The following is a 95063-nucleotide window of genomic DNA, read 5'->3' as shown; positions in this document are numbered from 1 at the left end:
ACCGGTGGGAGCGGGCTTGCCCCGCGATGCGATGGGGCTGACAGCCCGCAATCGCGGGGCAAGCCCGCTCCCACCAGTTAGACCTTGAACGTCGCCATCAATCCCTGCTGATGATTGGCCAAACGGTTCAGCGCCTGGCTGATCTGTGCCGACTCTTCAGCCTGCCCGGACAGCGACTCGGTCACGTCGCGAATACTGGCGACATTACGGTTCACTTCTTCTGCCACCGCGCTCTGTTCTTCGGCAGCCGAGGCGATCTGCAGGTTCATGTCGGTAATCACCGCCACGGCATCACCGATACGCTGCAGGGCCGGCACCGCCTGTTCGGCCTGGGCCACGCTGCCCTGGGCCTGGCGGTGGCTGCTGTGCATCGAGCCGACCACTTCCCGGGTACCTTGTTGCAGCCCCTCGATGACCACGCGGATCTCATCGACCGAGTCCTGGGTGCGGCGGGCCAGGTTGCGCACTTCATCAGCGACCACCGCAAAGCCGCGACCGGCTTCACCGGCACGCGCCGCTTCGATCGCGGCATTCAAGGCCAGCAGGTTGGTCTGGCCGGCGATGTTGCGGATCACGTCGAGCACCGAGCCAATCTGTTCGCTGCGCTCGGCCAGTTGTTGCACTTCTTCCATACCGGCATTCATTTCGCTGGCCAGCTGTTCGATGGCGCGGGAGGTGGTGCGAATCAGCTCCAGGCCTTCGCGGGTGGCCTGGTCCGCGCCACGCGCCGCCTCGGCGGCTTGCGCCGCATTGCGGGCGACGTCCTGGGCGGTGGCACTCATTTCATGCGAGGCGGTGGCCACCTGGTCGACTTCGCGGTACTGCTGCTGCATGCCGGCGCTGGTCTGGCTGGCAATCGCCGCCGACTGGTCGGCAGTGCTGCGGGCATCCTGGACCGAGGCTTTGACGTTGGCAATCACCGGTTGCAGCTTGTCGAGGAAACGGTTGAACCAGCTCACCAGTTCACCCAGCTCATCCTCGCGCGCATAGTCCAGGCGGCGGGTCAGGTCACCTTCGCCACTGGCAATGTCCTTGAGCATCGCCGCGACCTTGAGGATCGGCCGGGTCACGCCACGGGCAGTCATCCAGATCACGATCAGTCCCAGTACCGCAGCGCCCAGGGCCATGAGCAGGCTGCTGAGGTTGGCGCTGCTGTTGTGGGCGTCGAGACGTGCGTTGAGTTCAAGCGCTGGCGCCTGCAGGACCTGCTCGGGCACTTCCAGCAGCACGCTCCACGGCTGCGCACCGGGCACCGGGGCAAACGACTGGCTGACCTGGAGCATGCCGTTGTCGGTGAACTCGGCCGCCTTGCCGGCGCGCATCTGCGCCGATAGCGCACTGGCCTGCTGGCCGAAGACCTCTTCGAGTTTCTTGCTCAGTTGGCTGCCGTCACGGCTGTGCCCGGCGAGCAGGCCGGCAGGGCTGACGATGCTGACCTGGCCGTTGCCGTCAAACAGTTCCTGACGACCGTCGAGGCTCAGTTGCTGCAGGTTGTCGAGGCTGATGTCCAGGCCCATCACACCAATGACCTTGCCGTCTTGCTTGAGCGGGATGGCGATGCTGGTCATCAATGGGGTGCGATCACCGACGGTGTCGAAGTAGGGATCGATCACGCAGGCTTCAGCGGTTTCCAGCGGGCAGGTCAGCCAGCGGTTGTAGGCAAAACCGTTGGCGCCAAGGCTGGTGTCGGCGAGCATCGATTCGGGCATGGCCTCGGACTCCAGCTGGCCGGGCTGCGGTTGCGACCAGTACAGGGAAAAGCGTCCGCTTTCGTTGCTGCCGACATCGGCCTGGTCGATGAACGCGGCGTCCTTGCCATCGAGAGCGTCGGGCAGGAACACCAGGTACAGGCCAAGCAGTTCAGGGTTGTCGCCCAGTGCTGTCCTGGCTTGCTGGGTGAGTGCCTGGCGCAGGTTATCGACGCCCTGGGCGCGGAGCACCATCATCAGGTGTGAGACGCCATTGCCATACAGATAGGCGTCCTTGAAATAACGTTGAATGCGCACCGCCTGCAACTGTGCATAGGTCTGCAGGCGCAGGCGCGCGTTCTGGTCGAGCATCTGCGTGTTGGCAGTGTTGACCAGTGCCGCGCTGCGGCTCGATTGAAACAGCGCCGCCGTCATCAGTAGCACCACGATGACCAGCAGGCAGAGGCCGGCGAGCAGGGTGATCTTCCATTGGATGAGCAGGCGGCGCAGCAGCATGGTGACGTCCTTGTAGGGCAGGGAAGTGAATAGCAAAAGCCCGTCGATAACGACGGGCCATTTTTCTATAGGGCTTTACTCGGCAATGAAACTGGGTGGCGCAACCTTGAAGGCTTTGGTCAAGTAGGCCAGGTACAGCACACCCAACGCCGCCCAGACACCGCCGAACAGCAGCGAGTGCTCATCAAGGTCCAGCCACAAAATGGCGATGATACAAAAGCCTATCGTCGGCACTACCAGATACTTGAGCTTGTCGGCCAGGGTCTTGCTGCGGCCTTCGCGCAAGTAGCAGTGCACGATCACCGAGAGGTTGACGAAACTGAAGGCCACCAGCGCGCCGAAGTTGATCACCGAGGTGGCGGTCACCAGGTCGAAGAAGATCGCCGACAGCGAGATGAAACCGACGATGACGATGTTGATGGCCGGGGTTTTCCACTTGCCGTGCAGACGTCCGAAGTAGCGTCTGGGGATCACGTTGTCGCGGCCCATCACGTACAGCAGGCGCGAGACGCTGGCTTGCGAAGCCAGGCCGGAGGCCAGGGTGTTGATGAAGGTGCAGCAGATAAAAATCGACTGGAACAGCTTGCCGCCGACATACAGGGCGATTTCCGGCAGGGCCGCTTCGTGATCCTGGAAGCGGTCCATGTTCGGGAAGAACGACTGGATGTAGAACGACACGACGATGAACACCAGGCCGCCAATCAAGGCAATCAGAAAGATCGCTCGTGGGATGACCTTCTCCGCGTTTTCGGTTTCTTCCGACAGCGTGGTGACCGCGTCGAAGCCCAGGAACGAGAAGCACAGGATGGTGGCGCCGGCGACCAGGGCGTTGAGGTGGGTGTCTTCACCGGCGAACGGCAGCAGGCTCCAGGTTGTGCCCAGCCCTTCGCCGCTGTGCAGGCCGCGGATGGTCAGGTAGATGAACACGCCGATGATGACCGCCTGGATGGCCACGAACAGGGTGTTGAAGTTGGCCACCAGGTTGATGCTGCGGATGTTGATCAGGCTCATGACGGTGACAAAGCCCACCACCCAGGCCCAGGCCGGGACTTCCGGGAACATCACTGACAGGTAGAGCTTGGCCAGCAATGCGTTGACCATGGGCAACAGCAGGTAGTCGAGCAGCGACGACCAGCCGACCAGAAAGCCGACATGCGGGTTGATCGCCCGGCGCGTGTAGGTGTAGGCCGAGCCGGATTCGGGGAAACGCCGTACCAGGGTGCCGTAGCTGACGGCGGTGAAGAGGATGCCAAGCAGGGCCAGGACATAAGCGCTGGGCACATGCCCGTCGGTGATGCCGGAGACGATGCCGAAGGTGTCGAAGACCGTCATCGGGGCAATGTAGGCCAGGCCGATGATGACCACTTGCCAGAGTTTCAGGGTCTTTTTGAATTGGCTATCAGGTGAAGCTGCACATGAAGAGACTGGCATGATGGATGGCGCTTGCCCGTATTGTTTGAATTATTTTTGTCGAGAGGTGAGGCAAGGGGAAAATAAGAAGAGTGACAGAGGTGTGTCAATTAAATTCTGACAAAATGTTTCTTATGAAAAACCGGGTTTTAACGTCATTAACGATTCGAATGCTCTATTTGGCGGCTTGTGTCGATTCGTGGCGAAAAATGGATGTCTATTAAAATAGACGGACATCACCCACGGTTATCGATTTTTATCGATAACCGTGGGCGCAGGGTTGCCCGTGATCCAGCCTCAGGCGGTGGCGGCAGAGAGTTGCGGGCGCTTGCCGCGCCACACCAGCCAGGCCAGTGGCAGATGCACCAGCACGGCGGCCAGCACCCCGGCCCAGGGTGTCAGGGCCAGCTGGCCATGGGTCACCAGGTAGCTGCCAGCGCTTTCGCCCAGGGTGATGCCGAGGTTGAAGGCCGAGATGTTCAGGCCCGAGGCAAAGTCGACGGCCTTGGGGGTGTAGCGCTCGGCGCTGGCCAGCATCCCGGCCTGGAAGCCCGGGGTCATGCCGAAAGCCAGCACGCCCCAGATAAACAACACCACGACCATCGCTACCGGCGACTGTAGCGACAACGCCAGCAGTACCAGCACCCCGGCCAGCAGCACGAACAGCAAGCGCAGGGCGCGTTGCCAGCCGAGGCTGTCGGCCAGGCGGCCACCGGCGAGGTTGCCGATCAGGGTGGCGACGCCGAAGACCACCAGCAGGCTACTGGCCGTGGTCGAGGAGAAACCGGTGATATCGGTGAGAATCGGGGTGATGAAGGTGAAGGCAGCGAAGCTGGCGCCGAAGCCGAAAATGGTCACCAGCATCATTGCCCAGATCGCCGGTTGGCCGAGGGCTGCCAGTTGCGCACGGATACTGCCGGCCTGGCCGGGCTTGAGCGCGGGCAGCCACAGCAGCGTGGCCAGCAACGCCAGCGCACTCAGCCCGGCGACGGCAAAGAACGGCAGGCGCCAGCCCATGGCATTGCCGAGAAAGCTGCCCAGCGGCACACCGACCACCATGGCCAGGGTCAGCCCGGCAAACATGATCGCAATCGCCTTGCTCGCCTGGCCCTTGGGCGCGAGGCTGGCGGCCACGGTGGCGCCGATGGCGAAGAAGCTGCCGTGGGCCACGGCGGTGACAATCCGCCCGATCAGCAGGGTGGTGTAGTCGCTCGATAGCGCCGAGAGCAGGTTGCCGCCGAGGAAAATAGCCACCAGGCTGAGCAGCACCGGCTTGCGTGGCAAGCGTCCGAGCAACAGCACGATAAACGGCGTGGCGATGGCCAGCGCCAGGGCGTACAGGCCGACCAGGCTGCCGGCGGAGGCCAGGGGCACGCCGAGGTCAGCGGAGATGGCCGGGAGAATCCCGACCACGATGAATTCGGCCACGCCGATGGCAAAGGCCGTCAGGGCGAGCACGAACACACCGGGATGGATGCGTGTGGAGGTAGTCATGGAGAAAACTCGTGGGTGGTAAGAATGCTGCCCACGATACGAGCCCTTCGCGCTGTGATGTAGACTTGTGCAATTCCAATCATCTGTGAATTGAATTCATGCAGAGTCGCATCAAGGACATCAACCGTTCCGGCGAGATGGAGGTGTTCACCGAGGTGGTCGCCGCGGGGACCTTTTCCGAGGCGGCGCGGCGTCTGGACATGACCCCGTCGGCGGTGAGCAAATTGGTTGCGCGCATGGAGCAACGTCTTGGAGCGCGCTTGTTGCACCGTTCCACCCGGCGTCTGGAACTGACCGCCGAGGGCGAGCGCTTCCATGTCATGAGCCTGGGCATCCTCGAGCAGATCGACAACGCCGAGCGCGACGTCGCCAATGCGCAGAGGCCCAGCGGGGTGATTCACCTCAACAGCAACTTGCCGTTCGGCCTGCATTGCCTGTTGCCGTTGGTGCCGAAGTTCCTTGAAGCCTATCCGGACATCACCCTGAACATCGAACTGACCGACACCGTGGTCGACCTACTGGAGCGGCGTGCGGACGTTGCCATCCGCTCCGGCCCGTTGAAAGCTTCCAGCCTGGTGCAGCGGCACCTGGGGAACAGCCGCCTGCGCACTGTGGCATCGCCGGCTTACCTGGCGCGCGCCGGTACGCCGCAGACTCCCGAGCAACTGCGCGAGCACAATCGGCTGGGGTTTGGCTTTCATCGCCATTCGCAGGCCTGGGTGTACCGCGATGCGCGCGGCGAACGCATTGAAGTCGAACCCCAGGGCAACCTGCTGCTCAACGACGGCGAAAGCATGCGCCAGCTGACCCTGGGTGGAGCCGGGATTGCCCGCCTGGCAGACTTTCATGTCGGTGCCGATATCGACGCGGGGCGGTTGGTGCCCCTGCTCGAAGACTACGAAAGTGCCGAACCCGACACCCTGCACGCGATCTTCATCGGTCCGGGGCGGCAGTTGCCCCGGCGGGTGCGGGTGTTTATCGACTTTCTGGTGGAGAACCTGGAGGGCCGCTACTTCTACTGAAGTGAGCAGCCCGTCGCCTGTACCCCGGGCTCAGACCATTGCCAATGGCTGCTTGCGCGTCGGCACCGGGAAGGCGCGGTCAATGGCGCGCAGGTCTTCGTTGGTAAGGGTCAGAGTGGCGGCCGCCGCGTTCAAGCGCACATGCTCAGGCGTCACCGCCTTGGGAATGGCAATCACACCGTCCTGACGGGTGACCCAGGCCAGACTCACCTGGGCCGGCGTAGCACCGTGGCGTTCGGCGATCTCGATCAGGGTCGGGTGTTTCAGCAAGCGCCCGGCCTGGGCCAACGGGCAGTAGGCCATGGTCGGCAGATTGCGTTTGACGCTCCAGGGCAGCAGGTCGAACTCGATACCGCGCTGAGCAGGGTTGTACAGCACCTGGTTGGTGGCGCAGTCAGGGTTGTGCAGTTCGCGCAGGTCGTCGACATCGAAGTTCGACACGCCCCAGCGACCGATCTTGCCCGCTTCGCGCAAGCGTTCGAAGGCCTCGACGGTTTCTTCCAGCGGGTGCTGGCCGCGCCAGTGCAGCAGATAGAGATCGATGTAGTCGCTGCCCAGACGCTTGAGGCTGCGCTCGCAGGCCGCTGCAACGCCGTTGCGGCTGGCGTTGTGCGGGTACACCTTGCTGACCACGAAAACCTGCTCGCGGCGCCCGGCGATGGCCTGGCCGACCACCTCTTCGGCGCCTCCTTCGGCATACATTTCGGCCGTGTCGATCAGCGTCAGGCCGAGCTCGATACCGTGTTGCAGGGCGGCTACCTCGCGGCTGCGCTGGCCCGGGTCCTCGCCCATGTACCAGGTACCCTGGCCGATGGCCGCAACGTCTTTGTCGGCAAGCTTCACTGTGCGCATGTCACCTCCTGGGGACGGGTTTGTTCTTGTAGGACATCGAGCAGCGCCTGGGCCGCTGCCGAGAGTTTATGGTCAGCCAGCAGCGAGACGCCAATGCGTCGTTCGATGATCGGCTCGACCAGCGGCACGCAGCGGGCGCCGAGTTCCTGCATCTGGCCGATGCACAAAGCCGGCACGGCACTGACACCGAGGCCGTTGGCAACCATGCGGCCGATGGTCGACAGCTGATGGCTCTCGAAGGCCACCGCCAGTTTGCCGTGTTCGGCAGCCAGGTGCTGCTCCAGCAACAGGCGTACGGCCGAGGGCCGCTGCAGGGCGATGAAGTCTTCGGCCAGCAATTCGCGCCAGCTGACCTGCGCTTGCTGCGCCAGCGGCGAGTCGGTCGGCACCACCGCGACAAAACGATCGAGGTACAACGGCTTGAACAGCATCGGCGTGCTGGCCTCGGGTTCAAGGCCGATGCCCAGCTCGACGCGGCGATGGCGCACCAGTTCCAGCACCTGCTCATTGATCACGTCATGCACCGTGACATTGACCCGCGGGTAGCGCTGGCGAAACACCTTCAGCACTGCCGGCAGTAGGTTACCCGCGTAAGCCGGCATGGCCGCGATCGACACCCGTCCCAGCTGCAGGGTGAAGCGCTGGCGCAGCAGTTCTTCGGTGTTGTCCCAGTCGGCCAGCAGTTGCCGGGCCAGGGGCAGCAGTACCTCACCCTCCGGGGTCAGGCTGACGCTGCGGGTGGTGCGGCTGAGCAGGGCGCCGCCGAGGTTGTCTTCCAGGGCCTTGATGGTCAGGCTCAGGGCGGGTTGCGACAAGTGCAGGTGTTCACCGGCCTGGGCGAAGCTCTGGTATTTGGCGACGGTGACAAAGGCGCGCAGCTGTTTGACGTTCATCGGCGTGGTCTATTCTTTTGAAAAATTAATCAAACGATCATAAAAACAAAATTAACAAATAAGTCTATTGGGGTGAAGATGCGTCAAACGCTTACCGACACCCCTGTCGGTTCAACAACTACAAAAGGCGGATCAGCATGGCCGGACTGGACAAGCGCGTAGCAACCTATGAACAGGCTCTTGAAGGCCTGACCGACAACATGACAGTACTGGCCGGTGGTTTCGGTCTGTGCGGTATCCCGGAAAATCTCATCAACGAGATCAAGCGCCGTGGCGTCAAGGGCCTGACCGTGGTCTCGAACAACTGCGGCGTCGACGGCTTTGGCCTGGGTGTGCTGCTCGAAGATCACCAGATCCGCAAGATGGTCGCCTCGTACGTCGGCGAGAACGCCGAATTCGAGCGTCAGCTGCTCAGCGGCGAGCTGGAAGTGGAACTCACCCCGCAAGGCACCCTGGCCGAGAAAATGCGCGCAGGCGGTGCCGGCATCCCGGCGTTCTTCACCGCTACCGGTTACGGCACTCCGGTTGCCGATGGCAAGGAAGTGCGCGAGTTCCATGGCCGCAAGTACATCCTTGAAGAATCCATCACCGGTGACTTCGCCATCGTCAAAGGCTGGAAGGCCGACCACTACGGCAACGTGGTGTACCGCAACACTGCGCAGAACTTCAACCCGCTGGCCGCGACCGCCGGCAAGATCACCGTGGTCGAGGTCGAGGAGATCGTCGAGCCGGGTGTCCTGCTGCCTACCGAGATCCATACCCCGGGTATCTATGTCGACCGGGTGATTGTCGGCACCTTCGAGAAGCGTATCGAAAAACGCACCCTCAAAGCCTGAACCGTCCCCGAACAGAACAACAAAGAGATCCTGACCATGGCACTTACCCGCGAACAAATGGCCCAGCGCGTCGCCCGCGAACTCAAGGACGGCTACTACGTCAACCTCGGCATTGGCATCCCGACCCTGGTGGCCAACTACGTCCCGCGCGATATGGACGTGATGCTGCAATCGGAAAACGGCCTGCTGGGCATGGGCGAATTCCCCACCGAAGCGCAGCTCGACGCTGACATGATCAATGCCGGCAAACAGACCGTGACCGCGCGTACCGGCGCGTCGATTTTCAACTCCGCCGAATCCTTCGCCATGATCCGTGGCGGCCACGTCGACCTCACGGTGCTCGGCGCCTTTGAAGTGGACGTGGAGGGCAACATCGCCTCGTGGATGATCCCCGGCAAGCTGGTCAAAGGCATGGGTGGCGCCATGGACCTGGTGGCTGGCGCCGACAACATCATCGTCACCATGACCCACGCCTCCAAGGACGGCGAGTCCAAGCTGCTGCCGCGCTGCAGCCTGCCGCTGACCGGTGCCGGCTGCATCCGCAAGGTGCTCACCGACCTGGCCTACCTGGAGATCGAAAACGGCGCCTTCATCCTGCGCGAGACTGCGCCGGGGGTGAGCGTGGAAGAGATCATCGAGAAGACCGCTGGCAAGCTGATCGTGCCGGACGATGTCAAAGAGATGACCTTCTGATCTGAGTTTTCTGCAGACCTTGCTTGCCCCGCGATGGGGCCTTGTGCTGTTCCGATAAAATCAATAAAAGGAAATTCCCGTGGCCGCTGATATCCAAGACAGCCGCTCCGCTCGCTTTGCCCTGCGCTGTTCAAACTGGGCTGAACGCTGGTTCCCCGACTCCTGGGTGTTTGCCGCCCTGGCGGTGGTGCTGGTTTCCGTCGCTGCCCTGGCCATGGGCGCCAAGCCTACCGATACCGCCAAGGCCTTTGGCGACGGTTTCTGGAGCCTGATCCCATTCACCATGCAGATGGCCTTCGTGGTCATCGGCGGTTATGTGGTCGCCAGTTCGCCACCGGCGGTGAAGCTGATCGACCGCCTGGCGCGGATCCCGAAAAACGGTCGCTCGGCGGTGTGCTGGGTGGCGTTGATCTCGATGCTGGCGTCGCTGCTCAACTGGGGCTTGTCGTTGGTGTTTGGCGGCTTGCTGGTGCGGGCTCTGGCGCGTCGCACCGACCTGCACATGGACTACCGCGCCGCGGGTGCTGCTGCGTACCTGGGATTGGGCGCCGTCTGGGCCTTGGGCCTGTCGTCTTCGGCCGCGCAACTGCAGGCCAACCCGGCCAGTCTGCCGCCGTCGATCCTGGCGATCACCGGGGTGATTCCGTTCACCGAAACCATTTTTCTCTGGCAGTCGGGCGTGATGCTGGCAGCGCTGGTGGTGGTTTCGCTGGTCGTGGCCTACGCCACTGCACCGGGGCCGGGCAGTGCCCGTAGTGCTGCAGACTGCGGTGTCGATCCGAGTTTCTCGGCACCACCACCGCCGCAACGTACCCGTCCGGGCGAGTGGCTGGAATACAGCCCGATCCTGATTCTGCTGCTGGTGGCGTTGGCGGCCGGCTGGTTGTACAACGAGTTCTCGACCAAACCGGCGATCACCGCGATCTCCGGGCTGAACACCTACAATCTGCTGTTCATCATGGCCGGTGCCTTGCTGCACTGGCGTCCGCGCAGTTTCCTCGATGCGGTAGCGCGCGCGGTGCCGACCACCACCGGGGTGCTGATCCAGTTCCCCTTGTACGGCTCGATTGCGGCGATTCTGACCCAGGTCCAGGGTGTCGATGCGCACACCCTGGCGCACCACATCTCGACCTTCTTCGTGCAGATTGCCACCCACGATACCTATGCCTTGCTGATGGGCGTGTACTCGGCGGTGCTGGGCTTCTTCATCCCGTCCGGTGGTGGCAAGTGGATCATCGAGGCGCCGTACGTGATGCTGGTGGCCAATGACCTGCAGTACCACCTGGGCTGGGCCGTGCAGATCTACAACGCCGCCGAGGCGCTACCGAACCTGATCAACCCGTTCTACATGCTGCCGCTGCTGGGTGTACTGGGCCTGAAGGCGCGCGACCTGATCGGCTTTTCCTTTGTCCAGCTTCTGGTGCACACACCCCTGGTGCTGTTCCTGCTGTGGATTCTCGGGACCACCCTGCAATACATTCCGCCAGTGATGCCGACGCCGGCGGGCTGACCGACACTCAGTGGGAGCGGGGGGGGGGGGGGGGGGGGGGGGGGGGGGGGGGGGGGCGGGGGGAGGGGGGGGGGGGGGAAGGGGAAAGGGCCCCTCTTCCTCCCTCCCCCCCCCCCCTCCCCCCCCCCCCCCCCCCCCCCCCCCCCCCCCCCCCCCCCCCGCTCCCACCGGGAGGGTGGCGCTATTTAATCAGCTCGGGATCATCGCAAAGCCGACGCCAAACCGGTTCCAGGCATTGATGGTGGCGATGGCCAGGGTCAGGTTGACCACTTCGGCTTCACTGAAGTGTTCGAGTAGGGCGCGGTACTGGTGTTCCGGTGCATGGCGGTCAGGCAGGCGGGTCAGGCTTTCGGTCCAGGCCAGCGCGGCCTGCTCACGGGGGGTGAAGTACTGGGTATCGTGCCAGACGCTCAGGGTTTGCAGACGGGCCTCGGTTTCCCCGGCCTTGCGCGCATCGTTGGCGTGCATGTTGATGCAATAGGCGCAGCCGTTGATTTGCGAGGCGCGCAGGCGGATCAGCTCCAGCAGCGAGGTTTCCAGTCCGGATTTGCCCAGGGCCATTTCCAGGCCGACCATGGCTTTGTAAGCCTCAGGCGAGTGTTTGGCCCATTCGATTCGATTGCTCATCTCTGTTCTCCGGTAAGTTCCGCATCAGGCGGCGATGGCGCTACCTTAGCGCTGCTGCGCGGATGCTCGAATAGCCAATTGCGCCGAATCTCAGGAGGCCAATCAGCCGAGGGTCTGCAGGGTGTCGCGCACCCGGTCGAGCGCCGGGTCGATGTCCAGCAACTCGATCGCGCCAAAACCGAGTAGCAGCCCTGAACGTACCGGCGCCTGGGCGTGGAAGGGCGCCAGCGAATAGAGCCCGACTTCGACCTTGCGCGCCATGTTGATCAGGAACTCCACCTCCAGGTCGCCCTTGGTCAGGGCGCTCATATGATAGCCCGCGGTGGCCGGTATCACCTCGAACCAAGGGGCCAGGTCGCCCTGCAAACGCTGCAGGATCCGCTCGCGGCGCGCGGCATACACCTCATGCACGCGGCGGATATGCTTGAGCAACGCGCCTTCACTGATAAAGCGCGCCAGTGCCCACTGGCTCAGGGTCGGCGCGTGCCAGTCGGTCAGCTGCTTGGCGACACAGATGGCCTCGCGCAGCGCTTCGGGGACGATGGTGTAGCCCAGGCGCAACTCCGGCAACAAAGTTTTCGAAAAGGTCCCGACGTAGGCCACCAGGCCATGGCGATCCATGCTCTGCAGCGAGTCGGTGGGTCGTCCTTCGTAGCGGAACTCACTGTCGTAGTCGTCCTCGATGATGATTGCACCCAAGGCCGCGGCGCGCTCCAGCAGGGCCTGGCGGCGCTCCAGGCTCATCGGCATGCCCAGCGGAAACTGGTGCGAGGGGGTGACGTAGATGAGCCGCGTGCCTTCGGCGATCTGCTCCACGCACAGGCCCTGGTCATCCACCGGCACGTACTGCAATTGCGCGCCCTGGGACAGGAACAGGTGACGTGCCGGGGTGTAGCCAGGGTCTTCCATGGCCACCCGGCAGCCGGGCTCGATGAGGATCCGGGCGATCAGGTCGAGGGCTTGCTGGGCGCCGCTGCACACCAACACATCGGCGCTGTGGCAACGCACCCCGCGGGCAAAGGCGATATGCCGGGCGATGGCCTCGCGCAGCTCCGGCAAACCCTGGTGGGCGGCGTAACGCGCGCTGCCGCGACGGATCTGGCGCAACGCGTACTGGTTGCAGCGGCGCCAGTCATCGAAGGGAAACTGCGCTTTGCTCGAAGCGCCGCCAATGAAGTCGTAGCGCAAGGTACTTGGTGCCAGGTCGGCCAGCAGGTTGCTGCGCGCACGCCATTTGGCCAGGGTCGGGGCACTGGCCAGGGGAATGGTCGGGGCAGGTGGCTGTACACGGGTCAAGGCCGGGGTGATGAACGTTCCTTTGCCGACCTTGCCGCTGAGCAGATTGTCGTAGGTCAGGCGTGAATAGGCTTCGGCCACGGTCTTGCGCGAGACGCCCAGTTGTTCGGCCAGCAGCCGCGTTGGCGGCAGTTGCGTACCGGCAGCCAGGCGCCCGCTGTCGATGCCCTCGCGCAGTTGCTGGTAGAGCTGTTCGGCCAGGCCTTTGCTGCCTTGCAGGCTGATATGAAGTTCCATGCTGGGGCAGATCCACGCGCCATTGTCAGGCGTGAAGATTAACCGATCTACCCGTTAGTTGCCGTTGATCCCCTCGACCGACGCTTGGCCCTGTGCGCGCCACACTTTAAAGGTCGGGGTTCTCCGGCACGTCGGTGAACCTCTTGCACACACACACACAGGAGCGTCGCCATGTACCTGCGAACTCTGCTTTGCCTGGGACTGTTGTTGACCGCCACGGCTCAGGCTGCCGAATCAGTCGCTGTGTATCACTACGGCATGCCGCTGGATATCAACAAGGTGCTGACCATGAGCGAGCCGGATACCCGGCTCTGCGATGTGGTGCAGGCGAGCATGGTCTATCTCGACTCTGCGGGTCAGCAACACACCCTGCAGTACCTGAAACTGGCCCAGGCCTGCAGTGATCAGGGTTAGTCCCAGGCCGGTGCCAGGCTTTCCGGACTGGTCAGGCGCAGGCCGCTGTCGAGGGCGGCGATTTTCGCCATGTCCTCAGCGCTTAGTTTGAGGTCACGCGCCTTGAGGTTGCTGGCCAGGTTCTCGCGGCGAGTCGAGGACGGAATCACCGCGTAACCCAGTTGCATGGCCCAGGCCAGGGTAACCTGCGCCGGGGTGGCGTTGTGCTGCCCGGCGATTGCCTGGATTACCGGGTCTTGCAGGACTTTGCCATAACCCAGGGTCATGTACGAGGTCACGGCGATGCCCTGGCTGCGCATGAACTCGACCAGTTTGCGGTTCTGCAGGTAGGGGTGCAGTTCGATCTGGTTGGTGGCGATGGCGTCTTTGCCGACCACCTCGATGGCCTGGCGCAGCAAGTCGATGGTGAAGTTGGAGACGCCGATCTGGCGGGTCAGGCCCTGGGCCTTGGCCTCGGCCAGTGCGCCCATGAATTCGCTGACCGGCACAGCGCCCTTGGGCGATGGCCAGTGGATCAGCGTCAGGTCGAGGAAATCGGTGCGCAGTTTGCTCAGGCTTTCCTTCAGGCTCGGGATCAGCTTGTCGGCACCGAGGTTCTCGGTCCAGATCTTGCTGGTCAGGAACAAGTGGTCGCGGGCCACGCCGCTGGCAGCAATGGCGGTACCGACTTCGGCTTCATTGCCATAGATTTGTGCGGTGTCGATGGCCCGGTAGCCGAGCTCCAGCGCCTGGCTGACCGAATCGATCACCACCTGGTCTTTAAGTCGAAAGGTACCGAGGCCGAGCAGGGGAATGGACATGAATAGGCTCCTGGTGAAGGGCTGCTGCTAAAGAGGTGTGCAGTATTGCGACTGCGGGCGGTAGGAAAAATCCCTGTCGCGGCACAACTTTTTTGCCGCTGACGCACGAATTGGTAACGTCTGGTGCTAGCCTTGCAACGTCTGTCGTAATGGAAGTGGTCATGACCCAGCATAAGCTCAGCATTCGCCAACGCAATGTCGACAACATCCTGCTGGCCGCCGAGCAGGTCTTTGCCGAAAAGGGCTTCGCCGGTACCGCCATGGCTGACATCGCCGAAGCGGCGCAATTGCCGCGCAGCAATGTGCATTACTACTTCAGCACCAAGGCCGAGCTGTACCAGGCGGTGCTGTTCGGCCTGCTCGAAGTGTGGAAGCAGGACGCCTTGTGCTTTGAGCTTTACGACGATCCGCGCATCGTTCTCAGCAGCTACATCCGCGCCAAGATGAACCACTCGCGTACCCGTCCCTATGGCTCCAAGGTCTGGGCCGACGAGATCATCCATGGCGCCCCCAACCTTGGCGCGGCGCTGGACGACCCGTTGTATGACTGGGCCAAGATGAAAGAGGCGAAGATTCGACAGTGGATCGACGATGGCCGCATCCTCGCGGTGGAGCCTTCGGGGCTGCTGTACATGATCTGGGCCTCGACCCAGCATTACGCCGATTTCAGCCACCAGGTCGGTTTGCTCAACGATCACCAGCCGCTGACTGACCTGCAGTTCGAGCGGGCGGTGCAGACGGTGACTGCAGTGATCCTGCGTGGTATCGGCCTGGAACCGTAATTCCCAGTAGATACTGTTTTAGGCTTGGCAGAATTAGAGTGCCTCGTAGTTGCCAATTCAATATGCCTATAGGGGCGATATATTTAACTAATCGCCGGGTTCTAGTGTGATTTGACTTGTGTCAAAAGTAACGTGGGTATTGAGCCGATAATCGGGGCAGGCAAATAACTTCGATAACTCAATATCAAACAGGCAGTCCTCATGAAAACCAGGTCACTCGCTTTAGCGCTTATTCTTGCCGCACCCTCAGTTTCATTCGCCCAGGGAACAGTTATCAATGGCCTCGATTTTGGCCCATTGGCAAAGTTCGCCGGTTCTTGGAAAAGCGATGAAGCGGGTGGTGTCGACATCGCGCCAGGAAAAACCGGATCGCTGGTAGGCAAGGGTGGCGTTGCCGTAGAACCGTTCTATGAAATCAGAACATTCGAACCTGTAGCGGATGCCGAAAATGCCAGTGATCAATATTTGGTGGCCATGTATTACAAACAGGAAGTGTTCCGCAAAAGAGACGATGCAAAAATTCACGATCAGCGTGGTTACTTGATCTACGACAAGAAAAGAAACATGGTTTACAACTCTTATTGCATTCCGCGCGCCGTGTGTGTAGTTGCTGAGGGAACGGCCGGTGAAAAAATGGAGTTGAAAGCAATGGCCAAGGGCGTTGCAGAGTCGGCTTATATGACAAAAAATGACAAAACGACAAACTTTGCCATGACCTTCGATGTGACGGGGTCAACCATGAAATACACGCAAACAATAAGTTTGCATGTCTATGGCCAACCCTTCGAGCATGTTGACTCTGCGGTGCTGCATAAAGTGGCCGTCAACTAGGCCACCTCAGCGTTAACGCCCGGCAAATGCTGTCAAGCCGTCACCTTCCAGGCGATAGCGTACCCACTCGTCTTGCGGCTGGGCCCCCAGCGAGCGGTAGAACTGGATTGCGGGCTCGTTCCAGTCCAGCACGCTCCACTCCAGGCGGCCACAGCCGTTGTCGCAGGCCTCGATGGCGATGTGCCGGAGCAACTGTTTACCCGCACCCCCGCCACGTTGGTCGGGGGTGATGTACAGGTCTTCGAGGTAGATGCCGTTGCGCCCCAGCCAGGTCGAGTAGCTGTAGAAATATACGGCGTAACCAATGGCTTTACCGTCACGCTCGCAGATCAGGCTCAGGGCCTTGGCGCCGTCATCGAACAGGGTGCGTTCGATATCGGCGACGCTGGCGATCACTTCGTGGCGGGCACGTTCGTAGTCGGCAAGCTCGGTGATGAAGGCGAGAATCTGTGCCGCGTCGTCGCGGCGGGCAGGGCGGATGTGCAAGGTCATGGCAGGCTTCCGGCAAGTGATCTGATGGCGCTCATGGTAACGGCAAGCGCGTGGCGATAGGCGAAATCCAGCGGGCATTCTATGCTTGCTCTCGACTTTTTCACCGATGAACAAGGACTCGACAATGACCTGGTCCGCGACGCAGTACAGCACTTTCGAAAACGAGCGTACCCGACCGGTGCGTGACCTGGTGGCGGCATTGCCGCCCCGCAGTATCCGTACAGCCGTGGATCTGGGCTGCGGCCCGGGTAATTCGACCCAGGTCCTTGCGGAGCGCTATCCACAGGCCACAGTCACTGGCATCGACAGCTCCGAGGACATGCTCCGCGCCGCACGCGAGCGCCTGCCGGGTGTCGACTTCACCCTGGGCGATATCGCCACCTGGACGGCGCCTCAGGGGGTCGATGTGATTCTCGCCAATGCCTCGTTGCAGTGGTTGCCGGATCACGCGTTGCTGTACCCGCACCTGGTCAGGCAACTGACCGAGGGTGGCAGCCTGGCCATCCAGACCCCGGACAACCTCGACGAACCGGCCCATCGCCAGGCACGGGATATCGCCAGCCAGGGCCCCTGGGCCGACAAGATCGGTACGCTCCGGCACCCGCCCCGACACACGGCGGCTTATTACTACGATGTCCTCAGCCCGCATTGCAGCAAGGTCGAAGTCTGGCGCACCACCTATTACCACCCGCTGATGGGCGGGGCGCAGGCGGTGGTCGAGTGGTTCAAGGGGTCGGCCTTGCGTCCGTATCTGGCGGCGTTGAACGCCACTGAGCAAGCCGACTTTCTGCAGCATTACCTGCAGGCCATGGTCAGGGACTATCCGCCAGCGGCCGACGGCAAGGTGCTGTTGCCGTTCCCGCGGTTGTTCATCGTCGCCACGCGCTGAAGGCGGCTTTCAGTGGCTGGGCTGACGGCGCGGCCAGTGGCGGATCACCTGCACATATACCAGGGCATTGACCAGCACCACAACCGAACCCAGGAGCACCTGAGTACCCGGCGTCAGCCCCGCCGGGTAGATGATCGGCAGGATGTAGTGCTCGATGAAGCCGCCCTCGTAACCGGCCTGGCCCGCCGCCTGGCGCAAGCTGTTTTCCCAGTCGGTGAGGGGGCAGTACAAGTGCAAGAACTCCACGGCGATACCCCAGCACATCGCAGGCACGTGCCACCAGACAATGCCGCGCCACTTGAGCACCAGCAAGCCGCCGAACAGCACGAAGACAATGAACAGAAGATGAAACAGCACCAGTCCATCGGCGCTCAGGCGGTACAGCATGGCAATGCATCCTCGAGGTAGAAAATCCTTGTACGCCCCATGATAGAGGCAAACCGCGCAGGGCAGCCATGAGCCGATAACAGGCGTTGTCCTGTCGGCGTTGAACAGGCATGCTGGCGCCTTTCTGTCTGCGGAAACCGCCATGGACGCCTCCACACTTTTGCTTTACATCATTGCCGCCGGGGCGGTGATGATCACTCCGGGCCCCGCCATGCTCCTGGCTCTTAATAACGGCGCCAGCCACGGCATGCGCGTGGCCGGCTTTGGCATGGCCGGGGCGATGCTTTCCGATCTGTTGCTGATCGCTGCCGTGGGCTGTGGCCTGGGGGCGTTGCTGCAGGCTTCCGAACAGTTGTTCAGCCTGGTCAAGTGGGTCGGGGCGGTGTATCTGCTGTACCTGGCATGGGTGCTCTGGCGCGCCCCGAGCAATGCCCTTGAACGGGTGCCGATGAATGCCGGCGCCACGGGCCGTTCGGCGTTTCTGCGCGCGTTGTTCGTCGGTCTGTCCAACCCCAAGGGCTTGCTGTTTTTCTCGGCGTTTCTGCCGCAGTTCATTCGTCCGGACCAGCCGGTGGCCGAGCAGTACCTGGTGCTGGCGATCACCAGCGCGGCGCTCGACGGGGTGATGATGGCGGTCTACGCCTATGGTGGCCGGCATGCCATGCGGCGTTTCTCGGCGCGCACCATGCAGTGGATCAACCGCAGCTGTGCCGGGATGCTGGCGGCGCTGGCGGTGGGCTTGAGCCTGTACCGGCGCAGCGATACACATTAAGTACAAACAACGAGGGAGGATCAGTGATCCTCCCTCGTTGTTTGTGGTCGCGACTCAGGACGCTTCGCGGTAGGGGTTGCGTGGATCGTGCTGCCAGTCGAGGAACGGCTTGCCGGTGTCCTGCGGCACCATCTGGATGCAGTCCTGCACCGGGCAAGTGATCTGGCACAGGTTGCAGCCCACGCACTCGGCGTCAATCACCTCATAGCGGTGGCTGCCATCGGCCTGCTTGAGGTTGGCGATGGCCTGGTGCGAGGTGTCCTCACAGGCGATATGGCAGCGTCCGCAACCGATGCAGGCGTCCTGGTCGATTTTGGCGATGACCTGGTAGTTGATGTCCAGGTACTTCCAGTCGGTGGTGTGGCCCACGGCGCGACCGCTGAAGTCCTGCAGGCTGCGGTAGCCCTGACTGTCCATCCAGCGCGAGAGACCATCCTTCATGTCTTCGACAATGCGAAAGCCATGGAGCATGGCGGCGGTGCAGACCTGCACGGCACCACAGCCCAGGGCGATGAACTCGGCCGCGTCACGCCAGCTACCGATACCGCCGATGCCGCTGATCGGCAGGCCGCGGGTGGCCGGGTCACGGGCGATTTCGGCGACCATGTTGAGGGCGATAGGCTTGACCGCCGAGCCGCAGTAGCCGCCGTGGGTGCTCATGTCGCCGACAATCGGCAGGGCGATCATGCGTTCGAGGTCGACGCTGGTGATCGAGTTGATGGTGTTGATCAACGACACCGCGTCGGCACCCCCGCGATGGGCGGCGCGGGCAGACTGACGGATGTCGGTGATGTTGGGGGTGAGTTTGACGATCACCGGCAGCGAGCAATGGGTCTTGCACCAGCGCGTGACCTGCTCGACATACTCCGGCACCTGGCCAACCGCCGCACCCATGCCGCGTTCGGGCATGCCGTGGGGGCAACCGAAGTTCAGCTCGATACCATCGGCGCCGGTGGCCTCCACCAGCGGCAGAATGGCTTTCCATGATTCTTCGACGCAAGGCACCATCAGCGACACGATCAGGGCACGATCGGGCCAGTCCTTTTTCACCTGGGTGATTTCCCGCAGGTTGATGTCCAGCGAGCGGTCGGTGATCAGCTCGATGTTGTTGATGCCCATGACCTCGCGGTTGACCCCGTAGTGGGCCGAGTAGCGCGACGACACGTTGACGGCGGCCGGGTCTTCGCCAAGGGTTTTCCAGACCACACCGCCCCAGCCGGCCTGAAAGGCGCGGACCACGTTGTAGGCTTTATCGGTAGGCGGCGCGGAGGCTAGCCAGAACGGATTGGGCGCCTTGATCCCGGCAAATTCGATCGACAGGTCAGCCATTATGCAGCCTCCACATTGAGCATCAGTTGCGCATGCATGGCCTCGGCGGCCAGCTTGCCGTGCTGCACGGCCTGGACGGTGAGGTCCTGGCCCAGGTGGGTACAGTCGCCGCCGGCATACACGCCGGGCAGGCTGGTGCGCATGTGTTCATCGACACGAATGCGCTCGCCGTCGCGGGCCAGGGTTTGTCCGCTGCTGTCACTCAGGGCCTGACCGTCGAAGGCCTGGCCGATGGCTTTGAAGATGGCGTCGGCGGCCAGTTCAAAGGTTTCCCCGGTGGTCTGCAGGCGGCCGTCGAGCATGTGCGTGCGGGCAAAGCGCATGCCGCGCACCCGGCCATGATCGTCGAGCAGCACCTGTTCAGGCTGGGCCCAGGTCAGCAGGCGCACCTGGTTCTCCTTGGCGATGTGCTGTTCATGCTCGGTGGCGCCCATGTCCTCGAAGCCACGGCGGTACACCAGGTTGACGTCGCGGGCGCCGAGACGGGCCATCTGTACGGCCATGTCGATCGCCGTGTTACCGGCGCCGAGGACGATGCAGCGGTCGGCCACGGGGAGGGTGGTCAGGTCCTCGGCCTGACGCAGTTCGCGGATATAGTCGGTGGCGGCGAGCATGCCGGCGGCGTTTTCATCGGCCAGGCCCAACTGGCGGCTGGCGTTCAGGCCAAGGCCGAGGAACACCGCATCGAACTGCTGTTGCAGCTCGGCGAGGCTGAGGTTCTCACCCAGCACCTGGCCATGACGGACCTCGATTCCGCCGATCTGCAGAACAAAGTCCACCTCGCGCTGGGCGAAGTCATCGACCACCTTGTACTTTGCAATCCCGTACTCATTCAGGCCCCCGGCTTTGGGCCGGGCCTCGAAGATCACCACATCATGACCATGCCAGGCCAGGCGGTGGGCACAGGACAACCCGGCAGGCCCGGCGCCGACCACGGCGATCCGCTTGCCGGTGCTGGCGGCGCGCTGGAAAGGGTGTTCGTCGAACTCGGCGTGATCAACGGCATAACGCTGCAGCAGGCCGATGAGCACCGGCGCGCATTCCTGGTGATGGTTACGCACACAGGCCTGCTGGCAGAGGATTTCGGTCGGACAGACGCGCGCGCAACTGCCGCCGAGGATGTTGGCCGAGAGGATTTTCTCCGCCGCACCCTGGACGTTCTCCTGATGGATGTTGCGGATGAACGAAGGAATGTCGATGTCGCTGGGGCAGGCGTTGACGCACGGGGCGTCGTAGCAGTACAGGCAGCGGGAGGCTTCCACGGCAGCCTGGCGGGCATTGAGTGGTGGCGCCAGGTCGCTGAAGTGCTCGGCGAGGGAGGCGTTGTCGGTGGACGGTCGGGGGAGGTGGCTGAGGGACTCGATCACGGTGGTTTCCTCATGTTTCTTATTGTTGGTGCTTTGATCGCGGGGCAAGCCCGCTCCCACCGGGGAAGGTGATACCTGTGGGAGCGGGCCTGCCCCGCGATGCTGCTAGCGCTTTACCGCAGCCGGACGCGAATGCTCGGCACGCTTGCTCAACAGATCGAACACCGCCGGGTACGCCGGCCGCTCGATGTAGCGTCCGGCTCCGCGCTCGGCGCGCAGATCACCATTGGCCCAGACCAGCTTGCCCTGGCTGATGGTGTGGCTGGGGATGCCGCGCACGGTCTTGCCTTCGAAGATGTTGAAGTCGACCTGTTGATGATGCGTCGCCGCAGAGATGGTCCGCGTGCCTTGCGGGTCCCAGAGCACCAGGTCGGCATCGGCGCCCACGCGCAGGGCACCTTTGCGCGGGAACAGGTTGAAAATCTTCGCGGTGTTGGTGGAGGTCAGGGCGACGAAGTCCTGCATCGACAGCTTGCCGCTGTTCACCCCTTCGTCCCAGAGCACCGCCATGCGGTCTTCGATACCGGCGGTGCCGTTGGGAATGCGGCTGAAGTCGTCGCGCCCGGCGGCTTTCTGCTCGGCGCAGAAGCAGCAGTGATCGGTGGCGGTGGTGTGCAGGTTGCCCGATTGCAGGCCGCCCCACAGGGCTTCCTGATGGCCGTCCTTGCGTGGCCGGAAGGGCGGGCTCATGACGTAGCCGGCGGCGGTTTGCCAGTCGGGATGACGGTATACGCTGTCGTCCAGCAGCAAGTGCCCGGCGAGGACTTCGCCGTAGACCTGTTGGCCCTTGGCGCGGGCATAGGTGATCTCGTCCAGCGCTTCGCGGGTCGACACGTGCACCAGGTACACCGGTGTGCCCAGGGTCTCGGCAATGCGGATGGCGCGGCTGGCCGCTTCGCCCTCGACCTGGGACGGCCGCGACAATGGATGCGCCTCGGGGCCGGTGATGCCCTGGGCGATCAGCTTGCGTTGTAGGTGGTAGACCAGCTCGCCGTTCTCGGCATGCACGGTGGGCACGGCGCCCAGTTCCAGGCAGCGTTCAAAGCTGGCCACCAGGGTGTCGTCGGCGGCCATGATTGCATTCTTGTAGGCCATGAAGTGCTTGAAGCTGTTGATGCCGTGCTGGCTGACCAGCTCGCCCATCTCCTCACGCACCTGTTCGCTCCACCAGGTGATGGCGACGTGAAAGCCGTAGTCGGAGGCGGATTTCTCCGCCCAGCCGCGCCACTGATGAAAGGCTTCGAGCAAGGATTGCTGCGGGTTGGGAATGACGAAATCGATGATCGAGGTGGTACCACCGGCCAGGCCTGCCGCGGTGCCGCTGTAGAAGTCTTCGCTGGCCACGGTGCCCATGAAGGGCAGTTGCATGTGGGTGTGCGGGTCGATGCCGCCGGGCATCAGGTACTGGCCGCTACCGTCGAGAATTTCGCAGCCGCTGGGTGGGTCGAGGTCGGTGCCGATGGCCTTGATCACACCGTCGGCACAGAGCACGTCGGCACGATAACTTTCCTCATGGGTAATCAGGGTGGCACCACGAATCATAAGCGTCATCAGAGGCTCCTCGCAGGCTTGACCGGTTGATACCGGTTCTAGGTTTTGTTCTTTTTGCAGCGTAGGTCAAAACCTGTCATCGCTGACAGGAATTGAATCTAGTAGGGGTTCGGAAAATCGGCAAATAATTAATTTATAAGCTTATAACGCTGATATTTCATTGAATTTAAACGATTTGTAGTCGATGGCGAGTTGCAGGCAAAACGACCAGTGGTCCTGTCGTTCTTGACAGGTTGTGGAAATGGTCAAGATTTCTCATGGGCACCCGTGATTGCCCCCATGCCGTGCAAGTACCTCCAAAAACACAAAAACAGTGGAGTGGCCATGCAGCAGAACCGATCGCAAGTGCGTGAACGTGATGGCTTGTACGAACTCGACGCCGGCAGCGACGTCCTCGACAGCCCCCGCTACAACCACGATATCGCCCCGACCAAGGTGCACGAGCGTACCTGGAACAAGTGGCACATCACCGCGCTGTGGGTCGGCATGTCGATCTGCGTGCCGACCTACACCCTGGGCGGGGTGCTGACCGCTTACTTCGGCCTGACCGTCGGTGAAGCGCTGCTGGCGATTCTGCTGGCCAACACCGTGGTGCTGATCCCGCTGACGCTCAATGCCTTTCCCGGGACCAAATACGGCATTCCCTTTCCGGTGCTGCTGCGTTCTTCGTTCGGCATCATCGGCTCCAACGTGCCGTGCCTGATCCGCGCCCTGGTGGCGTGCGGCTGGTTCGGTATCCAGACGATGTTCGGCGGCCTGGCCATTCATCTGTTCCTCGGTTCGCTGTCGGCGGACTGGAAGGCCCTGGGCGGTACCGGTGAGGTGATCGGCTTCATGCTGTTCTGGTGCCTGAACCTGTGGGTGGTGCTGCGCGGGGCCGAATCGATCAAGTGGCTGGAAACCCTGTCGGCGCCATTGCTGGTGCTGGTCGGCGCCGGGCTGCTGGTGTGGGCCTTGCCCAACGTCTCGATCAGCGAATTGATGGCGCAGCCGCCCAAGCGTCCGCAAGGGGCGAGCGTCTACGGTTACTTCTTTGCCGGGCTCACCGCCATGGTCGGCTTCTGGGCCACCTTGTCGCTGAACATCCCCGACTTCAGCCGTTACGCGAAAAGCCAGAAAGACCAGATCCTCGGGCAGATTTTCGGCCTGCCGCTGACCATGTTCCTGTTCGCTGCGCTGGGTGTGGTGCTGACCGCCGCCTCGGCCTCGCTGGTAGGGCAGACGGTGTCCGACCCGGTCAGCCTGATCGGGCATATCCAGAGCCCGGTGTGGGTGGCGCTGGCCATGGCGCTGATCATCATCGCCACCTTGTCGACCAACACCGCAGCGAACATCGTTTCCCCCACCAACGACTTCCAGAACCTGGCGCCCAAGTGGATCGGCCGCACCCTGGCGGTGCTGCTCACCGGTCTGGTCGGGCTATTGCTGATGGCCCATGAACTGTTGAAAAAGCTCGGGTTGATTGTCAGCGACGTCAGCCTCGAAAGCGTCTACTCCAACTGGCTGCTGGGTTACTCCAGCCTGCTCGGGCCGATTGCCGGGATCATGGTGGTGGACTACTTCCTGATCCGCAGGCAAACCCTGGACCTCGCCGGTTTGTATCGCGATGACGTCTACCCGGCCTGGAATGCCGCCGGCTTCATTGCCTTCGGGGTGCCGGTGGCGCTGACCCTGCTGTCACTGCAGAGCGCGAGTTTCAGCTGGTTCTATGACTTTGGCTGGTTCACCGGTTCCGCCCTGGGCGGGCTGATCTACTACGGGCTTGGCCAGCTCAAGGCCGCGCGTGCGGCCAACCTCAAACCCACCGTGTAGTGCTTACGGCCCACAGAGGCCGAGCAGCAGATGCAGGAGAAGAACATGCAATCAACACAGGAAGTTCTGCAATCGAGCCATCGGCATATCAACGGCGAACGCCTGTGGCAGTCGCTGATGGACCTGGCGCGCCTGGGCGCGACGGTCAAAGGCGGAGTATGCCGCCTGGCGCTGACCGACCTGGATCGCCAGGCCCGCGACCTGTTCGTCAAATGGACCGAGGAGGCCGGTTGCACGGTGACCATCGACGGCGTCGGCAACATCTTCGCCCGGCGCCCTGGGCGCAACCCGCAACTGCCGCCGGTGATGACCGGCAGCCATATCGATAGCCAACCCACCGGCGGCAAGTTCGATGGCTGTTTTGGGGTGTTGGCGGGGCTTGAAGTGATGCGCACCCTCAATGACCTCAAGATCGAAACCGAGGCGCCGCTGGAAGTGGTGGTCTGGACCAACGAAGAAGGCTCGCGCTTTGCCCCGTGCATGATGGGCTCGGGGGTGTTTGCGGAAAAATTCACCCTCGAGGAGACCCTGGCCAAGACCGACGCCGAGGGCATCAGTGTCGGCCAGGCGCTCAACGCCATCGGCTATGCCGGGCCGCGGGCGGTCAGTGGTCACCCGGTGGGGGCGTATTTCGAGGCGCATATCGAGCAGGGGCCGATCCTCGAAGACCAGCACAAGACCATCGGCGTGGTACTCGGCGCGCTGGGGCAGAAGTGGTTTGACCTGACCTTGCGCGGCGTCGAAGCCCACGCCGGCCCTACGCCGATGCACCTGCGCAAGGATGCCCTGGTCGGGGCCAGCGCGGTGGTGGCTGCGGTCAACCGTGTGGCCCTGGAGCATCAACCACATGCCTGTGGCACCGTTGGTTGCCTGCAGGCCTATCCGGGCTCGCGCAACGTGATTCCCGGCGAAGTGCGCATGACCCTGGATTTTCGTCACCTGGAGCCTGCGCGCCTGGACTCGATGATCGCCCAGGTCCGCGATGTGATCAGCAGCACCTGCGAGCAGCATGGGCTGAGCCATACCCTGACACCGACGGCGGACTTCCCGCCGCTGTACTTCGCCGACGGCTGTGTCGAGGCCGTGCGCAGTGCGGCTCAGGGCCTGGGCTTGTCGCACATGGACATCGTCAGCGGCGCCGGCCATGACGCGATCTTTCTCGCCGAGCTGGGGCCGGCCGGGATGATTTTCGTGCCCTGTGAAGGCGGCATCAGCCACAACGAAATCGAGAATGCAGCGCCTGAGGACCTGGCCGATGGTTGCGCAGTGCTGTTGCGGGCAATGCTGGCGGCGGCGCAGGCGGTAGCGCGGGGCAGGGAGGCGGCGTAGGCCCTATTGCCAGCAAGGTCGGCCCCCAGATTACGCACCTTGTGGGGGCGGGCTGGCGCGCTCAATCGGCACCTGCAGGGTCGATTTCACCCGCTCCAGCACGACGATGGTGCGAAACCACTTCACATTCGGGTTGTCATGGAACAGGCGCTGGGTCAGGGCCTGGAACTCGCTCATGCTCGCGACCGTCAGCACCAGCATGAAATCGGCATCGCCAGTGACGTAATAGCACTGCTGGATCTCCGGCCCCGAGAAGGCTTGCTTCATCAGCTCAAGGTCTGCCGACTGGGTCCGCTCGGCATGCACCTCGACCATCAAGGTAATCACCTGGCCGACTTTCTCCGGGTCGACAATCGCCACGTTGGCCTGGATAAATCCGCCGCTCTGCAGGCGCTGGATACGCCGCTGCACAGAGGCCGTGGACAGGTGCACCTGCTCGGCCAGGGTTCGCAGCGGCAGGCTGTTGTCCTGCTGCAAGCGGTGCAGCAGGGCAAGGTCGAAATCATCCAGAGCAGGCTTCATGTGCAATATTTTCTCATCTGCAGGGTGAAAAACGAGGGCACTTTTCAGGCGTTACGCAATAAATTATCACCTCCTGAAGACCCGCGTGAAGGACACTGCCATGCACCGGCCCGCAACCCCCAACGCCTCCCTGGGCGTGCTGCTCAACGTACTGGCGTCGGTACTGTTTGCCGTGATGTATGCCTACACCCATCTGCTTGAGCGCCTGGGCGGTGAAGAAATCTACGGCTGGCGGATCCTGCTGACCGTGCCCTGCCTGACGCTGATGGTGTTTGCCAGTGGTCACTGGCATGAGGTGCGCCGACTGTTCCAGCGGGTTTTTGCCGAGCGCTGGTTCTGGGCGGTGCGCCTGCTGTCGGCGGCGTTGCTCGGGGTACAGCTGTGGCTGTTCATGTGGGCGCCGATCAATGGCTATGGGCTGGATGTGTCGCTGGGCTATTTCCTCATGCCGCTGACCATGGTGATCGTTGGCCGCCTGGCCTTCAATGACAGCATCAGTCGCCTGCAACTGCTGGCCTGTGCGCTGGCGGCGTTGGGCATCATCAACCAGATCGCGATCGCCAAGGCCATTACCTGGCCGGTGCTGGCGGTGGGGCTGGGTTATCCGTTGTACTTCTGGCTGCGCCGGGTCAGCGACAGCAACAACATGGGCGGACTGTGGTTCGACATGAGCCTGAGCCTGCCGGTCAGTTTGTTGTTGGTGCTCAAGGGTGGTGTGGTACTGGGTGTCGCTGGCAGTGCTTCGGACTTGCCCTGGCTGGTCGCCGGGCTGGGGCTGATCAGCGCATCCGCCCTGGCCCTGCAGGCGTTGTCGGGGCCGCGCCTGAACCTGACCCTGTTCGGCCTGCTGGTCTATGTCGAGCCGGTTCTTCTGGTGCTCGCCGCGATCCTGCTGGGAGAGACCATCGCCCCCGCGCAATGGCCCACCTACATCGCCATCTGGCTGGCCGTGTTGGTCCTGGTGGTGGAAGGCGGCCTGAGCCTGAGCAACAGCCGCCGTGGTTACTCGCCCAGCCGCTGCTCGCGCGAAGGTGGATAGCCAAAGTAGGCGCTGTAGCACTTGCTGAAGTGCGAGACCGAAACAAAGCCGCAGGCAATTGCCACGTCCATCAGCGGCAGGTCGGAGTACTGCAGCAGGCGCCGGCTCTTGGTGATGCGCAATTCCATGTAGTAGCGGCTGGGCGAGGTGCCCAGCTGGGCCTGGAACAAACGGTCGATCTGGCGTCGCGAACGACCGCTGTAGCTGGCGAGTTGATCCAGGCTCAAGGTTTCTTCCAGGTTGTTTTCCATCAACTCGACGATGGTGCGTAGCGGTGCGCTCATGGACTTTTTCGAGCTGCTGTCGACCCGGCGGAAACGTGCCCCGGAGAACGCCAGAATTTCCTCGACCCCGGCCGCCAGCGCTTCGCCCTGTTGCAGCTTGAGCAGCGCCAGCATCATCTCCAGCGCGCCATTGGGGCTGGCCGCAGTCAAGCGGTCGCGGTCGAGAACAAAACTTGCCGGAGTAATCGTGCTTTGCGCGCTGCGCTCGGCCAGGCTGGCACGTTGCTCGGGGTGGATGGTGCAGCTGTAATCAGTCAGCACCCCGGCACGGCCAAGAAAATACGCACCGTTCCACAGCCCGCCCAGGGCCAGGCCATGGTTTGCCGCTTCGCTCAGCAGACGGTCCAGCTCGGGGTATTTCAGTGGCGTACGCAAGCCGCCGCAGACCACCAGCATGTCCAGGTTCTCCAGGCTGGCCCGCTCAAGGCCGGCGGCATAGATTTCCAGCCCAAGATCGCTGATTACCCGCTCACTGCCCAGTGACAGCGGGGTGATGACGAACAGGTTGTTCTGCAGCAGGTTGGCGGTGACCAGCACATCCATGGCCACGGTGAAGCTGGCCATGGAGAAGTTCTCAAGCAGCAGGAAGCCGACGCGATAGGCGGGCGCAGACGGCGCCTGCGGGTGCTTGAGGTTCAGCATGTTTGTTGTACTGGATTTCTGGCTGAAGTGGCGAGGGCTGGGCAATTTCGGCTCCGCAGGGCATCGATGGGTAAAGCATGCGCGGATGATCATGCCTGACATCGTACGGGATGCGAATACACCGCAGGCTTATCTTTGACGCCATCGAGACTGAGCAGTCAGCACAAGGCCGCGCAGTGGAACGACCCGCTGCGCAGCCTTGGATCACGGCGGCCTAGTACATGCGCACAACTGGCCGAAAATCGCCGTTGAGGTGCGGTCCGACCCTGTTGGCCGGACGATAGTCCGGGTCGGCGTCGAGGCGTTGTTTTACCGTGGGAGCAATTTTTTCCTGGCCGTTTTCGGTTTCACCGATGGTGCGGTAGTAGGGCGGCACCAGTTTGCTGTACGACCCGCCGAGAAAGTCCTTGTAGGAGTTCTTCAACGGCAGCAAGGCAGAGGGCGCTTTCGGCGCTTTCTTTGGATCGAGTTTCAGGCCGCAGGCAACCGCTTTTTCCATCATCCAGATCAGCGCCAGGTCAGACAGGCGGTCTTTGAGGTAGCCGCCGCCGATATTGGCGTGCGCCCCGGCGAACCACACTTGCTCGATGGTCTGGGTGGGCTTGTGTTTCGGCGCCCACATTGTGCAGTCGTAGTTCTTGCGCCACTCATCGACGGCCAGTGCCTGGAAGGCGTTTTTTACAATGCCGCTCAGCTCGGTGTCGTGGAATTCATAGTAGGAACGGTTGAACCAGCTGAACGACTCCAGCGGAATACCCAGGGCTCCGACGGTGTCCCAGACGCCGAGAAAGTGAATATCAATGGTCCTGGCGTAAGTGGCGCGAAACAGCTTGGCGGCTTCGGTATCCGCGGATTTATCGCGGTTGCGGTACAGTGAGTAGGCTTCGCCGATACGGGATTTGTGTTTCTTCTGCAGCAGTCCGCAGTTTCTGATCAGGCCCACCAGGCTGCGCGCGGTGTAAGCGCCGCGGCTGAAGCCGAACAGGTAAACCTGGTCCCCCTCTTCGTAGCGTTCAATCAGCTCCTTGTAGCCCTGCTGGATGTTCTCGCTCAGACCGACACCAAAGATCCCGCCTTTGAGCTTGTCATACCACTGTGTGCCGACCCCTTCGTCATACCATTTATGCTGAGCGGTTCCGTCTTTGCTGGCAGCGGTAATGCTTTCATACAGTCGCCAGACATTGGTGCTTTCGCCTTCCTCAATGTCCGAGCCGGTGTCGGGGGTGTTCCAGGTGCCGTCAAAGCACAGGACGATCTTTTTGCTCATGGAGTGCTCCTTTATTTTCAGTGGTTCACGGCGGGTGCTGTGGTGAAAGACAAAGGTCATGCGAAGGGAGGCACTAACAAAAAAGTGCCGCAATCAGTATAAGCAGGTTACCAACGGGTCATTTGCTTGCAACGTGAGAGTCATGACATGTCCTCATCCCATCTTGACCCGCTGCGCCGGGAAATCGAACAGCGCCGGGTCGTCCCGGCCCCCGAACCCTGGCAGCTCAAGGCACGCTTGACCATCGCTGGCCTGCTGGAGGTTGGTTTTGATCATGACAGCGAGTTGCTGCTGGTCGCTTCCAGTTCCGGGCGCAGCGTGATCAATTGCCAGACCGGCGAGAAAGTGGCCCGGGATCGCACCGATAACCTGGGCAGTGACCGTCACCTGGAAACCCGCGGCATCGGCCCGCTGCACGAGCGGGTAATCCGCATGGCCGGGATCAATGGTGGTGGCTTGCCGGTGGCCACCGCCGATGGCTGGATGATTGAAGACATCACCTTGGTGTGGCCCGAGCAACACCTGTTGCTGGTCGAGCCGGGTTCCTGGCTACACGGCGCGCGCTACAACCGCCCGGCGCTGTTTCACAAGCTCGGGGTCGAGCTGGAAGTGCGGGCCTTCGGGTTTTCCTACACCGGCTTGACCTTGGTGATTGCCACCGCGGGGGAGGTGGTGGTGTACGGGCGCTGCGGCAAATCCGTGTCTGTCTGATCCTTCAACGCTGCCTGCGACGGCGTTGGTCGCCCTGTTTAAACACCCCTCGTCGCTTTTAAGTGCGAAATTTCCCACTTAATGGGAATCCTGTTTCACCCTTTGGGAAAACCCTGTGCACCATGTTCGCAAGGAGCACATATGAACTACAACACGCCCACCGATCGCCTGCTGCAGATTCTCGTCGCCCTTGGTCAGGCCAATGAAGCCGTGTCGGCCAAGGAACTGAGCCTGCAACTGGAACAGCCCTTGAGCAGCACCTACCGGCACCTGAAAACCCTGCTGCGCTGGGGGCTGGCCGAAGACAATGGCCATGGCCGCTATCTGCCGGGCCCGGCGTGTCTGCAGCTGGCAAACAAGTTCGACCGCGAAGCGCTGCTGGTGTCGCAGGCTCTGCCTGAGCTCAAGCGCCTGGCCGAATTGAGCCGGGAAAGTGTGGCGTTGATGGTGCCGAGCAATGGTCAGGCGATTTGTATCGAGCTGATCGACAGCCCGCAGCCGCTGCGTTGCTGCTATCAGAAGGGGCTAGCCCAGCCACTGTTGGTCGGTGCTTCAGCGCGGGTGCTGCTGGCGCACATGGCCCCTGAACGCAGCGAGGCCATCCTCCACGAACAGGGTGTCGATGCTGAAGGCATTGAGGTCTATCTGCAAAGCTTCATCCCCATCCGCGACCAGGGCTATGCCGTCAGCCTTGGCGAAATCGACGACGGCATCTGGGGCGTCAGCGCCCCGGTGCTCGACAGCCGCAACCGTTTGCACGGCGCAATCAGCCTGATGGCCCCGGCCTTTCGAGCCCAGCAAAGCAGCGATCGCCTGACCCGCTGGACCCGAGAGGTCGCCCTGCGCGTAGGCGCGCGGCTGGACTGAATCCACCTGGAGTACCCGCATGACTGCAACTACCGCCATGCCCCTGTGGCAAGGCCGAATCGACGCTGGCGAAGGCGCGTCGGCCCTGCGCTGGCACCAATGGGTGCAGCCCTACACCTGTGAGCAAGCGCCTGGCACCGCGCTGGTGGGCCTGGCCTGCGACGAAGGCGTTACCCGCAACCAGGGCCGTAGCGGCGCCCGCCAGGGGCCGCCGGCGCTACGCAAGGCCCTGGCCAACCTGGCCTGGCGTGGTCAGCGACCGCTGTACGACAGCGGTGATATCGACTGTGTCGGTAACGACCTTGAAGGCGCCCAGCAGGCTTACGCCCAGCGCGTCAGCCAGTTGCTCGAGCAGGGGCACTTGCCTCTGGGGCTGGGCGGCGGGCATGAAATCGCCTACGCCAGTTTCCTCGGCCTGGCCGAGCACCTGCGCCAGCGCGAGGAGCGCCCGCGGATCGGCATCCTCAACTTCGACGCCCACTTCGACCTGCGCCACGCCGCGCAAAGCAGCTCTGGTACGCCGTTCCGGCAGATTGCCGAGTACTGCCAACAGGCTGGGTTGGCCTTCGATTACTGCTGCCTCGGCGTGAGTGAACTGAACAACACCCAGGCCCTGTTCGATCAGGCCCAGCGCCTGAACGTGCGCTATCGCCTCGACCGGCAGATGCAACCATGGAATGTCGCGGCCATCGAGGCCTTTGTCGATGAGTTCCTGAGCGGCATCGACCACCTGTACATGACCCTGTGCCTGGACGTGCTGCCCGCCAGCCAGGCCCCTGGGGTGAGTGCGCCGTCGGCCCATGGTGTCGAGCTGATGGTGGTCGAGCACCTGGTCCGCCAGGCCAAGGCCAGCGGCAAGCTGCGCATGGCTGACATCGCTGAACTCAACCCGGGCCTCGACCAGGACCAGCGCACCGCACGCATAGGCGCACGGCTGCTGGCCTGTCTGGTCGACTGACGCTTTTCCTCCCTTAACTCCAAGTATAAAAACAAGAGTGCCAACCCATGCTGACCCTGCAACTCGATGCACTGACCACCGTCGCCCTGGCGCTTTTGCTCCTGGCGCTGGGGGCGCAACTGAAAAAACACAGCTACTGGCTGCGTCAACTCTGTGTACCGGCCCCGGTGATCGGTGGCTTTGGCTTTGCCCTGGTGGTGTGGCTGCTGCGCAACCAGCAGTGGCTGGACATCAAGCTCGACACCGCCATGCAAACCCCGCTGATGGTGGCGTTCTTCACCACGGTCGGTCTGGGCGGCAGCCTCGGCTTGCTGCGCCAGGGCGGTAAAATCCTCTTCATCTACCTCGGCGCCTGCTGGGGCCTGGCGTTGCTGCAGAACCTCGTAGGTGTCGGCATGGCCAAGGCGCTGGGCATCGACCCGCTGCTGGGGATCATGGCCGGTGCGGTGTCGCTGGAAGGCGGCTTTGGTGCCGCGGCGGCCTTCGGCCCGATTGCCGAGAGCCTGGGTACCAGCGGGGCGACGACCGCTGCGCTGGCCTCGGCGACCTTCGGCATGGTCGCCGGTGGTCTGCTCGGCAGCCCGGTGGCGCGCTATCTGATCGACCGCAAGAAGCTGGCGGTCAAGGCTGACCAGGTCGACACCCTGCAAGCGCTGGAAAAGGCCAACGAGGCCCCGAGCGTACCTCTGGATGCCGCCGTGCTGTTGCGCTTGCTGACCTGCATCCTGGTGATCATGGTCCTCGGATTCTGGATTGGCGATGCGTTGAAAGCACACCTGGGCATTGTTTTGCCGGTGTACGTCGGGGCGATGTTCGTCGCCATCATCCTGCGTAACCTCAACGACCGCGCACGGTTCATCGAGATACCGGACAACGCCGTCAGTACGGTGGGCGATATCAGCCTGGGGATGTTCCTGACCATGGCGATGATGAGCCTCAAGTTCTGGGAGCTGGAACAACTGGGCCTGCCGTTGCTGGTGATTCTGGTGGTGCAGGTGGTGATCATGGTGTTGCTGTGCATCTTCGTGCTGTTCCGCCTGTTCGGCGGCAACTACGATGCCGCGGTGCTCTGCGCCGGCTACATGGGCCACGGCCTGGGCGCTACACCGAATGCCGTGGCCAACATGGGCGCCATCTGTGACCACTACAAAGTGTTCTCCTACAAGGCCTTCATCATCGTGCCGCTGTGTGGCGCGGTATTGATCGACATCGTCGCCTTGCCGTTGATTACCTGGTTCATCAACGCCTTCGCCTGATTCAAATAATCGCGGGGCAAGCCCGCTCCCACCTGCTCTGTGGGAGCGGGCTTGCCCCGCGATAAGGCCCCGCACGACCACTGACGTGGCGAAAAACGCTTTTCTCCCTTTCGAGTTCCGTCAAGGGAGGGCACAATGCGTGTCCTTTTTTTGGCCGGCCTTGCCGGGGGCCTCGAAATGATCAAAACGCCGTATTACCTCATCGACAAAACCAAGCTGCTGCGCAACATGGAGAAGATCGCCTACGTGCGTGAAAACTCCGGGGCCAAGGCCCTGCTGGCACTCAAGTGCTTCGCCACCTGGTCGGTGTTCGACCTGATGCAGCAGTACATGGACGGCACCACCTCGTCGTCGCTCTACGAGCTCAAGCTGGGCCGTCAGAAGTTCGCCGGCGAAGCGCACGCCTACAGCGTGGCCTGGGCCGACGACGAGATTGGCGAGATGGTCGAGAACTGCGACAAGATCATCTTCAATTCCATCGGCCAGCTGCAACGCTTCGCCGAACAGACCGAAGGCACCGTGCGCGGCCTGCGCGTCAACCCGCAAGTGAGCAGCTCCGACTACCTGCTGGCCGACCCGGCGCGTCCATTCAGCCGCCTGGGCGAGTGGGACCCGGTGAAAGTCGAGGAAGTCATCGAGCAGATCTCCGGCTTCATGTTCCACAACAACTGCGAGAACGGCGACTTCGCACTGTTCGACCAGATGCTGTGCACCATCGAAGAGCGCTTCGGTCACCTGCTGCACAAGGTCGAGTGGGTGAGCCTGGGCGGCGGTATCCACTTCACCGGTGAAGACTATGCCCTGGACGCGTTCTGCGCGCGCCTGAAAGCGTTCTCCGAGAAGTACGGCGTACAGGTCTACCTGGAGCCGGGCGAAGCGGCGATCACCCAGAGCGCCTCGCTGGAAGTGACCGTGCTCGACACCCTGTACAACGGCAAGCACCTGGCCGTGGTCGACAGTTCGATCGAAGCGCACATGCTCGACCTGCTGATCTACCGCCTCAATGCCAAACTCGCACCAAGCAGCGGCGATCACACCTACATGGTGTGCGGCAAGTCCTGCCTGGCCGGGGACATCTTCGGCGAATACCAATTTGATCGTCCGCTGGCCATCGGCGATCGGCTGTCGTTTGTTGACGCAGCGGGTTACACCATGGTCAAGAAAAACTGGTTCAACGGCCTGAAAATGCCGTCCATCGTAGTGAAACAACTCGACGGTACAGTCGAAGTGGTTCGTGAATTCGGGTTCGAAGACTACTTGTCCAGCCTGTCGTAAGCTGGCAGTAAAGGAGAGAAAGAGAAATTGAAGAAGAACGTTCTTATCATTGGTGCAGGAGGTGTCGCCAAGGTGGTGGCCCACAAGTGCGCGCAGCACAACGACGAACTCGGTCGTATTGCTATCGCGTCGCGCAACATCTCCAAATGCCAGGCCATCATCGACAGCGTCAAGGCCAAGGGCAGCCTCAAACAGCCTGCTGAAATCAAGGCATTCGCCCTCAATGCCCTGGATGTCGAAGCGACCAAGGCGCTGATCCGCGAAACCGAATCGCAGATCGTCATCAACGTCGGCTCCGCCTTCCTCAACATGTCGGTGCTGCGTGCCTGCATCGATACCGGCGTGGCCTATCTGGACACCGCCATCCACGAAGAACCGGGCAAAATCTGCGAAACCCCGCCCTGGTACGGCAACTACGAGTGGAAACACCTCGAGGAATGCCAGCAGAAGAACATTACCGCCATTCTCGGCGTAGGCTTCGACCCGGGTGTGGTCAACGCTTATGCGGCGCTGGCGCAACAACAGTATTTCGACCGCATTGATTCGATCGACATTCTCGACGTCAATGCCGGTTCCCATGGCAAGTACTTCGCCACCAACTTCGACCCGGAAATCAACTTCCGTGAGTTCACCGGGCAGGTGTGGAGCTGGCAGAACAGCCAGTGGACCAGCAACACCATGTTCGAAGTCAAGCGTACCGATGACTTGCCAGTGGTGGGTTCGCAGAACCTGTACCTGACCGGTCACGATGAAGTGCACTCGCTGTCGAAGAACCTCGATGTGCCGAACGTGCGCTTCTGGATGAGCTTTGGTGAGCACTACATCAACGTGTTCACCGTGCTGAAGAACCTTGGCCTGCTCTCCGAGCAGCCGGTCAAGACCGCTGAAGGCCTGGAAGTGGTGCCGCTGAAAGTGGTCAAGGCAGTACTGCCTGATCCATCGTCGCTGGCACCGGGCTACACCGGCAAGACCTGTATTGGTGACCTGGTCAAGGGCACCAAGGATGGCCAGCCACGTGAGATTTTCATCTACAACGTGGCCGACCATGAAGAGGCCTATGCCGAAACCGATAGCCAGGGCATTTCCTACACCGCTGGCGTGCCACCGGTGGCGGCCGCCTTGCTGGTTGCCCGTGGTGAGTGGGACGTGCAACGCATGGCCAACGTCGAGGAGCTGCCGGCTGAGCCGTTCCTCAAGGCGCTGGATGTGATGGGCCTGCCGACTCGCATCAAGGACGAGAATGGCGACCGTCCCTGGAGCTGATTGACCTTTAGCTCACAGGCTGCAAACAAACGGGATTGACGCGCAGATGCGTCAATCCCGTTTTTGTTTACGCAGCGGCCACCTACCTTTGAGCGCAGCAGCGTGCGGGTTTCAATTGGCCTGCGGTGTCGTCTCCAGCGCCTGCAAGGTCGTACAGACTTCCAGGTTCAATGCGACGAACCGATCCCAGTCATAGTGTTGCGCATAGTGCAGTTGGTACTGGCGGTCGACTCGACAGATATCCGGGCGCTGATGGTAGATACCACAGCTTTTGTTCGCCGCTTGATAGTGCTTGCATGTGCCGTCGCCGCGGTCGAGGAAGCGGGTCTCGGCGGCCAGGTGGACATTCTGGCAGCACAAACCGCATTGGCTGCATGGAAAGGGACTGCAGGAAGGGGTGGGCATGGCACCACATCTAATGGCGAGGTGAACGCCCGTGCGCAGGGCACGGGCGGGCTGGTCAGGCTCAGACTGGATCGAGATTGGCTTTCTGGCCACTCGACACCGCCGCGATATCGCGGACACGTTTGTCGGTCGACAACACCAGGTTGCCATCTTTGTCGAGGATCGGCGTATCGATCATGGCCTTGAGCAACTGAGCGAACTTGACGGCGCGGAACACTGCGTCCTTGCCCTGTTCGGAGAAGTCGCGGAAGTCGACACCCTGAGTCTCGATGACTTTCTTCAGTTCTGCCACGCTGTGACGCAGTTGCGCGCTGATCTTGGAGAAGGTGGAGTTGGCCAGGCTGGTGACCGTGTTGATGGCTTTGAGCTTGTCGGCCATGAGCTGGGCCTGGTCACGAAGGGTGCGCGCCTGTTCCATGTTGCTGCGGGCATTGTTCAAGGCTTCTTCGCCCTTGTTGCCCAGCACATGACCAAAAATGGCCAGTGCAGGGCCGGCGACGATGCCACCCAACACCATCATGCCGCCGGCCATGCCGTAGCCACCAGCCGCCAGCGAACCACCGCCCAGCCAGGCGAGGGTGGCGTTGGTCGCTGCCACGCCACCCAGCGAGGAGATTGCTGTGCCGGTACTGGCGGTAGCCAGCAGCATGGTGCCGTTGTAGGCACCGAATGCTAATGCCGCCCCGCCGCCCAGGCCTGCACCCAGGCCCAGGCCCGCGTCCATCAGTGCCTGATAGTCCTGGCGCAGGCCGGCCAGCGCCTTGTTGGAGAAGTCGCCAGCGGTGAGTTTGTCCAGCTCAGGGCTTTGCCCCAGTTGCACGTTCTTCAGGCGCTCATAGGTTTCGATAAACTCGGCAATGATGCCGTTGAACGCACGCAGCTTACGTTGACCGTAATCTTCCAGTGTCTTGTTGGCGTTCTGACGCTGGTCTTCGACCTTTTGATTTGCCGACTCCACCATCGAGCGCGCATCGTTGTTGAGGTCTTTGGCGTTGCTGTGGTCGATGGCACCGCTAACACCTTTGGCCGCACCGTACAAACCGGCAGCCGCAGCAGCCACACCAATAATCAGGGGAAGAGGCATGTACTGTTCCTTATTCGAGGATGATGGAAATGGTTTTGCTGACTTCCTTGTTCAGGGTCTCAGCACGCTCCAAGAGGTCGTCGAAGATGAAGTCTTCGAGCTGGAAGTGGCGCTGATATTCCTTGAGCAGTGCCCATTCGATACTGGAAATGTGTCCGTCTCGCAGCGCCACCAGCAGCAGCTCGAAGAGGATGACCTTAGGGGCGGTCGGCAGCTCGAACTTCTTGTCCTTGAGCAATTCCTTGAGCACGGTGGTAGCGGCTTGAACGCGTGACTCGGGCTTTTCCACCTTGGTGATCGGGAAGGTCTTGAGGACTTCGACCAGGCGGTCGCAGATCTCATCGGAAAAGGTCACGATGCCGAAAAGATTTCTGTGTTCCGGGGTGGCGCCTTCCATGTCGGCGATCAGTTCACGTTCCTGTTCACCCTCTTGGATTGACAGGGCTGTGAGGTCGGTGCCGGAGGTGAGTTCGTCGGCGGTTTTTCCGTCCCATAGCAATGGCTTGTCGGACAGAGCCAGTAATTTGGCTACCTTTACCAGGAATTTCTTGTCTGTATCAGACAGCAATTTGATCAGCATAGACGCGGTTGTCCTTCTTGGAAGCAGCATCAGGCGGCGTTGGTTAAAGAACCAGTGGGGCATCGGAGTTCATGAAGTCATCGAACTCGGCCCGGGTCTGGAATTGCAGTTGTTTACCGAGCAGGGTCGCGTACTGGTTGATGCTTTCAGCCAGCTTGTCGACGCTACCTGTACCGCTGACCACGGCCAGCAGTTGGTGGGTTTCACGTTGAAGTTGGGGGATCTCCCGGCGTACGAAATCGTCCAGCTGCTCCTGCTCCAGCGCGATTCGTTCGCGGGCAGCAGCCTCGATGGCGCGCACACGTGCCAGCCGCTCACGGGATAGCTCGGCACCACGGGCGGCATCCAGTGCGCTTTGGTAGAACAGCGACGACAGGGTGTAGCCAATCATTCCGCCAATGGCGGCACCCACGAAAGGCACCGGAATGGCCAGCTGGCCCAACGCAGCCATCATGCCGCTGGAGAGCATGCCTGCGCCTTTCTCACCCACTTCAGTCAGCAGTTGAGCTTCGCTGATCTCGCCGGTGACGAAGCGTTTGACCGAGCTGCCCAGCGACAAGCAGATGTTGATCGCCAGAGTCGGTGCGCTGGTATTGGCCAGTTGGCGTATGAAGGTGTTGCCCGATTGCTGCATGCCGCCCTTCAGGGCTGAGCCTGCGAAGGCGGTGGCGTAACCCAGGGCACCGGCTTTGGCGGTGTCGATGCCGACCTCCTTGAGCACTTCACCGGCATTCTTGTCGCCTTGCGCGGCGGCCAGGCAGTTCTGCAGCACTGAAATACTGCCGCCGATGATGGCGCCAAAACGAGCGCCTTCCAGGCCCGCCCGGTGGGCGGTTCGCCCGATATCCATCAGGGTGGCGAGCTTGGGGTGTTCGCGGTAGAAAATGGCGTCCTCGGTGGTCAGGCCACTGTCGCTGACGTTCTCCGCCAATTTGTCGTAGTTATCCGCTTCACGCCGTAACTTGGCTGCCGCCTCGGTGTTGCCGTTGGCTTCTGCCTTGTCGGCATTCAGGCGCCGTTGCCGGGCCTGTGCGCGGCAGTAATCGGACGCCGGCTCAACGCCCGAGCCACCTTCGAATTGCTCGCTGGGCAATTCCAGCCTGGTGCCTTGGTAGCGAGCGAACTTGCCGTCCTCACGGGCAATGTCATCGAGCAACTGATTGCGGTTGCCGACAAACTTCATCTGCGATTGAGAGCCTTCGATCACCTGGCCATCGAGCAACTGCACGCGGTCGACGACGGTGTGGTTCTTGCCGTATTGCGGCAAATCGTCGGTGCGTGAAGTCTTGACCTTGGAGCCACTGATGATGGCTTCAGCATTATCGCGGCTGGTGGTCGCCACTTCGGCGCTGTATCCGGCCTGCTGTTTGATGTTTTGTGCGGCAAACTGCGGGTCTTCGTTGACCTTGTGCTTGGCAATATCTGCCAGGCCTTTGGCGAAGCGCTGCCCGGTTTCGTTATCGACGCCGCGATAGCCCTTGATGTACTCGGCGTTGGCACTCCCGAAGCGCTGCACAGTTTCGTGTGCTGACAGCGCACTGGCGGTTCGGGCAATGTCCCGAGCGATTTCGTCCCGGCCTTCGTCTGGCACGTCGGTGTTACGGGCAGATTCATTGGAACTCATGTAGCCTCCTGGCAGGCATTGGCGAGGGCGGGGAGTGTGTGTTCGTAAAGACTGGCCGTGGCATCAAGCCTGGCTTTGATGAGGTGGGCCCAGCTATCAGGCGCATGCAGACGGATGTTTTCCCCCAGGCCGAAGACCCACCACAGGGTTTCCTGGTCATTGGGCACCTGTGCGTGCAAGCGATGCCAGTCGCTGTCGGGCAGCGGCTGCAGACGTTGCTCAACGCAGAGTGGGGTTTCGCCAAGCAGCCAGGCTAACTGTGGTGAAACGTCGGCGATCAGGCTGTGCTGCTCGACAGGCCCTGGATTATTGAAACCACCGCTGTGTATGTAGTGATCGATTTCGAAGCCGGGTTGCTCGCAGGCCGGTGTATCGAGGCAGACAGCCTGCTTGATACGGTGCAAGGCGAACTGCCGGGCATCGGTGTATCCCTCGACATTTGCGATCAGGTAGCTGACGGAGTGACGCGATATCAGGCCGGCGGGGTGAATGCGCAGGACTTTGTGTTCGCCCTTGCTGCGGCTCAGGTAATGGATCTGCAGTTGTCGCTGTTCCATCAGCGCTGTGGCGACTTCGCTCCAGATGGCTGGGTCCACTTCGGCCGGTCGTAGCGCCTTGCCATTCGGCACGGTACGCACGCACTTGGCCCAACGCGCCAGGTTGTTGCACTGCAAGCCCTGAATCTGTCGGTGGGCGAGGTCGAAGTGAGGCGCCAGCAGGCTCATCACGCTGGGCGGCAGTAACTTGCCAAGGTGACTTTCGGCCAGGACGTAGGCCAATGCGGTAGGCGTGTCCAGAGCGGGCAAATTGAACTGCGGCGTGTCCTTGGCAAAGCTCCAGTGAAACGGCCGCTGGCTTTCATCACATTGCAGCGGAAAGTCCAGTGACAGACGACCGGCAAGGTCACGCTGCAAGCTGCGAAGGTCGATATCGAATTGTTCGGCTCTGAGCCTGTCCAGCAATTCAGTGGTGGAAATGCTTCTGGGCGCTCGTGGAATGAGCCGTAGCATGGCCAGGTGCCTGAACAACCGGTCTTTGGGGTCTGACATGAAGAGGTATCAACCTTGATAATTCGCTGACGTCACTAATCTGGCGAACATTCCATTTGATGGCTTTTTAGCACCATTCAACGTTGTCGCCAAGGGCAATTAGCCATCATTCATGTCGTTGCGGTACTTTCCGTCGACCGTTGGCGGGACTTCTCGCGGTCCAGTTCTTTACGCAATTCGTCGATGGTCTGATTGCGCTTCATCATGGCCGCGCCAAGCGCAAGACCGAGGGCAAAGCAGATCAATTCCTTCATGGGGCACACCTCGCAGGTAGATGAAATGTTGAGATCAATCATTTCGCCACCAGGCGACAACCTGTGTCGTCTACTGCGAGAGGTTGGGGAAAAGGTAAAAAATTGCTCGTTGTCACTTGACCCTCTCCCTGGCGGGAGAGGGTCGTGTGGCCATTTCAGCCGTGATGAATGTCGCGGTCTTTGGTCTCCGGCAGGAAGAAAATACCCAGGATCGCCGTCATCACCGCGATCACGATCGGGTACCACAGCCCGTAATAGATATCCCCCGTGGCCGCCACCATGGCGAACGCCACCGTCGGCAGGAAACCGCCGAACCAGCCGTTGCCGATGTGGTAGGGCAGCGACATCGAGGTGTAGCGGATACGCGTCGGGAACAGCTCCACTAGCCAGGCGGCAATCGGGCCGTAGACCATGGTCACGTAGATCACCAGAATGGTCAGCAGCAGTAGCACCATCGGGTAGTTGGTCTTGGCCGGGTCGGCTTTCTCGGGGTAACCGGCGTCCTTCAGGGCGCCGCTAAGAGTTGCGACGAAGGCATCATTCTGCGCCTTGAAGTCGGCGGCCGGCATGCCGGACCCCTCAAAACTCTGCAGTACTTTGTCACCGATGCGGATCTGCGCGACAGCGCCAGGTTCGGCTTTCACGTTCTCGTAAGGAATCGCGCGTTTTGCCAGCACGTTTTTCGCCAGGTCGCAGGAGCTGGTGAATTTGGCCTTGCCCACCGGGTCGAACTGGAACGCGCATTTATCGGGATCGGCGATCACCGTCACCGGGTTCTTTTCCTGGGCAATGAACACGTCAGGGTTGCCGTACTCGGTCAGTGCTTTAAAGATTGGGAAGTAGGTCAGCGCGGCGATGATACAGCCGGCCATGATGATGCCCTTGCGGCCGATGCGGTCGGAGAGGCTGCCGAACAGGATGAAGAACGGCGTGCCGATCAGCAGCGAGCCGGCAATCAGCAGGTTGGCGGTTTGCGGGTCGATTTTCAGTGTCTGCAACAGGAAAAACAGCGCATAGAACTGCCCGGTGTACCAGACCACCGCCTGCCCGGCAGTACCGCCGAGCAGGGCCATGATCACGATCTTGAGGTTGTCCCAGCGGGCGAAGGATTCAGTCAGCGGCGCCTTGGAGGCTTTGCCTTCGGCTTTCATCTTCAGGAACACCGGCGACTCGCTGAGTTGCAGGCGGATGTATACCGACACGATCAGCAGCAGGATCGACAGCAGGAAAGGTATGCGCCAGCCCCAGGCTTCGAAGGCTTCGGTGCCGAGGATGGTGCGGCAGGTGAGGATCACCAGCAACGACAGGAACAGACCCAGGGTCGCGGTGGTCTGGATCCACGAGGTGAAGTAGCCGCGCTTGCCTTGCGGCGCATGTTCAGCCACGTAAGTCGCGGCGCCGCCGTACTCGCCACCCAGGGCCAGGCCTTGCAGCAAACGCAGGGTGATCAGGATGATCGGCGCCGCCACGCCGATGGTGGCGTAACTGGGTAACAAACCGACGATTGCCGTGGAGATGCCCATGATCACGATGGTGATCAGGAAGGTGTACTTGCGTCCGATCATGTCACCCAGGCGCCCGAACACAATGGCGCCGAAGGGCCGCACGGCAAAGCCTGCGGCGAAGGCGAGGAGGGCGAAGATGAACGAAGTGGTCTCGTTGACGCCGGCGAAGAAGTGCTTGGCGATGATCGCGGCGAGCGAGCCGTAGAGGTAGAAGTCGTACCATTCGAAAACGGTGCCCAGGGACGAAGCGAAGATGACCTTGCGCTCTTCCTTGGTGATTCCGCGGTTGGGCTTGCTACCGGTGGACGTGGTGTCGATTACCGCCATGAGTGTTCTCCGACTTGTTTTTATAGGCCGGAGTACCCACGCGCGCTACCGCACCCTGGCCCTGGGGGTGGCGGTCTGGCACTGCTGCAAGGCTTCTTCAAGCATAATCGTGTTTTTCAGGATATCCACTGGCTTACTGTGGTGCAGGGCTGCCGGTGGGAGCGGGGGGGGGGGGGGGGGGGGGGGGGGGGGGAAAAGAAAGAAAAAGAGGAAAAAAAAAACACCCCACGCTTGCCCCGCGATGCGGTGTGACTGAACAACCGCAATCGCGGGGCAAGCCCGCTCCCACCGGTGTAGTGCTTAGAAGCTGTAGTCCACAGTCGCAAAGTACGAGCGTGGCTCACCCATGATCCACTGCTGGCCACTGTGTGCGGTCGCAGCGTAGCGGCGGTCCAGCAGGTTGTTCAACTGCAGGCCCAGGCGCACATCGGGCAGCAGCTGCCAACCCAGGTTGGCATCAACCACGGTAAAGCCGGGTACGGTCTGGGTATTGGCGGTGTTGGCATAACGCTCATCGACATAGCGCAAACCCATGCCGGCATCCACACCCTGGCCCAGGCCTTTGCTCACCCACAGGTTGGCGGTGCGCCGCGGTACGTTGCTGGGCCGGTTACCGGCGCGCGAGACCGACTGGCCGCCTACGGTCTGGTCGAAATCGTCGTACTTGGCGCGCACCACCGAGGCGTTGGCCGACACATGCCACTGGTTGGCCAGGGCCAGTTCCAGGGTTGCTTCCAGACCGTCCGAGGTCTGCTGCCCGGCCTGCTGTTTCTGGTGGGTGACCGGATCGTCGACCAACAGCTTCTTTTTGACGATGTGATAGGCCGCCAGGGTCCATTCGCCACGGCCGTCCCAGAACAGTTGCTTGAGGCCCAATTCAGTCTGCTTGGCTTCGGTCAGGTCGAAGTTCTGCTGGTTCGGATTGAGGGTGATGAGGTCGCTGACACCATCTTCGCTGGTGGAGTACTGACCATACAGCGACAATTCCTCAGTCACGGCAAACACCAGGCCGGCACGCCAGTTGCCGCCGCCGAGGCTGCGGTCGGTGCGACTGTCGTTGACCAGGTTGTCGCGGTCGATATGGTTCTGGTCACGACGTATACCGGTTACCAGCGACCAGCGCTCGGACAGCTGCGTACGGTTTTCGGCGAACAGGGCAAAGGTGCGGGTCGTGCTCTGGGTTTGTGGGCGGGTTGGGTCCTGGCTATGGAAGTAACCAGGTGCCGGGTTCCACGGGTCGATGTAATCGCCACCGATGTCGTTGTACGGCGAGTTGCTGTCAATGCCGAAGCGAATGCGGTTGTACTCGGCGCCGACCACGGTCTTGCTGGCCAGGCCGAACAAGTTGTGATCGAAGGTGAAGCTCTGGCGGTCACCGATCTGTTCCTGGTCGTGTTTGATCTCCAGATAGCTGCCGCGCTCCAGCTGCCCCAGGCCGCTGTTCCAGGTGTAGTCCTCGGCGTTGCGCCAGTGCCGGCGGCTCTTGATGTAGTACAACTGGTTGCTGGCGCTGACCGAGTCGCTGAGGGTCCAGTCGCTGTTCAGCCGGGTCCACTCGTCGTGGTAGCGCTGCACGTCATCGCGAACGTTGTAGTTCTTCTTGCGCAGGCTGTCGCGGTAGTGGCCGTCAATCAACGGCGTGCCGAAGTAGTTCATCGGCTCGGCGTCGCCGCGCTCGTGGGCCAGGGTGAAGCTCAGATCGTCGCTGGCGTCGAAACGCAGGGCGGCGCTCATGGCCAGGTTCTTCGAGTCGCCGCGATCGACCCAGCCGTTGCTTTGCTGGCGATTGAGGGTAACCCGGTAGCTCAGGCGTTCGCTCAGCGAGCCGCCGCTGTCCAGGCCCAGTTGCTGACGATCATAGGAACCGTAGCCGAGGCGCAGGTGATTGCGGATGTCGCCGGCGAAGGGCTTCTTGGGGATCACGTTGATCACCGCGCCGGTCGCGCCTTCACCATAGAGCACCGAGGCGGGGCCACGAATGACGTCGATGCGCTCGACCATCCACGGATCGACCGGGAACGTCTGGGTACCGGCACCGGTGTACATCCGTGAGCCATCGAACAGGGTCATTACCGACCCATGTCCTTCAAAGCCGCGGGCCGACAGGGCGGTGCCGCCGTTGCCCGGCGTCGCTACCGAGGTGATGCCCGGCGAGCGGGTGACTGCGTCCTGCACGGTAAGGTTGTTGCGCCCTTCGATCACCTCGGCACTGATGCTGCTGGTGCTGGCTGGGGTGTCCATGGCGCTGAGGTTCAAACGCGAGCCGGCTGGCAGCGGGGTCGCCAGGCTGATCGGTTCGTTGTCGCTGCTGCTGGTGATCGCCGTCGAGGGCAGGGCCAGGGCCGGGCTGCCGGTTTCAGCGGCGAAGGTTGGCAAGGAGAATGCCAGACAGGGGGCCAGGGCATTGGCCGCCAGGGTATGAAGCTTGGGGTAACGGGACATATCGATCCACAATCTGCTGGAAGGTATGGAGCCCGGAGGGAACAACGCATGAAGGAATTGCGCGCGCAGGCGCCCGCAAACCGGCCTGCGCCCGCCCACCGCGGGGTTGCCAAACGAAGCTTCAGGCCGGTCTCCGGGCTTGCGAGGGTCATGAACGCCTTCACCTTCCCATGCCGAGGCACAGTGGTGTTTCGAAGGCTTCGCTCGCTTACCGTTGCGGGGGCAGCGCCGGACTAGTCACTTGCAGTGACGCACCGGCTTCCCGTTTCACCCTGCGCACGACGACGCAGGACACCTGAAACTGGCGCGCATCTGAACATTGAACGTGTTTGCCGTCAATGCGTTACGCGCTTGGGGGATTAGCGTCCGCGCTTGCGCGAGACCACCGCCTCGATGTTTTTGCGCCCGATCAGCATGGGTTGCTGTGGCTGGGGTTGCTCCAGCCACTTGTACATCACCAGACAATCCACCAGCCCCAGGCGCGCATGCCGATAGGCCCGTGGCAAACGCCCGACCACCTCGAAGCCAAGCTTTTGCCACAAGGCCACGGCCGCCTCGTTGCTCGACACCACCGAGTTGAACTGCATGGCCAGAAAACCCTGCTCGCGGGCCAGTCGTTGCGAGTGTTCGCACATCAACCGGGCGACGCCGCGCCCGCGTGCAGCTTCATTGACCATGTAGCCGCAATTGCTCACATGATTGCCCGGGCCGGCAGCGTTGGCTTTGAGGTAGTAGGAGCCGAGCAGCTCGCCGTCCTCTTCGGCCACCAGGGTTCGCAGCGGGGATTCCAGCCACAGCTGACGCGCCTGCTCCTGGTTCAGGGCCGGATCGAAGGCATAGGTTTCGCGGGCCGCAACAATGGCCTGGAAGGTTGGCCAGAACTGTTCGAAGTCGGCGGCGGTCATGGGGCGGATGTGGATCATGGCAGTTCCCGGTAACGTGAACCGCGAGTCTGAAAGCGTTAGTGCCGGCATGCAACTGTTTGTGCATGCCAGCACCTCTGCACTCAGCTTGATCAGGCGCGTGGCTCGCGGGTGCCAAGTACGTCGCGAATAGTATCGACCACATTGCTGTCCTTGATCACATCGCTGAGCCAGCCTTCGAGTGGCATGTTGCCCCACTTGATGGCCCGTTCGATCAGGTAAGGCACCGGGCTTTGCGGCTCGGTCTGCTTGAAGAACTGGGCAATGCCGGCGAGCAGGGTGAAGGCTTCATCGCGGGTCAGCGGCGTGGTGCGCAACGGGGTGCTTGGCACGTCCTGGACAAGGTTGTTCATGGTGACACCTGGCGCAGGGGAAGGGGAGCTGTCGGCGACCGCTTCAGTCGCTGTCGGCGCGGGCGGGCTGAGTTCGATACCGCGGTCCTTCAAGAGTTTTTCCGCCAGTTGGCTGGCCCGCGAGAGGATGTCGACGAGGGTCGCGAAACTGGGGGCTTCAGCGCCGAACAAGCGGTCTATGGTCTGCTGCAACTGGCGGCAGGCCTTGAGGCTGTCGGCGATCTGCAGGGCCTTCTGGCGCAGGTGCTCCGAGTCGCTGAGCAGCACCGAGCGCTGGAAGATTTCGGCGTTGATCTTGCCTTCGTCGAGGGCTACCTGCATGGCCTTGGGGTTCTGCAGTGCGAGGTTTTCCACGTGGCGTGATTCGTCATAGCGAAGCACGCCGAAATGCTGCCCTTGGGTGATGGGCAATCCACCGACGATGTCGGTGAGTGAGGTTTTCAGCCAGGACAGCCGTGCGGCGCGTTCGTCCAGGCCTTCCTCCAGAGAGGGATACAAGGTGTCCCAGAAAGACTGCAGGATCTGCTCGGCCAGGTTGAGGCCGAAGGTGATCCCTTCGAAGTGATGACGCTGCGCCAGGCCTTCGTTGAGCCAGGCCACCAGCATCAGGTCCTTGCTTTGTTGGCTCAGCCCTTGGGCCGAGAGGTTGATGGTCAGGTCCCAATCGGCGGTTTTGAGGTCGGTTTGCCAATCGCCCAGGGTCAGGTAGTCGGGGTCAGCCCGGCGAGCTTCCTTGATCTGGTCGAACAAGGTGGAAAAGCTCAAGTCTTCGCCGCTCCCCGCATCGATGGGCGCGGTCAGTTCGGCCAGCGAAAAGTCGTTGAGAAAATCTGCCATAAAGCACTCTGATCAGGGTAAAGGAGCACCGCGGCCAACTGCTGGCCGCGGCGCTGAACAGGGGTCGCGTCGGCGACCCGCTAGCACTACAGACTCAAGCGAAGACTTTGTTGGCAGTCCGGTCCCAGCCGCCGGTGACGTTGCCGCCACCTTGGCCGTCGGCACGGCTCTGCTGGGTGTAGGTGGTTTTGATCCGGGCGAAGTTGAAGCTGATCTCTTCAATCGGCAGGTCGCTGACGGCTTTGTCTTCGCCGCCCTGATTGCCACCGGCCACGGCCTTGACCGAGGACACCACGACTTCTTCCAGGTTGATGGTCAGGTAGGTGACCTTGTCACCGCCGGCGCGGTTGACGTTCAGCTGGATCTTGGCGATGTGCGTGCCTTTGCAGCAGGCTTCGAACAGTTTGGCCGAGGCCTTGTCTACCGCCTTGCGGATGCTGAAGTCGCTCAGGGCAACGCGTTCGGACGACGCACCGCCCGAGGAGCTGGCAGTCGCCGAGGTGGCCTGGGTAGCGCCGTACTCGTAGCCCAGCACTTCGATCCAGTCCTTGTGCTTGTCATCCAGTACTTCGCCCGGGATGCCGTCGATTTGGATATATGCGTCAAATGCCATTTCTAAACTCTCCTTTCCTTCATTTAAAGGGCCGCTCAGGACTTGCACGCAAGTCACGCCCCTTCGTTAGACCTCGTTGAGCGAGTCAACAGAGGTAGCTTGCCGCTGCCTTGACCTCCTCCTGTGAGGGCTCGGCAGCCGGTTCTTCAGCGCGGCCTCAGTTGAGCCCGCGCACTTCGATCTCTACCCGACGATTGGGCTCCAGGCAGTGGATCAACTGCGCCCTGGGCATCTGCATGTCGCATTTGACCAGGGGCTTGCGGCTGCCTTCACCCTGGGCGTCGACCAGATCGGCAGGCACGCCCTTGCCGACCAGGTAAGTGCGAATGGTCTGTGCCCGTTGCCGGGAAACCTGCAGGTTTCCTTGCGGGTCGCCCAGTTGGTCGGCGTGCCCGGAGATAATGATTTTTCCGATATTGGGTGTGTTCAACAGCTTGTTGGCGATGGCGCTCAACTGGTTCTGGCCTTCGCTTTTGAGGCTCTGGAAATCGGCACGGGCGAAGGCGAACAAGGTGTCCGACTCCAGGGTGATGGTCTCGATCGAGCGCAGCGATTGGGTCAGCAGGCTGTTGATGTAGTTACGCGAGCTGGAGACCAAAAAGGCGTTGTCGAGGATCCGTGGTACGTCCGGCTGGCGAATCTGATCGCTGTAGAAGTCGATCTGGCGGCTGGCGAACAGGTAGTCCTGGTTGGCACCGGCCTGAGTGCCGACGGCGGCCATGGTCTTGCCGGTCTGGCGGGCAATCGCCGGGTACCAGTAGTCCGGCAGTTTCGCCTTCAGAAAGGCCGGGTCGGCCTTCTCGCGCTGAGCGGGCGACAGCATCACGTAGGTGTCCAGGGTCGCCTTGCCGAAGTCGGCGATCGATTGCGCGCGGTTGTCGTGCGGCAGCGCTTCGGGTTCGACGCTGTCGACGCCGGTTACCGGCATCAGCTCGCGGCTGTTGCGCTGATAGACCTTGAGGGTGGTCAGCAGGTACAGCGAGCGGGTCAGGTTGTCTGCCGTCGGCTTGAGCATCACGCTTTCCAGCCAGCTGAAATAGCGGCTACGCAGCAGCGGTTCGACCGCATGGCCCTGATACAGTCCCAGGCGCAGGCGCATGGGTACGCCCTCGTCGTGGTGCTGCTGGTAGTAGTGCGACGTCCAGAAACGCAGGCGGTCCAGGCTGTTCCAGGCGGTGTACTGGTCACTGGCGAGTTTGTCCTGTGCTGCGGCTTCGCTGAGCTGGGTACCGATTTCGGCCAGGGTGCTGCTGTTGTTGTAGTACGACCAGCCCCACAGACTGCAGAGCAGCACCGCGGCCAGGCTGGCACCGCCAATCCAGGTGGCCTTGCGCCGGCGCTGGCGATGGTTGGTGGTATACAGCGCTACCAGGTGCTGGTCGGGGATGATCACCTTGCGGAACAGGCTGTTGATGAACAACGGCCCCGGCTGGCTGTTGCCGCTGGCGGCTGGCTGATCGTGCTGCAGTGCAAAGCGCTCGCTCACCCATTGGGTATGGCCACCCAGTTGCGCCTGGTCGGCGTCCAGCGCACTGGTGAAGTAGAAGCCGCGCAGCAGCTCGGCGTTCTGGTAGGGATTGGCGCGCAGGAGGCTATCGACAAACTGTTGCAGGCGCGGCTTGAGTGCTGCCAGCTCCAGAGGGAAACGGTAGGCCGCGTTGTTCTGGCGGGTGATCTGGATGTCCTGGAGTACCAGCTGCTGGCGCGCCACCTGTTGCCAGTAGCCGACCAGCTCATCCATGGCCTGGCCGAAGCGTTGCCCCCAGTCGGCCTGCTCATAGCCCTTGTGCGAGAAAGTCTTGCCCATCACTTCACCACGGGCGCCGTCATCGAGCTGGCGGTAGAACGCGGCGAAGCCGGGGATCAGGTCGCATTTGGTGAACACCAGGTAGACCGGCAGGCGCACTTCCAACAGGGCGCAGCTTTCCTGGATGCGTTCGCGCAAGCGTTTGGCCAGACGCTCCTGGTCTTCAGGCGAAGATTGCAGGATGTCAGCGATGCTGACGCTGACAATCAGGCCGTTAAGTGGCCGGCGCTGGCGGTGCTGACGCAACAGTTGCAGGAACGCGCGCCACTTGCCGGCTTCCTCGGGGCTGTTCATGTAACGCCCGGCGGTATCCAGCAGCACGGCTTCGGAGCTGAAGAACCAGTCACAGTTGCGCGTTCCACCGAGGCCGGCGACTCGCGCCCCTTCGCGCTCGGCATAGGGGAAGTTGAGCCCCGACTGGTAGATCATCGTGCTTTTGCCGGCCGCGGGCTGGCCGATCACCAGGTACCAGGGCAGGGCGTACAGCACATCTTTGCCGTGGGTGCCACGGGGCTTGTTGCTGTGCAGGCGTTCGATGCTTTGCAGCAGGCGCTCACGTAGCAGGCTGACTTCTTCGCGGTCGGCGGGGTTGGCGTTGAGCACCGCCTGGTCAGCGTCGTCACGCAGCAGCCCTTCGAGGTTGTGGTGACGGGATACGCCGCGGTACAGCAGCAGGACATAGCCCGCTGACAGCAGCAGGAACAGACCGATACCTGCCAGCAGGCTGTGCAACGAAGCGAAGCCCAGGCTGTGTCCGATGGCCCAGACAATAAAGATCGCCAGGAAGAAGCACACCCCCAGAATGTAGGGTTGGTAACGCAAGCAGTAGTATTTGATCTTGTTCATACAAACGTGGCATCCAGCGCGTCGACAAAGCGGTCGATAACGTGATCAAGGGGGCGGTCGATATCAGCCAGCGGTGTGCTGCGCCGCGCGGGTGCGAGCCGCGCGTCAGGTGTCAGCAGGTCCAGATGGTGTGCGGCCTCGGCGGTTGCGGTCAGCACCCGGTAGGTGTTGGCACTGCGCCGGGAAGGAAAGCAGTGAAGCTTGGGGCGCATGAAGTCGTCGGCCAGCAGGCTGATGGGCGGAACGTTGCCGCCGCGCATGCGCGTCAGCCAGGTCACCCACAGGTCGGCGGTCGGATTCTTCAAACCGCGTTGCGCCGGCAACGGCAGGCCGATACCGGCTTCGCAATCGCTGTGCAGCATTGGCGCCAATGCCTGTAGCCGGGTCAGAGCGACAGTGCTGTCGAACGCCGGGTAAGTGTCGTTCAAGGCGCTGGTGATATCAGCGAAGCTGAAGTTCTGGAGGAACTTGGCGTGTACCCGCCGAAACAGATCGAAATCCTGCCCTTGCAGAGGCCGCAGCGCCTTGATGCGCTCGAACAATGGCACGCTGCAGGTGCCTTGTACGGCCAGGTGCAGCAGCGGTTTGATCTGCGCGCAGAACAACTCGCCGAGGGTGAAGGGGTTGACCAGCGGCTCGCCATCCTGGGTCTTGATCAGCTGGAAGATGAACAACGGATAGCGCCGGTTGCTGGCGTCCCGCGAGCTGATCAGGCCACCCAGCAGCCAGTTGCCGTTGCTGGCGCGGAAACTGAAGAAACACACCGGCAGGCCCTCGAACAGCGTCGGCCAGTCGTCGCGATGACGCATGGCCGCCAGCCCGCTCTGCAGCCAGGCGTCGAACTCGCAGACTTCATCCGCCGCGCCATGCAGGCTGACGAAGTCTGCACTCGCCGGGAGTTTGCCGAAGCAGCCGATCACTGGGCGGACCTGCCGCTGTCATTGAGGGCGCTCAGTGCCTTGACGTCAGCCAGGTCGGTCAGCTTGACGCCACCAAAGTTGCGCACGACCAGGCTGACCCGGCCACTGGCGGTGTTCCAGCTGAAGCGTTGCTGGATTCCGTCGAGGTCGTCGACGCGGGCGCTTTCGTTCATCCGCAACAGGCCCCAGCGTCCTGGAAAGTCGAACACGCTGATGCGCTCACCGGTCAGGGTGACGACGTCCAGGCGGGCGCCCGGCGTTGGCGTGGGAACCGGCCAGGAGAAGCGGCTCCAGCTGCTGCGGCCGTTGCGGTAGTGCTGCTGCTGGCCGTCGAGGGTAAAAACGATGTCGGTGAACTGGGCCGAGGGCTCGAGCATGATTTCAAAGCCGTTGTCGCGGTCCGACAGGCTGGCAATCACCTGGCCCACCGAGCTGGCTTTGTCGATGCTGTTGATCATCTTCGGGTTGACCAGCGCGGTGGCCTTGGCGCCGCTGCTCAGCCCCAGGCCTTCACCGCCGGACAGATTGCCGATCTCGTTACGCTTGAAGGTCGGTAGCAGTCCCGACTCAGGGTCGACGAAGCGCTGCAGGTCTTTGATCGAGGCTTCGTTGCGGCTGCCGGTGGAAATCGGGTAGCGGTGGGCCATGACTTGTTCCCAGGGCTTGGCGATCTGCTGAGCCCAGGCCTTGGCGATTTGCGCGCCGGCCGGGTCACGCAGGGTTTCCCAGGCGTACTGGATCGGCAGGCTGAACAACCCCTGCAGCGAACGCGACAAACCGCCCTGGCTGGTGTCGACGCTGGTCTCGACATAGTTGCGCACGTTGCTTACTTCGCTCGGCTGGCCTTCGAGGGTCTCGCTGATCAGCTGCTTGCTGCTCTTGCCGACATCCTGGGAGCGCTGAATGTTGTTCATGCGCACCTTGAGCTTGCGCAGGGCCGCCAGGTAGCGGTCCATGATGGTGCTGTCGGCGCCTTCGGCGTTGTGTTCGGCGAATACCCGCGCAACGGGTTCGAAGCGCGTGGCCAGGCTGCCGTCGTCCACGGCCGGCAGTGGCGAGGTCAGGGCATCGGGCAAGGGGTTCTTGGCATCGAAGATACCGCTGACTTTGCCCCAGAAACCGTCATTGCCGGTGGCGCCTGCCTGCGGCGTTTGCCGTGGGGCAGGGAGGTCCCAGCGGGTGTTGTCGTTGACCGCCGCGAGGAAGATCTTCACCGGCGAGTTCTGCACATCGCTGAGCAGTGACAATTGCTCGGTGGCATTGGCCAGGTCGGCGAAATGGCGCACGCCCACGCTGCTGATCATGCTGTACCAGGCCTGGGTGTAGTCGCGCTTGTAGCGCGCCATGAACTCGCGAATGAAGTTGGCCTTCTGCACGATGCTGTCGCCCCCTTCACCATCGAGCACCCAGTCCGATTCGTTACGCAGGTTGCCGGACACCAGCTTGATCAGCTCGGGTTTGACGAACGACTCCCAGCCCTGACGGCTGAAGATCGCTGGCACCGCTTCGGAGCCATACAGCAGCGAACGGCCCGGCATCGGCACCAGATCGTTGAGGCTCAGGGCCGGGAATTGCCGGCTCGACTCCAGTTGCAGGCGCAGGTATTCGCGGTCCACCAGGGAGCTGGAGATCATGAACGATTTCAGGCTCTGGCGGGTTTCGCTGATCAGTTGCTCGTTGCGCGGCAGGGAAGGGGCCTGGCCTTGCTTGAGCAGTTGCACGTACACCGGGACGTTCTGTTCGATGACCTCGCTATCGACCGGCGTGGCCTCGCTGGCCGACGCCGCCCAGGCCTGGGGGAGCGTCGAGGCGACGAACAGCGGCTCCGGATGCGCTTTCGGCTCGGTCAGCAGCAGGTACAGCTTCAACGCGTTGTAGGCCTCGATGATGGACGCTACTTGCTGCTCATCCAGGCGCCCAAGCATCTCTTCGGAAAGCGACAGGCCACCGGTGGTGGCGGACAGCTCCGCGGCGTCGCTGGCAGTGGCCGGAGTGAGCGGGGCGACGTAGGCACCCGCGCGGGTCTTGTTCAACGCCTGTTTGGCCTTGGCACTCAGTTGCGCATTGAGCTTGCTGCCCGTGCGGGTCTTGGCCGTCTGTGCGGGGGCGAATTCCAGCTGTTGGTTCATGCTGTTGGCGAAGGTATTGAAGGCGCGCATCTGCACTTGCATGCGCAAGGCAATCGGCTCCAGCGCCTGGCTGCGCAACTGCTGCAGGTAGGCGCCCTGAGTGGCCTGGTAGACCGACTCGCCGCGATACAGCCCGGCACTCAAGGGCAGCGGGACACCTTTGAGGCGATGGCTCTCGACCGCCGCCATCTGCTGGCGCAGGAGCTCCAGGCCCTGGCCTGCGGCAAGGCGTTGTTCGCGGTCGGGCGACTGCTGCAGCTCGAACACTTGCTGACGCAATCCGGCCAGCCATTGACGGTTGTTGACGAACGACAGGCTCTGCCAGCCGACCAGCGCTACACCCGCCACCAGGGCCAGGCCGATCAGCACCGGGCTGAACGCTTTCTTGCGGCCCAGGCGCGACTGATACAGCGTCAGGTCACGGTCGGGAAAGATCACCCGGCGGAAGGTGTCGGTAATGAAGTAGCTGCGGTTGCCGGTGGGTTTGCCGCTGCCTTGGGCTTGACCCTGTTCCTCGGCAGCCGGTTGCAGGGCAAAGGACTCGGCGATGTCGTCCTCATACACCTGGCTCAGTTGCTGGTCGGTCTGCAGGGCACTGGTGAAGTACAGGCCGCGCAGTAACAGTGGGGTGCCACTCTGGCGAGCGCTGACGAAGTGCTGGAGGAACTGCTCCAGCACCCCGGAGAGTTCAGCGAAATACTGCGGGAAGTGCAACAGCGTGCTGTCGGCATCCGGGCCCAGGGCAACCATCTGCGCATCGACATGCTGGCGAATGCGCCTGTGCAGGTTGTTCAGGCGCGCATTGAGTACCGCACGCAACCCCTCGTTGCGGATCTGCGCAAGGCCGAAGGTCATGCCCAGCGGTTGCTGGCGCTCGTGCAGGTCCAGGCCTTCGAAGGCCTGGCGAAAACCCGGCAACTGGTCGATCTTGCTCAGCATCAGGTAGATCGGCGGGTTAGCGTCCAGGCACTCGGCATATTCTTCGACCCGCGACACCAACTGGGCGGCCAGTTGGTCGCGCTCCTCAGTGCTTGCCGCCAGCAATTCGGGCAGGCTCACCACCAGCACCAAGCCGTTGATCGCAGCTTTGCCCCGTTGTTTTCTGAGGGTGCGCAGAAACGCCGAGAACTCGCTGGCCGACTGGTCATCGCGCAGGTAACGACCCGCCGTATCGATCATCACCGCGTCGGGGCTGAAGTACCAATCGCAGTGCTGCGTGCCACTTTCACCGTCATTGCCGGTGGCAACGCTGGCGGACAGGCCCGAGTGGGTCAACAGTGAGGTTTTGCCCGCCGCCGACATGCCGACAACCAGGTACCAGGGCAAGTCCGACAGCGCCGCCGAGCCGCCACCACCGGCGGAGCGGTCAGTGCGCAGCATGCTGATCGCATGTTTGAGGCGGTCACGCAGTACCTGCTGATCGCGGAACTCGCCGGTGGCGCTCCAGGCGCGATCGGCTTCGATCTGCAGGAGGTTTTCCAGGTTGTGCTCGGCGCGGATACGCCGGTACTGGCGCAGCACGACGGCCAGCAGGAAACAGGCGCTGACCATCGCCATCGCTTCCAGTACATGGGCACGCAGCCACGACACCTGCGGGGCCAGCAACCAGCACGCCAACAGGCCCGCCAGCCACAGCAGCGGCACGATAAACCAGAAACTCTTCAACAAACGCAGTAATGTTTTCATGTCTTCCTGACCCGGTTACCTGACCTGTGCTCAGGCACTGAACAGCTGGCTGATGTGTTCGGCCAGCGCCGCGACGTCCTTGTCCAGCAACCAGTCGAGCGTCAGGTAGACCGCGAGGCAGACCAGTGCGATCAATGCCAGGTACACCCATACCGGCACTTCGTAGCGCAGCATGTTTGACACCTGATCGGGCAATGCCCAGTCGGGCGACAGCGCTTTGGGCGGTTTGCGGTAGCGGGCGATGTCCTGGCCCAGGGTATTGGCCAGGTAGCGCAACTGGTCCTTCTGGCCGAGGCTGAACTTGCCTTCGAACCCCAGGGCCAGGCACAGGTGATAGACCTCCAGCACGTCGAGGTTGTGCTTGACGTCGGCGCGCAGCGTATCGATTTTCTCGAAGAAGCCTTGACCGGCCAGGTGCACGCCAAAATAGCGGAACTGCAGGGGTTGCAGCTCGAAGTGCCGGCGCAGTTCGTTATCGCCCGAGCGCAGCACGCTTTCATCGAGGAAGGCGCACAGGGCGTACTGGGTATCCTTGACCTGCTCGACGCTATAGTTGGCTGCGCGGGCATCGCGCTCCAGTTCGGCGAAGAAGCGCTCGACACTGCTTTCGAAGGCACTGACCGACGTCACCTGGCGGCCACGGCGAACGATCAGCGCCATGCTGATGAAGTCTTGTACCAGGTCTTTGAGGCCCGGTTTGTCGTTGGCGGCCGTGACGGCGCCCTGCATTACGGCTTCGGTCATTTGAGTACCGCCATCAGTTCAAGCTTGAGGTTGGTAAAGGCGCTGGGCGCGTAAAAGCAGATGGTCTGCGCATTCATCATTCGCTCGTAGACCAGGCCATGGGGCTCGATGGCGAAGTACTGATTGTCCAGGCGCACTGGAATGGCGTTGGGCAGGCGCGTCGAGTGGTTGAGGGTGACGCCGGGCATGGCGCTGTTGACCACCACTTCGATGTCTTCCGGCGAGCCCACCTTGAAGGCCCGCGGCACCAGCTCCAGCAGGCTGGCGCCGGGCATGTCGGCGTGCACCGAAATGTAGAAATCCGCCTCGCTCAGGCGCGGATCGAGTAACTGCCCTTGCCAGTACGAAGGCTTGGTTTGCGTCAGGTTGATGACGATGCACTGGTTGGGGACGACGTTGTCGAGCAGCACCCGGATCATCTCGTCGAGCTTGACCAGCGCCGCCGCCGGGTCGTGGTGGTCGTACACGGGAATGTCGTTGAGCTGGGTGTCGAGGGTGAACGTCAGCAGGCCGCCGGCCAGGTCGGCGAGAAACAGGTACAGGCGTTCCGGGTGCAGGCGTGGGTGGGCCAGCAAGTGCGCCAGCTGCGGGTAGGCGCGGTTGACGGTGTTCAGCAGCCAGAACAGGGTGACATCGCTGGAACCGAACTCGGCAATCTGGTCGGCACGTTCGCGCCGCCGCCCCGACAGTGCCTTGCTCTTGGCGTGCAGTGCGCCGAGCAGACGCTTGCCCATGCCGACCAGGGTGTCGTGGCTGCCCAGGTGCAGGGTGGGGTGGACAAAATGTGGGTCGAGGTTGAAGCCGCCGATGTTATTGCGCGACAGCTTGGCAATCGGGCAATAGCTGTAGCCGTCGAGGTTGTCGCCATCGACCAGCATCACCACGTTCAGGCGCAGGCTGGTGATTTCGTTTTCCAGGTCGCCCTCGTTGAGGTCGGGAAGGGTATCGAACTGTTTGCGAAAGCGCCGCGCACTCTTGTGCTCCTGGCCGTCCTCGACGTAGTTCAGGCCAAAGGGCTCGGGCAGTTTCAGCGCCGCGTAGACTTTCAGGTCATTGCCTTTGAGCAGGTCCTGGAGGTCCCGGGCAGCGGGCAGCGGGTCGTGCTGCGGAGCGTCGAACAGGCTGCCATCGGGGAACACCAGTTTCAGCCGCTTGAGCTGCAGGGAGCCGTTGGCCAGGGCATCCTCGTCCACCTGCAAGGCTTGCACGCCCCAGTGAAACGGGGTGCTGCGCAGCGTCGCCTCAGCCAGCTGATGCTGATGGTATTCATCCTGGTACTGGAAGTGCTGGGGCAGCAGGAACATGCCTTCCGACCACATCACCCGGCTCTGCTTGCTCATTTGACGCTTTCCAATAAAGAGTTGAAGGTTGAATCCATGGCTTTCTGCGCCGACTGACCGGCGGCGTCCCCGGCCTTTTCCAGCAGGGCGTCCTGAACCTTGTCGGTGATGCTGCTCTGCGCCGGCTCAATGGCCTGCTGTTGGGCGGCGGCCAACTGCTCGGCGGAGGGCGGCTTGTTCAACACATCGACGCCGCGCAGGGCGGTGATATCGGTGTTGTCCACCAGCACCCGCAAGCCGTCGGAGGAGAACCAGATGCCGTCCTTGCGCAGCGAGTTGGCGTCGAAGGCGACTTTCCAGCGGCCGTTGTCATCCACCCGGAAGAACGCGGCCACGCCGACGTAGCGAGCGCTTTTGCTCAGCGGCCACTGATCGATCTGGCCGATGCCCGGCAGCAGGGTGATCTCGCGGCTTTCGACCAGGGTGTTGCCCAAGGCTTTCTTCGGGTCGTCCCAGAGGCTGTCGGCGTCGGTCGAGGCGAAGCGCTCAAGCGTGGTCAGCTGGTAGACGCGCATCACCACCGACAACGGCGTACCGCTGGCGTCGGGGTTCAGCTGATTGCCGCCGTCGGCGGTGAGGATGACTTTCTCGCTATCGGCGAGCATGTCGGCGGCCCAGGTGTCGTCCATGCGCTTGCCGATACGGTCGGTGACGCCACAGCCGGCGATCACCAGCATCATTGCCAGTGCCGCCAGGTGCTTGATCTGCCTTGGTGTTGCCAGCGGCTTGCTTGTTTGTCTGTGTTCCATGGTGGCTACCTGTAGGTACTCGCTCAGGCCAGGCGGTAGGCGAAATCGCCGTCGCTGCCCAGTTCGATCGTCAGACACTCGATCGGACGGTCCTCGGCCATGCGTTCCAGCACCCGCTGGGCGAGTTCCGGCATCAGGGTCCTGGACAGGATGTTGTCGATGTTGCGCGCACCGCTGTCGACTTCGGTGCAGCGCGACGCAATGGCCTTGACCAGGCTGTCGTCGTAGCTCAGTACGGCCTGGTGATTGCGTTCGAAACGTTTGCGGATGCGCTCCAGTTTGAGCGCCACGATGCGCTCGAGGATGGCGTCCTGGACCGGGTAGAAGGGGACGATGCTCAGGCGCCCGAGGAATGCCGGCTTGAAAACCTGGTTCAGCTCCTCGCGCAGCTCCTCGACGATGGCGTCGGGGGTCGGCGGGCACTCGGCGTTCAGGCAACGCTGCATGATGCGTTCGGTGCCGGTGTTGGAGGTGAGGATGATCACCGTGTTACGGAAGTTGATCTCGCGCCCCTCACCATCGTCGAGCACACCCTTGTCGAACACCTGGAAGAACAGTTCGAGCACGTCCGGGTGGGCTTTTTCCACTTCGTCGAGCAACACCACGCTGTAGGGCTTGCGCCGCACCGCTTCGGTCAGCACGCCGCCTTCACCGTAGCCGACGTAGCCGGGCGGTGAGCCTTTGAGGCTCGACACGGTGTGGGCTTCCTGATACTCGGACATGTTGATGGTGATCAGGTTGCGCTCACCGCCATACAGGGTGTCGGCCAGGGCCAGTGCGGTTTCGGTCTTGCCAACGCCGCTGGGGCCGAGCAGGAGAAATACGCCGATGGGTTTGTTGGGGTCTTCCATGCGTGCGCGGGAAATCTTGATGCGCTTGCCGATTTCGTCGAGGGCGTGGTTCTGGCCCAGTACCCGCTCCCCCAACAAGGCCGGCAGGCGTTGTACGGTGTCGATCTCGTCACGCAGCATCTTGCCCAGGGGAATACCGGTCCAGCCGCTGACTACCTGGGCAATGGCACTGGCATCGACCAGGGCATGCACCAGCGGTTGATCGCCTTGTACGCGGCTCAGTTCGGCGCGCAGCGCGGCGATATCGTTGGCATCGGCTGATTCGGCTGTCGCGGCATCGAGGGCCTTGAGGCGTTCGACCAGCTCCAGTTCCTGCTGCCATTGCTGTTCCAGGCGCTGGCACTGGCGCTGCTCGGCCTGCAGTGCTTCCTGCAGCGCGGTCAGGCGCCGCGCGTGGTCGTGACCTTTAGTGGTTTCCTGGTCAAGGACGCTGATTTCCGCCTGCAGGTTGTCGATCTGGCGCTTGCAGTCTTCCAGTGCTCCGGGTTGCGCGGATTGCGCCAGGGCAATGCGTGCACAGGCGGTGTCGAGCACGCTGACCGCCTTGTCCGGCAGCTGGCGGCCGGTGATGTAACGGTTGGACAGGCGCACGGCCTGGACCAGGGCTTCGTCCATCACCGCCACCTTGTGGTGCTCCTGCATCTTGCCCAGCAGGCCACGGAGCATGTAGATCGCCTTGTCTTCATCCGGCTCTTCGACCTTCACCACCTGGAAGCGGCGTGCCAGGGCGGCGTCCTTTTCAAAGTACTTTTTGTACTCGGCCCAGGTGGTCGCGGCGATGGTGCGCAGCTCACCGCGGGCCAGGGCCGGCTTGAGCAGGTTGGCGGCGTCGTTCTGCCCGGCCTGGCCGCCGGAGCCGATCAGGGTGTGCGCTTCATCAATGAACAGGATGATCGGGTGCAGGCTGCATTTGACTTCTTCGATCACGGCCTTGAGGCGGTTTTCGAACTCGCCCTTGACCCCGGCCCCGGCCTGCAACAAGCCCAGGTCCAGGGTGTGCAGGGCGGCGTCCTTGAGCACTGACGGTACGTCACCTTGAGCGATGCGCAGGGCCAGGCCTTCGACCACGGCGGTTTTGCCGACCCCGGCTTCACCGGTGAGGATCGGGTTGTTCTGGCGGCGACGGGTGAGGATGTCGACCATCTGCCGCACCTCGAACTCGCGGCCCAGCACCGGATCGATCCGGCCTTCGCGGGCGCTCTGGGTGAGGTTGATGGTGTACTGGTCGAGTGCCGGGGTCTTGCCATTGACCTTGCCGGCAGCACCGACAGGCGCGGCCGGGCTGGCGAGAGGGCTGGCCAGCTTTGATTCGGCGCTGCCTTCGACCAGCGCGGCGAGGTTGAGCCGCAGGTGGTCGGCGTTGATTTTCTCCAGCTCCGGCGCAGAGGCGATCACCACCCGACGCAGCTCAGCGTCATTGAGCAGGGCCTGCAGCAGGTGGCCGGTACGGATCTGTCCCAGGCCGAATTCGATCGAGGCCAGCATCCAGGCCTGTTCGATCATACGGGTGATGTGCGGCGACAGCGCCGGGGTACGGGTATTGCCCTTCTTGAAGGTGCCCAGCGCCGTTACCAGTTGGGCCTGCAGACGCTCGGCAACCACATCGTAGTGGCGCAGGATTGCCGGCAGGTCGTTGTCGTTGCTGTCGAGCAGTTGCAACAGCAGGTGCTCGACCTCGACGTCGTAATGCTGCTCCGACAGACACAAGGCTGCCGCGCTTTCAGTGGCCGTGCGGCTGGTTTCATTCAGCTTGGCGAACAGAGACTTCAGGTTCACAGGGCGACCCCATCAAAAGGAATATGGAAAACGGCGCAACGCGAAGGCTCGACGTCGGCACCGGGGCGTTTGAGCCAGCCCAGCCAGCCCAGGCGAAGGTTGCCGCCACGGCCCAGGCGGGCCAGCGGAACGGCCTCGGGCTTGAGCCGTGGGGCGATGTGGAAGTCCAGTTCTGCGCCGACATAAAAGCGCACCAGCTCGACCAGCCGGCGGTAGTCCGCGGTGCCAGGCTGGAAGCGTTGATAGTCGGCCAGCGCCAGCGGTCCCAGCTCGACTCGCACGCACGACTGGTAGTCCCAGACCCGGTTTCCGGCCACGGCGCTTTGCCCCAGGCGGGCGTTCTTGCGCCCTAGCTGCGTGCATTGCCCGGCGTCGAGCTTCAGCCAGCGACCGGCAAACGGCTTGACCTTGAAGGGCTGCGAAAAGTAGAAGCCGAGCATCACTTCCAGGTTCAGTGCATTGCGCGGCTTCTGGCTGAACAGCCCGGAAAAGTAACTGAACAGCTCACGGCGCAACGGCGACTCGCGGCGCACGAATTTCTGCTGCTGCGCCTGCGGTCCCAGACCCACCAGGTTGAGCAGGTAGCGGTCGAAGCCCGAGGTGCCGTTGCGCTCGTGCTCGATGTAGAACTTGTACTTCTGCCAGGCCTCGTAGAACAGCGTGGTCATGCGATGGGAAAAGATGTCGAGAAAGGCATGCGCGGCGTCGTCGCGGTACTGGATATGCCGTTCCAGCAACAGCTCGGTGTACGGGCGCGGCAATACCCCGGAAGGCCCGACCAGGCCCATGAACGTGACCTGGACTTCCGACAGCGGCAGACCGGTGGCCGACACTTTGCCGTCGCGTTCGAAGTGCAGGTCACTGACCTCGCTGGCGGGAAAATTCAGCGACAGCTGCGAACGAAACCGCAACGGGTCCTCGTGCGGTCGGGTCGCCAGGTCCATGCGCCCGGTTCTGCTGTAATGCAGGCGGAGCAATCGCACCAACTGAAAAAATTCGAATCGGTGCGGCTCGGCCCTTGCCTGATCGATCAGACCAGGGGCTGATCGCCGGTTCGTGCGGGCCATTGGACAACTCTCTTTTCACGTTGCAAGGTGCGAAGGGTTAATTGGGTGAAGCTGTTCATCGAGCAGTACTGGCCAAAGAAATGGTCCAGCACCATGCCGAACAGGAACACGCCGCTGCCGGTGTACTGGCTTTCATCGAAGGTCAGGGTGATACCTACACCGCGTACGAAGTTGGGGCGCGGGTGGCCGATGCGGGCCACTACCGGTTCGCTGCTGACGGCTTTGATGCCGTTGATCTGTTTGCGGATGGCCGAGACGTTGCGGTAGTTGTAGAGCGACAGCAGCTCCAGCAGCACTTCACGCCCCTGCGACACCAGCGACATGTGGTTGAGCGAGAGGTGCGAGATCAGCCGCCAGATCAAGCCGTTGCCCAGCGGTACACGCACCGAGGCGGTGGGTTTGCGCAGGCAGCGGATGTCCTGGATCACCGAATTGGCGGGCATATTGAAGTCGCCGCGTTCGCCACCGAAGGGCAGCATCAGTGGCACGTCACGGTTGCTGCAGGTCAGGCTGATGCTCAAGGTGTCGCTGTTGCCATCGATCAGCTCAAGGTCGCGATCGACCACGCGGATCAGCATGTTCGAGCCTTCGCGCTGGGCGTGGCGGCGGGCGATCCAGAAGCTGTTGTCCTGGCCTTGGTCTTCACGCGGTTCGAAGAACGGATGGCAGGTGCCGACCTGATCGATGCCACCGAGCTTCCTGACCCGGCGCACGCGGTCGATCGACACCACTTCGGCGGCGTTGTGCAGGCGGATGTCGGGCGTTACCGCATACTCGTGCTGGGTGTGCGACAACTTGATCGGCTTGGCCTGCTGGCGGAACAGATTGATGATCGGCGTGCAGTTGAGCTTGAAGTTGTTGCGCCCGATGTTCTGCGTCAGCCGCGCCAGGCGTTCGCTCAGGTCGTAGTCGGCGAAGTAGAAGTTGATCTCGACCTGATCGACGTCCTTGCCCTGGAGAATGCGCGAGAAGCCCGACAGGTCGAAGAACATGAACTTGTCGGGAAAGGTGAAGTACTCGTGCAGCAGGCGATAACCGAGAAACGAGCGCTCGGAATAGTCGACCAGACCTTCGTCGCGACCATAGCCCACCGCTTTCAGCGCATCGGCCGGCAAGGCGACTTCGCGGCTGCGGCCCTGATCCTCGAAACTCAGGGTGGCTTTGGCCAGGTTGTTGAAGAGCAGCTCGTACAGTTGCAGCATCAGCGTGCTTTCGCCGTCGAGGAAAAAGCGCAGGCTGTCCATCTCCATCTTGCCGAACATCACGTCCGAGGTGGCTGCCAGGCGGATACGCAGGCGTGCGACGAGGTCGGCGCTATGGCCGTTGAAAGCCGAGCGTTCCATTTCGATGAAAGAGGCTTGTTGCACGGCGACCGGCCAGACTTCAACCGGATAACAGGTGCGGAACTTGCACACCACGCCCTCCACCGGGTTGGCATGCAGTTCGGTGTGGCGTGCGACACGATAGGCTTCGGTGACCTTTTCCTGCTTGCCCAGGTTGAACTCGACGATCGACATCGACGGGGTAGGGCGCAGGTAATGCGGGTAGAGCACTTCCAGAAACGATTCGACAATCTCGGGAAACTCGTCATCGAGCTTCTTGTGCACCCGTGCGGCGAGGAACGAAAAGGCCTCGATCAGACGCTCGGTATGCGGGTCTTCGCAGTTATCCCCATCGATCAGCAAGCGCGAGGCGATTTTCGGATACTGCGCAGCAAATTCCTGGCCGAGAAAGCGCAGGTGCGACAGTTCCTTTTCGTAATAGGGCAGCAGATCGTCGAGCATCAGTTGAGGTTCTGCACTTTGTATTCCTGGGTATTGACCTGCAGCACCGCGTCGAACGAGACGTGGCGGCTGATGTCCTGCAGACGCAGCACGGCGTCTACCCGGAAGGTCAACATGCGATGGCCGTTTTGCTGGGCGAGCAGTTGCACCCGGACGCTGCGAAAGCGTCGGTCGCCAGTGGTAATGGCCTTCTCCAGCTGGCGCTGGATCAACGCGCGATCCTGCGGGTCGAGCACGCTCTTGCTGATGAAATCGGGCATGCCGTAGTCAAGGATGGTGCCGTGCAGGTGGGTGAACCCCTCCAGCTCGTTGGCAACCAGGGACTGGCGAGTGTTCACCAGAATCTCCAGGTCACGAACGATGCTGGCTTTGTAGTCGGCAAGCGAACATGAGCGCTGCGCGGACGCTTCCGCCGATTGATACGGGCGGTCGTCCAGCAATCGGTCCAGCAGCGAAGGCAACAGCCGGTGTGGGTTACTCATGTTTTCCATCCTTGAAAACAGTCGTCGGTCAGCCGCGGGTCGATTGCGGCAGTTCGGCGACCAGCCGCAACGAAGCGGTCAGCTCATCCAGTTGATAGTGCGGACGCAGGTACGTCACCGCCTTGTACACACCTGGCTTGCCCGGTACCTCGAAGACCTCGGCGCGGGCCTCGCGAAGCGGGAACTTGGCCTTGGCTTCCTGGCTGGCGGTGTCATCGAGCAACACATAGCTGGCCAGCCACTTGTTGAGGAACAACTCGACGTCCTTGCGCGAAGCGAAGCTGCCGATCTTGTCGCGCATGATCGCCTTCATGTAGTGGGCGATACGCGAGGTGGCGAAAATGTATTGCAGCTGCGCCGACAACCGCGCGTTGGCATTGGCGATGTCGGTGTTGTACTGCTTCTGCTTCTGCGTCGACTGGGTACCGAAGAACGCCGCATAGTCGGTGCCCTTGCAGTGCACCAGCGGAATGAAGCCCAGGTCCGAGAGCTCTTTTTCGCGGCGGTCGGTGATGGCGATCTCGGTAGGGCACTTGAGGGCGATTTCACCGTCATCGGTCTTGAAGGTATGGGTCGGCAGGCCTTCGACCAGACCGCCACCTTCGACCCCGCGGATCGCCACACACCAGCCGTAGCGCGAGAACGCGTCAGTCACCCGGGTGCCCAGCGCATAGGCGGCGTTCATCCACAGATACTTGTTGTGGTCGCGACCGTCGACGCTTTCAACGAAGTTGAATTCTTCCACCGGGGTGGTATCCGGGCCGTAGGGCAGGCGGCCGAGCACATGCGGCAGGGTCAGGCCGACATAGCGCGAGTCTTCGGAGGCGCGGAACGACTTCCACTTGGCGTATTCGACGGTGTCGAAGATCTTTGCCAGGTCACGCGGGCCTGCCATGTCGGTGAACGAGTCCCAGCCGAACAGCTCCGGCGAAGCCGCCGAAATGAACGGCGCGTGGGCGGCCGCGGCAACATGCGAAATCTCTTCGAGCAGGTACATGTCTTCCGGGTTGCGGTTGAACTCGTAGTCACCCAGCAACATGCCGAACGGGGCGCCACCGAAGGTGCCGTACTCTTCCTCGTAGATCTTCTTGAACAGCGCGCTCTGGTCGAATTCGGAGGCGGCCTTGAGGTCGCGCACCAGGTCCTTTTTCGAAGCGTTGAGCAGGTGGATCTTCAGCGTGGTGCTGGTCTCGGTCTGGTCGACCTGGTACTTCAGGCCGCGCCAGGAGGCTTCCAGCTGCTGGAATTCACGGGCATGCATGATTTCGTTCATCTGCTCGGAGAGCATCGCGTCGATCTCGGCGATACGCGCATCGAGCACTGCGATCAGGTCTTTGCTCGGCGTCATTTCGCCTTCCAGCACCTGGCCGACCAGCTCGCCGATCAGGTCGCGGGTGCGGGTGCGCTCGGTCTCGGAGCGGGCCACGCGGCTTTGCGAGATGATGCTGTCGAGCAGCGAGGATTGCGGGGCGAAGGCTTCCACTTCCACCAGATCGCTGGCCTGTTGTGGCACGGCTTGCTTGTCGGTCATCGTCAGGCTCCTGCTTACGCGTTGCGATCGTTGGCGGGAACTTCGGCGTCGCGACCGAATTCCTTGCCCAGGGTTTTGAGCTTCTCGGTGTTCTGCAACACGTCCATCAGCAGCTCTTCGAGCTTGTCGTTGCCGCCCATCTTGTTGCGCAGGTCCGCCAGCTTGTTGCGCACTTCCAGCAGCTTGCGCAGCGGCTCGACCTGCTTGACCACGTTCTGCGGCTCGAAGTCTTCGAGGCTGTTGAAGTTCAGCTCGACCCCCAGCTGGGTACCGTTCTTGGCCAGGGTGTTATCGACGCGGTAGGTCAGGCGCGGCTTGATGCCCTTGAGCACGCCGTTGAAATTGTCGCGGTCGATGAACACGAACTTGCGGTCCTTGAGCTTGGGCAAAGGCTCCAGCGGGTTGCCGGAGAAATCGCCCAGCACACCGACGACAAACGGCAGCTCTTTCTTTTCCTGAGCATCGCCGATATCGACGTCATAGGTGATATGGACCCGAGGCGCGCGGACGCGGTCGAGTTTGTGCTGGGTACTTTCCTTCTTCGCCATCGTGATCTCCTGTGCGAGCAATGCGCTGCAAATCGTTTGCGTAGCGGTCTTTATGCTTGACCGCGGGTTACAGTCCTTCGATCGTCAGCAGCAGGCGCTGACGGATTTCATCATTCATTTCCAAGATGTTGTCGCGGCTGACCAGCTCTTCGAAGCTGGTGTTGCCGGCAATCTGCGTGCTGCTGCGGATGACGGATTCATCGGGCAGTTCCGAGCGTACCGGCGAGCTGATGATGCAGAACGGCAAGTCGCCAAAACCCTTGAGACGTTCAAAGCTCAGGGCAAAGCGCAGGCCTTCGAACAGGCGGCTCAAGCCGGGCGACTTGCTCAGGCAGTAGAACAACACCAGGTAATGCACCACGAAACGGTACAACTCGGCGCTGCTGCGATTGGGGTCTTTGATCACGCTGCGAAACTGTGCGAGGTCGAAAGAGCTGAAGCCCACGACCCAGCGCACCGGGCTGGTGATACGGATGCTCTGACCGCTTTGCGCGAGCACTTTGTCGTATTCCAGCGGGAACAGTTCGGGGGTGGAGCTGATCAGGTTGAGCGGGACTTCCAGCTCGCTGACCATCTGGAAAGGGGAGGCCGAGCCGATACGCTCGTAGAGCTCGATGAGCTCCTTGAAGTGGTGCTGGGTTTCGCGGCCGCTGCTGCGTTGCGCGCCCTGCAGGTACTCACCGAACAGCGTCTGAGGACGGATCAGCAGGGCCAGGGTCGCGAGATAGTCCGACGCTTGCGCCTTCAGCGCATCGGAAATCACCCGGGTCTGGCTACGCAGCCTGATCAGTGCTTCGACATCAAACGTCTGTGTCATCGGTGCATCGTCCTTGAGCCTTCTTGTTCGTCCCGTAACACCGGTACGCAGGGAAGCTGAATTACACATCCCACCCACCTCGCTGAGGTTGTGGGAGTGGTGCTGGCAAATGAATATCGAGTTGCCAGCAATGTCCTGTAGGGCACTTTCCTCGGGGAGAAGTTCCAGAGCATCCGCCGATTTTTTCGCGATTTTGTGATGCGTCGCAATGATGTCTTTGTGCTATGAAATAGTGGCTTTTTGGTTCTTTAAATATATTTTATTTAGCAAAATCAAATGGTTAGATGGATCTTGTTGGATCCAATTCGATGCGCGGATTTTTTTCGAAACGTGAACCAGGTTCGTTTTGAGAATGGTTTTTCGAAAGTGAACAAGGCGCCTGGGAGATAGGGGGCATCTGGACGGGGGCGGGCTTGCCCGAAGATAAGGTCAGTCCAAATCCCGATGCCTGATCTACGCCCACTCCGCGCTTAAGTGCGGGGGAAGTTCGTAGTTACAGTTTCGCCAGTTGGTAAAACTCGAGGGCGCTTTACGGTCAGGCTGCAAGTGAAAACACATTGTTTGATGCGGGTTCTCGTGTGAATGGTGTCGTTATGCCATGGATTGACAGGCTGATTTTCCGGGTGTCTCCTTTGGATCCGTTCTTCGTCGAGTTGCTGTTCCTCACACGACATATGTTCCGGGGTGGGCACTCTCCGGATAGCCGCAACCGGATAGCCCTGCGGGGTGCCATTCGCCAAAGTAACAGTGGCCAAAGCGTTGCTGGCACAGCAAAACCTGCCAGGCGGGCGTTCAAGGAGATACGCGGGATTATGGATTTCACTGCAGGGTTGTATCGCTCCACGGTGCTATGCTTTGGGTCGCTGGGGGATGTGGTGTGAGAAATGGACTCTATCCATGCACTGCTGCCGACCCGATGGGTGTCGGGCCTCAGAATGGACTGCTTGGTGATGGAGCCTTGCCATGGCCAAGCGATGTCGCCGCACGCGCCTTTCCTTCGATCCTGGATATCGGCGGCACTTATGCCGTTGATGATCTGAGTGCAGCTGAGTTTCTGATCGCCGAGCTCAGTTCCGCCAAAAGTGAATTGAGCGAGCAAGAAGCAGAAGAGTATTCACTAATGCTTCATACTCTGCTGGGTAAGCTTAAAGCTGCTGGTAGAATTAGCGGTAAAGAGTTGCTGGCTATAAAAAATAAAGCCGAATCTATTCCGGTTGTTGGCCCTCTGCTGTTCTCGACCGCGAATTTGACCGGCACGCTTGCCAGTGTTGGCGGTGTTGTTCATGCCGGGTCGAAGGCTACTAAGGTCGACAAGTTACTTGACTTGACCGATGCGACCAGAAAGAAGCTTAAACAATGGGCTGCCACGCGCGGAAAGCCCGGGAGTGTATCGGCGCATCGAGCTTTTCGTGGAAGGATAAAACTGATCAGAATTGGCGGGCATCTGTTTTTTGAAGTGCCCACCACTGCGAAAGCCAGTATCTACAGAGTTTCCGGGAAGGTGGTGGGTGATGTTGTTCATCTTCAAGCTTATAATACAGCCAAAGCCTTGAGTGCCACTGCTCATGTCGACAGTGCCGCTTATAGTCAGCGGGGCGTAGGGCGCGTCCTGACAGGCAACCTGGCAGGGCCGCTGTTGGCTTTTGGTCCACAGTTAGCGCTTGATATGCACAGTTCATCTAGCGTTGATGAATTCTTGAAGAAATCGGCCTATAGTCAGCCTACCAATGGCATGGCGTTTGTCGGTGGTGTGCTCGTTACAGCATTTGTTGGTGGTCCCGCTATTGTTGTAATTACGGCAAGTTTGCTCATGGGTGTGGCTATTCAATTAGTGATGAGTGATAGCTTGACCGGCTGGGGAACTTCGCTGGGTGACTTTGTGACGGGGAAGGGCTGATATATGTTTGCTGTTGAGTCCGAGCGTTTTTTTCTGAAAATTTTTTCAGCGTGGTTTTTGTTTTCAATGCTATTGGTGTTTTCTGCTGGTATCCAGCCAGTCGTATTGATCTTGCCAGTCGTAATTGCAGTGTTGGTGTTGACTTACTGGTCTGTAGACTGCGCATATCGTACTGAACGATTTAGCAGGTACGCAACATTTCGGCTGATTTCAAATCTTGCACTTGCTCCGGCAATAGCTTTTGTCATGACTTTAGCTGTTTCACATATAGAATTGAAGTTAGGTCCTCTGGCATCTGTAGCGCTGAGTAGTGTGCCGCTTATAATCGCTGGAGCTGCCTACGCAGTAATGTACGCCTGGAGAAGTAAACACAGTTCCTTACATGTGCGTGGGCAGCGTGTCGTTGTTGTTGAAAGTGCTCAGCAACATCATTGGGGCGTTGGTGCAGTGGGGGCGGGATTGGGGAGTTTACTTTATCCGGTGTTCGAAGCCCACAATACGTCATATTCGGTCGTGGTGTTCATCTCTATCGTGTTGTCGCTGTTTATGGTGTTCTATCACCGTTCCAGTATATCCGCGTTGAGGGGATTGAAAGAGAAAGAGTCGCGCGAACGCTGCCATTACACTTTCATGAACATCGAAGAAATCCGAGAGAAGCGCGCGGCGTCTCTGCTCGGCCGGATTTTTGCTGTAAGAGCCGGCCGTTAAGGTCTGCCAGAAAATCAGGTGATGGCACGGGCTTTGGTGCCTCCATTGGCAGCCATTTGACAGGGAAGGATTGATCTATGTTCGCGATTGAGGCGGAAGACTTCTTTTCCAGGATATTGGCTACGTGGTTTTTTTTTACTATGTTTGCTTTTTTTGCCGCAGCTCTTCTGCCCGGTCTATTGACGGTTCCTGCTGTAATTGCTTGTATAGGGTTGGCCTATTGGTGTATCGAATGCGCCTATCGCACTGAGCGGTTCTGGAGGTTTGCGGCTTTTCGACTTTTCAGTATTCTTGGGCTTGCTCCGGTCATAGGATTTGTTTGTGCTTTAATGACGGCAAGCAAAGAGTTAAAGCTAGGTCCTGTGATCTCGGTTGCGTTTGGCTGTATTCCAGTGATTATTGCTGTGATTGCCTATGTGGCCGCTTATCAGTGGCGTAGTCAACAAGATAATTTGGTTGTTCGTGGGCAACGTGTAGAAGTGACTGAAGTTGCTCCGCGCGGTAGGAATACTGTGTTGCTAAGCGGTTTGGCTGCAGGCCTGAGTAGTATGATCTATCCTGTGTTTAAATCTCATAATGTATCTACTGCGGCACTGGTTTCTGCAGTTGTGGCTCTTTCCTTGTTCGTCATTTTCTACTATCGCAACAACATCGCCGCCTTCAGGGAATTAAAAGAACGTGAAGCGCGCGAACGCTGCCATTACACCTTCATGAACATCGAAGAAATCCGAGAGAAGCGCGCGGCGTCTCTGCTCGGCCGGATTTTTGCTGTAAGAGCCGGCCGTTAAGGTCTGCCAGTAATTCAGTTCTCAAGGAGAGCACCATGTTGACGGACCTTCTTTCCATGCTAAGCCCGCAGAACAGGCGGCTGTTCAAGCTCAACACCTTTGCCCAAGGTAACGAGGAACACCTGCTACTGGAGAATTTCTCTGGCGGCGAAGGTTTGTCACGTTTGTTCCAGCTCGACCTCTCGCTGTTGAGCCAGCGCGCCGATGTGAAACTCAAGTCGTTGATCGGTCGCCCGGCAACTGTCGAGATTGAGTTGGCGGATGGTTCTCAGCGCTACATCAATGGCTATATCAATCGCTTCAGTACCCAAGGCAGCGACGGCGGATTTGTGCGCTACGCGGCGGTGCTTGGACCCTGGCTGTGGATGCTCACCTGCCGGTTCGACTCTCGCATCTTCCAGGACAGAACGGTGCAAGACGTCGTCAGCGAAGTGTTCGCCGGTTTCGGTACCTTGCCCAAGTACGAATTTCGCTTGAGCAAATCGCTCAAGCAGCACAGTTACATCACTCAGTATCGCGAGAGCGACTTCAATTTTGTGCAGCGCCTTCTGGAAAACGAAGGGTTGTTCTATTACTTCGAACACACTGCCGACTCGCACGTGATGGTCATCACCGATGACTCCAGCACACTGGTGCCGCTGCCGGAGCAACCAAAGATCCGCTTTCATAGCGCTTCGGTCACCGAGACTGCCGATTCGATCACTCAGTGGCATGCAACCCGGCAGTTGCAGTCAGGCAAAATTGCAGTCCGGACTTTTGACTATCGTCAGCCGCGCAATTTCCTTCCGGTATCGATGCAGAGCCTCAATCAGCAGGGCGATGTCGAAAACTTTGAGATTTACGACTTCCCGGGGCAGTACACCCATGGCACTTACGAAGACGGTGAAGTCATGGTGCGCAACCGCATCGAGGCGCTTGAGTTGATGGGCAAAACCTTCTATGGCGACAGTAACTGTCGAGCCATGAAGCCCGGCTATACCTTCGAGCTGACGCAACACTACGAGCATGATTTGGGGGGCGCAGAAAAACGCCAGTTTTTGTTGTTGAGTGTCGAGCACCAGGGCAGCAACAACTACATGACCGGCGATCAGGCCGGTTACCTGAACAAATTCATCTGTGTGCGGAAAAAAATCGCCTACCGTCCCCAGCTGGCCACCCGCAAGCCTTCGATCAATGGGCCGCAAACCGCCATCATCGTTGGCCCGCCAGGCGAGGAAATCTATACCGACGAGTTGGGCCGGGTGAAAGTGCAGTTCCACTGGGACCGCTATGGTCAGTTCAACGACCACAGCTCCTGCTGGGTCCGCGTCGCCCAAGCCGGGGCCAGCGGCGGCTTCGGCAGCATCCAGATCCCGCGGGTCGGTGACGAAGTGGTGGTGGTGTTCCTCGACGGTAACCCCGATCGCCCGTTGATCATGGGCAGCCTCTACAACAGCCAGAACACCCCGCCGTGGTCGCTGCCGGCCAACAAAACCCAAAGTGGCTTCCTCACCCGCTCAATGAAAGGCGATGGCGGCACGGCGAACTTCTTCCGCTTCGAAGACAAGGCCGGCGCCGAGCAGATCATCATGCACGCCGAGCGCAACATGGACACCGAGATCGAGCTCGATGAAAGCCATGATGTCGGCAACAACCGCAGGATCACCGTAGGTGGCACTCACACCGAGATCGTCAAGAAAGACACCGTGGTGCAGATCCAGGAGGGTTCGTACACCTTGCAGGTGGACAACCAGTTCATCCAGGTCAGCGCCCAGCAGCACATCATCCTGCAGGTAGGGCAGAGCAGCATCACGCTCACCCCGGATGGCATCGAGATCAAGGGCAAGGTCATCACCACCACCAGTAGCGAAACCACCACCATCACCGGCGCTACAGTCCGGATCAACGACTGAGGCCGCAGGCGATGAGCAGACCGTCGATCTACGACCGCATTTCCGCCAAGCGTATCGCGCAGGAAGAAGCTGCGCGCATTGCAGCATTGGTCGAGGCTGCTCGCCTGGCTGAACCACAGCCTGAACCAGAACCCGAGCCTGTTGCGTTACAGGACGTCACCAGCAGCTTCACATTTGCCGGCTTCAACCTGATGTTCCCGGCCGGTTTTCGCTTTCGCGATATCAACACCACCCTCGAACATGACGGTGAGCCGGTCACCTTGACGATCCGCCGGCGCGATGTGCGTCCGGGGCAAACGCTCGAGCAGTTGTTCGCGGCAGCAACCCGGAGCCTTCACGAACTCAACCCGCAGATGCGGGTGATCCGTCAGCGTGACTGCCGTATTGCCGGGAGTGCGGCCAAGGCCGTGGATTTTCATTTCAGCGCAGGCCATGAGCCACGGCACGGTCGTCTGGTGGGCGCACTTGTGCCTGTCGAAGGCCGGGACATCGTGCAGTGGCTGGATATTTCATGCGTGATCGATCCGACCAGGCCCGGGCTGAGCTTGTGGCTGACGGAGTTCGATCGCCTGCTCGACGGCCTTGCGCTGCGCTGACGTAACCCCCTTTTTTGATACCAGGAATTTTCATCGCATGGACTATGAGCTGCAGGAAGGTGGCATCGCGCTGCCGCAAGGTTTTGAGGATCGCACGGTCAACATGTTCGTGCTCGGGGCCAGTATTCCCGCGCCGTTGAGCATCACCATCTCGCGCGACACGCTACTGCCCGGTGAACAGTTGCAGGCGTATGTCGACCGCCAGGTAAAAATGCTCACGTCCAAATTGCGTGGCTATACCCGGATGGGGAGCAAGGACGTCAGCCTCTCGAGCAGCGCCCCCATCGAAGGGCTGCAGATCGATGCCTACTACATGAACCAGGGACGGCCGTTGTACCAGCGTCAGGCGGCGTTCCTACTGACACCTGAACGCGCCTTGATTTTCTCCACCACCGCACAAGCCGATTTCAGCCCCCAGCAGAACCAGGACTGGGACAACCTGCTGGCCAGTTTCACCCCGCGCAACCCGGTCGAGACCAGCACCGAATCCGGCGAACAGGAGTAACCCCTCATGTTCGAAGCGGCCAGGTTCGGCGACGAGATTTCGCACACCAGCGCATTGGGGGGCTTTTTGATCGGCGCCGCCCTGGGCATCGCGCTGATTGCCACGGTGGCCATCGCCACCTTCACCTGCGGGTTCGGCGTGGCCTTGCTCGCCGGCTTGGCAGCGGGCATCGGGGGCAGCTTGCTGACCGCCGCCGGGGAGGCCATAGGCAGTATGTTTTCATCCCCCTCCGGGACGATACTTACTGCCTCACCGAATGTCTTCGTCAACAGCCGCAAGGCCGCACGGGTCGAGAAAAGCCAGGGGGCATGCGACAAACATCCAGGCCCGGTGCAGATTGCCGAAGGCTCGACCAACGTCTTCATCAACAGCTCGGCCGCAGCGCGCAAGGGCGACAAGCTGACCTGCGGCGCCACCATTTCTGGCGGTTCGGACAACGTCATCATCGGCGGCGGCACCTACCGCTACCTGCCGGTCGACGATGAGATCCCCAAATGGCTGCGCACCACCGTCGATGTACTGATGGCCATTGCCGGTGCGGCCGGTGGCATCGCGCAACTGATCAAGGCCGGTACCCAGGCCGGCATGAAAGCCGTGATGCCCTGCGCCTTGAAGTTCACCGCAGGCTTCGTCGCCGGTGAGGTGGCCAGCCGCTACGTGGTCGAACCGGTAGCGCGCAAGGCCATCGGTGGCCTGGTCGGCAACCCGGTCGATCTCACCACCGGGCGCAAACTGATCCCCGACGAAGTCGACTTCAGCCTGCCGGGCCTGATGCCGATCGAATGGTCGCGCTTCTACGCCAGCGACCTCAGTGTCGACAGCGTGCTCGGCCGTGGCTGGGTGCTGCCCTGGGAGCAAAGCCTGCGTCGGCGCGGCAGCTTCATCTACCTCACCGACAACCAGGGCCGTGAAATCCCGTTCGTCACCCTGCAACCGGGCGAGCGCATCTACAACCCGCACGAGCAGGTGTACCTGGTGTGCACCGAGGGCGGCCACTACCTCCTGCAAACGCTGGACAACCTGTTCTTCTACTTCGGCGAAGTGCCGGACGACGACAGCCAGGTGCCGCTGCAGCGCATCGAAAACGCCCTCGGCCACTTCCTGCATTTCACCCGTACCGCACAAGGTGCGCTGACCGACATCAGCGCCACTGGCGGCATTCGCGTGCACCTGCACTACGACCATCCGCTGGGTCGCCTGACCGAGATCAAACGGGTGGTCAACAACCAGGCGGTCGAAACCCTGACCCAGTACCGCTACGACGAGCAGGGCCAGCTCAGCACGGTGATCAACCGCAACGGCGACAGCGTGCGCAGCTTCAGCTACGCCGACGGCGTGATGGTGACGCACAGCAACGCGTTGGGCCTGGGTTGCCATTACCGCTGGGAAACCCTCGGCGGCCAGCCACGGGTGGTCGAGCACTGGACCAGCGACGGCGAGCACTTTCACTTTCGCTACGACCTCGAAGGGCGCACCAGCTGGGCCACCGATGTCCTCGGTCGTGAACTCGAGGTGCACTACAACGCCGACCACCGGGTGATCGCCAGCCGCGACTATGGCGGCGAGCGCTACGCGATCGAGCTGGACGACAACGGCAACATGGTCGGGCTGAGCTTGCCGGACGGTAACCGCCTGCAATTCAAGTACGACGAATTTGCCCGCCTGCTTGAAGAGACCGACCCGCTGGGCCGCACCATCGGCTACGACTACCACCACCTGACCACCCTGGTGACCAAGGTCGGTTACCCGGACGGCAGCACCTGGCAGGCGCGTTACGACGACAAGGGCAACCTGCTCGCCGAGATCGATGCCCTGGGCCAGTCGACCGAGTACCTGAACAGCGACGATGGTTTGCCGCACACCATCATCGACGCCAACCACAAGTCCAAGTACCTGTGGTGGAACACCCAGGCCCAGGTCGAGCGTTATCAGGACTGTTCGGGCAAAAGTACCTGCTACCGCTACGATGAGCGCCAGTACCTGGTGGCGGTGACCGATGCGTTGCAGCAGACCACCACGCTGGAGCGCAAGCCGGACGGTGAAGTCCTGCGCATCAACCATCCGGACGGCACTGCGGAAAACTTTACCTATAACGTCTATGGCCAGGTGCTCAGCCACGCCGACGGCAAGGGCCAGATCACCCGCTTGCAACGGACTGCACGGGGCTTGCCGAGCAGCCGCCAGGATGCCAAAGGGCAGCAGATACGTTACGAGTACGACAAGGCCATTCGCCTGACCGCGCTGGTCAACGAAAACAATGCGACCTACAGCTTTGCCTACGATGCCGCGGATCGGCTGAGCGAAGAGGTGCGGGTGGATAACCTGACGCGGCGTTTCAGCTATAACGAGGGCGGTTACCTGACCCGCGTTGATGAAATCGGTTATGGCGAAAATGGCGAGCAGCCGCAACGCGAGACGCTGTTCGAGCGGGATGCGATTGGTCGCCTGATTGCCAAGCTCAATCGCGATGCGCGTCAGCAGTATGAGTATGACGACGGTGACCGGTTGCTGAGTATTCAACGCCAGCCAACCATGACCGGTAAGCAACTGGGGGTAACCGAAGAGAAGCTGGAATACGCCTACGACCTGCTGGGCCGGTTGACTGAGGAAATCACTGCCGATGGAGCCCTGAGCTACGAGTACGACCCACTCAGCAACCTGACCACGCTGACCCTGCCGGACGGCCGTAAGATCAACCATCTGTATTACGGCAGCGGTCACCTGCACCAGTTGAACCTCGATGGCCAGGTAATCAGCGACATGGAGCGCGATGACCTGCACCGCGAGGTGTACCGCACCCAGGGCAAGCTCACCAGTTGCTTCGGCTATGACGCGATGGGACGCAAGGCGTGGCAATTTGCATCGAAGCTGCCTGCCGACAAACTCTCACAGGTGCATAACAGCGGGATCAACACCTCGTTGCTGTTGGAACATGCCTACAACCCGGTTCACCGCCGCTATCAGTACGATCCGGCGGGTGAGTTGGTGCACACCCTGGACAAACTGCGCGGCGAGATCAAGTACGAGTACGAAGCCAATGGCCAACTAAAAGGCCGTGACACCGGTTCGCTGCTCGGTAGCGAAGAGTTCCGCTACGACGCCGCAGCCAACCGGCTGAACTTCAATACCAGCCAGTTCGACAAGGTCAAGGACAACCGCATCAGGCAGTGGCGGGATCAGGAGTATCGGTACGATCCCTGGGGCAACCTGATCGAGAAGCGCTCGGGGCATGGCAAGCTGCAGAGCTTCAGCTATGACTGCGAGAACCGCCTGGTTCGTGCCGAGACCTTAGTCAACGGCAAGCTGGAAAGCACGGGCGAGTATCGCTACGACAGCCTCGGGCGGCGGGTAGCCAAACAGTCGGAGGTCAACGGCAAAACCGAGCAGAAACACTTTCTTTGGCAAGGGCTGCGGATGTTGCGGGAGGAGGTGCCGGGGCAGAGCAGTTTGTATATCTACGAGCCAGGTAGTTATGCGCCGTTGGCACGCATCGATCAAACGGAGGGCGAGGAGCAAAAGCTTTACTACTTCCACACCGACCAAATCGGTACGCCGCTGGAGATGACCAACTGTGATGGAGAGATCGTTTGGCAGGCGACGTACCGTTCGTGGGGGGAGATAGAACAGCTCGAAGCCAATGACGTCGAGCAGAATCTGAGGTTTCAAGGTCAGTACTTTGACCACGAGACTGGGCTGCACTACAACACATTTAGGTACTACGATCCGGAAGTGGGGCGGTTTGTAACGCAGGATCCGATTGGATTGGATGGAGGGTTCAACCTTTATCGATACGTACCGAACCCAACGGGTTGGATTGATCCTTGGGGATGGGAGTGCTGGGGGACTGCGCGTAAGAACTACTGGAAAGCTGAGGCTAAAGCTCCTACTCAGGCATATTCCCCTGCTAACCTTGCTCGGATGGCGGAAGGTAAGGCACCTAAAATGACTGTTCTAGTAAGGAACAGAAAAACCTTTGCAGTGACCAAAAAGGAAATGTCTTTGGAACTCCATCATAATGATATCCCTCAACGAGTTGGCGGGGTCGGCGTACATGATAAAGATAATCTGCTTTCGCTTACACCATGGGAACATGAGGCCGTGGACCTGTATCGCCATGTTGGATACGATTTGATCAAAGTTGTTAAAGGAGTAGACGTCTGGTGAGTGCGAATTCAATTATTTTAAATGGTATTGTTAGTTCCGAAGCATACCAGGATATAGTTTCTCAGTTAAAAAAAGAAATTGGGATTGCTATTTGTGAAGAGCTTTCAGAGTTGTTTGAGGACTTTGATGCGGCAGCTTTTGAAAGGTCGGGCTTGTCGATTGAGGAGCTTGAATCTGCATTCGAGACTATGTCGGGTGAATTAAGAAGCTATTCAGTTAGAAAGTATAAGGCTCTAGATGGCGTCCCGGAAGAGCAGGAGTACCCTGTGGGTGAAGAGCCGGACGAGGATGATAATGAATCTGAGAGTGAAAATTTGGGGTATGCCCCAGGATTTTTGTTGGCTAATGCAATAGAGTTTTTGCTTGCAAGAAAAGGGGGAGGGTATCTGGAAAAATATCTCAAGGAGTCCAGGATTCCGCAAGCTGGAAAATATGCTAAACAAATCCTGTCATTTCTAGGATAGATTTTGGTTTGTTAGGCTCTGTACGAAATCCCGAGAAACCCAATCGGCGTCCCTCGGGAGCTGAAGTTTTGTAGAGTTTCCAGCCATCTACGGAAAGGAATCCTGTGATGGCAAAGCGTTACGAACTCTCGGATGAGGCCTGGACTGTGGTTGCTGATCTCTTCATCGAACCCCATGGCCGGGGGCGGCCCCGTCTGAGCGACCGCCTGATGCTTGATGGCGTGCTCTGGGTGCTCTGCTCAGGTGCTGCGTGGCGAGATATGCCAGAACGCTTCGGCCCGTGGTCAACGGTGTATCAACGGTTTGGGGGCTGGCGAAACCAGGGGACATTCGATCAGATGCTCAAACGCTTGCACATGAGATTGAATGAGCAAGGCTTGATCGATTTACAAACCTGGATGATCGACTCAACCGCAGTACGCGCAACCCGAGCCTCTTCTGGCGCCGGGAAAACTTCTACCTCGGCGAAGGGCCGGCTGACGACAGCCAGCTGCCGCTGCAACGCATCGAAAACGCCCTTGGCCACTTCCTGCATTTCACCCGTACCGCACAAGGCACGCTGACCGACATCAGCGCCACTGGCGGCATTCGCGTACACCTGCACTACGACCACCCGCTGGGTCGCCTGACCGAGATCAAACGGGTGGTCAACAACCAGGCGGTCGAAACCCTGACCCAGTACCGCTACGACGAGCAGGGTCAGCTCAGCACGGTGATCAACCGCAACGGCGACAGCGTACGCAGCTTCAACTACGCCGACGGCGTGATGGTGACGCACAGCAACGCGTTGGGCCTGGGTTGCCATTACCGCTGGGAAACCCTCGGTGGCCAGCCACGGGTGGTCGAGCACTGGACCAGCGACGGCGAGCACTTCCACTTTCGCTACGACCTCGAAGGGCGCACCAGCTGGTCCACCGATGTGCTTGGTCGCGAACTCGAGGTGCACTACAACGCCGACCACCGGGTGATCGCCAGCCGCGACTATGGCGGCGAGCACTACGTGATCGAGCTGGACGACAATGGCAGCATGGTCGGGCTGGGCTTGCCGGACGGTAACCGTCTGCAATTCAAATACGACGAATTTGACGGCAAGGGCCAGGTCACCCGCTTGCAACGGACAGCGCGGGGTTTGCCGAGCAGCCGCCAGGATGCCAAAGGGCAGCGCATTCGTTTCCCGGCCTCCGGCACGCAGCCCCAACCACCTCAGAACTTCGAGAAGTTGATCGCATCGACAATGATCGAGCCACCAATACCGGTCAGCGAAAGCAACAATGCCCGCACCAGGGGCTCTTCGGAGTAACGCGAGAACGCGCCGGTGTTGAGCGCAGCGATGCGGGCACGGATCATTTCCAGCTTGTCCTGGTTCAGTCTGTCTTCAGCAGGGAACAACAAGTAGTCATCAATACGCCGCAAGGCTATTTGCCGTGCTTTCTCCGCCGCGCGGCGCAACGATATCGCTGAGCTGAGCAGTATCGCCGCGGTGAGCAGAAATGAAAGGACAATGCTCGGCGGGGTCGGCCAGTTGTCGAAATAGCTGCTGCGCGAGGCGATCATGATCAACAGGACGATGGTCGGTGCATAGATCAGGCGATTGACTGCCGCCGTGCGCTTGGCGATCAGGACCATGTCCATCCAGTCGTCGATGCAAGGGTGGGCAGGGATTCCAAAGATCTTTTCATGCTCGATTTGCAGGGAATTCGGCCAGATGCCGTGGTGATTGCTCAACTGGCGGATGAAGCGTGTGAGCAAGCGGTTGGCGTCTACTACCCAGAACACCAGCAACTGGAAGAGCACCAGGGGTAGTAGCCAGCTCAATCGCCACATTGTCGAGGTGCCGCGAACCGGGAGCCCCTCCATGGGCCACAGCACCATCAGTACGCTGGTGATCACCAGGAAAAACCAGGTGGCGAGCGCCGCCCGCAACAGGCGCGCGGTGAAGGTGCCGCATTCGCAATGCTCGCGCCAGAAGCGCGAGATGTACACCAGCGGGCGCGCGTCACGGCTGGTGGGGAGTTGCAGGGCATCCCGTGATTTGTCGCGGATGTGCGGGATATCGCTGGGCGACAGCGGGAAGATGATCTTGAACAGCCAATGCCCCAATTGATTGAGCCATTGGCGCCAGGACCATTTTTTATGACGTTGGTTGAACAGCGGAAAATGGCGCCACAACCTTGCCCGGTAAATCGGCGTTATATGGCTGAGGTGGTAGGTATTGCGGATCTCGATACGGTTGACTTGCAGGTTGCGCCAACCCCAGCACAGCGCCGAAACCGAGATCAGTGCCGCCAGCAGGCGCAACGCGACGGTAGGCCAGGCACTGATGCCCTGGAACAGGAACATCGGCTCACCCAGGCCGTTGTCGGTCAGGTCGCGGCGAATCTGGTACGCCCACAACAGCGCCAGAATGAACACCACCAGCGGCACCAGGATGTACCACCCCGAGGCATTGAACAGGCCGGTAATGCCGGCAGTGGCACGCCCGCGCCGTAACGAGACGGGTGTGGTTCGGCGAATAAGCTCGGCGCAAATGATGCCCAGCACAATCAGCACGAAGGTGATCCACATGAACTCCACCCGCCAGTACAAGGTACCGATCAGGGCGGCCAGGGCGGACGCGGCATAGAGCGACATCGGCATGCCGTAAACCCAGGGCGGGAGCCGGTAGGGCGGCGCCACGGCGTCCTGATCGGGCGACGCGGGCGGTGTTGGTGTGGCGGGTGTTCTGTGGGTCCACCACCAGCCGAGGGCCAATGCCAGCAGCAGTAATATCAATGACAAAGGCCCGGCCCCGAAGAACGCCAAGCGCGCGGTAAAGTCTTTGCGCATTGCCGGGGACATCTCGGGGTAGGGGAGTTCTGCGCGGTCCTGCAAGCAGCGCAAGGCCATGATGTCTTGCGGGCGCACGCGGCTGATCTGGTCCGCGCGCCCTGGATTGGGCGCGGTACAATCCTGCGGTCGCGACCCGGTCAGTTGGCTGGCCAAGGGGATGAAGCCTTTGATGCCCACCTCATAGATACCCGGCGAGAGCAGCCCCGATGTGGTGTAGTCGAACTTTGCCCGCTTGGCGTCGAAGCTTTGCGGGGCTTGTGCCGCCAGCACGGCGATGAACACGGCACTTTGCAAACTGTCGCGAAACGGCGGTACGTCCTGTTGCAGGGCCCGGGTCAGGGTCAGCCCATAGGGCGCGGCCAGCACCAGGTTGCGGGTGGTTTCGGCCTGGCCGCGTTGCAACATGCGGGCATCCAGGTCAGTGGAGAAAAACACCTTGTACGGCATGCGCGATTTCAGCGCTTGCAGGGCCAGCAATTTGTCATAGGTATCGAGCCCCAGTATGCCAATGGCGCCGATGCCGTTTTCACCCTTGCGCCGATAGAGTTCGTCTTCATCGGCGATGTGGTCGGCCAGGCGGCGCAGGTAGTCGAGTTGGGAGTTGCCATCGGACTTCTCCAGCGGGCTGGCGTCCAGTTCAAGGGTGTCTTTCTTGCTGTCGTTGCCCGCGGCCTTGGCAACGCTGGCGGCCTCCTCCGGAAGACGCCCATCCAGGCCGCGCAGGTAGCTGAAACGTAGGACCCACTCATCAACGGAGCGTCTTTTTTTATCGTCTAGGCCCGCGCTCTCGGCCACCTGGGATTTGAAGCTTTCGATCAATGCGCGGCTGTAGAAGCTGTCCCACTCGGAGATCAGTGCGATGCGGTTCAGGCGCTGGAAGCCTCTGCGGCTGCAGTCGTTGCCGACCCTCATCAGCGCGCCCGGCGCACACTGCAAGCCGGCGACGGGGTCGACCCTGCGCAGTTTCAGTTCTTCGAGCAGCAGGGCGGTCATGGTGCGGTCGTCGCTGATGGTGCGCAGCAGTTTGAGCGTTTGCTGCGGATAAGCTGTTTTCGCTTTTGCCTGGTCCTCGGGCTTTTCGATCCCGCGCATCAGCATCTTTCTGTCGGCGGTGGCCAAGGGCGAGTAGATCTCTATGTTGGGCACCTCTGTGCCTTCGTATTCCTGGCGGTACATGTAACGCAGCACCGTCGAGTCGGCAGGCCCGACGACCTTGAGGATTCTGTCGTCGTTGAGCTGGGTGCAGGAGGCGGACGAGGGCGTGCCGTCAAGCTTGCCGACCTTGCACGACAAGGTCTGGCGCAGTTGCTCAAGCTTTTGCAAGGGGGCGGTGTCGAGGTGGTTCTGTTTGAGCCAGAACAAAATGGTGCGGGCGGCTGGATGCGGGTTGTTGTCGATATCGGTCGGCGGGTCGAAAGGGTTGGCGACAAAGACTTCATAGGGCAGTTCTGTGCGCCCGCGATTGACCTGGGTATCAGTGGCCTGAGCATCGGTTGGCGACGCGAGCGGATCACCCTGCAGGTTGTCTGCCAGGGCCAGGCAACGAATGTTCTGTTCGTCTTCGGGGACCATCCGCGCCGTCTTGAAACCGGCGAGCATGGCGTAGCGCATGCGTCGGCGCAGCTCCACTTCTTCGGCGTAGGGCCCACCTTCGACCAGGGCAACCATGATGTTGGTCGGCTCGGCGGTTGATGCCTGGGACGTTGCAGTCGGGGCTATCGATTTGTCAAAAAGCTCAGAGGTGCATTCGGAGCCAAGCACAGCGCTCTTGTTCTCTTTGAGTCGCTTGCGGTAGCGCTCCAGGGCATCGAAAGGGTCCTGCCACAGGCGTGCTTCTATCGGCAGCTGGGTCTGGAACTGCGCACCAAAGGGGCGTTGCTCGAGGAACGGGGCACGGGTGAGGGCAAAGGTAGAGACAATCAGGCTAAGCACAATTGCGCTGCCAGGCAGCCAGAAGCCGAGGTTGCTCCCCGAATCGTTGCTGTTCATTCTCTGGCCCTCAGGTGGCAAACCGACCACCAGGAACAAGGTAAAGAACCCAATCGAGGAGCGCGCTTCGTACTAAAGGGCCTTGGCCACCGTTGCAACTCGCCAGCTCATGAGCTTGCTGGCGGCACCGCTTCCAGTCGCTCTGTAACTGCCAGGCTAGCGGTGTACCTGATAATTGTAGTTCAGCTGGCCAGTTGTCCAGTCGCGGTCCGGGCAAGGCGCTGCGTCTTGCTCACGGCCGCGGGACCTGCACAGGTCATCAGATATAGATGAACACCAGCACCAGGGCTGCCACTACTGCCCATTTTTCCAGGTAGTAGCGGGTGCGGTTGCGCTTCTTCAGCGCCTTGCCGCGTTCGCGGATCTTGTAGATGCGGGTGAACAGGCGGTTGATGCCGCCAGTCTTGTCACCGGCATCGTTGGGCGCTGCGGCGGCGGCCATGACGCTGCGGCTGAACCAGCGGTTGAAAGCAGTGGCCCAGCGGTATTTGAGCGGGCGCTCGACGTCACAGAACAGGATGATGCGGTTGTGCTCGGTCTGGTTCGAGGCGTAGTGGATGTAGGTCTCGTCGAAAATCACCCCTTCGCCGTCACGCCAGGCGTAGTTCTCACCGTCCACACAGATGTAGCAGGCGTCGTCGTTCGGCGTGTCCAGGCCCAGGTGGTAGCGGTAGGAGCCGGCGTACGGGTCGCGGTGACGGACCAGCTTGGAGCCTGGTGGCAGGGTGGCGAACATCGCGGCTTTGACCGTGCCGATGCCTTGCAGCAGTTCGGTGGTGCGCGGGCACAGCTTCATCGCCGAGGGGTGGCTCTCGCCGTACCACTTCAGGTAGAAGCGCTTCCAGCCGCTCTTGAAGAACGAGTTGAACCCGACGTCGTCGTAGTTCTGCGAGCTCTTGATCTCGCCCACATGCAGCAGTTGCTGCGCTTCGGCGCGGATTTCCTGCCAGTTGTCCTGCAGCGGCTTGAGTTCGGGGAAGCTTTCGACCGGCAGGTAGGGTTTGGCCGGGAGCTTGGAGAACAGGTAGAGGAATACGTTGACCGGGGCCAGGAAGCTCGAGTGGTCACCCAATTGGCGGGTGACCTTGTGCCTGACACGTCCGCGAAAATGGACGTAGGCAATCGAAAAAACAAACAGCAGAACCAGGAATATTTTCATGGGCGGATACTTGTCGATGTGGCGATGCGCCATGGCATAAGCCAGCCAGCATAAACAATCACACCCGGGGTTTGTACTAAATGTTACCGAAGTGGCGCACGACATTAGTCATAGGCGCAAAGGTTTGCGTTGTAGCCATTGCAGGGATCTAAAGTCGCCGGCTACCGGCATGCAGGGTTAGACTGGACGCCACGACGGTCGAGAAGGGAGGGCAAGGCATGGAGCAAGGCATGCGCGAAACGGGTGAGCCGTTCAAGCGGCTGTTTTTCGCCGTGGACTGCACACCGACGCAGCGCCGGGCCATTGCCCAGTGGCGCAGCGAACTCGGTATGGACAATGGCCGGCCGGTGCCGTCGGCGAATTTCCACCTGACCCTGATGTTTCTAGGCACAGCAGGCACGGCACAATTGCCGGCCATTCTCGCGGCGGCTGCGGCGGTGAAGGTGCCCGGCGAGCCACTGGCCGTGGCGCTTGATCGCCTGGAAGTCTGGCGCCCGGCCAAGGCCCTGGTGCTGGCCCCCAGCGAGACACCGGTCGCCTTGCGGCAGCTGGTCTATGCCCTGCAACAGGCATTGCTGCCCCTCGGTTTTGCCGAAGCGCCGAGAGAATACCGCCCGCACCTCACCCTGTTTCGCGACTTTCATGGCCCGGTACCGGAAGCCTTGGAGGCACCGCAGTTCAGCTTGAAAGTACGGCATTTCACCTTGTTCGAATCGCGCCGGGGACGTTACTGGCCGTTGGCGCACTGGCCGTTGCAAGTCGCTCATTGAGATGCAGTGACGGAGTGGCTAGTCTGAAGACCTTTTCTGTCAAAGGACGACAACGCATGAAAAAGCCGTACCTGGCCCTTGTGGCGCTGCTGGGATTTGCCGGTTACACCGCCTTCACCATGCTCCATGCCGAGCAGTCACTGATTCAGTTTGGCCTGCAACTGATGTCCAGGCCGGACACCGCCCAGGTCGTTATCGACCTGTACCTGCTGGCGGTGTTGGCGTGTGTGTGGATGTACCGCGATGCCCGCAGCCGCGGCCGAACGTTAGTCGCGGTTCTGCCGTATTTTCTGCTGACTGCGGTGTTCGTGTCGGCTGGGCCGTTGCTGTACATCGTGGTCAACGGCTTTCGGCGCAACGACCCGGTGGGAGCGGGCCTTGCCCCGCGATCGGGCGCGTAGCGGCCGCAAAATCAGGAGTTTGCGACAGTCCTGATCCGACGCGTTGTCCGGGTTTACTGCCGCTTTGCGGCAGATCGCGGGGCAAGGCCCGCTCCCACTGGAAGTACCCTCACCGTGCCGCCTAGAACTGTGGCGTGTACTTCACGCTGAACATGAAGTTGCGCGGTTCGCCAAAGTTGTTGTTGCCACTGAGCTGGTTGTAAGCCGCCACGTAGTAGCGTTTGTCGAACAGGTTTTTGCCATTCACCGCCAGGCTCACCTCAGGCGTCAGCTGATAGGCCAGGCGCGCATCCCACACGGCATAACCCGCTACGTCGTAGGTAGACTCGTAACCCAGGGTGTGGCTTTGCGCGGTAAAGCCCAGACCAGCGCTGACCTTGCTCCAGTCCCCCGGCAACTGGTAGTCGCTCCACACCCGCAGCATGTGCTTGGGCGTCCAGGTGCTGAAGGTCTTGCCTTCGTTCTCCGGGTCGTCCAGGTACTTGGTGGTGTTGTAGGTGTAGCCGGCAAACAGTTGTAGGCCGCTGAGCACCTCGCCGCTGATCTCGGCCTCGATGCCCTGGCTGCGCACCTTGCCGGTGGCGGTCGAGCAGTACCAGTCATCGCAGGCAAAACCTGAGGCCAGGTCCTGGGTTGCGCGGTTCTCCTGGTCGAAGCGGAACACTGCCAGGGAGGTATTGACCCGGCCGTCGAACAACTCGCCCTTGATGCCCATTTCATAGTTGCTGCCGATGATCGGCTTGAGCACTGAGCCACTGGCATCACGCTCGGACTGCGGTACGAAGACGTCGGTGTAGCTGGCGTAGACCGCCCACTCGCGGCTCAAGTCGTAGACGATGCCGGCGTACGGGGTGACTACGCCAGTCTCGGTCATGGTGCTTGGCGTATTGACCGTGCCGGCACGGTTGGTCGGGGTATAGGTAGTCGAGTCATACGTCTGGTCGAACCAGCTGACCCGCGAGCCGAGTACCACGGTCAGTGGTTCGGCAAGCTTGACCCGCCAGCTGCCGTACAGGCCTTTCTGGCGTACATTATAGGCGCTCCCGGTACCGCGGCCGCCGGGGTTGGCCAGCAGGCTGTCGTAGTCGATGTCAGGGCGGTGGTGGTCGATATCGAACACGTTGTCGCCGCTGGCATTGAAGGTGCGGGCAAAGAGGTCATCGGTGGTCAGCTTGGAGTAGTTGCCGCCGAGGGTGATCTCCTGTTCCAGGCCCAGGCCCTGGAAGCTGCCGACCACGTTCATGTCGACACCCACTTTGGTGGAGTCGAAGTCTGTCACCCAGTCGGCATACGTCACACCGCTGCCATCGAATTCCAGGCCGTCGCCGGTGGATTGCACGCGCTGGTGGGCGGAGGTGTTGGTTTCGCTCATGCGCACGCCGGCGATACGAAACTTCCAGTCGTCGTTGAAGCGGTGCTCGAGGTCGGCGTAGAGGGTGGTGACGTCGATTTCCGAATGGTTCCAGCGCGAGCCGGTGAAGGTCGAGCGCGGTACGTCCAACGGGCTGCCGTCGATGTAGCGCGGCAGGCCGCGCAGCATCGGTCGCGACTCGGCATCGGAACGGCTGACCGCCAGGCCCAGGGTAGTGTCTTCACGCAGGTCGAAATCCAGGGCGCCGTAGAGCGAGTGGGTCTTGCTCCATTCGTAGTCGATGAACGAGTCGCTCTGGTCTTCATCGGCGACAAAGCGTCCGCGCACGGTCCCGGCGTCGTTCAGCGGGCCACCGGCGTCCAGTTGCAGGCCGTAGTGATCCCAGCTGCCGGCCTTGCCGGTGAGGGTCACGGTCGGCGCGCTCTGGCCGCGTTTGCGCACCAGGTTGACCGCGCCACCCGGGCTGCCGGTGCCTTGCAGCAGGCCCGAGGCGCCGCGCAGGACTTCCATGCGGTCGAAGAAAATCAGGTCCTGGGTGGCCCAGTTGCCCAGCGAGTAGGTGTTGCGCGGGATCGGCACGCCGTCGTACTGCCAGTCGTCGATCTGGAAACCGCGCGAATAGATGATCAAGCCCGGTCCCACGCCCTGCAGGCCGACCAGGCCGGTGGTCTTGTTGACGGCATCCTTGAGATCGACGATGTCCTGATCGTCCATCTGCTTGCGGGTCATGACCGACACCGACTGGGGGATTTCCTTGAGCGTGTGAGTGCCCTTGCCGATGGTGGTTGCCCGAGCGGCGTAGGAGCCCGAACCCTCGGTGGTGGCGCTCAGACCGCTGTCATTGATGCTGGTGGCGCCCAGTTCCAGGGCATCGCCGGCATCGATGGCCGGGAACACGCTGAAGTTGCCCTGATCGGTCACCAGCAACTGCAGGCCGCTGCCGGCCAAGGCCTTTTGCATGGCCTGCACGGCGCTCATGCGGCCAGCGATTGCCGGAGCCTGCTTGCCCTGCACCAGTGCAGGGTCGAGGGAGACGATGCGTCCGCTCTGGCTGGCGATGGCATTGAGGGTGCTGGCCAGGCTGGCGGCGGGCAGGTTGAACGATAGCGTCTGTTCCTGGGCCGAGGCGCCAGTGGCAAGGCAGGCCATGGCAACGGCCGCAGGAAGGGCGTGGGACCAAGGGTTGAGCACGGAATACTCCTGATGAAAGAGGGGTGTCAGGAGATAGGTGCGACGAGAAATGAAAACCGGACACAAATACGATTGATTTTCATAAATATTTTTTCAAGACGGATTCTTTGCCCGGATCAGGGTCAGCCACGGGCTGTAGTGTTCGACCCGTACCGGCAGGGTTTCGGCCAGCGCGGCGAAGGCGCGTTGCGGTTCGTCGAGGGGGAAAACCCCTTGCACGCGTAGTCCGCGGACCTCGGGCTCGACCCGGACAAAGCCGCGGTAGTAGGGGCGTAGCGCCTCGACCACGGCTTGCAGGGAATCATCCAGCACATTCAGACGGCCGTTGAGCCAGTCGGCGCGATGGCGCTGGTCATCGTTCAGGGCTTCGATGCGCTGCGAATGGAGCAGGGCTGCGCGGCCTTCCTGGATATCCAGCTCGGTGCCATTGGGCAGGCGTGCCCGCACCGAATGCTCAAGCACCACCACGCGGGTGGCCTGCGCTTCCTGGCTGACCAGAAAACGTGTACCCAAGGCGCGCACGTCGCCCTGGGCGCTGCGCACGCGCAACGGCCGTGCCGGGTCGGCGGCAACCTGGATCAGCAAGCTGCCCTGACGCAGGATCAGCAAGCGTTGCTTGGCGTCGAATTGCAGGTCGACGGCGCTGCCGGCATCCAGGCTCAGGCGACTGCCGTCGGCCAGGGTGAAGCTGCGCCGTTCGCCGCGACCGGTACGCATATCGGCCAGCAGCGCTTCACCCATCTGGCTACGCGCACCCAGCCACAGGCCACCGCCGAACAGACCGAGGGCGGCCACGCTGCGCAACAGGTCGCGACGTGACGTGGTGGGTTGCAGCAATACCCGGCGCGCTTCGCCAGCCTGGCCCGGGGCCCGGCGGTCGAGGCTGCGCACCGTCTGGCAGGCGCCGCCGAGGCGGTCTTGCAAGCGTTTCCAGGCTTGTGCGTGAGACGGGTCGCTGGCCAGCCACAGGTCGAACTGCGCCTGTAGCGCGGCGTCGGTATTGCCGGCGCTAAGGCGCACCATCCAGTCGATGGCACCTTCGGCGGCAGGGTCCAGGCGTGACTGGTTCATGGTGCCAGCTCGCTCAGGTAGCACTGCTGCAAGGCCTGTTTCATGTAGCGACTCACCGTGCGCTCGGACAGCTCGAGCTTGCGCGCGATGTCCACATAACTCAGCCCGTCCAGCTGGCTGTAGAGGAAGGTGGCCTTGACGATCAGCGGCAAGCCGTCGAGCACCTGGTCGATGCTTACCAGGGCTTCGATCAGCAGCAGCTGTTCTTCCGGCGATGGCGCCAGCGGTTCGGGCAGCGCCGACAAGCGCTCAAGGTACGCCAGCTCCAGTTGCCGGCGTCGGTGACGGTCGAAGATCAGGCGGCGGGCGATGGTCGAGAGGTAGGCACGCGGTTGCTGGATGCTTTCCGGGTCGACCTGGGCGGTGAGCATCTGGCAGAAGGTTTCGGCGGCGGTGTCTTCGGCGTCGGCACGGTTACGCAGACGCTTATGGATATGCTGCAGCAGCCAGCGGTGATGGTCGCTGAAAAAGAAGCCCAGTTTGCGGGTCGACGGGTTTTGCACCGGTGGCTGTCCAGACGTTAGTGTAAATCGTTCTCAATGCTACCTGTCTCTGGTCCGACAGCGCAATTGTTCGATTCATACAACGACAAAGGGGCCGCATCGGCGGCCCCTCGGGTGGTGCATCAGGCAATCGGGATCAGCGGGTCGGCTGCGGCCAGTGCCGTTGCGCGATCAGCTGCCGGCGGGTAGATCCAGGTGGTGTTGATCTGGGTCTTGAGGTCTTTGGCTTCTTTGCGCAGCAATTTGACCTGGCGATCCCAGCCTTCGGTGTACACCGCACCCCAGGCTCCCAGGTCCAGGCAGGTCACGTACTTGGGCTGGCTGTAGGGGGTGGGTTCGACGCCGAGCAGGTCCGCAGCCACGTTGTTGCCGCTGTGACGGCCGAGGACGATGGCGTGCTGGCAGGACATCACGGCGAAGTTGCCTAGCTCGTCGGTGGCGGCGTAGGCCACGTCGCCGGTGGCGTAGACATGCTCCTGGCCTTTGACCTTGAGGTGGCGGTCGACATGCAGGCGGCCTTGCCCATCACGTTCGCCTGGCACTTGTGCGGTCAGCGCGCTGGCGCGCACGCCCACGGTCCAGATTACCGTGTTTGCCTCGATCCGCTCGCCATCGGCGAGGGTGACGCCGCCGGCATCCACGCCCGCTACCGAGGCATTGACCCGCCATTCCACACCCAGGGCCTCGGATGCTTCGATGATGGTCGGGCTGATGCCTTCACCCAGGGCGGCACCGATCTTGGCACCACGGTCGACGATGATCACCCGCACCTTGGCGTCGGCACCGAGGATGGCGCGCAGACGGCCGGGCATTTCGGTTGCGGTTTCGATCCCGGTGAAGCCACCGCCGGCAACCACTACGGTGTTGCGTGCAGCCGATTCCGGCAGCGTGGCCAGTGACTTGAGGTGCTGTTCCAGGCGCGCTGCCGATTCGATCTGGTCGACATCGAAGGCGTGCTCGTTGAGCCCGTCGATGTTCGGGCGCCACACACCACTGCCAGCCGCCATCACCAGACGGTCGTAGTTGAGTTCGCTGCGCTGGCCCTGGGCGTCGGTGTAGCTGACGCGCTTGGCCGCTACGTCGATCTGCTCGGCGGCGCCCTGGATGAAGGTCACGCCGACCGCTTTGAACAAGTCGCCCAGGGGCGCTTTCATCTGATGCACGTCAGGCTCGTAGAAGCGCGGACGAATGCGCAGTTCGGCTTGCGGGGCGAGGACGCTGATGGCGACATCGTCGCGGCCGTGCTGGTCGAGCAGGCGGGCTGCGCTCAAGGCGCTCCAGACACCACCAAAACCTGCGCCGACAATCAGAATGTGCTGTTTCATGGGTTGCTCCACAGAAAAGAAATTGTTGTATGAGCGGGGGCGTTGAAGGCAGCCTTGACCGCGCCGAACAACTACGACTCTATTGGTCGTAGTTATTCGGCGCAAGTATTTTTTTCTGTGGGACCATGCAGCGATCCGCGTAATCTTGCACGCGAACCGCTGTATTTCTGGGTTTCATTGCGCTGAAAGTGGTGCTGGCGGGCAGCCGGAAGCCGACGAGTGGCAGGGAATGGTGACAGCTGGATCACGTAAAGCATGAAAACACTGCTAGTATTTGCGACAAAGTTAGTCGGAGATTGTCATGTCACTGTATAGCGCCGGGGTGGAGTACGGCATCCATTGCCTGGCCTTCCTGGTGGATGAGCTGGGAGATAGCCGTGAAGCCAGCGTGCGCGACCTTGCCGAGCTGCAAGGGGTGCCGCAGGAATACCTGGCCAAAGTCTTCACCAAGCTGGCCAAGGCCGGGCTGGTGGTCGCCACCGAAGGTGTGCGCGGTGGCTTCAAGCTGGCTCGGCCGGCTGACGAGATCAGCGTGCTCGACATCGTTACGGCCATCGACGGGCGCAAGATGATCTTCGAGTGCCGCGATGTGCGTGATCGCTGCGCGCTGTTTGACGGCTCGCCGCCGAGCTGGGCGCAGGAGGGCACCTGTTCCATTCATGCGGTGATGCTGACGGCGCAAAAGCGGATGGAAGAAGCGCTGGCCCAGCAGACCATCCTCGATATCGCCCGGCGCGTGGGCCGCAAGGCGCCACCGGAGTTCTCCGCCCAGGTGGTCGACTGGATGAACGATCGCCGTGCAGGCAAGGCAGCCGGGGATATCCCGCTGGTGGATGTTTCCGAATAACCCCCGGTGGGAGGAGCTACCTGTGGGAGGTCTCTACTTCGCCGTGCCGTTACGCGGCTTGTAGAAGAGAAAATCCCCGGTCTCGGTGGTCTTCACATAGGCGCGCGCCCAGTCCGGTGAGACATGCCGGTCATGGAAGTACAGGGCCCCACGCGTGCGGTCATCCAGTTGCCGGTTAAGTGCCTTGCGTGCGATCTCTTTGGCGATGGCGTAGCGCGGTTCTTCCTGGACCGAATCCGAGCGCCCGTCACACCACCAGGAAAACTGGCAGTTGCCGGTCTCCGAGCCTTGCTTGACCACGCCACAGACGGTGTCCGGAAAACCGTCATGGCCCAGGCGGTTCATCACCACACTGGCCACTGCTTCCATGTCCGCAGGCTTGCCACCCTTCGATTCCCAGTAGATGCTGCGCGCCATGCAGGTGATGGCGTCGTCCAGGGCTGCTGCACCGGCCGGGTCCACCGCCTGGACTTCGCTCTGGGTGATGGCTTTACTCTTGGGGGCCGGTGGGGCGTCGGGTTGCACGGCCGCTTTCTGTTCCAGCACCTCGGCTTTTTCTTCAGCCACTTGGGCTTTCGGTTCGGCGGCCAGCACCGTGGGCGCGCATAAGGCCAGAACAAGGCAGGTTACGATCGTTGGCAGGCGCATAGGGGACCTTTGGCGGGTGAGGGAGTAGAACTTCCCGTTACAGGGTCGACCGCACGGCGCTCAAAACATTCCAGCTGTTCGACGACGGGCGACTTCGCGCATCATGGGCGCAGTCCGTTCAAGGGAGATATTCATGCGTGTCCTGTCATCCGTTTTGCGCCTGGCCAGCCTGCCGCTGGCCCTGGCGCTCGCTACCGCAGCTCAGGCCGACGAGCCGGCGCAGTTGATCGATTCGATCAACAGCTACCGCAGCCAGCCGCAGAAATGTGATAAGCAGGTGTCCCTTGAGCTGCCGCCACTGGCCAGCGATCCGCGTCTGGTGTTGCCGGCCACTGGCAGTATCGACCTGCGCACGGCGCTGGCGCAGGCCAATTACCCGATGGTCAATGTCCAGGCCATTACCCTCAATGGTCCCCGGGACGCTCAGGCGGCGATGCAAGCGGTGCGGGAAAGTTTCTGTCAGGTGGTGCTCGCCCCGCAGTTCATCGATATCGGTGTGAGTCAGCAAGGTCGCGATTGGCGCATTGTCCTGGCGCGGCCGTTGTTGGCTGGCAAGCTGGGCGACTGGCAAGCCGAAGGGCAGAAGCTGCTGACAATGATCAACAGTGCCCGCAGCCAGCAGCGCCAGTGCGGTGGCCAGACCTTTGCGGCCGCCACGCCGCTGACCTGGAACGCGGTGCTCGCCAGTACCGCCGAAACCCATACGCGGGCCATGGCCAACCAGAATTTCCTCGATCATGTGGATCGCGATGGCCGCACGCCGGGTGACCGGGCGGAGCTGGCAGGCTATGCCGGCCAGTTGAACGGCGAGACCATCGCTGCCGGGCAGGACACCCCGCGCAAAGTGGTCGATGGCTGGCTGGCCAGCCCCGGTCATTGCGCCAATCTGATGAACCCGCAGTTCACCGAGATGGGCGCTGCCTATGCGGTCGATCCCAAAAGTGATGCCGGGATCTACTGGACGGCCATGTTCGGCGCGCCGTAAAGGCTGATATCAGCCGTAGTGCAGGTCCGTGCGCTTGAGCAGTTGCTTGCAGCGCTCGGACAAATGCACCACGCGCAGGTGCTTGCCGTTGTTGCTGTAGCGCTCGCGCAGGGTCTTGAGCGCGGCAATCGCCGAATAGTCGACGAAGTTCAGGTGCTGGCAGTCGAGGGTCACCTGGGCCGGGTCGTTGGCCGGGTCGAACTGGTTGAGAAACGGCGTGGTCGAGGCGAAGAACAAGGTGCCGTGAACCCGGTAGAGTTTGCTGCCGTCACTTTCCAGGTGGCTGTCGGCGTACAGCTCGCGGGCTTGCTGCCAGGCGAAGTTGAGTGCGGCGATAACGATACCGAACAGTACGGCGGTGGCCAGGTCGGTGAACACTGTGACTATAGTCACCGCGATGATCGCCAGCATGTCGTTGGCCGGCACTTTGTGCAGCACCCGCAGCGAGGCCCAGGAGAAGGTCTGCTGCGCCACCACGAACATCACCCCGACCAGCGCCGCCAGCGGAATGCGCTCGATCAGCGGTGAGAGAAACAACACGAACATCAGGATCATGACCCCGGCCACCACCCCGGACAAGCGGCCGCGACCGCCGGAACTGAGGTTGATCGCCGTCTGGCCAATCATCGCGCAACCACCCATGCCACCGAATATGCCGGAGGTCATGTTGGCCACACCCAGGGCCACGCACTCGCGGTTGGGGTAGCCGCGGCTCTCGGTGATTTCATCGGTGAGGTTGAGGGTCAGCAGGGTTTCCAGCAGGCCGACCAGCGCCATCAGGATCGCGTAGGGCGCGATGATCTTAAGCGTTTCAAGGTTCCACGGAATGTCGGGCCAGCTCAGCGCGGGCAGGCCGCCGGCGATGTGAGCCAGATCGCCCAATGTTCGGGTCGGCAAATCGAGCAGGTAGACGCCTGCGCCGATGCCGAGGATTGCGATCAGCGCCGGGGGCACGCTACGGGTAAGGCGCGGCAACAGATAGACAACCGCCATGGTCAGTACCACCAGGCCGATCATCAGGTACAAGGGGTTGCCGCTGAGCCAGGCGCCGTCATGTTTGAAATGCTCCAGCTGGGCCAGGGCGATGATGATTGCCAGGCCGTTGACGAAGCCGAGCATCACCGAATACGGCACCATCCGCACCAGCTTGCCCAGGCGCAGCACACCGAAGGCAATCATGATCAGCCCGCCGAGCAATACGGTGGCCAGCAGGTACTGCACGCCGTGTTGCACCACCAGAGCAACGATGACCACCGCCATGGAGCCTGCCGCGCCGGAAATCATCCCCGGCCGGCCACCGAGCAAAGCGGTGAGGGTGCAGATGATGAACGCGCCGTAGAGGCCCATCAACGGATTCAGGTGCGCCACCAGCGCGAAGGCGATGCACTCGGGAACCAGGGCGAAGGACGTGGTGAGTCCGGCCAGGATATCGGCACGGATAGAGGTTGTTCTCATGGAGGGGAAGGCTGCCGGCGAAAAAGGGTAGGATGCTACGGAAGTTCGTGGCAGCGGACCAGTGTTCAAATGGAGGTGAACCGATGAAATTCGTGGTGGTTGCTCAGCATAGAAGCGAGTACCCAGAGCCCATTACCTTTGCCAAGGGCACTGAGTTGATCGTGGGCGAATGTTATGCCGGTGACGAGGGCTGGGATAACTGGTACTTGTGCAGTACCCCCGGTCAGCAGGACGGCTGGGTGCCGGGCCAGGTGATCGAGCGTCTGGACGGCAAGCGGGGCAGGGCGCTGGAGGACTATTGCGCCCGGGAGCTGGATGTTGATCCGGGGGACAGTCTGGTGGGCGGTCGGCAGTTGAATGGCTGGGTGTGGTGCCGCAGGGATTCTGATGCAGCGACGGGGTGGGTGCCTTTGGCAGTGTTGCGCCCGGCTTTTTGACCTGGTGGGCGCTATCGCGGGGCAAGCCCGCCCCCCCCCAAAACGCCCCACCCCCACGGGAGAGGGATTGTCCCCCCAAAA

Annotated in this window: 79 protein-coding genes, 2 pseudogenes and 1 riboswitch; of the genes and pseudogenes, 33 read left to right on the top strand and 48 right to left on the bottom strand. The window is 61.4% G+C overall.

The window, feature by feature from the left end; all coding sequences use genetic code 11:
• Positions 1-77: 77 nt before the first annotated feature.
• From ACO6VD_RS11205 to ACO6VD_RS11195, 3 genes are all read right to left on the bottom strand, one after another.
• Entirely contained in the window at positions 78-2204 is a 2127-nt protein-coding gene (locus tag ACO6VD_RS11205) for a methyl-accepting chemotaxis protein (RefSeq protein WP_422419035.1), read from the bottom strand.
• Positions 2205-2279: 75 nt separating this feature from the next.
• A complete protein-coding gene (locus tag ACO6VD_RS11200; protein ID WP_422419033.1) occupies positions 2280-3635 on the bottom strand; it encodes an APC family permease in 1356 nt (451 codons plus the stop codon).
• Between the two features lie 276 nt (positions 3636-3911).
• Entirely contained in the window at positions 3912-5108 is a 1197-nt protein-coding gene (locus tag ACO6VD_RS11195) for an MFS transporter (RefSeq protein WP_422419031.1), read from the bottom strand.
• A gap of 98 nt (positions 5109-5206) precedes the next feature.
• On the opposite strand from ACO6VD_RS11195, the gene ACO6VD_RS11190 reads away from it, so the two are divergent.
• Positions 5207-6130, top strand: a complete 924-nt coding sequence (locus ACO6VD_RS11190) for a LysR family transcriptional regulator (protein ID WP_400173773.1) — start codon at positions 5207-5209, stop codon at positions 6128-6130.
• Positions 6131-6160: 30 nt separating this feature from the next.
• On the opposite strand, the gene ACO6VD_RS11185 is transcribed toward ACO6VD_RS11190, so the two are convergent.
• Positions 6161-6982: an aldo/keto reductase gene (locus tag ACO6VD_RS11185; RefSeq protein WP_422419029.1), complete on the bottom strand. Its 822-nt coding sequence runs from the start codon at positions 6980-6982 to the stop codon at positions 6161-6163.
• Complete coding sequence (locus ACO6VD_RS11180; protein ID WP_400173771.1) at positions 6970-7875, bottom strand: LysR family transcriptional regulator; 906 nt, start codon at positions 7873-7875, stop codon at positions 6970-6972. Before ACO6VD_RS11180 ends, ACO6VD_RS11185 begins: the two co-directional genes overlap by 13 nt.
• Before the next feature lie 137 nt (positions 7876-8012).
• Here ACO6VD_RS11180 and ACO6VD_RS11175 point away from each other — a divergent pair, with 137 nt between their 5' ends.
• From ACO6VD_RS11175 to ACO6VD_RS11165, 3 genes are all read left to right on the top strand, one after another.
• Positions 8013-8711 (top strand): CoA transferase subunit A, encoded by a 699-nt coding sequence (locus ACO6VD_RS11175; protein WP_400173770.1) that lies wholly within the window; start codon positions 8013-8015, stop codon positions 8709-8711.
• Between the two features lie 36 nt (positions 8712-8747).
• Complete coding sequence (locus ACO6VD_RS11170; protein ID WP_400173769.1) at positions 8748-9404, top strand: CoA transferase subunit B; 657 nt, start codon at positions 8748-8750, stop codon at positions 9402-9404.
• A 79-nt stretch (positions 9405-9483) separates the two neighbouring features.
• A complete protein-coding gene (locus ACO6VD_RS11165) occupies positions 9484-10914 on the top strand; it encodes a short-chain fatty acid transporter (protein ID WP_400173768.1) in 1431 nt (476 codons plus the stop codon).
• Positions 10915-11103: 189 nt separating this feature from the next.
• Here the strand turns inward: ACO6VD_RS11165 and ACO6VD_RS11160 are convergent, their stop codons facing one another.
• Positions 11104-11541 carry a carboxymuconolactone decarboxylase family protein gene (locus ACO6VD_RS11160; RefSeq protein WP_422419026.1) on the bottom strand — a complete coding sequence of 146 codons (438 nt, stop codon included), beginning with the start codon at positions 11539-11541 and terminating at the stop codon, positions 11104-11106.
• A 102-nt stretch (positions 11542-11643) separates the two neighbouring features.
• Positions 11644-13074 (bottom strand): PLP-dependent aminotransferase family protein, encoded by a 1431-nt coding sequence (locus tag ACO6VD_RS11155; protein ID WP_422419024.1) that lies wholly within the window; start codon positions 13072-13074, stop codon positions 11644-11646.
• A gap of 171 nt (positions 13075-13245) precedes the next feature.
• Between ACO6VD_RS11155 and ACO6VD_RS11150 the strand changes: the two genes are divergently transcribed.
• On the top strand, positions 13246-13488 hold the full coding sequence (locus ACO6VD_RS11150; RefSeq protein ID WP_422419022.1) for a DUF2790 domain-containing protein: 243 nt from the start codon (positions 13246-13248) through the stop codon (positions 13486-13488).
• Here the strand turns inward: ACO6VD_RS11150 and dkgB are convergent.
• A complete protein-coding gene (gene dkgB / locus ACO6VD_RS11145) occupies positions 13485-14288 on the bottom strand; it encodes a 2,5-didehydrogluconate reductase DkgB (protein WP_422419020.1) in 804 nt (267 codons plus the stop codon). The genes ACO6VD_RS11150 and dkgB overlap by 4 nt on opposite strands.
• 161 nt (positions 14289-14449) lie before the next feature.
• Here dkgB and ACO6VD_RS11140 point away from each other — a divergent pair, with 161 nt between their 5' ends.
• Both ACO6VD_RS11140 and ACO6VD_RS11135 read left to right on the top strand, forming a co-directional pair.
• Positions 14450-15070: a TetR/AcrR family transcriptional regulator gene (locus ACO6VD_RS11140; protein ID WP_422419019.1), complete on the top strand. Its 621-nt coding sequence runs from the start codon at positions 14450-14452 to the stop codon at positions 15068-15070.
• Between the two features lie 201 nt (positions 15071-15271).
• The gene (locus tag ACO6VD_RS11135; protein WP_422419018.1) at positions 15272-15901 is read left to right on the top strand and encodes a heme-binding beta-barrel domain-containing protein; all 630 of its coding nucleotides are present in this window, start codon (positions 15272-15274) and stop codon (positions 15899-15901) included.
• Between the two features lie 12 nt (positions 15902-15913).
• On the opposite strand, the gene ACO6VD_RS11130 is transcribed toward ACO6VD_RS11135, so the two are convergent.
• Complete coding sequence (locus tag ACO6VD_RS11130) at positions 15914-16393, bottom strand: GNAT family N-acetyltransferase (RefSeq protein ID WP_422419017.1); 480 nt, start codon at positions 16391-16393, stop codon at positions 15914-15916.
• Positions 16394-16517: 124 nt separating this feature from the next.
• Between ACO6VD_RS11130 and tam the strand changes: the two genes are divergently transcribed.
• A complete protein-coding gene (tam, locus tag ACO6VD_RS11125) occupies positions 16518-17282 on the top strand; it encodes a trans-aconitate 2-methyltransferase (RefSeq protein ID WP_422419016.1) in 765 nt (254 codons plus the stop codon).
• 9 nt (positions 17283-17291) lie between these two features.
• On the opposite strand, the gene ACO6VD_RS11120 is transcribed toward tam, so the two are convergent.
• A complete protein-coding gene (locus tag ACO6VD_RS11120; protein ID WP_422419015.1) occupies positions 17292-17669 on the bottom strand; it encodes a DUF2784 domain-containing protein in 378 nt (125 codons plus the stop codon).
• Positions 17670-17811: 142 nt separating this feature from the next.
• Between ACO6VD_RS11120 and ACO6VD_RS11115 the strand changes: the two genes are divergently transcribed.
• Complete coding sequence (locus ACO6VD_RS11115) at positions 17812-18441, top strand: LysE family translocator (protein WP_422419014.1); 630 nt, start codon at positions 17812-17814, stop codon at positions 18439-18441.
• Between the two features lie 54 nt (positions 18442-18495).
• On the opposite strand, the gene preA is transcribed toward ACO6VD_RS11115, so the two are convergent.
• The 3 genes from preA to hydA all read right to left on the bottom strand — a co-directional run bounded on the left by preA (position 18496) and on the right by hydA (position 22688).
• Entirely contained in the window at positions 18496-19773 is a 1278-nt protein-coding gene (gene preA / locus ACO6VD_RS11110) for an NAD-dependent dihydropyrimidine dehydrogenase subunit PreA (protein ID WP_400174253.1), read from the bottom strand.
• Entirely contained in the window at positions 19770-21137 is a 1368-nt protein-coding gene (locus ACO6VD_RS11105) for an NAD(P)-dependent oxidoreductase (RefSeq protein ID WP_422419013.1), read from the bottom strand. The genes preA and ACO6VD_RS11105 overlap by 4 nt, the downstream gene beginning before the upstream one ends.
• A gap of 105 nt (positions 21138-21242) precedes the next feature.
• On the bottom strand, positions 21243-22688 hold the full coding sequence (hydA, locus tag ACO6VD_RS11100; RefSeq protein ID WP_422419012.1) for a dihydropyrimidinase: 1446 nt from the start codon (positions 22686-22688) through the stop codon (positions 21243-21245).
• A 324-nt stretch (positions 22689-23012) separates the two neighbouring features.
• On the opposite strand from hydA, the gene ACO6VD_RS11095 reads away from it, so the two are divergent.
• Together ACO6VD_RS11095 and ACO6VD_RS11090 are read left to right on the top strand one after the other, a co-directional pair.
• On the top strand, positions 23013-24500 hold the full coding sequence (locus tag ACO6VD_RS11095; protein ID WP_422419011.1) for an NCS1 family nucleobase:cation symporter-1: 1488 nt from the start codon (positions 23013-23015) through the stop codon (positions 24498-24500).
• A 45-nt stretch (positions 24501-24545) separates the two neighbouring features.
• Complete coding sequence (locus ACO6VD_RS11090) at positions 24546-25829, top strand: Zn-dependent hydrolase (RefSeq protein ID WP_422419010.1); 1284 nt, start codon at positions 24546-24548, stop codon at positions 25827-25829.
• Between the two features lie 30 nt (positions 25830-25859).
• On the opposite strand, the gene ACO6VD_RS11085 is transcribed toward ACO6VD_RS11090, so the two are convergent.
• On the bottom strand, positions 25860-26351 hold the full coding sequence (locus tag ACO6VD_RS11085) for an Lrp/AsnC family transcriptional regulator (RefSeq protein ID WP_422419008.1): 492 nt from the start codon (positions 26349-26351) through the stop codon (positions 25860-25862).
• A gap of 100 nt (positions 26352-26451) precedes the next feature.
• Here ACO6VD_RS11085 and rarD point away from each other — a divergent pair, with 100 nt between their 5' ends.
• Positions 26452-27390: an EamA family transporter RarD gene (rarD, locus tag ACO6VD_RS11080; protein ID WP_422419006.1), complete on the top strand. Its 939-nt coding sequence runs from the start codon at positions 26452-26454 to the stop codon at positions 27388-27390.
• Here the strand turns inward: rarD and ACO6VD_RS11075 are convergent.
• A complete protein-coding gene (locus ACO6VD_RS11075) occupies positions 27354-28361 on the bottom strand; it encodes a GlxA family transcriptional regulator (protein WP_422419004.1) in 1008 nt (335 codons plus the stop codon). The genes rarD and ACO6VD_RS11075 overlap by 37 nt on opposite strands.
• A 169-nt stretch (positions 28362-28530) precedes the next feature.
• Entirely contained in the window at positions 28531-29583 is a 1053-nt protein-coding gene (locus ACO6VD_RS11070) for a DUF2235 domain-containing protein (protein WP_422419002.1), read from the bottom strand.
• Positions 29584-29730: 147 nt separating this feature from the next.
• Between ACO6VD_RS11070 and ACO6VD_RS11065 the strand changes: the two genes are divergently transcribed.
• The 6 genes from ACO6VD_RS11065 (at position 29731) to ACO6VD_RS11040 (ending at position 35913) form a co-directional block, all read left to right on the top strand.
• Positions 29731-30294, top strand: coding sequence for a hypothetical protein (locus ACO6VD_RS11065; protein WP_422419000.1), 564 nt, complete (start codon positions 29731-29733; stop codon positions 30292-30294).
• Positions 30295-30435: 141 nt separating this feature from the next.
• Positions 30436-31161: an IclR family transcriptional regulator gene (locus tag ACO6VD_RS11060; protein ID WP_422418998.1), complete on the top strand. Its 726-nt coding sequence runs from the start codon at positions 30436-30438 to the stop codon at positions 31159-31161.
• Positions 31162-31180: 19 nt separating this feature from the next.
• Positions 31181-32119, top strand: coding sequence for a formimidoylglutamase (gene hutG, locus ACO6VD_RS11055; RefSeq protein ID WP_422418996.1), 939 nt, complete (start codon positions 31181-31183; stop codon positions 32117-32119).
• 47 nt (positions 32120-32166) lie between these two features.
• Positions 32167-33375: a sodium/glutamate symporter gene (gene gltS / locus ACO6VD_RS11050; protein ID WP_422418994.1), complete on the top strand. Its 1209-nt coding sequence runs from the start codon at positions 32167-32169 to the stop codon at positions 33373-33375.
• A 177-nt stretch (positions 33376-33552) separates the two neighbouring features.
• The gene (locus ACO6VD_RS11045; RefSeq protein ID WP_422419043.1) at positions 33553-34650 is read left to right on the top strand and encodes a carboxynorspermidine decarboxylase; all 1098 of its coding nucleotides are present in this window, start codon (positions 33553-33555) and stop codon (positions 34648-34650) included.
• A 27-nt stretch (positions 34651-34677) separates the two neighbouring features.
• Positions 34678-35913 carry a saccharopine dehydrogenase family protein gene (locus ACO6VD_RS11040; RefSeq protein ID WP_038609797.1) on the top strand — a complete coding sequence of 412 codons (1236 nt, stop codon included), beginning with the start codon at positions 34678-34680 and terminating at the stop codon, positions 35911-35913.
• 111 nt (positions 35914-36024) lie between these two features.
• Here ACO6VD_RS11040 and ACO6VD_RS11035 read toward each other — a convergent pair whose 3' ends face one another.
• From ACO6VD_RS11035 to ACO6VD_RS10920, 24 genes are all read right to left on the bottom strand, one after another.
• Positions 36025-36318 (bottom strand): YkgJ family cysteine cluster protein, encoded by a 294-nt coding sequence (locus ACO6VD_RS11035; protein WP_422418992.1) that lies wholly within the window; start codon positions 36316-36318, stop codon positions 36025-36027.
• A gap of 61 nt (positions 36319-36379) precedes the next feature.
• Complete coding sequence (locus ACO6VD_RS11030; RefSeq protein ID WP_422418989.1) at positions 36380-37402, bottom strand: hypothetical protein; 1023 nt, start codon at positions 37400-37402, stop codon at positions 36380-36382.
• A gap of 10 nt (positions 37403-37412) precedes the next feature.
• Positions 37413-37982, bottom strand: a complete 570-nt coding sequence (locus ACO6VD_RS11025; protein ID WP_422419041.1) for a hypothetical protein — start codon at positions 37980-37982, stop codon at positions 37413-37415.
• A gap of 43 nt (positions 37983-38025) precedes the next feature.
• A complete protein-coding gene (locus tag ACO6VD_RS11020; RefSeq protein ID WP_422418987.1) occupies positions 38026-39606 on the bottom strand; it encodes a hypothetical protein in 1581 nt (526 codons plus the stop codon).
• On the bottom strand, positions 39603-40655 hold the full coding sequence (locus ACO6VD_RS11015; RefSeq protein ID WP_422418985.1) for a helix-turn-helix transcriptional regulator: 1053 nt from the start codon (positions 40653-40655) through the stop codon (positions 39603-39605). The genes ACO6VD_RS11020 and ACO6VD_RS11015 overlap by 4 nt, the downstream gene beginning before the upstream one ends.
• A 110-nt stretch (positions 40656-40765) precedes the next feature.
• Positions 40766-40909 (bottom strand): hypothetical protein, encoded by a 144-nt coding sequence (locus tag ACO6VD_RS11010; RefSeq protein WP_422418983.1) that lies wholly within the window; start codon positions 40907-40909, stop codon positions 40766-40768.
• Between the two features lie 155 nt (positions 40910-41064).
• A complete protein-coding gene (locus ACO6VD_RS11005) occupies positions 41065-42741 on the bottom strand; it encodes an MFS transporter (RefSeq protein WP_422418981.1) in 1677 nt (558 codons plus the stop codon).
• A 300-nt stretch (positions 42742-43041) separates the two neighbouring features.
• Positions 43042-45183, bottom strand: a complete 2142-nt coding sequence (locus ACO6VD_RS11000) for a TonB-dependent receptor (RefSeq protein ID WP_422418980.1) — start codon at positions 45181-45183, stop codon at positions 43042-43044.
• A gap of 107 nt (positions 45184-45290) precedes the next feature.
• Positions 45291-45497: riboswitch (cobalamin riboswitch) on the bottom strand.
• Positions 45498-45542: 45 nt separating this feature from the next.
• Positions 45543-46106, bottom strand: coding sequence for a GNAT family N-acetyltransferase (locus ACO6VD_RS10995; RefSeq protein ID WP_422418978.1), 564 nt, complete (start codon positions 46104-46106; stop codon positions 45543-45545).
• 92 nt (positions 46107-46198) lie between these two features.
• Positions 46199-47296, bottom strand: a complete 1098-nt coding sequence (gene tssA / locus ACO6VD_RS10990) for a type VI secretion system protein TssA (protein WP_422418976.1) — start codon at positions 47294-47296, stop codon at positions 46199-46201.
• Between the two features lie 94 nt (positions 47297-47390).
• Positions 47391-47909: an Hcp family type VI secretion system effector gene (locus tag ACO6VD_RS10985; RefSeq protein WP_045183963.1), complete on the bottom strand. Its 519-nt coding sequence runs from the start codon at positions 47907-47909 to the stop codon at positions 47391-47393.
• A gap of 157 nt (positions 47910-48066) precedes the next feature.
• Entirely contained in the window at positions 48067-50562 is a 2496-nt protein-coding gene (gene tssM, locus ACO6VD_RS10980; RefSeq protein WP_422418974.1) for a type VI secretion system membrane subunit TssM, read from the bottom strand.
• Entirely contained in the window at positions 50559-51482 is a 924-nt protein-coding gene (gene tagF, locus ACO6VD_RS10975; protein WP_422418972.1) for a type VI secretion system-associated protein TagF, read from the bottom strand. Before tagF ends, tssM begins: the two co-directional genes overlap by 4 nt.
• The gene (locus ACO6VD_RS10970) at positions 51479-55297 is read right to left on the bottom strand and encodes a type VI secretion protein IcmF/TssM N-terminal domain-containing protein (RefSeq protein ID WP_422418970.1); all 3819 of its coding nucleotides are present in this window, start codon (positions 55295-55297) and stop codon (positions 51479-51481) included. Before ACO6VD_RS10970 ends, tagF begins: the two co-directional genes overlap by 4 nt.
• Before the next feature lie 30 nt (positions 55298-55327).
• Positions 55328-56041, bottom strand: a complete 714-nt coding sequence (gene icmH / locus ACO6VD_RS10965) for a type IVB secretion system protein IcmH/DotU (RefSeq protein WP_400170851.1) — start codon at positions 56039-56041, stop codon at positions 55328-55330.
• Positions 56038-57381, bottom strand: a complete 1344-nt coding sequence (tssK, locus tag ACO6VD_RS10960; protein WP_422418968.1) for a type VI secretion system baseplate subunit TssK — start codon at positions 57379-57381, stop codon at positions 56038-56040. The genes icmH and tssK overlap by 4 nt, the downstream gene beginning before the upstream one ends.
• On the bottom strand, positions 57378-58061 hold the full coding sequence (tssJ, locus tag ACO6VD_RS10955) for a type VI secretion system lipoprotein TssJ (RefSeq protein WP_422419039.1): 684 nt from the start codon (positions 58059-58061) through the stop codon (positions 57378-57380). Before tssJ ends, tssK begins: the two co-directional genes overlap by 4 nt.
• 92 nt (positions 58062-58153) lie before the next feature.
• On the bottom strand, positions 58154-60757 hold the full coding sequence (gene tssH / locus ACO6VD_RS10950; RefSeq protein WP_422418966.1) for a type VI secretion system ATPase TssH: 2604 nt from the start codon (positions 60755-60757) through the stop codon (positions 58154-58156).
• Positions 60754-61824 carry a type VI secretion system baseplate subunit TssG gene (gene tssG, locus ACO6VD_RS10945; protein WP_422418964.1) on the bottom strand — a complete coding sequence of 357 codons (1071 nt, stop codon included), beginning with the start codon at positions 61822-61824 and terminating at the stop codon, positions 60754-60756. The genes tssH and tssG overlap by 4 nt, the downstream gene beginning before the upstream one ends.
• Positions 61788-63608: a type VI secretion system baseplate subunit TssF gene (gene tssF / locus ACO6VD_RS10940; protein ID WP_422418962.1), complete on the bottom strand. Its 1821-nt coding sequence runs from the start codon at positions 63606-63608 to the stop codon at positions 61788-61790. Before tssF ends, tssG begins: the two co-directional genes overlap by 37 nt.
• Positions 63608-64090 (bottom strand): type VI secretion system baseplate subunit TssE, encoded by a 483-nt coding sequence (gene tssE, locus ACO6VD_RS10935; RefSeq protein ID WP_400170856.1) that lies wholly within the window; start codon positions 64088-64090, stop codon positions 63608-63610. Before tssE ends, tssF begins: the two co-directional genes overlap by 1 nt.
• Positions 64091-64118: 28 nt before the next feature.
• Complete coding sequence (gene tssC, locus ACO6VD_RS10930) at positions 64119-65621, bottom strand: type VI secretion system contractile sheath large subunit (protein ID WP_157192117.1); 1503 nt, start codon at positions 65619-65621, stop codon at positions 64119-64121.
• A 14-nt stretch (positions 65622-65635) separates the two neighbouring features.
• Positions 65636-66169: a type VI secretion system contractile sheath small subunit gene (gene tssB / locus ACO6VD_RS10925; protein ID WP_045183942.1), complete on the bottom strand. Its 534-nt coding sequence runs from the start codon at positions 66167-66169 to the stop codon at positions 65636-65638.
• Positions 66170-66236: 67 nt separating this feature from the next.
• Positions 66237-66986 carry a hypothetical protein gene (locus ACO6VD_RS10920; RefSeq protein ID WP_422418960.1) on the bottom strand — a complete coding sequence of 250 codons (750 nt, stop codon included), beginning with the start codon at positions 66984-66986 and terminating at the stop codon, positions 66237-66239.
• Between the two features lie 958 nt (positions 66987-67944).
• Here ACO6VD_RS10920 and ACO6VD_RS10915 point away from each other — a divergent pair.
• The 10 genes and pseudogenes from ACO6VD_RS10915 to ACO6VD_RS10870 all read left to right on the top strand — a co-directional run.
• Positions 67945-68883 (top strand): hypothetical protein, encoded by a 939-nt coding sequence (locus ACO6VD_RS10915; RefSeq protein ID WP_422418959.1) that lies wholly within the window; start codon positions 67945-67947, stop codon positions 68881-68883.
• A 3-nt stretch (positions 68884-68886) separates the two neighbouring features.
• The gene (locus ACO6VD_RS10910; protein WP_422418958.1) at positions 68887-69591 is read left to right on the top strand and encodes a hypothetical protein; all 705 of its coding nucleotides are present in this window, start codon (positions 68887-68889) and stop codon (positions 69589-69591) included.
• A 77-nt stretch (positions 69592-69668) separates the two neighbouring features.
• A complete protein-coding gene (locus tag ACO6VD_RS10905) occupies positions 69669-70379 on the top strand; it encodes a hypothetical protein (RefSeq protein ID WP_422418956.1) in 711 nt (236 codons plus the stop codon).
• Between the two features lie 35 nt (positions 70380-70414).
• The gene (tssI, locus tag ACO6VD_RS10900; RefSeq protein WP_422418955.1) at positions 70415-72271 is read left to right on the top strand and encodes a type VI secretion system tip protein TssI/VgrG; all 1857 of its coding nucleotides are present in this window, start codon (positions 70415-70417) and stop codon (positions 72269-72271) included.
• An 11-nt stretch (positions 72272-72282) separates the two neighbouring features.
• The gene (locus ACO6VD_RS10895) at positions 72283-72867 is read left to right on the top strand and encodes a hypothetical protein (protein WP_422418954.1); all 585 of its coding nucleotides are present in this window, start codon (positions 72283-72285) and stop codon (positions 72865-72867) included.
• A gap of 37 nt (positions 72868-72904) precedes the next feature.
• A complete protein-coding gene (locus ACO6VD_RS10890; RefSeq protein ID WP_422418952.1) occupies positions 72905-73372 on the top strand; it encodes a DcrB-related protein in 468 nt (155 codons plus the stop codon).
• A 6-nt stretch (positions 73373-73378) separates the two neighbouring features.
• Positions 73379-77536, top strand: coding sequence for an RHS repeat-associated core domain-containing protein (locus ACO6VD_RS10885; RefSeq protein WP_422418950.1), 4158 nt, complete (start codon positions 73379-73381; stop codon positions 77534-77536).
• A complete protein-coding gene (locus ACO6VD_RS10880; protein ID WP_422418948.1) occupies positions 77533-78000 on the top strand; it encodes a hypothetical protein in 468 nt (155 codons plus the stop codon). The genes ACO6VD_RS10885 and ACO6VD_RS10880 overlap by 4 nt, the downstream gene beginning before the upstream one ends.
• Before the next feature lie 107 nt (positions 78001-78107).
• Positions 78108-78521, top strand: a pseudogene (locus ACO6VD_RS10875) (IS5 family transposase); the annotation flags it as partial.
• Positions 78455-79084 (top strand): annotated as a pseudogene (locus ACO6VD_RS10870) (type IV secretion protein Rhs); the annotation flags it as partial. The pseudogenes ACO6VD_RS10875 and ACO6VD_RS10870, both read left to right, overlap by 67 nt.
• A gap of 119 nt (positions 79085-79203) precedes the next feature.
• Here the strand turns inward: ACO6VD_RS10870 and ACO6VD_RS10865 are convergent.
• Together ACO6VD_RS10865 and lpxO are read right to left on the bottom strand one after the other, a co-directional pair.
• The gene (locus tag ACO6VD_RS10865) at positions 79204-82818 is read right to left on the bottom strand and encodes a hypothetical protein (RefSeq protein ID WP_422418946.1); all 3615 of its coding nucleotides are present in this window, start codon (positions 82816-82818) and stop codon (positions 79204-79206) included.
• A 259-nt stretch (positions 82819-83077) separates the two neighbouring features.
• Entirely contained in the window at positions 83078-83977 is a 900-nt protein-coding gene (lpxO, locus tag ACO6VD_RS10860; RefSeq protein WP_422419037.1) for a lipid A hydroxylase LpxO, read from the bottom strand.
• A 218-nt stretch (positions 83978-84195) separates the two neighbouring features.
• Between lpxO and thpR the strand changes: the two genes are divergently transcribed.
• Positions 84196-84747: an RNA 2',3'-cyclic phosphodiesterase gene (thpR, locus tag ACO6VD_RS10855; protein WP_422418944.1), complete on the top strand. Its 552-nt coding sequence runs from the start codon at positions 84196-84198 to the stop codon at positions 84745-84747.
• Positions 84748-84803: 56 nt separating this feature from the next.
• Complete coding sequence (locus ACO6VD_RS10850; RefSeq protein WP_422418942.1) at positions 84804-85148, top strand: DUF2834 domain-containing protein; 345 nt, start codon at positions 84804-84806, stop codon at positions 85146-85148.
• A 121-nt stretch (positions 85149-85269) separates the two neighbouring features.
• On the opposite strand, the gene ACO6VD_RS10845 is transcribed toward ACO6VD_RS10850, so the two are convergent.
• The 4 genes from ACO6VD_RS10845 to ACO6VD_RS10830 form a co-directional block, all read right to left on the bottom strand.
• Positions 85270-87711: a TonB-dependent siderophore receptor gene (locus ACO6VD_RS10845; RefSeq protein WP_422418940.1), complete on the bottom strand. Its 2442-nt coding sequence runs from the start codon at positions 87709-87711 to the stop codon at positions 85270-85272.
• Between the two features lie 93 nt (positions 87712-87804).
• The gene (locus ACO6VD_RS10840; RefSeq protein ID WP_422418939.1) at positions 87805-88782 is read right to left on the bottom strand and encodes a FecR family protein; all 978 of its coding nucleotides are present in this window, start codon (positions 88780-88782) and stop codon (positions 87805-87807) included.
• Entirely contained in the window at positions 88779-89285 is a 507-nt protein-coding gene (locus ACO6VD_RS10835; RefSeq protein WP_422418937.1) for a sigma-70 family RNA polymerase sigma factor, read from the bottom strand. The genes ACO6VD_RS10840 and ACO6VD_RS10835 overlap by 4 nt, the downstream gene beginning before the upstream one ends.
• A gap of 122 nt (positions 89286-89407) precedes the next feature.
• Positions 89408-90610 (bottom strand): NAD(P)/FAD-dependent oxidoreductase, encoded by a 1203-nt coding sequence (locus ACO6VD_RS10830; protein WP_422418935.1) that lies wholly within the window; start codon positions 90608-90610, stop codon positions 89408-89410.
• A gap of 301 nt (positions 90611-90911) precedes the next feature.
• On the opposite strand from ACO6VD_RS10830, the gene ACO6VD_RS10825 reads away from it, so the two are divergent.
• Positions 90912-91457 carry an RrF2 family transcriptional regulator gene (locus ACO6VD_RS10825; protein WP_422418933.1) on the top strand — a complete coding sequence of 182 codons (546 nt, stop codon included), beginning with the start codon at positions 90912-90914 and terminating at the stop codon, positions 91455-91457.
• A 33-nt stretch (positions 91458-91490) separates the two neighbouring features.
• Here ACO6VD_RS10825 and ACO6VD_RS10820 read toward each other — a convergent pair whose 3' ends face one another.
• Positions 91491-92105: a cell wall hydrolase gene (locus tag ACO6VD_RS10820; protein WP_422418932.1), complete on the bottom strand. Its 615-nt coding sequence runs from the start codon at positions 92103-92105 to the stop codon at positions 91491-91493.
• A gap of 133 nt (positions 92106-92238) precedes the next feature.
• Between ACO6VD_RS10820 and ACO6VD_RS10815 the strand changes: the two genes are divergently transcribed.
• Positions 92239-93090, top strand: coding sequence for a CAP domain-containing protein (locus tag ACO6VD_RS10815; protein WP_422418930.1), 852 nt, complete (start codon positions 92239-92241; stop codon positions 93088-93090).
• A gap of 9 nt (positions 93091-93099) precedes the next feature.
• Here the strand turns inward: ACO6VD_RS10815 and ACO6VD_RS10810 are convergent, their stop codons facing one another.
• Positions 93100-94545 (bottom strand): SulP family inorganic anion transporter, encoded by a 1446-nt coding sequence (locus tag ACO6VD_RS10810; RefSeq protein ID WP_422418928.1) that lies wholly within the window; start codon positions 94543-94545, stop codon positions 93100-93102.
• An 83-nt stretch (positions 94546-94628) separates the two neighbouring features.
• Here ACO6VD_RS10810 and ACO6VD_RS10805 point away from each other — a divergent pair, with 83 nt between their 5' ends.
• The gene (locus ACO6VD_RS10805; protein ID WP_422418926.1) at positions 94629-94982 is read left to right on the top strand and encodes an SH3 domain-containing protein; all 354 of its coding nucleotides are present in this window, start codon (positions 94629-94631) and stop codon (positions 94980-94982) included.
• Positions 94983-95063: the final 81 nt, after the last annotated feature.

The organism is Pseudomonas sp. GZD-222, from assembly GCF_049310525.1.
Taxonomy (GTDB): Bacteria; Pseudomonadota; Gammaproteobacteria; order Pseudomonadales; family Pseudomonadaceae; genus Aquipseudomonas.
Note: the sequence above shows the minus strand (reverse complement) of the source record. Positions and strands in the feature narration are given on the sequence as shown.

Bases quoted from the DNA above. Each gene is read 5' to 3' on its own strand.
- ACO6VD_RS11205 (WP_422419035.1), bottom strand. From the start codon at position 2,204: ATGCTGCTGCGCCGCCTGCTCATCCAATGGAAGATCACCCTGCTCGCC.
- ACO6VD_RS11200 (WP_422419033.1), bottom strand. From the start codon at position 3,635: ATGCCAGTCTCTTCATGTGCAGCTTCACCTGATAGCCAATTCAAAAAG.
- ACO6VD_RS11195 (WP_422419031.1), bottom strand. From the start codon at position 5,108: ATGACTACCTCCACACGCATCCATCCCGGTGTGTTCGTGCTCGCCCTG.
- ACO6VD_RS11190 (WP_400173773.1), top strand. From the start codon at position 5,207: ATGCAGAGTCGCATCAAGGACATCAACCGTTCCGGCGAGATGGAGGTG.
- ACO6VD_RS11185 (WP_422419029.1), bottom strand. From the start codon at position 6,982: ATGCGCACAGTGAAGCTTGCCGACAAAGACGTTGCGGCCATCGGCCAG.
- ACO6VD_RS11180 (WP_400173771.1), bottom strand. From the start codon at position 7,875: ATGAACGTCAAACAGCTGCGCGCCTTTGTCACCGTCGCCAAATACCAG.
- ACO6VD_RS11175 (WP_400173770.1), top strand. From the start codon at position 8,013: ATGGCCGGACTGGACAAGCGCGTAGCAACCTATGAACAGGCTCTTGAA.
- ACO6VD_RS11170 (WP_400173769.1), top strand. From the start codon at position 8,748: ATGGCACTTACCCGCGAACAAATGGCCCAGCGCGTCGCCCGCGAACTC.
- ACO6VD_RS11160 (WP_422419026.1), bottom strand. From the start codon at position 11,541: ATGAGCAATCGAATCGAATGGGCCAAACACTCGCCTGAGGCTTACAAA.
- ACO6VD_RS11155 (WP_422419024.1), bottom strand. From the start codon at position 13,074: ATGGAACTTCATATCAGCCTGCAAGGCAGCAAAGGCCTGGCCGAACAG.
- ACO6VD_RS11150 (WP_422419022.1), top strand. From the start codon at position 13,246: ATGTACCTGCGAACTCTGCTTTGCCTGGGACTGTTGTTGACCGCCACG.
- dkgB (WP_422419020.1), bottom strand. From the start codon at position 14,288: ATGTCCATTCCCCTGCTCGGCCTCGGTACCTTTCGACTTAAAGACCAG.
- ACO6VD_RS11140 (WP_422419019.1), top strand. From the start codon at position 14,450: ATGACCCAGCATAAGCTCAGCATTCGCCAACGCAATGTCGACAACATC.
- ACO6VD_RS11135 (WP_422419018.1), top strand. From the start codon at position 15,272: ATGAAAACCAGGTCACTCGCTTTAGCGCTTATTCTTGCCGCACCCTCA.
- ACO6VD_RS11130 (WP_422419017.1), bottom strand. From the start codon at position 16,393: ATGACCTTGCACATCCGCCCTGCCCGCCGCGACGACGCGGCACAGATT.
- tam (WP_422419016.1), top strand. From the start codon at position 16,518: ATGACCTGGTCCGCGACGCAGTACAGCACTTTCGAAAACGAGCGTACC.
- ACO6VD_RS11120 (WP_422419015.1), bottom strand. From the start codon at position 17,669: ATGCTGTACCGCCTGAGCGCCGATGGACTGGTGCTGTTTCATCTTCTG.
- ACO6VD_RS11115 (WP_422419014.1), top strand. From the start codon at position 17,812: ATGGACGCCTCCACACTTTTGCTTTACATCATTGCCGCCGGGGCGGTG.
- hydA (WP_422419012.1), bottom strand. From the start codon at position 22,688: ATGACGCTTATGATTCGTGGTGCCACCCTGATTACCCATGAGGAAAGT.
- ACO6VD_RS11095 (WP_422419011.1), top strand. From the start codon at position 23,013: ATGCAGCAGAACCGATCGCAAGTGCGTGAACGTGATGGCTTGTACGAA.
- ACO6VD_RS11090 (WP_422419010.1), top strand. From the start codon at position 24,546: ATGCAATCAACACAGGAAGTTCTGCAATCGAGCCATCGGCATATCAAC.
- ACO6VD_RS11085 (WP_422419008.1), bottom strand. From the start codon at position 26,351: ATGAAGCCTGCTCTGGATGATTTCGACCTTGCCCTGCTGCACCGCTTG.
- rarD (WP_422419006.1), top strand. From the start codon at position 26,452: ATGCACCGGCCCGCAACCCCCAACGCCTCCCTGGGCGTGCTGCTCAAC.
- ACO6VD_RS11070 (WP_422419002.1), bottom strand. From the start codon at position 29,583: ATGAGCAAAAAGATCGTCCTGTGCTTTGACGGCACCTGGAACACCCCC.
- ACO6VD_RS11065 (WP_422419000.1), top strand. From the start codon at position 29,731: ATGTCCTCATCCCATCTTGACCCGCTGCGCCGGGAAATCGAACAGCGC.
- ACO6VD_RS11060 (WP_422418998.1), top strand. From the start codon at position 30,436: ATGAACTACAACACGCCCACCGATCGCCTGCTGCAGATTCTCGTCGCC.
- hutG (WP_422418996.1), top strand. From the start codon at position 31,181: ATGACTGCAACTACCGCCATGCCCCTGTGGCAAGGCCGAATCGACGCT.
- gltS (WP_422418994.1), top strand. From the start codon at position 32,167: ATGCTGACCCTGCAACTCGATGCACTGACCACCGTCGCCCTGGCGCTT.
- ACO6VD_RS11045 (WP_422419043.1), top strand. From the start codon at position 33,553: ATGATCAAAACGCCGTATTACCTCATCGACAAAACCAAGCTGCTGCGC.
- ACO6VD_RS11035 (WP_422418992.1), bottom strand. From the start codon at position 36,318: ATGCCCACCCCTTCCTGCAGTCCCTTTCCATGCAGCCAATGCGGTTTG.
- ACO6VD_RS11030 (WP_422418989.1), bottom strand. From the start codon at position 37,402: ATGCCTCTTCCCCTGATTATTGGTGTGGCTGCTGCGGCTGCCGGTTTG.
- ACO6VD_RS11025 (WP_422419041.1), bottom strand. From the start codon at position 37,982: ATGCTGATCAAATTGCTGTCTGATACAGACAAGAAATTCCTGGTAAAG.
- ACO6VD_RS11020 (WP_422418987.1), bottom strand. From the start codon at position 39,606: ATGAGTTCCAATGAATCTGCCCGTAACACCGACGTGCCAGACGAAGGC.
- ACO6VD_RS11015 (WP_422418985.1), bottom strand. From the start codon at position 40,655: ATGTCAGACCCCAAAGACCGGTTGTTCAGGCACCTGGCCATGCTACGG.
- ACO6VD_RS11010 (WP_422418983.1), bottom strand. From the start codon at position 40,909: ATGAAGGAATTGATCTGCTTTGCCCTCGGTCTTGCGCTTGGCGCGGCC.
- ACO6VD_RS11005 (WP_422418981.1), bottom strand. From the start codon at position 42,741: ATGGCGGTAATCGACACCACGTCCACCGGTAGCAAGCCCAACCGCGGA.
- ACO6VD_RS11000 (WP_422418980.1), bottom strand. From the start codon at position 45,183: ATGTCCCGTTACCCCAAGCTTCATACCCTGGCGGCCAATGCCCTGGCC.
- ACO6VD_RS10995 (WP_422418978.1), bottom strand. From the start codon at position 46,106: ATGATCCACATCCGCCCCATGACCGCCGCCGACTTCGAACAGTTCTGG.
- tssA (WP_422418976.1), bottom strand. From the start codon at position 47,296: ATGGCAGATTTTCTCAACGACTTTTCGCTGGCCGAACTGACCGCGCCC.
- ACO6VD_RS10985 (WP_045183963.1), bottom strand. From the start codon at position 47,909: ATGGCATTTGACGCATATATCCAAATCGACGGCATCCCGGGCGAAGTA.
- tssM (WP_422418974.1), bottom strand. From the start codon at position 50,562: ATGAACAAGATCAAATACTACTGCTTGCGTTACCAACCCTACATTCTG.
- ACO6VD_RS10970 (WP_422418970.1), bottom strand. From the start codon at position 55,297: ATGAAAACATTACTGCGTTTGTTGAAGAGTTTCTGGTTTATCGTGCCG.
- icmH (WP_400170851.1), bottom strand. From the start codon at position 56,041: ATGACCGAAGCCGTAATGCAGGGCGCCGTCACGGCCGCCAACGACAAA.
- tssK (WP_422418968.1), bottom strand. From the start codon at position 57,381: ATGAGCAAGCAGAGCCGGGTGATGTGGTCGGAAGGCATGTTCCTGCTG.
- tssJ (WP_422419039.1), bottom strand. From the start codon at position 58,061: ATGATGCTGGTGATCGCCGGCTGTGGCGTCACCGACCGTATCGGCAAG.
- tssG (WP_422418964.1), bottom strand. From the start codon at position 61,824: ATGGCCCGCACGAACCGGCGATCAGCCCCTGGTCTGATCGATCAGGCA.
- tssF (WP_422418962.1), bottom strand. From the start codon at position 63,608: ATGCTCGACGATCTGCTGCCCTATTACGAAAAGGAACTGTCGCACCTG.
- tssE (WP_400170856.1), bottom strand. From the start codon at position 64,090: ATGAGTAACCCACACCGGCTGTTGCCTTCGCTGCTGGACCGATTGCTG.
- tssC (WP_157192117.1), bottom strand. From the start codon at position 65,621: ATGACCGACAAGCAAGCCGTGCCACAACAGGCCAGCGATCTGGTGGAA.
- tssB (WP_045183942.1), bottom strand. From the start codon at position 66,169: ATGGCGAAGAAGGAAAGTACCCAGCACAAACTCGACCGCGTCCGCGCG.
- ACO6VD_RS10920 (WP_422418960.1), bottom strand. From the start codon at position 66,986: ATGACACAGACGTTTGATGTCGAAGCACTGATCAGGCTGCGTAGCCAG.
- ACO6VD_RS10910 (WP_422418958.1), top strand. From the start codon at position 68,887: ATGTTTGCTGTTGAGTCCGAGCGTTTTTTTCTGAAAATTTTTTCAGCG.
- ACO6VD_RS10905 (WP_422418956.1), top strand. From the start codon at position 69,669: ATGTTCGCGATTGAGGCGGAAGACTTCTTTTCCAGGATATTGGCTACG.
- tssI (WP_422418955.1), top strand. From the start codon at position 70,415: ATGTTGACGGACCTTCTTTCCATGCTAAGCCCGCAGAACAGGCGGCTG.
- ACO6VD_RS10895 (WP_422418954.1), top strand. From the start codon at position 72,283: ATGAGCAGACCGTCGATCTACGACCGCATTTCCGCCAAGCGTATCGCG.
- ACO6VD_RS10890 (WP_422418952.1), top strand. From the start codon at position 72,905: ATGGACTATGAGCTGCAGGAAGGTGGCATCGCGCTGCCGCAAGGTTTT.
- ACO6VD_RS10885 (WP_422418950.1), top strand. From the start codon at position 73,379: ATGTTCGAAGCGGCCAGGTTCGGCGACGAGATTTCGCACACCAGCGCA.
- ACO6VD_RS10865 (WP_422418946.1), bottom strand. From the start codon at position 82,818: ATGAACAGCAACGATTCGGGGAGCAACCTCGGCTTCTGGCTGCCTGGC.
- lpxO (WP_422419037.1), bottom strand. From the start codon at position 83,977: ATGAAAATATTCCTGGTTCTGCTGTTTGTTTTTTCGATTGCCTACGTC.
- thpR (WP_422418944.1), top strand. From the start codon at position 84,196: ATGGAGCAAGGCATGCGCGAAACGGGTGAGCCGTTCAAGCGGCTGTTT.
- ACO6VD_RS10850 (WP_422418942.1), top strand. From the start codon at position 84,804: ATGAAAAAGCCGTACCTGGCCCTTGTGGCGCTGCTGGGATTTGCCGGT.
- ACO6VD_RS10840 (WP_422418939.1), bottom strand. From the start codon at position 88,782: ATGAACCAGTCACGCCTGGACCCTGCCGCCGAAGGTGCCATCGACTGG.
- ACO6VD_RS10830 (WP_422418935.1), bottom strand. From the start codon at position 90,610: ATGAAACAGCACATTCTGATTGTCGGCGCAGGTTTTGGTGGTGTCTGG.
- ACO6VD_RS10825 (WP_422418933.1), top strand. From the start codon at position 90,912: ATGTCACTGTATAGCGCCGGGGTGGAGTACGGCATCCATTGCCTGGCC.
- ACO6VD_RS10820 (WP_422418932.1), bottom strand. From the start codon at position 92,105: ATGCGCCTGCCAACGATCGTAACCTGCCTTGTTCTGGCCTTATGCGCG.
- ACO6VD_RS10815 (WP_422418930.1), top strand. From the start codon at position 92,239: ATGCGTGTCCTGTCATCCGTTTTGCGCCTGGCCAGCCTGCCGCTGGCC.
- ACO6VD_RS10810 (WP_422418928.1), bottom strand. From the start codon at position 94,545: ATGAGAACAACCTCTATCCGTGCCGATATCCTGGCCGGACTCACCACG.
- ACO6VD_RS10805 (WP_422418926.1), top strand. From the start codon at position 94,629: ATGAAATTCGTGGTGGTTGCTCAGCATAGAAGCGAGTACCCAGAGCCC.